Below are 115,343 nucleotides of genomic sequence, written 5' to 3'. Positions count from 1 at the left end.
TGACCACCAAAAGAAGGTCTCCGAGTTCATGACCCCGCGTGAGCAGCTCATCGTGGGCGACAAGAACATCAGCCTCAAGGTTGCCAACGACGTCATCTGGGACAACAAGCTCAACGCCCTGCCCATCGTCGACGACAACGATCACCTTATGGGCATTGTCTTCCGCAAGGACTACGACAGCCACAAGACCAACCCCAACGAGCTGCTCGACGGCGACAAGCGCTACATGGTCGGCGCCGGCATCAACACCCGCGACTATGCCGAGCGCGTGCCGCTGCTCATCGAGGCCGGCGCCGATGTCCTGTGCATCGACTCTTCCGAGGGCTTCAGCGAGTGGCAGAAGCGCACCATCGAGTGGATCCGCGCCAACTACGGCGAGGACGTCAAGGTCGGTGCCGGCAACGTCGTTGACGCCGAGGGCTTCCGCTTTTTGGCCGACTGCGGTGCCGACTTTATCAAGGTCGGTATCGGCGGCGGTTCCATCTGCATTACCCGCGAGACCAAGGGCATCGGCCGTGGCCAGGCCACCGCGCTGATCGACGTCTGCCGCGCTCGCGACGAGTACTACGAGGAGACCGGCGTCTACGTGCCCGTGTGCTCCGACGGCGGTATCGTCTACGACTACCACATGACGCTCGCTCTTGCCATGGGTGCCGACTTTATGATGCTGGGCCGCTACTTTGCCCGCTTTGACGAGAGCCCGACCGAGCGCGTCAACGTCAACGGTCAGTACATGAAGGAGTACTGGGGCGAGGGTTCTGCGCGTGCCCGCAACTGGCAGCGCTACGACCTGGGCGGCGCCGCAAAGCTCAGCTTCGTCGAGGGCGTCGACTCTTACGTTCCCTACGCCGGCTCCCTTAAGGACGGCGTGGGCGGCACGCTCTACAAGATCAAGTCCACGATGTGCAACTGCGGTGCCCTCTCGATTCCCGAGCTCCAGAAAAAGGCACGTCTGACCCTGGTGAGCTCGACCTCGATCGTCGAAGGCGGCGCCCACGACGTAGTCGTCAAGGATTCGCAGCAAAGCGTCAGCTACCGCTAAGCGGCTTTCCCAAGCACCGCACCTTGCCGTTCAAACCGTCGCTCGCGTACCAAAGTACGCGTCGCTCCTCTTTCACGGCAATCTGCGGCACTTGGAAAACCCGACCATGCTTGGGCAGGTAACAATTAGCGGTTGATTCACAACCACGTTATTAAGATAAAGCGAGATGCCTGCAAGTCGCAGGCATCTCGCTTGTCGTATTTGCTATCATCAGTCAAGTTAACCTTAGGGTCGGTCGGCTTGGCTTTGTTCGCTACAAGTTCCGCACGCAAAGAAGAGCACTTAATGTGCTCTTCGTCTTGCGCAGGACTGTCCGCAGTAGCGAATAAAGCCAAGCCGACCGACCCCAGCTAAGATTAAAGGAGCTGATATGTGCGATTGCACAGATCATAAGGACGAGATCCCTGCCTACGACGCGCAGGCCATTGAGTCCAAGTGGATGAAGGCCTGGGAGGACTCCAACCTCTTTGCCGTCGACACCGACGCCAGCAAGCCCAAGAAGTACGTGCTCGAGATGTTCCCGTATCCTTCGGGCGACCTGCACATGGGCCACGCGCGCAACTATACCATCGGCGATGCCATGGCCCGTCAGGCCCGCATGCGCGGCTTTGACGTGCTGCACCCCATTGGCTTTGACGCCTTTGGCCTGCCCGCCGAGAACGCCGCCATCAAGCACAACACGCAGGCTGCCGCCTGGACGTATAAGAACATGGACCAGGCGCTCGCCACGATGAAGCGCATGGGCTTCTCCTACGATCTGGATCGCATGGTCAAGACCTGCAGCCCCGACTACTACCGCTGGGGTCAGTGGATCTTTGAGAAGATGTGGGAAAAGGGCCTGGTCTACCGCAAGAAGAACCCGGTCAACTGGTGCCCCAACTGTAAGACCGTTCTGGCCAACGAGCAGGTTACCGAGGGCAAGTGCTGGCGCTGCGGCACCGAGCCCGAGAAGCGCGACCTTGAGCAGTGGTACTACAAGATTACCGAGTACTCCCAGGAGCTGCTCGACGATCTGGAGAAGCTCCCCGGCTGGCCCGAGCGCGTTAAGCAGATGCAGGCCAACTGGATCGGCCGCTCCGAGGGCGCCGAGGTCGACTTTACCCTGTGTGATGCCAACGGCGATCCCATCGAGGGCGACGAGGGCAAGATCACCGTCTTCACCACGCGTGCCGACACGCTCTTTGGCGTCTCCTTCTTTGTCCTGGCTCCCGAGTACGCTCGTCTGCACGAGCTCGTCGAGGGCACGGAGTACGAGGAGGCCGTGACCAAGATCGTCGAGGACTCCAAGCATATCTCTGCTGTCGAGCGTGCCCAGGGCACCCTCGAGAAGCACGGTGCCTTTACGGGCCGCTACGTGGTTAACCCCGTCAACGGCGAGAAGGTTCCCGTGTGGGTTGCCGACTATGTCGTTGCCGATTACGGCACCGGCGCCGTCATGGCCGTTCCCTGCGGCGACCAGCGCGACTTTGAGTTTGCCCGCAAGTACGACCTCCCGATCGTCCCGATCATCCTGGACGATGACGACCGCGCTGCCGTTGAGGCCAGTGGCGAGACCATCGATACCTTCCATGCCGAGACCGTCGACTGGGATTGCGCCCACGCTGCCGAGGGCACGCTCGTCCAGTCCGGCAAGTACACCGGCATGCGCGGCGGTAAGCACTCCGAGGGCGAGGCTGCCATCGTGGCCGACCTCGAGGCCATGGGCTGCGGTCGTCGTAAGGTCGAGTTCCGCCTGCGCGACTGGCTCATCAGCCGTCAGCGCTATTGGGGCAACCCCATCCCGGCCATCCATTGCGAGCACTGCGGCATTGTGCCCGTGCCCGAGGACCAGCTGCCGGTGACGCTGCCCGAGAACCTGGACCTGGGCGCCGGCGAGACCCTCGCCGAGTGCAAGGACTTCTACGAGACCACCTGCCCGGTCTGCGGCCGCCCGGCCAAGCGCGAGACCGATACCATGGACACCTTCACCTGCTCCAGCTGGTATTACCTGCGCTATACCGACCCGCACAACACCGAGCTGCCCTTCTCCCGCGAGGCGGCAGACCGTTGGATGCCCGTCGATAACTACATCGGCGGCATCGAGCACGCCATTTTGCACCTGCTCTACAGCCGCTTCTTTACCAAGGCGCTGCGCGACCTGGGTCTGCTGAGCGTTGACGAGCCCTTTACCAACCTGCTGTGCCAGGGCATGGTCAAGGACGAGAACGGCGACACCATGTCCAAGTCCAAGGGCAACGTCGTGCCTCCGAGCTCGGTTATCGAGCCCTACGGCGCCGACACCATGCGTCTGGCGATCCTGTTTATCGCCCCGCCCGAGAAGGACTTTGACTGGGATCCCAAGGCCGTCGAGGGTGCCAACCGCTTTATCAAGCGCGCCTGGCGTATCGTGTGGCAGCTTGTCCAGTCGGGTGATGCCAACGTTGCCTTCGACAAGTCCGTGCTCGACGAGACCGCGATGAAGCTCTATCGCGAGCGTCACCGCACCATCGCCAAGTGCACCGAGGACTTCGATCGCGGCCAGTTTAACACCGCGATCTCGGCCGTCATGGAGCTCGTCAATGCAGCGAGCGCCTACCTCAACGCCACCGAGGGCGCATCGCGCGACAAGGCACTGTGCTACGGCGTGGCCAAGGACATCGTGAGCGTCCTTGCCCCCATCTGCCCGTTCTGGGCCGACGAGCTGTGGCACGAGGCACTCGGCTGCGAGGGCAACGCCTACACCGCCGCCTGGCCCGAGTTTGACCTGGCCGAGTCCATCGAGGACACGGTGCAGATCGTGGTCCAGGTGCTCGGTAAGGTCCGCGGCCGCATCGATGTGGCCCGCGATGCCTCCAACGAGGAGATGCAGGCTGCCGCCGAGGCCGCTGTTGCCAAGTGGCTCGAGGGCAAGACGGTCGTCAAGGCCATCTGCGTGCCCGGCAAGCTGGTCAACCTGGTGGTTAAGTAAACCTCGCGCATATAGTTGATGCACAATAGACGAGGGGCGATCCGGCTGGGTCGTCCCTCTTTTTGGATGTGGATACTTGCGACTACACCCAATTATCCATTTCTTGTGGAGAACCTGTGCTCACGCTGACCTGCGGGTTTGTGCTATGGTTGCACGTTTTCGCAGGTATTGGTATAGTTTGCTTGCAAATGAAGTTGTAATTGAAAGAAGTGGGGTTTCGGCCCCGCTTCTTTTTTGTATGGATGGAGGTGCCGCAATGGTCAAGACCAAGACCGAGCAGGCGATCATCGACGCGCTCGAGGCCGTCGCTCCCCAGCACGATGTCGATATTGTCGACGTTGAGCTCGTGGGTGCCACCAAGGCCCCCTGCGTGCGTGTGCGTATCGAGGGTGCCGAGGGTCAGAGCCTGTCGCTCAACGACGTCACGGCCAACACCAAGTGGGTCGGCGACGTGATCGAGGAGCTCGACCCCATCTCTTCGAGCTATACGCTCGAGGTGTCGAGCCCGGGTATGGCGCGCCCGCTGCGCCGTCCGCGTGACTTTGCCCGCTTTGTGGGCGAGGACTGCGAGCTTTCCTCCACCGCCACCGAGGGCCGTCGCAAGTACTCCGGCAAGATTGCCGCCGCGACCGAGACCAACGTAACCCTCGAGCTCGAGGACGGCGAGTCTGTCACCCTCGATTTTTCCGATGTTAAAAAGTGCAAGTTGAAGCCCGTCTATGACTTCAAGCCCGCGAAGGAAGGAAACTAACATGGCAGCATCCGACATGATGTCCGCCCTGATGGAGCTTTGCCAGGAGAAGCACATCGACCAGCTCTACCTGATCGACCGCCTGGAGCAGTCGCTCGCCAAGAGCTATGCCGAGATCCTGCATCTTGAGTGGGGCGCCAAGGTGACCATCGACCGCACCACCGGCAAGATCTATGTCTACCGCCTGGAGCCGATCGACGATTCCATGGACGAGGAGGGCAACTTCACCGAGTTCGAGGAGATCGACGTCACCCCCAAGAACACCAGCCGCATCGCCGCCCAGCACGCCAAGGCCGAGATCAACGCCATCGTGCGCAACTCCGCCCGCGAGCAGATCTACGAGGAGTTCTCCGGCCGTATCGGCGACCTCATCAGCGGTACCGTACTGCAGTCCACACCCGACTTTACGATCGTCAAGATCCGCGAAGGCGTCGAGGCCGAGCTTCCGCACTTTGATCAGCGCCGCTACGAGAACGAGCGCAACGAGCGCCCCATGGGCGAGCGCTATCTGCACAACCAGCACATCAAGGCCGTGATCATTGACGTTCGCGACCCCAACTCCACGCTTCCGCCGGTTCGCGGCGAGCACAGCCGTCCGCCAATCGTTATCTCGCGTACCCATCCCGAGCTCATGCGTCGTCTGTTTGAGCAGGAGGTGCCCGAGATCTATGAGGGCACCGTCCAGATCAAGTCGATCGCCCGCGAGCCCGGCCAGCGCTCCAAGGTCGCCGTCCACTCGCTCGATGACCGCCTGGATCCCGTGGGCGCCTGCGTCGGTCCCAAGGGCAGCCGTGTGCGCGCCGTCGTGGGTGAGCTGCGCGGTGAGCGCGTCGACGTTATCCTGTGGGATGCCGATCCGGCCGTCTACGTCGCCAACGCCCTGTCGCCCGCCAAGGTCACTCGCGTCCTTATCGACGAGGAGAAGGCCTATGCCGGCGTCATCGTGCCCGACGACCAGCTTTCGCTCGCCATCGGCAAGGAGGGCCAGAACGCCCGCCTGGCCGCACGCCTGACCGGCTGGCACATCGACATTAAGTCCGAGACCCTTGCCGCCGACATCCTCAAGAACGTTCCCGTTCACGAGGAGCCCGCCGCCGACCTGATCGGTGACGAGGAGGATGACGACGCCCGCCGCTGCGAGTACGTGTCCGAGGACGGCATCCAGTGCCGCAACCAGGCCCGTCCCGGTTCCCGTTTCTGCGGTGTCCACGACACCGACGCCTTCGATGATGCGGAGGACCTGATCTAGCGCGCGGTTGCGCTGGACAGGTTCCGGCGCACATCCCACGCTCGTTCAGTCTCTAGGCACCCAAGGTGCCAGAAAGGGTAGGTGAAGTCATATGGCAAAAGTCCGTGTGTCCACCCTGGCCAAAGAGTTCGGCATGACCTCCAAGGAACTGATGGGTCACCTCGCCGAAATGAAGATTCCCGCTAAGTCTGCTTCCTCCGCCCTGGAGGACGCTTATGTTGCCATGGTCCGCAAGCAGCTTGCCTCGGTGATCGAGGCCCGCGCCCAGGAAGTCGAGGCCGCCAAGCAGGCCGAGGAGGAGGCTGCCGCCGCCGAGGAGGCAGCGCGTGCCGCCGAGGCCGAGCGCGAGCGCATCGCCGCCGAGAAGGCACGCGAGGAGGAGCGCCGCCAGTTTGCCGCCGCCCAGGCCGCCGAGGAGGCAGCCCGTGCCGAGGCCGAGGCCAAGAAGAAGGCCGAGCAGGAGCGCCTTGCCCGCGAAAAGGAGGAGGCTGCTCGCGAGGCCCAGCGCCGCGCCGTTCCCGCTTCCGACTCCGGTTCGCGCTTCCGTTCGCTGCTCGATCAGATCGCCGCACAGGAGACCGTGCTCAAGGAGAAGAAGGACGCCGAGGACAAGGCCAAGGCCGAGCGCGGCAACCGTCGCGGTGGCAACAACGATCGTCGTGGCGGCCGTCGCAACGACCGCAACGCCTCCGAGAGCCGCCCGCACAGCCATCGCACCAACGCCAGCAACAATGTCGCTGCCGGCATGGATTTTCCCAACCCCGATAAGCAGGGCAAGGGCAAGAAGCGCAAGGGTGGTCACAACAGCGAAGAGGACCACTACAGCCGCATGGCGCGCGAGGCCGAGGAGTACAGCCGCGAGAAGGTTCTCGAGGAGGCCCGTGCCGCCGTCGAGGAGGCCTCTCGCGAGTCCACCGGTCGCCGCAAGAAGCGCAAGGAGAAGCGCGAGCGCGAGGCCGCTAGGGCTCAGGAGGAGCGCAAGATTGAGGAGGCGCTGGCCCAGGGCGTGAACCCCGAGGAGCTCGACGCCATCAAGGTCTCCCAGGGCGTTACCGTCCAGGAGCTTGCCGAGGCGCTCGACGTTCCGGCCAACGACATCATCAAGCGCCTGTTCCTGCTGGGCACGCCGCTCACCATGACGCAGTCCATGTCCGACGACCTTGTCGAGCTCGTTGCCGACGACTTGGGCCGTCAGATCAGGATCATCACCCCCGAGGAGGAGAACACCTTCTCGTTCTACGATGATCCCGCAGACCTTAAGCCCCGCGCCCCGGTCGTCACCGTCATGGGTCACGTCGACCACGGCAAGACGAGCCTGCTCGACGCCATCCGCCACACCGGCGTTGCTGCCGGCGAGGCTGGCGGCATTACCCAGGCCATCGGCGCATCGCAGGTCATGATCAACGACCGCAAGATCACCTTCATCGATACCCCGGGCCACGCTACCTTTACGGCCATGCGTGCCCGTGGCGCCAAGGTGACCGACATCGTCATCCTGATCGTCGCCGCCGACGACGGCGTCATGCCCCAGACGGTCGAGTCGATCAACCACGCCAAGGCCGCCGGCGTTCCCATCGTCGTCGCCGTCAACAAGATCGATAAGCCCGGCGCCAACCCCGACCGCGTGCGCCAGGAACTCACCGAGTACGGCGTCATCCCCGAGGAGTGGGGCGGACAGAATATGTTCGTCAACATCTCGGCCAAGCAGAAGATCGGTATCGACGACCTTCTGGAGACCGTGCTGCTCCAGGCTGACGTGCTTGAGCTCAAGGCCAACCCCGATACCTTCGCCTCCGGCAACGTCCTCGAGGCCAAGCTCGACAAGGGCCGCGGCTCGGTCGCTACCGTGCTCGTGACCCGCGGTACCCTGCACGTGGGCGATACGCTGGTCGCCGGCCTTACCTATGGCCGCGTCCGCGCCATGCTCGATCCCAAGGGCCGCGCCGTCACCGAGGCCGGTCCCTCCGACGCCGTCGAGATCCTGGGCCTGCAGTCCGTGCCCAACGCCGGTGATGAGTTCCGCGTGTTCGAGGACGAACGCGAGGCGCGCGCCCTGGCCGATGAGCGCTCGCTCAAGGCCCGTATCGAGGAGCAGAGCCGCGTGAAGCACGTCACGCTCGAGAACCTCTTCGAGACCATCGCCGATGCCGAGGTCAAGGAGCTCAACCTGATCATCAAGGCCGACGTCCAGGGCTCCATCGAGGCCCTTCAGGACTCGCTCGACAAGATGGATCAGTCCGAGGTCCGCATCAACACGATTCACTCCGCGGTCGGTGCCATCAACGAGACCGACGTCGTCCTGGCCGACGCCTCCAACGCCATCATCATTGGCTTTGGCGTGCGTCCCGACGGTAAGGCCCGCTCCGCTGCCGAGCGCGAGGGCGTCGAGATTCGTTGCTACGACGTTATCTACAAGTGCCTCGAGGAGCTCGACGCTGCCCGTATCGGCATGCTCAAGCCCACCGAGGTCGAGGTCTCCACGGGTACCGCGACCGTCCTGGACACCTTTAAGGTGCCCAAAGTCGGTATCGCCGCCGGTGTCCGCGTCGAGGAGGGCGAGATCGCCGCGACCGATTCCGTGCGCCTGGTGCGCGACGGCATCGTTGTCTTTAACGGTAAGATCGCCTCGATGCGCCACTACAAGGACGAGGCCAAGAGCCTCAAGAGCGGTTCCGAGGGCGGCATTGGCCTGGAGAACTTCCAGGACATCAAGCCCGGCGACCAGATCGAGGGTTACCGTATCGACCAGGTTGCCCGTACCGAGTAGGGGGTAGCGCTATGAAGCAAACGCAGGCAACCCGCCGTCTGGGCGAGCAGCTTCGCGAGAAGCTCGGTTATATCCTTCTCTTTGAGGTTTCCGATCCGCGTCTCGACCTGGTCACCCTGACCGCGGTCGAGGTCGCGGTGGACCGTTCGTTCGCGCGCGTGTACGTGTCGTGCGATGCGAGCCGCTACGATGAGGTCATGGAGGCGCTCGCCAGCGCCAAGGGTCGCATTCGCAGCCTGTTGGCTCGCTCGCTCGACTGGCGCGTCACGCCCGAGCTCGATTTTCGCATCGATCGCTCGACCGATGAGGCCGAGCGCATTACGCGTGCGCTGGAGAATGTCCCGGCCACGCTGGCGATCGAAAAGGACGAGGACGGCTATCCCATAGCGGATGCCGCCCAGGAGGCAGCTTTAGATGAGTAATTCCGCCGACCTCGCATCGTGCGAGTCTGCAGATATTCAGCGACGCATCCTCGAGCTCATCGAGGGTGCGTCCTCCATTGCGATTTCGGGACATACGTCTCCCGATGGTGACGCCCTGGGCTCCGTGCTGGGTCTGGGCTTATCGCTTATGAAGTTTTTCCCCAACAAGGACATTGCCCTGTTGCTGGCAGACGATGACCCGGTTCCGCGCATCTACCGCTTTATGGAGGGCGCCGACCGTCTGGTGCCGGCATCTGCGTATACCGGCAATCCGGATCTGTTCATCTCCGTGGACGTGCCGGTCGTCGAGCGTCTGAACAACTCCGCCGAGGTGCTCCGCCGCTCGTCGCATGTGGTGTGCTTCGATCACCATCCGGCGCGGGAGGAATTTGCCGAGCTGAGCCTGAGGTGCGTCGGCGCCGCGGCCTGCGCCATGATCATCGACCGCTTTTTGGACAATTGCGGCATTGTGGCTCGCAACGGTGTCGCGACCTGCCTGCTGTGCGGCCTGGTGACCGATACCGGTCGTTTTCAGTACCAAAACGCCGATGCTGCTGCGTTCCATGCCGCCTCGCGCCTGGTCGCGCACGGTGCCGATCCGGCGCGCGTCGCGCTCGAGGTCTACCAGAGCATGCGCGTAGAGTTCTTGCATCTCAAGTCCATCGTTATGGGTCGTATCAAGACCGTGGCGCACGGTCGCGTGGCATATAGTTATGCGTACCAGAGCGACCTCGAGGCCTGCGGCGTCACTTCGGATGAGTGCGACGGTCTGGTCGATGTGGTGCGTTCGGTGATGGGCGTTGAGGTCTGCCTGTTCCTAAAGGGCATCGAGGGCGATACTAAAGTGCGCGGCAACCTGCGCTCCAAGGGCGACATGGATGTCTCCGAGATTGCGGCCAACTTTGGCGGAGGCGGACATCACGCTGCTGCCGGCTTTACCAATAATGGAACGATTTTCGAGACGCTCACCGCGGCACTTCCCATGCTGGCCGAGCTGGTGGGGGAGGATCCCGCTTCGGTGATCGTCGAGCTCTAACTTTTTGGATGGTACATGGCTCGTCGTACGCCTTCTCAATTGAATATGCTGCTCGCCGTCGATAAACCGGTGGGCTGCACGTCCCACGACGTGGTTTCGCGGTGCCGGCGCGCCCTCCATGAGCGGCGCGTCGGTCATGCCGGCACGCTCGACCCCATGGCGTCGGGTGTCATGGTGGTGGGCGTGGGCCAGGCTACGCGTCTGCTGGGCATACTTACCCTCGATACCAAAAGTTACGTCGCCGATATCTCGTTTGGCGCCGAGACCAATACCGACGATGCGGAAGGCGAGGCCGTCCGTACGGTTGCCATTGCACCCGAGCTGCGCGATCCGGCCTATGCCCGTGAGCGCTTGAGCGCCATGCTGGGCCCTCAGATGCAGGTTCCGCCGGCGTTTTCGGCTATTTCGGTCAACGGCGTGCGCGCCTATAAGTCTGCACGTGAGGGCAATGCCGCTGAGTTGCCTGCGCGCCCGGTCGAGGTATATTCTGCCGACCTGATCGCCGTGAGTGGCGAGGGCGATTCCTGCATTTGGACCGTTGCCTTCTCGGTGAGCAAGGGCACCTATATCCGTGCGCTCGCTCGCGACCTGGGTCGCGCCTGCGATAGTGCCGCGCATATTTCCGCGCTGCGCCGTACCGCTTCTGGCATTGTCTCCATCGGTGCCTGCCATGCAGTCGAGGAACTTTCTCCCGAGTCCGCTGCCGGCTTTGCCTTGGACCCCATTGCGGCTCTCGGCGCCACGCGCGTCGACTTGCCGGGCAATCTTGCGGAAGATCTGCTGTGCGGTCGTCGTATTCCCATTGATCGCGCGCTCGCCGGCTTCGATGTGTCTAAAGCGCCGTTTGCGCTGGTGCTCGATGGCGGGCTCAAGGCTTTGGCTCGTATCGAGGATGGTCGCTTTGTGATGGAGCACGTCTTTCCGCAGGCGATCGGCGGTGTTCGATGATGCTGGACCCTCGCGAGCTCGCGCGCACATTTTTTGTGGGCGCGGCGGCGGAGGCCCGCATCGTTTTGGCTGATGCTTTTGGTGACTGCGAGTCTATGGGTGCCGCCTCGATTGCCATCGGCGTGTTCGATGGCGTGCATAGGGGACATCGTGAGCTGATCGACGCGGTCATTCGCGATGCGCGCGTCCGCGGCTGCAAAGCGGTTGTCGTAACGTTTGACCCTGATCCAGATGTTGTGGTGAGCCCTGCGCCCGCTCAAAAATTGATGACGACGGCCGACCGCCTGCATGCCCTGGCTCAGACTGGGGTCGATGCCGTGGTGGCTGTTCCCTTTACGCCTGTGGTAGCGTCGCTCGACCACGTGGGCTTTCTTGAGCTGTTGGCGCATGTTGTCGACATTCGCTCCATTCGCGTTGGCAGCGATTTTAGGCTTGGCCGCGGCGGCGCCTCGGGCGTTGCCGAGATGCAGGCATGGGGTGTCGAGCGCGGTGTTGACGTGTATGGGCACAATTTGCTGTGCGAGGCCGGCGAGGCTATCTGCGCCACCCGCATTCGACGTGAGCTGAGCTTGGGCCACGTTGAGCTTGCGGCCGATCTACTCGGCCGTCCCTATATGGTGCGCGGCGGCGTGATTCGCGGTCGCCACGAGGGCTCCGATATGGGATTTCCTACGGCAAACCTGCTGGTGCCAAACGGAATTCAGCTGCCTGCCGATGGCGTCTACGAGGGCCTTGTGCTGGTCGACGATACCGTGTGGCCCGCTGCCGTCAACGTGGGCCTGCCGCCGACGTATGCCGACGATGCCGCCTCGGCGCATCTCGAGGCCAACTTGATCGGGTATGCGGGCGACCTGTATGGACGTTCGGTTTCGTTGGCGTTTACGCGTTGGCTGCGTCCTTCGCGCGTGTTTGATTCGCTGGACGAGCTTATCGCGACCGTCGAGGGTAATATTGACGATATCCGTCATAACTTGGGTGAGCAGGGGGTGGGCATCCGTGATTAGCGATGAGGAGAAAGACCAGGTGCGCGCTGCGTCCGACCTGGTTGCCATTGTGCAGGAAACGGTTGAGCTCAAGCCCCGCGGCCATGAGTTTTGGGGTTGCTGCCCCTTCCATGGCGAAAAGACCCCATCGTTTCACATTATCCCCGCTACGCAGGTGTGGCACTGCTTTGGCTGTGGCGAGGGCGGCGACGTCTTCACCTACATCATGAAGCGCGAGAACCTGAGCTTTCCCGAGTCGATTCGTTACCTGGCCGATCGTGCCGGCATTGAGCTGCACGATACCGGCGCGCAGCGCGATCGCGGCACCAAGCGCGCCCGCATCTATGACCTGTGCGCCGAGACGGCCCAGTTCTATCACACCATGCTCATGCGCGGTAAGGACAGCCGTCCGCGCGAGTACTTTGCCAGCCGCGGTATGGGTGGCGACGTCTGCCGTCGCTACTGCCTGGGCTTTGCGCCGGGTCGCAATATGTTGGTGGCCCATCTGTCGCAGAAGGGCTTTACCCCGCAGGAGATGATCGACGCCAACGTGGCCGTGAGCCGCGGGCGCGGACAGCTTGCCGATCGTTTTTACGACCGTGTGATGTTTCCCATCTTTGACGAACAGGGTCATAACATCGCCTTTGGCGGTCGTATTATGGGCGACGGCCAACCCAAGTATCTCAACACCGCCGAGACGAGCGTGTTTCATAAAAAGAGAAACCTCTACGGCTTTAACTGGGCCAAGGAGTTTATCGTCGCGCAGGATACCGCCATCGTGGTGGAGGGATATACCGATTGCATCGCCTGCTGGGAGGCGGGGATCAAAAACGTCGTCGCCACGCTGGGTACGGCGCTGACGGAACATCACGTAAAGACGCTCACTCGTTTTGCCAAGCGCATCGTGTATATGTTCGATGGTGACGCCGCCGGTCAAAAGGCCGCGCGCCGCGCGATTCAGTTTATCGAGCAGGACTCGATGGACCTGCGCTGCGTGGTGCTTCCCGACGGCAACGACCCTATGGAGTTCATCACGGCGCATGGTGGCGAGGCACTGCAGGCGCGTATCGACGCCGCCGAGCCCCTCATGGACTTTGTGTACCGCTCACTGCAGGAGTCGAGCGACATTACCACGCCGGGCGGTCGCGTCAAGGCGCTCGAGGATGCGCTGACGCTCATCTATCCGCTGCGCGATAGCTACATGATCGATACGTACTTTATCCAGATCGCCGACCTTCTGGGCCTGGATTTGGAGACGGTACGCTCGAGCTCGGGCCGTGTGTTTCGCGATGTCGCCAAACGCGAGGACGCCGAGCGTCGTCGCGAGCAGAACTACGAGCGCCAGCGGGCACAGGCCGAGCGCGCAGGAGGCGCGGGCGGTCGGGTGTCCGGTCCGCAGGGGGCATCTCGCGGCGCCTGGGCGTCGGGGACGACGCCGCCGGTATCCGCACCGGTCGAGGAGGAACCGTACGACTATGTGCCGCTCGAGGCCTACGGGGCCGCGCCGGTCGAGGTCGTCGACGATATGCCGCCGATCGATGTGCCTGCTGGCATGGACGCGGCGCCCGCGAGGTCTGCTTCGAGCGCTTCCGTTCCGGCGACGCCGATTGTTCTGACCGATCTGGAGCGGAAGTCTCTGGCGGGGGAGCGCGAGCTGTTGACGATGCTCACCAGCTACCCCGACCTATTCCGCACGTACGCCGATCGCATCTGCTCGATCGAGTGGGTAGACCCCCGTCACGAGTCCATCGCGTGGGCCGTGCTCGCGACACCGCCGGGCACCGATCCCGCGGCGTGCATGGACGCCGCGCGCGCGGTGTGTCCCGAGGCGGCTTCGCTTGTCAGCGCCGGGCGCATCTCGGCGACGAGCAAACATCCCACCGAGACGAACATCGTCTTTATGCTCGATACGCTTGAGCTTTACACCATCAAGCGCCGTATGCGGGCTGCTCAGGCCAAGCTGCGCCAGGACCGGTCGCTCGACGATGACGCGCGCCGTGCATTGACCATGCAGGCCGCGCAGGATTCTTTGCGCCAGCGCGAGCTCCAGAAATCGATTGGCGGCGTGGCCGATCCGTTCCGGTTGATTGGTTTGGAGGCCGCGGGTCCCGATCAGGCCTAGATGTTGTGGTCAATCGGCATGTTATCTGCTATATCCAGTCTGAATTTTGGGTATAGACGTGTAAGTGTGTGCTAAAGTAATGTGTCCTGTGGACTACGAAGGGAGAATCTGTGCCAAATAAGACTGAGAGCACGGGTACTGGGCTGGAATCCTACGTTGCTAAGCTCATGGGCAACGGCTCAAACAGGACTTCGGTAACCGAGGACGAGATCCAGGTCGTCCTGAAGGATATCGATGTTTCTGACGAGCAGCTCAACGCGGTCTATTCCGCGCTGCGCAACAGCGGCATCCAGATTATCTCCGCGAGCGGAAACGACGACGCCCCCATGGACGTCGACGATGACGATAACGATACCGACGATTTCGATGACGACGAGGAGCACGATTCCGGCTCGCTCGACGATCACGAGCTTAAGATGGCCCGTCAGGCCGATGCCGAGATGGGTTCTTGCAAGAGCAAAAAGAAGCGCACCGTCCGCACGTCCCGCTCGCGTTCTCGCGTGCGTGGCATCGATGCCTCCACGGTGATGCTGACCGGTGACCCGGTTCGAATGTACCTTAAGGAGATCGGCAAAGTCGACCTGCTGACCGCCTCCGAAGAGGTCGATCTGGCCATGAAGATCGAGGCCGGTCTCGAGGCCACCGAGAAGCTCGAGGCCGCCGAGGCGGGCGAGATCGAGCTCACCCGCGCCGAGATGCGTCGTCTGACTCGTATCGAGAACGTGGGCCTCGAGGCCAAGCAGGCGCTCATCAGCGCCAACCTCCGTCTGGTCGTCTCCATCGCCAAGCGCTACGTCGGTCGCGGCATGCTGTTCCTGGATCTGATCCAGGAGGGCAACCTCGGTCTGATCCGCGCCGTCGAGAAGTTCGACTACCAGAAGGGCTTCAAGTTCTCCACGTACGCTACGTGGTGGATCCGTCAGGCCATCACGCGCGCCATCGCCGACCAGGCCCGTACCATCCGTATTCCCGTGCACATGGTCGAGACCATCAACAAGCTTGTCCGCGTGCAGCGCCAGCTCCTCCAGGATCTGGGTCGCGACCCGACCCCCGAGGAGATCGGTGCCGAGATGGACATGAGTGCCGACCGCGTCCGCGAGATTCAGAAGATCTCGCAGGAGCCCGTGTCGCTCGAGACTCCTATCGGCGAGGAAGAGGATTCCCAGCTGGGCGACTTTATCGAGGACTCCCAGGCCATCGTTCCGCCCGATGCCGCCAGCTTCTCCATGCTGCAGGAGCAGCTCACCCAGGTGCTCGACTCGCTTGCCGATCGTGAGCGCAAGGTTATTGAGCTACGCTTTGGACTTGTCGACGGACATCCCCGCACGCTCGAGGAAGTCGGCCGCGAGTTTGGTGTCACGCGCGAGCGCATCCGCCAGATCGAGTCCAAGACCCTGGCCAAGCTCCGCCACCCCAGCCGCTCCAGCAAGCTCAAAGACTACATTGAGTCTTAACCTCGCAAGCAAGAGGCGCCCTCAAGCACATCCGCTTGAGGGCGCTTTCATGTAACAAGGGCCGGCAGTTGGGGCACGGGTAGTCTTTTTGGGACGGGGCTTTTTTAGCTACCCAATCTGGGGCCTTTAAAGCTAGAGCCGCTTATTGAGATAGGGTAGCTAAAAAAGCCCCGTCCCAAAAAGACTACCCTGGGCGTCTGGTTGATTAGTCGTTGGGGACGTTCTTGAATGACTAGTCGTTTAAGAACGTCCCCAACGACTGGGTCGGAAAATTTCTTAAAAAAGTTCTTGCCCTGAGCTGATTCGTCCGTATAATAAACTTCGTTGCTTGAGAGCATGCACCTATTCCTCGGTAGCTCAATGGTAGAGCACGCGGCTGTTAACCGCGCTGTTGTAGGTTCGAGTCCTACCCGGGGAGCCAGAATTTCTCAGCCCAATCTGCTGGGCTTTAAATTCCTCGGTAGCTCAATGGTAGAGCACGCGGCTGTTAACCGCGCTGTTGTAGGTTCGAGTCCTACCCGGGGAGCCAGATTGTAAAACCCGTCGCTTTTGCGGCGGGTTTTTTCATGCCGCGATTGCTTAACGCAAACGTTGCCATATCAACATTTCGTGTCGAGGATGTAATCCCGCGACCCACCACCTCAACATGGCGCGGTCGTTGTAGAATATTGCAATGATTGCTCCCACGACATGGTGCCGCGAGCACCAGATAAGGAGATTCTTGTGTCTGAGACCATTAACGGCAGCCTGAGCGTCTCGAACGACGTTATTGCCGATATTGCCGGTTATGCCGCGATGACGTGCTATGGCGTCGTCGGTATGGCCGAGCAGCTCCAGGGCGCCGAGAGCGTGCGCCTGCTTGCCGGTCAGCGCCTCCGCAAGGGCGTGCTTGTCTCCGCCGACGAGAACGGCCTTACGGTCGACCTTCACGTCGTGCTCGAGAACGGCGTCAACATGAAGTCCGTCTGCCACAATCTTTCGAGCTCCGTTGCTTTCACCCTGCAGGAGATCGCCCAGATCGATCCCGCCAGCCTTAAGATCGGCATTCACATCGACGCGCTCAAGAGCCGTCTGAACTAGCATCCGAAAACGGAGATTCAAATACTCATGATTGTAAAGACCATTCGCACCTGTTTTCCGATCGCTGCGGCTGCCGTTTCCGACAAGGCCGAGGAGATCAATAAACTCAACGTCTTTCCCGTGCCCGACGGCGACACCGGCACCAACATGTCGCTCACGCTCGCCTCGGTGACCAAGGAGCTTTCCGCCCTTCCCGCCGATGCCGATATGGAGGCCATCGCCGGCGCCATCACCCACGGCTCCCTCATGGGCGCCCGCGGCAACTCCGGCGTTATCACCTCGCAGATCCTGCGCGGCGTGGCCGAGGGCCTCGTCTCTGTCGATGAGCCCATCACGTCTGCCGACATCGCGCATGCTTTCCGTCGCGCCGTCAAGGTCGCCTTCCAGGCCGTCCGCAAGCCCATCGAGGGCACGATTCTTACGGTCCTGCGCGACGTCTCGACCAAGGCCGACGAGTGCGAGAAGAAGAAGTTCTCGGCCGAGGACGCGCTCGACGCCATCGTCGTCGAGGCCTACCAGTCTGTGGCTCGCACGCCCGACCTGCTGCCCGTTCTGAAGGAGAACGGCGTGGTCGACTCCGGCGCCTTTGGCTTCGCCATCTTCCTGGAAAACTTTGTTGCCGCTGCTCTGGGCCGCAGCACCGTTGTCGAGGATTTCTCCACCACGTTTGATTCCGCTGGCTCTGCCCGCGATGCGGCCCTCGGTCGCGTTGAGATCGAGGCCAACGACGACTGGGAGGGCTCGGAGTTCCGCTACTGCAACGAGTTCCTCTTTAAGGCCGACGCCCCGTTTGACGAGGACGAGTGCCTTAAGTTCCTGGGTTCCATGGGCGACTGCGAGCTGCTCGTGGGCGCCTACCCCGACTACAAGATCCACGTGCACTCCAACACCCCCAACCTGGTGCTCGAGCACATGCTGCAGCTTGGCCAGATCTACGAGGTCTTTATCCACAACATGGAGATGGAGGCCCACGACCGTACCGCTAAGATCCACGAGGACCAGCAAAAGGCCGCCGAGCCCGCCAAGGCCCTGGGTTTTGTCGCCGTTGCCGCCGGTTCCGGTGAGGCCGACATCCTCAAGTCCCTCGGCGTCGACGTGGTCGTTTCGGGTGGCCAGACCATGAACCCCTCGACCGCCGACCTGCTGGGCGCGGTGGACCAGGTCAACGCGACTTCGGTCATCATCCTGCCCAATAACGGCAATATCCGTATGGCTGCCGAGGCTGCCGCTTCTGCCTGCACCGACAAAAAGGTCGCCGTGGTTCCCACCAAGACCGTTCCGCAGGCGTTCTCCGCTCTGTTCGCGGTGCTGCCCGATTCCGAGCTCGAGGACGCCGTCGCCGCCATGGTCGATGCCATCAGCGAGGTTCGCGATGGCGAGGTCACCCGTGCCGTGCGCGATTCCAGCGCCTCTGACGGCTCGCCGATTCACTCCGGTGACGTCATGGGTATCATTGCCGGCTCCATCGACGTGGTCGGCTCTGATGTGAAGCAGGTCACGCTCGACTGCATCAACCGCATGCAGGAGGAAGAGGAGGGCGACGCGCTGACGATTCTGGCCGGCGAGGAGCTGTCCGATGAGGCCTTCCAGGAGATCGTCGACGCCATCGAGGAGACTCAGCCCGACCTGGAGATTGACGCCCATCGTGGCGAGCAGCCGCTCTATCCCGTGATCTTCTCGATCGAGTAGGCATCTGCCCATGTCCGAGCTGTGCTCCGTGCCGCGCGTCTCGGAGCGCTTTGCCCAGAGCAATGCGCTCGACGAGGATATCGCGCGACTCAAATATGTTTCGGGTAAACGTGAGGAGGCCCTTCGCCGTCTGGGAATTAGGACGGTGGGGGACCTCCTTCTCCATATCCCTCATCGATATCTGGACTTTACACGCTCCTGGTCCATCGAGATGGCGCCTATCGGTACGGTGTGCACGATCGTCGCCACGGTCGATCGTATCGTTCAAAAGCAGCCCCGCCCGCGTATGCAGGTTACCGAGGTCTCGCTTGTGGACGAGACGGGCGTGCTACAAGTCGCTTTTTTCCGCCAGCCCTGGATTGCCCAGCAGCTCAAGCAGGGCGACCGCCTGGCCGTGATGGGTAAGGTCGAATTTGCCTACGGCTTTAAGCAGATGGCCTCGCCGCATTTCGAAAAGCTCGAGGACGGGCGTGCCGCGGGCACCATCCTTCCGGTTCACTATGTGAGCGACGGTGTGAGCCAGGCTTGGATGCGCCGTATCGTGAGCGGCGCGCTCGAGATTGTCGGCAATCCCTTCGACCCGATTCCCGCGCCCCTGCGCGCCAAGCGCCGCCTTATGAGCAGCGCCCGTGCGCTGCGTTCGATTCACTTTCCCTCGAGTATGGCCGAGCGCGATATCGCGCGCGCACGGCTTGCCTATGAGGAATGCCTCTATCTTCAGCTGGCGCTTCGTCTGCGCAACGACGGCGGTATGGTCGAGGTGGTTCCCTACACCCATACCGCGGGTGGTCATTTGACGGCGCTTAGGCGGGCCCTGCCGTTTTCGCTGAGCGACGAGCAGGAGGCCGCGTTCCAAGACATCCTGCATGACATGTGCGATGGCGACCACGTGATGAACCGCTTGCTGCTGGGCGATGTCGGTACCGGCAAGACCGCCGTCGCCGCCTGCGCGCTGGCAGTCGCGGCCGATTCGGGTACCCAGTCCTGCGTCATGGCACCCACGGGCGTGCTGGCGCGTCAATATGCCGATAAGACCGGCCCTTTGCTCTCGCAGGCCGGTATGTCCTGGGCGCTCCTGACGGGTGCTACCCCGGCCGCCGAGCGCGAGCGCATCCATGCACAGCTGCAGTCTGGTGAGCTCGATGTGCTCTTTGGTACCCATGCGGTCCTTTCGGATAACGTAACGTTTAAACATCTTTCACTCGTCGTTATCGACGAACAGCATCGGTTTGGCGTGGGGCAGCGCAATGCCCTGCGTGCCAAAGGCCCAGGTGCGGACTTGCTCGTTATGACGGCCACGCCTATTCCGCGCACACTGGCGCTCTCGGTCTATGGCGACCTGGACACGTCCATCATTCGTCATCGCCCCGTTCCCGGGGCCGGCGTCTCGACGCGCGTGCTCACCGAGTCGAGCCGCGACCTGGCTTACGGTGCCATTCGCGAGGCGCATGCTCAAGGACAGCAGGCTTACGTTATCTGCCCGCTTGTGGAGCCGAGTGACTCCGCGGACGATTTGGAAGACGTTCCTGGCATTGCTCGCGACGATGAAGGTCGCGTGACGGTGCCCGTGCCGTTGCACGACACCGCGACCGAGCTCGACCGCCTGCGTCTGGCATTGCCGGGGCTTTCCGTCGAGCGTCTTCACGGCCGCATGCCGGCGGGGGAGAAGGACCGCGTGATCGACGCCTTTAAGCGCGGCGAGATCGACGTGCTCGTCTCGACTACGGTGGTCGAGGTGGGCGTCGACGTACCTAACGCCACCGTCATGGTTATCGAGAACGGCGAGCGCTTTGGCTTGGCAGCCCTGCATCAGCTTAGAGGCCGCGTGGGCCGCGGCAGCGTGTCGGGCACGTGCCTGGTCATGACGCATTCCAAGGGCAATGGCGGCGTGTCTGCTGCGCAAGACCGCCTGCGGGCGCTCGAAAAGACCTCTGACGGTTTTGCACTTGCGCAGATGGACCTGCGTTTGCGCCACGAGGGCGAAATCTTGGGTTATCGCCAACATGGCGGTGTGACCCTGCGTTTTGTGGACCTGGACGCCGACGAGGATCTTATCGAATGGGCCCATTTGGACGCGGTCGAGCTCTTGCGGTATGCTTGCAACCTTGACTCCGTGGCGACGCGTCCCTTGCGCGATGCGGTCGCCACGCGTTATCGACATATCTTCAAGGAGGTCAGCGGAGGATGAGAATCATCGGCGGTGAATGGCGCGGCCGCAAGATCGAAGAGCCGCGTGGGCGCGATGTCACCCGTCCCACGACCGACCGCGTGCGCGAGGCATGTGCGTCCATGGTCATGTCGGCATTCGATTTCGATCTGGACGAGGTCCGCGTGCTGGATGCCTTTGGCGGCTCCGGTGCCCTGGGAATCGAGATGCTCTCGCGCGGCGCTCGCTCGCTCATCACGTTCGAGATCGATCGCAATGCCGCCCGACTGATCACTAAGAATATCGAGTCGCTGTGTCGCGACCGCTCGCGTTGGCGCGTCGTTACCGGCGATGTGTTGGCGAGCGCCTCGCGCGGCCGTGTTCCGGGCGGCCCCTTTGATCTGGTCTTGCTCGATCCGCCCTATGCCTTTGGCGCCGAGCCGGTCGAGGAGCTGCTGCGCAATCTTGCCCAGCAGGGCTTGCTGGCACCAGGGGCCTTTGCCCTGTTTGAGCATGCCGCAAGCGACGCGGGCGCTCATCCGGCTGGTTTTGAGACCGTGCGAGAGAAACGCTACGGCATTACCTCGGTTGACTTGCTGCGCTGGGTGGCCGCGGACGAGTGCGACCATGCTAATGACAGCGATATTGACGAGGACGTGCCTTTGGAGGATACCCATGAATGACACTATCAACCGCGTGATCGTTCCGGGTACGTTTGACCCCATCACGTTTGGTCACATCGATGTAATCCGCCGCGCCCGCCGCATTTTTCCCAGCGTGATTGTCGCCGTGGCGGAGTCGCAGGGCAAAAACGGCGTGGGCACCACCTTTATGCTTGATGAGCGCGTGGCGTTGGCCCGCGAGGCCCTGGGCGATATTGACGGTGTCGAGGTACTGCCCTTTACCGGCCTGTTGGTCGATTTTGCCCGTGAGCAGGGTGCGGGTGCTGTGGTCAAGGGCCTGCGCGCCATGACCGACTTTGAGTACGAGCTGCAGCAGGCGGACCTCAACTATCGCCTGGACAACGAGCTTGAGTCCATTTTTGTCATGAGTGCGCCGCAGTACGGCTATATCTCGAGCTCGGTGGTTCGTCAGATCGCATCGCTCGGAAGCGATGTGTCGACGTTTGTGCCGCCCAATGTGGTCGAAGCGCTTAAACATCGCTTTTCGTGACGTTTCATATTGCCTGATGGCATGTGGTAAACTAACACGATGACATGTTACCTATGAAAGGAGACCGGATGCCGGGCGAGAATTTTCCTGGCGACAGGATCGTGAGCCTTGTCGAGGAGCTCGAGGGGCTCATCGAAGAGGCTAAGACGCCGTTCGGCAAGAATGCCCAGATGAAGGTTATCGATGCCGACGTCTTCTTTAACATCCTTGACGAGATCCGTATGAGCTATCCCGAGGAGTGGCAGAAGTCCCGTCGCATCCTCAAGGAGCGCGACGAGCTTATGGCTTCCGCCGCCGCTCAGGCCGATTCCATCATTGCCGATGCTCAGCAGCAGGCACTCACCATTGCCGGTGAGCAGGAGATCGTCCGCTTGGCGCAGCAGCAGGCCGACGATATCCGTGATCGTGCCCAGCAGTACGAGCGCGAGACGCGCTATGCGGCCGAGGATTATGCCGAGCAGGTCTTTACGCACCTCGAGGAGAACCTCAAGAGCCTGACCGGCACCGTTACCCGTTGCCGTCAGCAGCTCAACGAGGGTGCCGCCCAGCAGAACGGTCAGTGGTAATGGCTGAGTTCCCGAGCGTTACCGTCGATCTTTCCGAGCAGCTCGAGTTTCCCGGAGACTCGTATCCGCTGACCGGCAAGGTCGATGTCGCCACCTACACGGTGGGCGAGAAGGAGTACCAGCTGCAGGACGGCATTGCTTACGACGTGGTTTTTACCAATGCGGGCACCGGTGTTCTGCTCTCCGGTATGGTTCGAGCGCACGCCACCGGCGAATGCGACCGCTGCCTTGAGCTCGCCTCGTTTGATATCGCCGGCGAGATCGAGGAGTTCTACCTCTTTGAGGAGCCCGAGGATCCCGAGGCCTACGAGGACGGTTACGAGCTTTTGGGCGAGGACCGCATTGTCGATCTGGGGGAGCCCATTAACGACGCCGTTGTCATGGACACGCCGTTTGTGGTGCTCTGCAAGCCCGATTGCCGCGGCCTGTGCCCCACCTGCGGCATCAATCTCAACGTCGAGCAATGCGATTGCGCCGCCCAGGCCGAGGCCGAATGGGCCGCTGCCACGGAAAATCCATTTGCAGCATTGAAGAATCTCAATCTTGATGAGTAAAAATGTGGTAGTATCGCTACTTGCGCGTAATCGCCACACTGGATAGTTCATAAGGAAGGTCACTATGCCCGTACCTAAACAAAAGCAGGGTCGTATCCGTACCCATACCCGTCGTTCCGCCAACATGAAGATCTCGGCTGCGGCTCAGTCCACGTGCCCCCGTTGCGGCGCTGTCAAGCTCCCGCACCACGTGTGCCCCAGCTGCGGTTTCTACAAGGACCGCGAGGTTATCGTTACCGAGTAACTGTATACTCTGGATACGATGCCGTTCCAACTGGAACCACAATGGCCGGCTCAATGAGTCGGCCATTTTTGTATAAGGAGCACTTGAAATGAGTAACGTTCGCGTTTGTGTAGACGTTGTGGGCGGAGACGAGAAGCCCCAAGTTGTCCTCGACGGTATTGAGGCCGCGCTTGCCGACGATCCCGATATCGAGGTCATTGCTGTTGGCCCCGCCGATATCGTCAACCCCTTTGCCGCGGCGCACGCGCGCGTGGAGGCTCTGGAGGCCCCCGATGTCATCGCCATGGACGACGATCCCATCCGCGCCGTGATGACCAAGCGTAAGTCTTCGATCGTGCTTGCCTGCCGTGCTATTAAGAAGGGCAACGCGGACGCGTTTTTCTCCGCGGGGTCGACCGGCGCCATGACGGCTGCCGCCACCGCCTACGTGACGCCGTTTAAATATTTGGTAGAGGGTAAGAAGCAGCCGGTGCGTCCATGCCTCACCAATGCGCTGCCCAACCGCGCCGGTGGCCTTACGGTACTGTGTGACATGGGGGCCAACCCCGATGTCGAGGTCGACGACATGGTTCGCTTTGCCCAGATGGGTGCAGCCTATGCCCGCGTGGTCTTGGGCATCGAACATCCGCGTGTGGGCCTGCTTGGCAACGGCACCGAGGACGAGAAGGGTTCTAACTTTACCAAGGCGTGCTTCCCGGCTATGAAAGCCGCGGTCCCCGGTTTTGTGGGCAACTGCGAGGGCACCGATCTTACGTCGGGCAATTTTGACGTTGTGGTCGCCGACGGCATGTCGGGCAATATTGCGCTCAAGGCAACCGAGGGCGCTGCCAAGTTTTTGATGCAAGAGCTCAAGGGCGCCTTTATGTCTTCGCTCGGTACCAAGATCGCCGCGCTGCTCATCAAAAAGCAGATGCGCCAGATTAAAGCCAAGCTCTCGGGCGATGCCAAGGGCGGCGCGATCCTGCTGGGCCTTCGCGGCGTCGTTTTGATTGGCCATGGCGCCACGTCGGCCGAAGCCGTTAAGAACGGTACGCTCGCCGCGGCTCAGGCCGTTCGAGCCGGGCTTATCGAAAGCATTGCCAATTCCATGGAAGGTATCGTTTAGCAAGAGCTCCGTTACGTGGCTCAAGCTATGCATCGTGGGGTAGAATCGGAGCCGTGCTGCAATGCGGCTTCCGCCCGCGCGACACATTGTATTCCACGACTTATGAGAGGATGCGCTATGGATCGCTCCGAAATCTTTGACAAGATCGCTGAGATCGCTGCCGACGTGCTGGGCGTTGACGTTGCCGAGATCAGTGATGAGACGACTTTTGACGACCTCGATGCCAATTCGCTCGAGCGCCTGCAGCTGGTGACGGCCATCGAGGACGAGTTTGACCTCGAAATCGATGACGAGACCCTGTTGTCGCTCACCTCCGTTGCCGACGCCGTCGACGCTATCGAAAACGCCAGGGAGGCCTAGGTCTTGGCTTTATCTCAACGACTCACGCGCGCTCAGGAAATCCTGGGCCATGAGTTTAATAACAAGGTGCTGCTACGCGCGGCGCTCACCCACCCCTCGGCAGTAGAGGGGCAGCCGGTCTCTGCCAGCTATGAACGGCTTGAGTTTTTGGGTGACTCCATTCTGGGCGCCGTGGTTGCCCGTTCGCTCTTTGAGTCTTATCCCGAGTTCGATGAAGGCAAGCTCACGCGTCTGAAGGTATCGCTTGTTTCGGGTGCCACGCTGTCCGAGGTTTCGCACGAGCTGGGCATCGACGACATCATCATCTTTGGCGCCTCCGAGACCGGTACCGGCGCGCGCGGCCTTAACTCGGCGCTCGAGAACGTCTATGAGTCGCTCGTGGGTGCGTTGTACCTCGATGCCGGCTGGGATGCGGCGGCGGAGTTCATCCACCGCACGCTTAAGCCCCATTTGGCCTCCGAGCGTGCCGAGCACCCCGCGAACCCCAAGTCGTTCTTGCAGGAGTGCGTGCAGGCAGACGGTCACGAGCCCCCGGCATACAAGCTGGTAGGCTCCGAGGGCCCGGCACATGCGCCCACCTTTACCGCCGTGGTGCTTGTCGACGGTATCCGTCAGGGCCGCGGCACCGGCGCCTCTAAGAAAGAGGCCGAGGGAGCCGCTGCACTCGAGGCGCTCGACCGCATGGGTTACACCACCAACGGTGTGATTCTCAACAAGAAGCCCGTTTAAGCGAGGAACCGTGTATCTCAAGTCCCTTACGCTCAAAGGGTTCAAGTCGTTTGCCGACCGCGCCCATATGACGTTTGAGCCGGGCCTGACCGTCATCGTCGGTCCTAACGGCTCGGGAAAATCGAATATCTCCGATTCGATTCTGTGGGTACTGGGTGAGCAGAGCGCCAAGCAGCTGCGCGGCCAGGCCATGGAGGACGTCATCTTCTCGGGCTCGTCGGCGCGCAAGCCGGTGGGCGTTGCCGAGGTCACGCTGGTGCTCGATAACTCGGACCATGTGCTGCCTGTCGACTTTGATGAGGTTGCCATCACCCGCCGCATGTATCGTTCGGGCGAGAGCGAATACCTCATCAACTCGAGTCCGTGCCGCCTGATGGATATCCAGGACATTTTGCACGATTCGGGCTTGGGTAAGGATACGCATTCCATTATCAGCCAGGGCAAGCTCGATGCCATTTTGCAGAGCCGTCCCGAGGAGCGCCGCGCCCTTATCGAGGAGGCTGCCGGCATTTCCAAGCACAAGCGCCGCAAGGAGCGTGCGCTCAAAAAGATTAAGTCGATGGACGAGCACCTTACTCGTGCCCGCGACATCAATAAGGAGATTGCCCGTCAGCTGCGACCGTTGGAGCGTCAGGTCGATCGCGCGCGCAAGTACAAAGAGCTGTCCTCGCGCGCGAACGAGCTTACGCAGATGCTGGCCGTTGACGAGCTTCGTTCGCTGCAGTCGCAGTGGAACGATCTGGAGAGCCGTTCCAAAGAGGGTGCCGCCGAGCTGGAGCTTGCGCAGTACCGTTTGGGCGAAAAGGAGCGCGAGCTCGAGAAGCTCCAGGTGATGCTCGAGGAAAAGGGCCTGTTTGTGGGTGACTTGGGCGAGCAGCGCCGTCATATGCAAGATGTGGTCGGCCGTATTAACTCCGATATGCGCCTGCTCGAGGAAAAGGGCCACAATATGGTGTCGCGCCTGTCCGATATGCGCGGCCAGATTTCGAGCTCCGAGCATCAGCGTCGTCGCGTGGTCGAGGAGCTCGAGGATGCACGTGCCCAGCTAGAGGAAGTGACCGGTGCGCACATGCAGGCCCAGGACGACGTTGACGCCGCCGGCCCTGCCGCCGCCGAGCTCCACGAGCGCCGTGTTGCGCTCGACAATCAGATCTCGCAGCTTACGCGCGAGCAACGCGATGTGCAGCGCGTGGCCGACAAGGCTGCGCTCGAGCTTGCCAAGGTGAAAGACTCGCTGAGTAATGCCGAGGTCGAGGACAACATGTACGCCTCGCGCCTGGAGCAGATTGACGAGCAGCTCGAGGAGGTCACGGCCTCGCTCGAGAGTCGTCGCGACCGCGCCGAGGAGCTCGACGGCGCGCTCGATCAGGCTCGCCAAGCCCAGGCCGATGCGCGCCAGGCCACCGAGGTCGCCCGTGCGGCGTTGAAGGACTTGCGCGCCCGTGAGAGCGAGTCGCGCAACAAGCTGTCCGAGGTGCGCTCTGAGCTTGCGAGCCAAAAGAAGCTCGATGCCCGTATGGCCGATAGCTCGCCGCTGGTGAGCCGTCTGGTAGGGGCATTGGGCGATGACGTAACGGGCCGTCTGGGCGACGTGCTCGAGGCGCCGCGTGAGCTTGAGGGCCTGGTCGAGCAGCTGCTTGCCGGCGATATCGATGCCCTGTTGTTTGATGACGCCGCCACGCTTGAGCGTGCCGGTCGTGCGGCTTTGGACCAAAAGAAGGCCTCGGGCGAGGCACTGCTGGTGGCGCGTGCTGTGAGCGGCTCTGCTGCTGCCGAGGGCGCTGCCGGTTCGCGTCTGGTTGATCGCCTGTCCGTGCGTGCCGGTTATGGCCCGATTGTCGAGGCACTGCTCGGCGGCTATTACGTGGTCGATGACTTGCCTTGTGCGCTGGCGGCACCAGTCGTTGACGGTGTGACCTATGTGACGCCCGATGGCGCTCGCGTGAGCTTTGGTGGCCTGGTGCGCGTGGGGCTCGATGCCGGCGAGGCCTCGGGTGCCCTGGAGCGGAAGCGCCGCATTCGCGAGCTCGAAGGCCTGGAGCCCGATTTGGCTGCCGTTTTTGAGCATGTGTCGAACCAGGTTATCGAGGCCAATGCGGCCGTCGAGGAGGCGCGTGCCGCCGAGGGTGATGCCGCCGGCGAGATCGCCCGTCTTGAGGGCGAGCGCCGCTCGCTGCTCTCCGAGATTGGCCGCCTGGAGCAAAGCGCCAACAACGCCGAGGTCGAGCGTGCGCGCATCTCCAGGCGCCGCGAGCAGGCGGCCGAGGCCGTGAACGCCGCGCGCCCGCGCGTTGACGAGCTCACCCGTTCGCGCGACGAGGCCCGTGCGCAGGCAAGCGACCTGGGTCTCCAGATTGCCGAAGCCAACGACGAGCTCGATCGCGTGCGCCGTGACGATTCCGAGGCAGCCGGTAAGCTCGCCGATGCCAAGGTGCGCCTGGCCCAGACGAGCGAGCGCCTGCGTTCGCTGAAGGGCCGCGTGCCCGATCTGGAGCATCGCCTGGAGGGCATTGACCGCCGTATCCGCGGAACACGTCAGGCTTCGCGCTCGCTCGAGCTGCTGCGCCTGCGTGTCGATCCCATGCACGAGCGCTATTCGGCCCTGCTGGAGCGTGCATCTGATTGGGCCGCGCGCCTGCGTGACCAGGCCTCACTCGAGGAGGCAGACTCGGCTTCGCTCAAGAAAACCATCGAGGATGCCAAGGCCGAGGTCTCCCGCGCCAAGGAGCGGGTCGATGCCGCCACGGCGACACAAAACGAGTTCAAGGTCGCGCGCGGCAAGCTCGAGGTGCAGGTAGAGGCGGCCATCAAGGCCATTACCGCCGATGGCACCACGGTGCTTGAGGAAGCGCTCATGCTTCCTGCTCCCACCGATCGCGACGCCGCCGAGCGCGAGCTCAACCAGCTCGTGCGCCAGATCAACAACCTGGGCCCTGTGAACCAGGTTGCCATGGAGGAGTACGAGCAGCTCAAGCGCCGCGCCGATTACATCGAGGAGCAGCTGGCCGATCTGGAGAGCGCGCGCAAGGCGCTCGCCAAGATTACCGTGGCCATCGACCGCAAGATGCGTAAAGCCTTCCTGGTGACCTTCGAAAAGGTCGATGCGAACTTCCGCGAGATCTTCGCCATGCTGTTCCCGGGTGGCCAGGCACATCTGGAGATGACCGACCCCGAGCACCCGGCCGAGACGGGCATCGAGGTCGTGGCGCAGCCGCGCGGCAAGCGCATCACCAAGATGATGCTCATGTCGGGCGGCGAGAAGAGCCTGACGGCGCTTGCCCTGCTCTTTGCCGTGTATCGCACGCGTACGGTGCCGTTCTATGTGCTGGACGAGGTCGAGGCGGCGCTCGATGACGCCAACCTGTCCAAGCTCATCGGCGCGCTCGACGTGCTGCGTTCCGATACGCAGCTCTTGGTTATCTCGCATCAGCGCCGTACTATGGAGGACGCTGACGTCCTCTACGGCGTCTCGATGCAAGCTGACGGCGTCAGTCGCGTCGTCTCGCAAAAACTCGATCGCGAAACCGGAAAGGTCGTGAATGCATAATGGGATTCTTCGATGCTCTCTCGCGCGGACTTGAGCGTAGCCGCGAGGCCCTCAACGAGGTCTTTTACTTTGGCGGCGAGGTCGACGAGGATTTTTGGGAGGACCTAGAGGACACCCTCGTCATGGGTGACATGGGTGCCGAGGTCGCCATCCAGGTCTCCGACGACCTGCGTGATGCCGCGGCCAAGAAGAACCTCAAAACCGCCCCGCAACTACGTCGGGCCCTGGCCGAGCAGCTCGAGCAGCATTTTGTACCCGTCGAGCGCGATCCGTTCGCCGACACGCCGAGCTGCGTTCTGTTTGTGGGCATCAACGGTGCCGGCAAGACCACTACGGTCGGCAAGATCGCGAGCGCCATGGCCGCCCGTGGCAAGAACGTCGTGATCGGCTCGGCCGATACCTTCCGCGCTGCCGCCATCGAACAGCTCGATGTGTGGGGCCAGCGAGCCGGCGTCCCCGTCATAAAGCGCGACCGCGGCTCAGACCCGGCAAGCGTTTGCTACGACGTGCTCGACGAGGCCGATAAGCGCGGCAGCGACCTGGTGCTCATCGACACCGCCGGTCGTCTGCATACGAGCCCCGAGCTCATGCGCGAGCTTGCCAAGGTGGTCAACGTGACGCGTAAGCGCGCCGCCAATATGGCCGCCGGCCCCATGCCCGTCTCGGTCGTCCTCGTGATCGATGCCGCGACGGGCCAAAACGGCCTGAACCAGGCGCTCGAGTTTAATGAGGCGCTGGGTCTGGACGGTATTATCATGACTAAGCTCGACGGCACGGCAAAGGGCGGTATCGCCATGGCCGTGGCCGAGAAGCTCAAGCTCCCGATCCTGCGCGTGGGCGTGGGCGAGCAGGTCGATGACCTGCAGGAGTTTAATGCCAAAGATTTCTGCCGCGCCCTGGTGGGCGAGTCCAACTAAGGAGTGACCAGTGTTTGATTCTCTGAGCGATCGCCTCAACGACACATTTGACCGCCTGCGCGGCAAGGGCAAGCTGACCGAGGCCGATATCACCTCGGCCATGCGCGACATTCGCATGGCGCTGCTCGAGGCCGACGTCAACTTTAAGGTCGTCAAGGAGTTTGTCGCCAAGACCAAGGAGCGCTGCATGACCGCCGAGGTCATGGAATCGCTGACGCCGGCGCAAAACGTCGTCAAGATCGTGCTCGACGAGCTCACCGAGATGCTCGGCTCCACCGAGAGCAAGCTCGTCTTTAGCAACCGCATTCCCAACGTCATTATGCTCGTGGGCCTGCAGGGCTCCGGTAAGACCACGGCGGCTGTAAAGTTGGCATACCTGCTCAAGAAGCAGGGCCGCTCGCCGCTGCTCGCCGCGTGCGACGTCTACCGTCCCGCCGCTGCCGACCAGCTGGCCACGCTTGGTGGAGAGATCGGCGTGCCGGTCTTCCGCGGTGACGGCGAGCACCCGGTCGATATTGCCAAGGGCGCCATCCAGGAGGCCGTCGACCACCTGCGCGATGTGGTCATCGTCGATACCGCCGGTCGTCTGCAGATCGACGAGCAGATGATGCAGGAGGCCGTGGACATCAAGAAGGCCGTCAAGCCCGATCAGGTGCTGATGGTCGTCGATGCCATGACCGGCCAGGATATCGTCAACGTTGTCTCGACCTTCGCCGAGCGCACCGACTTTGACGGCGTGATCATCTCCAAGCTCGACGGCGATGCCCGTGGCGGCGGCGCGCTTTCGGTGCGCCAGGTGACCGGCAAGCCCATCAAGTTCGTGAGCATGGGCGAGAAGCCCGATTCGCTGGAGCCGTTCTATCCCGATCGCATGGCCAAGCGCATCTTGGGCATGGGCGACGTCGTCGGCATTATCGAGAAAGCCCAGGAGGCAGCCGATGCCGAGCAGCTCGAGGCTGCCGAGCGCATGCTGCGCGAGGGCTTTACCATGAACGACATGCTCGACCAGATGAAGGCCGTCAAGAAGATGGGCGGTATGAAGGGCATTCTGGGCATGCTTCCCGGCGGCCAGCGCGCGCTCAACCAGATGGGCGGCAACCTGGATGAGGGCATCTTCGACAAGAACGAGGCCATCATCATGTCGATGACCAAGGAGGAGCGCCTGCGTCCTTCCATCATCAACGGCCAGCGTCGCGCCCGCATCGCCAAGGGTGCTGGTGTGACCCCCACCGAGGTCAATAGCCTTATGAAGCAGTGGGGCGAGATGAACAAGATGATGGGCCGCATGCGCTCGATGGCCAACCAGGCGCAAGCCGGCGGCAAGAAGGGCAAGAAGGGTAAAAAAGGCAAAAAGATGCGCATGCCCAATATTCCCGGTCTGGATGCCATGGGCCTGGGCAGCATGGGCGGCCTGGGTGGCCTGGGAACAGGTGGTCCCAAGTCCGATATGGACCTGCTGCGCCAGATGGAAGCGCAGATGCGTAATAAAAAGTAACGACTGGTTGAGTCGAGTAGGGCGAAGGCCGCCTGGATGGTACTCCAGGCGGCCTTCGCCGTTCGTTCGCAGGTTTTCTCACGCGCGGAAGCGTGTTGACGTTGAGGCGCTTGCCACTAGTGGCAGCCGCAGCCCTCGTGCCCATCATGGTCGTGGTGGCCGTGGCGGCCGCAGGACTCGCCATGCTCGTGGGCGTGCTCGTGCTCGTGCCCATGGCAGTCGCAGGTGGCCTCGCCGGTCTGCGCGAGCGTGCCGGCAATGAGGGCCTCGACGCAGGCGTCGCAGCTGCCCTGGGCGCCCGCATAGACCGTGATGCCTGCCTGGGTGAGCGCGTTGATGGCGCCGCCGCCGATACCGCCGCAGATGAGCGTATCGACGCCACCGTTGGCGAGCAGACCCGCTAGGGCGCCGTGACCAGTGCCGCCGGTGCCTACGACCTGCTCGTTGAGTACCTTGCCATCCTGGATGTCATAGATTTTGAACTGCTCGGTGCGGCCAAAGTGCATAAAGATGTTGCCGTTGTCGTACGTCGTTGCCACCCTCATGGTGCCGACCTCCTTTGCTGGCCATATGGCCGTCGTCGTAGGTGTAGGGGAGTATGCGATATTGCCGCCCTCGATACTAAGTGCTCGCCCGTTGACCAGCGCGTTTGCCACCTTGCGATGCGCGCGGCTGCAGATGGCCGCCACGGTGGCACGGGCGATGCCCATTTGCTGGGCGACGGCCTCCTGATTGAGGCCCTCCAGGTCGCAAAGCCGTAGGACTTCGAGCTCATCGACCGTCATGTCGATGGCGTCTCCGCTGGCAAGGCCGTCAGGGGTAAAGCCGCGATATTCGGGAATGATCCCAACACGGCGCAATTTTTCGCGTCTTCCTGCCATACACTCTCCAAATCTGACATATGTCAACAATAGGATAGCGCGTATACGAAACCTTTCAAGCTATTTTTGTCATATGTCAAAAAAGCTAAAGGTGCAGCATTTGCGAATGCGGTGCCGTACTGCCGTGCATTGCGTGTGCCGCCCCAAGTGTGCAATTCGATGCTGCGCGCCTGGGCTACAATAAAAATCGCTTATAGGCGACTGACAGGAGGGTCAATGAGCAAAGCTGATCAACAGTTTGTAGCCATGTGCCGCGATATTCTGGACCATGGCACCACTACCGAGGGCCAAAAGGTTCGTCCGGTGTGGGAGGACGGCACCCCTGCCTATACCATTAAAAACTTTGGCGTTACGGCACGCTACGACCTGCGTGAGGAGTTTCCGGCGCTTACCCTGCGTCGTACGGCCCTCAAATCTGCCATGGACGAGATTCTATGGATCTATCAAAAGAAGTCCAATAACGTGCATGACCTCAACAGTCATATTTGGGATGAGTGGGCCGACGAGACCGGCTCCATCGGCAAGGCCTACGGGTATCAGATTGGCCAGAAGAGCCATTATGCCGAGGGTGACTTTGACCAGATGGACCGTGTGCTGTACGATCTTAAATACACGCCGTACAGCCGTCGCATCATGACCAACACGTATGTGTTTAGCGACCTGTCCGAGATGCACCTGTATCCGTGCGCCTACAGCGTGACCTATAACGTCACGCAGCGCCCGCAGGACGACAAGCCCACACTCAACATGATTCTCAACCAGCGCAGCCAGGACATTTTGGCCGCGAACAACTGGAATGTGTGCCAGTACGCCATTTTGCTGATGATGGTCGCGCAGTCGGTCGATATGATCGCTGGCGAGTTGCTGCATGTGATCGCCGATGCCCATATTTACGACCGTCATGTCGATATCGTCCGCGAGCTTATCGAGCGTCCGCAGTTTGCGGCTCCTAAGGTAACGCTCAACCCCGATGTGCATGATTTCTACGCGTTTACGACCGACGACTTGATCGTTGAGGGCTATGAGCACGGCCCGCAGGTCAAGAACATCCCCATTGCGGTGTAGGTGACGCGCATGACGTGTAAGCTTTCTGCCATTGTCGCCGTGTGCGATGACTGGGGCATTGGGTGCGAGGGTGACATGGTCGTGTCCAACCGTGCCGACATGCGCCATTTTGTGGCGTGCACCAAAGGTTGCCCGGTCATTATGGGACGCAAGACCCTGCTGAGTTTTCCCGGCGGGCGTCCGCTTAAGAAACGCCGCAACATTGTGCTCACGCGCGACGAGGGCTTTGCCCCCGAGGGCGTCGACGTGGTGCATAGTATCGACGAGGCCTTGGCCGCCGTGGCCGATGAACCTGTTGCGTGGGTGATCGGTGGCGGCGATGTCTATCGGCAGTTTTTGCCGTACTGCGTGGAGGCCGAGGTCACGCACAACCATTGCACCCATGCCGTGGACACGTATTTTCCCAATTTGGATGTCGATCCTGCGTGGGAAGTTGCGCGGCGCGACGGGGTTGCCACGATTGCCGCGGGCGAGGGTGACGAAGGCCTCGATTATGAGTTCGTGACATATCGTCGCGTTGATGCTTAAATCGTCTGGCGTGAACGGTATCACCGGGTTGATTGAATGCATGGGGCGGCGCTTAGCGTCGCCTCGTTTGGTATAGATGTGCTGTAAAGAAGGGTACGGGCTGGCTGCTATGACTGATGCCGTTGAGGTGCTGCGAATCGATTCCCTTAATGATGAGCGGCTCGACGCCTACGTGCGACTGACGGAGCGCGAGCTGCGCTGCGTACTGGAGCCGCAAAAGGGCATCTTTATCGCCGAGAGCGCCAAGGTCATCGAGCGCGCGGTACGTGCCGGATACGAGCCGGTGAGCTTTCTTTTGGGTGAGCGCTGGCTCGATCAGATGATGCCGCTGTTCGAGCGTCTGGTTGTACGCGAGGGCGCAAGTCCAGTTCCTGTGTTCGTGGCCTCCATGGAGCTCATGGAGCAGTTGACGGGCTTTAACGTGACGCGCGGTGCGCTCGCGGCGTTCCGTCGCCCGCGTCAGATTCCGGTTGATGAGTTCTTGGGCGGCGTCGTCGAGGTGGCGGGTGAGCGCCCGGTGCGCGTGTGCGTGCTCGAGGGTATTGTCGACCATACTAATGTGGGTGCGATTTTCCGCTCGGCGGCAGCGTTGAATGTCGATGGCATTTTGGTAAGCCCCACTTGCTGTGACCCGCTGTACCGCCGCTCGGCCCGCGTGAGCATGGGCACGGTGTTTCAGGTGCCCTGGACGCGCATTGGCAGCGAGGCGCGCGTATGGCCGCATGATGGGCTGGCGGCGCTGCACGATGCCGGCTTTTCCTGTGCCGCCATGGCATTGACGGATGATTCGGTGTCGTTGGACGATCCCGCGTTGCGGGAGATTGACCGGTTGGCGATCTTTATGGGCACCGAGGGCGCCGGCCTGGGCGCCAAGACCATCGCGGGCTGTGACCGGGCTGTGCGTATTCCGATGGCGCACGGGGTCGATTCGCTCAACGTGGCCGCGGCGAGTGCTGTCGCTTTTTGGCAGTTGTGTCCGCACGTGAGCAACGAGTATCACTACCAGCCGGGACTGTATCACTAGACAGATATTTTGCACCGGGCTCTGATTCCGTGTGTTTCGGTTGACGCCGGTCGGTGCTAAGCTGGTGTCGGCTTTGGTCATAAAATTGACGTTTTGTTGTTTGACGTGCGCTGGTGGGGAGGGAGTGTGGCTAAGAAATCTACGGCTATCGATGTAACACAGGGTGTTATTTGGCAGCAGTTGCTTTCGCTGTGCGTTCCCATCTTTTTTAGTTCGTTTTTTCAGCAGGCCTACACACTTATCGGTACCTATATCGTCGGTCAGTTTGGCGGCAAGCTCGCGTTGGGCGGCATTCAGGCCACGATGGTGCTCACGGAGCTCTGCATCGGTTTTTGCGTCGGTGTTGGCGCCGGCTGTGCTGTTATTACGGGTCAGTATTTTGGCCAGCACGATGATGAGCGACTGAGTCGTTCGGTCCATACGGCCATGACGCTCGCTCTGTTGGGCGGTATCGTCGTCTCGATTCTGGGCATAGTGTTCGTTGAGCCCATGCTGGTGCTTATGAATACGCCGCATGAACTATTGGCCGAGGGTGTGGCCTATGCTCGTTGCTATTTTGCCGCCATGGTTGCGGCGCTGCTGCTCAATATGGGCACCGCGCTGCTGCGCGCCGTGGGCGACACGCGTGGACCTGCCGTGATCATCGCTTCCGGCTGCCTCGTTAATGTGGTACTGGATATCATTTTTGTTGCCGTGCTGCATATGGAGGCTCTGGGCTGCGGCATCGCGGTGGCGCTGACCATTTGCTCCAACGCCACGATGATCGTGATTCGCATGATGCACGCACCGGGTGCGTGGCGGCTTTCACTGTCCAAACTCGGCATTGATCCTGGTATTTGCAAGAGCATGATCTCGTGTGGTCTGCCGCTTGGCTTTCAGTCTGCTGCGTATTCGATTTCCAACGTCTTGATTCAGGTGTCGGTCAACTCGTTTGGTGCCGATGTCACCACGGCTTGGGGTCTTTCGGGCCGCTTAGATGGCATTGTCTGGATGGTTACCGAGGCGCTTGGCGTGTCGATCACCACGTTCTCGGCACAGAACTTTGGCGCGCGCAACTACGAGCGCATGCGCAAGGGCTACCATACGTCGCTCGTGCTGTCGTTTATGCTCATTGGTGGCCTGTCTGCCGTGCTGCTGGTGTTCTCGGGTCCTCTGTCGCGTCTGTTTGTCGACGATGCTTCGATCTCGGCGTACACCACGACCATCATCCATTTTATTGCGCCGTTCTATGCGATTTTCTCGATTATCGAAAACGCGTCGGGCTCCATTCGCGGTGCCGGCGTGAGTTTGCAGCCCATGATTCTCACGATTTTCGGCACCGTCGTGCTCAGGGTGATCTGGGTGTTTGCGATCATGCCTTTCGATCCGTCGCTTGAGCTCCTGCTGCTGGTTTACCCCGTAACCTGGCTCATCACGGCCACGATGTTCACCATCTACCACCACAGCGGCAACTGGCTAGGCCGTGCCACTGCCTAATGATCCGTATGAGACAGAGGAAAACGGATCATTGCTCTCCGTGGTGATGTCGATGATTCGTTTTCCTCCGTCCCCTTTGGATCAATTAGTATTCGATGCCTTGGCGGGCTAGGAGGCCTTCGTCGAAGTAGTGTTTGACGGGGCGCATTTCGGTTACGAGGTCGGCAAGGTCGGCGAGGGGCAGCAAGCCGCGGCCAGTGAGCACGAGCTCCGTGGTGGTTGGTTTCATGGCGATCAACGCTTCGACATCTTCGCGCGTCACAAAGCCCCGTCGCATGGCTTCTCCCAGCTCATCCAAGATCAGCACGTCGACTTGGCTAATCTGCTCGCGCGCCAGCTCCATGATCTGTGCGGCACAGGCTTCGGGCGTTTCGCGGTCGGCTTGTACGATGCAAAGCCCCAATCGAGGAGCTGCGTCATGTTCGGCGCAGTGCAGCTTCTTGGCAAACTGAAGCACGAGCACGTTAAGTCCATAGCCCGTGGCGCGCAGCGCGAGCCCCAGCGCAGCCGTTGTCTTGCCCTTGCCGTCGCCCGTATAGATTTGAACCTTGCCGACTTCCAGTGATGCCATCTCTGTCCTTTCGTGCCCGGTGTCGGTTTATCGCCGGCCGGGTTGGGTATTCTAGTTAGCATTATCAACCCCAGTAGATGGAGTTCAAGCAGATGGAGATGGATGACAACAAACGTAGACGGAATATGATCCTCTACGTGCTCATCGCCTTCGTCGTCTACCTCGTGCTCTCGACCGTTCTGTTCCCCAACATCGGTCACACGCAGCAGATTACGAAGACCGATTACTCGACGTTTGTCAAAGCGCTCGACAAGAAGAGCGTCGATAAGGTCGAGTACAACACGGACGATTACTCGATTTATTACACCAAGAAGGGCGAGGACGAGAACATCGCCTACAAGACGACCGGTGTGCCGAATGATGCGGGCTTTACCGATCGCGTGCTTGAATCTGGCGCCTCGCTTGAGTCGGTCGTTCCCGATAAGAACTCGGGTCTGATGACTTACTACCTGCTCACCCTCATTCTTCCCATGGCGATTTTCTTCCTGATCGGCTGGTGGCTCAACCGCCGCATGAAGAAGGCCATGGGTGATGACGGTCCGTCGATGAACTTTGGCGGCGGCGGTTTTGGCGGCGGTGGACTGGGCAAGTCCGGCGCGCGTGTGATTGCCTCCAAGGACGTGGGCGTGACCTTTAAGGATGTTGCTGGCCAGGAAGAGGCCAAGGAGTCCCTCAAGGAGGTCGTCGACTTTCTGGAGAAGCCGCAGCGCTACGAGGAGATTGGCGCCAAGCTGCCGCGCGGTGCCCTCCTTGTCGGCCCTCCGGGTACCGGTAAAACCCTGCTTGCCAAGGCTGTGGCGGGCGAGGCTGGTGTGCCGTTCTTTAGTATTTCGGGCTCTGAGTTTGTTGAGATGTTCGTCGGCCGCGGCGCCGCTAAGGTTCGTGATCTGTTTAAGCAGGCCAAGGAAAAGGCCCCGTGCATCGTCTTTATCGATGAGATCGATACCATCGGCAAGAAGCGCGACGGCGGCGGCTTTAGTGGCAACGACGAGCGCGAGCAGACGCTCAACCAGCTGCTGACCGAGATGGACGGCTTCGATAACCACAAGGGTATCGTCGTCCTCGCTGCCACCAACCGTCCCGACAGCCTTGACCCGGCCCTGTTGCGCCCCGGTCGTTTTGATCGCCGCATCCCCGTTGAGCTGCCCGACCTGACCGGCCGTAAGAACATTCTTGAGCTGCATGCCAAGAGCGTGAAGACGCAGCCGCCGATCGACCTGACCGCGATTGCCCGCGCCACGCCCGGTGCCTCGGGCGCCGACCTGGCCAATATCATCAACGAGGGCGCCCTGCGTGCCGTCCGCGAGGGTCGCAAGCGCGCCACGCAGGACGACTTTGAGGAGTCGGTGGAGGTCGTCATCGCCGGTCAGCAGCGCAAGTCCACGGTGCTGTCCGACCACGAGAAGCAGGTCGTTTCTTACCACGAGATCGGTCATGCCATCGTTGCCGCTCGCCAGAAGGGCTCTGCGCCGGTCACGAAGATCACCATCGTGCCGCGCACGAGCGGTGCTCTGGGCTACACCATGCAGGTCGAGGAGGATGAGCGCTTCCTGACCACGCGCCAGGAGATCCTGGACAAGCTCGCCGTCTATTGCGGCGGCCGTGCAGCCGAGGAGCTCATCTTTGGTGAGATGACGACCGGCGCCGCTAACGATATCGAGCAGGCCACCAAGCTCGCCCGTAACATGGTGACGCGCTTTGGTATGTCCGATGAGTTTGGCATGATGGCGCTCGGTACCGTGCAGAACGCGTACCTTAACCAGGATACGTCGCTCACCTGCGCCCCCGGTACGGCCGAGCGCGTGGACGCGATTGTCGCCAAGCTGATCGAGGATGCGCACGACCGCGCCCTGCAGATCCTGAAGGAGAACAAGTTTAAGCTCCACGAGCTGGCTCGTTATCTGTACAAGAAGGAGACGATCACGGGCGAGGAGTTTATGAATCTCCTCACGCGTGAGAATCCGCTGATGCCAAAGCAGCAGTAATACTAGTTGCGCAGTGCTTTCGCCCCATTTGAGTGTCCACCTCAAATGGGGCGTTTTGCTTGGGAAGGGTTGTATATGAAGATCGTGGTAAGTGCCTGCTTGATGGGCGAGAGTTGCAAGTATAACGGGCTCGATAATTACCATTGCGAGCTGGTCGAGGCTTGCGAGCGCACGGGAACCGAGGTCCTGTTGGTATGCCCCGAGGTTTTTGGCGGCCTGCCCACGCCGCGCAAGCCGTCCGAGATTGTGAACGGCGAAGTCCGTACCTGCGAGGGCGCCTCGGTCGATCGTGAGTTTCGCCTGGGTGCTGAGCGTGCACTCGACATGTGCGAGCAGGCGGGCGGGCCGGAAGAGATCGCCGCTTGCATCTTACAGGACCGTAGCCCCTCGTGCGGTGCAGGTCGCATCTACGATGGCACCTTTAGCGGCACGCTCACCGCGGGCAACGGTGTCTTCGTCGACCTGCTGCTGCGTCACGGGTATCGCGTGATTCCCGCAAGTGAATTTGACCCGAGCATGTTGGAATAGCAAATGAAAGGGGGCGGCCATCGAGTAGATGGTCGCTCCCTTTACTGGCAAGCTAAACAATTTCAACAGAAGTTCAATGGCGTTCGCCCAGATAAAACCTGCCAAAATAAACCTGTCCCTTTTTGGTAGGTTAGGCGAGGAGCGTGTGGCCGTAGGCGTTGGCTGCCTTGATGGCGGCGGCGAACTTCTCGTCGGTGAAGGGTTCGGGGTTACCCTGCTTCCACTCGTTGGTGGCGTGCGCGTACTCGCACAGGGCAGGGATATCGGCCTCGGAAAGCCCGACCTGCTCAAGCGTCACGGGCAGGCCCATCTGCTTGTTAAAGGCAGCATAGCGCTCAAGGTTCTCGGTGTCGCCCGTGTAGGCGAACAACACGAGCACGCCCAGGCTTACGACCTCGCCGTGCAGGTAGGTGCCCTCACGCGGAATGCTGCAAGTGGCGTTGTAGAACGCGTGCGCGACGCTCGAGTTGTAGTAGTAATCGTTCTGGTTGGTCAGGTTCGAGACATATCCCGTGTTGACCACGATATCGAGCGCGATCTGCTTGACGGCCTCGCTCGACAGGTCCTGGCGCACGTCCTCAAGACCCTGGACGCCATAGGTAAACAGCGGCTCGGAGCAGGTGTGGGCGAGTGCCAGGCCAAGACCGGCGGTGTGCTCCAAATTTCCGGCGCTCGTGGCGTACTCGACCTCGGGCTGCTTAGACAGGGCATCGCCTACGCCGGCCCAGAAGTACTCTGCCGGTGCCTCGGCGATGATCTTGGGGTTGATGAAGATGTGCGCGGGGCGGTTGGGGTACGAATAGCCCTCGAGCGAGCCGTCGTCGTTGTAGACAACGGCAATGGCGGTCGCGGCGGAACAGTTAGAGCAAATCGTCGGCACGGTAAAGACGATCTTCTTGAGCTCGATGGCAGCCGTCTTCACGGTGTCGAGTGCCTTGCCGCCGCCGCAGGCGATAAGCACGTCTGCCTGCTGGCAGGCGGGGGAGTTTACGACCTTGGCGATATTGGCGCGTGTGCTGTTGGTGCCGTAGACGCGCGTTTCCAGAACCTCGACGCCGGTGCCTGCCAGCGCGGCTTCGATACCGGGAAGCGCTGCAGCCAGTGCTCGCTTGCCACCGATGATTGCGACCTTGGTCGCTCCGTATTCGGCCAGCGCGCCGGGCAGCTCGTCGAAGCAGTCCTCGCCGACGGTATAGTCGCTCATTCCGATCGTGCGCATAGCAACCTTCTTTCGTTCGATAAAGTGCTTTCAGGTATTTTGCTCCTAGAGAAGGTCCACAGCCGCGAGAAATTTCGAACGTATAAAACCAGTGTTGAGGGTTTTTCGTCGACGCGGAACGTGCTAGCATACTTCGCATAAGCGTTGATGGGGACGAGTAGTCGGCCGTCCGCATGCTACAGAGAGCGGGGAGCGCTGAGAACCCGTGCATGCGACCGATGAAAATCACCCCGGAGCTGCGGTCCCAACGGACGTGCCGCGCAGGCACGTCTTAGTAGATATCGCCGAGATGGTCGTCGATACAGGCCAGCCGAGTAACGGATGCGAGCGCGCGGCGACGCGGGCGAGGGCATCTAAGCTGGGTGGTTAAGCGAAGAGCTTTTACGGGCAGACTGCCTGTTTTGTGGCGCTTCGTCCCAGCTTGCAGGGACGGGCGCTTTTTTGGTGCCCAGAGGGCGTGCGCGCCCATGACAAGAAAGGGGTACCGTGGCAAACGAGTACAAGCAGACGATGAATCTGCCCAAGACCGGTTTTCCCATGCGTGCCGGTCTTTCCAAGTCCGAGCCCAAGCGACTCAAGGACTGGCAGGACAACAAGGTCTACGAGCAAGTTCTAAAGAAGAACAAGGGTCACAAGAAGTTCGTGCTGCACGACGGCCCTCCGTATGCCAACGGCCCGATCCACATCGGCCACGCCATGAACAAGATCTCTAAGGACATGATCAACCGTTACTGGATGATGCAGGGCTACGAGGTTCCCTATGTCCCCGGTTGGGACTGCCACGGTCAGCCGATTGAGCACAAGGTCGAGGAGAAGCTCGGCACCGAGAAGTTCAACCAGACCTCTACGGCTAAGATCCGCGAGCTTTGCAATAAGTTCGCTGTCGAGAACATCGAGCTGCAGAAGGCCGGCTTCCGTCGCCTGGGCGTGCTTGGCGACTGGGACAACCCGTATCTGACGCTCTATCACCAGCATGACGCCGCCGACATCGAGGTCTTCAAGGCCATGTTCGACAAGGGCATGATCTATCGCGGTCATAAGCCCGTCCACTGGTGCAAGCACTGCCACACCGCGCTGGCCGAGGCCGAGATCGAGTACTCCGACGAGACGAGCCCGTCCATCTTCGTGCGCTTTGAGATGACCACTAAGCCTGCCGGTCTCGAGAGCTTCGACGGCCCGGTTGACTTCATCATCTGGACGACCACGCCGTGGACCATCCCCTCCGACCAGGCCGTTTCCCTTAAGCCCGGCGCCGCCTATGTTGCCGTTGAGCACGATGGCCGTGCCGAGGTTATGCTCGAGGACCTGGCTCCCAAGTGCTGTGAGGAGTTTGGCTGGGAGTACACCCCGGTCATGGTCGACGGTAAGCCCTATGTGGTTCCCGCTGAGACCTTCCACCACATCCACTACAAGCAGCCGATCTTTGACGGTGTCGAGGGCGTGGCACTGCTGGCCGATTACGTCGGCGTCGATGACGGTACCGGTATCGTCCACAACTCGCCCGGCCACGGCGTCGACGACTACTTCGCCTGCCTCAAGGAGGGCATCACCGATATCTGCATGCCGGTCGATGACGACGGTAAGTTCTACACCGGCGAGGAGTTTGGTACCGGTGGCCCCTTCAGCGGTATGGATACCGACGAGGCCAATCCGCACATCATCGAGTTCCTGCGCGAGCGCGGCACCCTGGTCCTCGAGAAGAAGATCACGCACAGCTATCCGCACTGCTGGCGCTGCAAGCACCCGGTGCTCTTCCGTGCTACCGACCAGTGGTTTGTCTCGATGGACAAGACCGGTTTGCGCGAGCAGGCTGGCAAAGAGATCCGCGAGAACGTCAAGTGGTATCCGGCCCACGCGGCCAACCGCATCGGTGCCATGGTCGAGCAGCGTCCCGACTGGTGCATCAGCCGTCAGCGCAACTGGGGCGTGCCTATCCCCAGCTACACCTGCGCCGACTGCGGCGAGAAGGTCATGAACGATGCCACGCTCGACGCCGTCATCAAGCTCTTCCACGAGAAGGGCTCCGACGCCTGGTTCACCGACGCTCCCGAGAGCTACCTGGGCGAGGCCTGCGTCTGCCCCAAGTGCGGCGGCCATCACCTCAAGGCCGATAAGGACATCCTCGACGTGTGGTGGGACTCCGGCGTGTCCTGGAAGGCCGTCTGCGAGTATCGTCCCGAGCTTGAGTACCCGGCGGATGTGTACCTCGAGGGCTCCGATCAGCACCGCGGCTGGTTCCAGAGCTCGTTGCTCACCTCGGTGGGTGCCAACGGCCACGCTCCGTATAAGGCAGTCGTCTCGCAGGGCTTCACGCTCGATGGCCAGGGCCGCAAGATGTCCAAGTCGCTCGGCAACGTCATCGACCCCAACAAGGTCTGCGACGAGATGGGCGCCGATATCATCCGCCTGTGGGTCGCCTCGGTCGATACTAGCTCCGACGTCTCCATCGACCACGAGATCCTTGCTCGTACGTCCGATGCCTACCGTCGTTTCCGCAACACGCTGCGCTTCCTGCTCTCCGAGCTCGAGGGTCAGTTTGAGCCCGAGACCGACGGCGTCGCCTTTGCCGACCTGCTGCCGCTCGACAAGCTCATGGTTGCCCGTCTGACCCAGGTCCAGGCCGAGGTCGACGACGCCTACGCCAGCTACGAGTTCCCGCGCGCCTACCGTGCGCTCTACGACTTTGTGGTTACCGAGCTTTCCAACGTGTACCTCGACGCCCTGAAGGACCGTCTGTACTGCGACAAACCCGGTTCGCTCGAGCGCCGCAGCGCCCAGACCGTGCTCGCTGAGCTCTTCTCGATGCTCATGCGCGACCTGCAGCCGATCCTGTCCTACACGGTCGACGAGGCCATGGCCTATGCGCCCGCCGGCTGCGTCGATCACCAGAAGTACGCCGCGCTGCTCGATTGGTATAAGTCGCCCATCACGGTCGACGAGGCCAATGAGTTCGAGGGCGTGCTCGAGGCCTCGCTCGAGCTCCGTAGCGCTGTGACCAAGGCCCTTGAGGATGCCCGCTCCGCCGGTACCTTCACCAAGAGCCAGCAGGTCCGCGTCAAGGCGGTCGTTCCCGCCGAGATGTATGCGCTGCTGACCGGCGACAAGGCCGTCGATCTGGCCGAGTTCTACATCGTCTCCGATGTTGAGCTAACCCAGGGCGAGGAGCTTTCCGTCGCTATTGAGGCCGCCGAGGGTGAGTGCTGCGACCGTTGCTGGAACTATCGCACCACCGTCGGCGAGTACAACGGTCACGCGCATATCTGCAAGCGCTGCGCGAATGCCTTGTAGTTACGCGGTTTTACCAAACCGCGTAACAGGTTGACGCTGCAAACCCGCCAGAGCGGCAATCTGCCTTTCAGCTTCGGCGGCATGACCAGAAGGTCTATGCCGCCTCGTTTCAAGGCACCCTGCTCGCTCTGGCGGGCTTTCGCTCATATGACCCAATCCGCTGTCAAGAGCCACAATGGCCCCGCCGACCGCTTCCAATCGGTCGGCGGGGCCTGCCGTTGAACCCGTCCCGGTCCGCCCCCGGCATGTCATCGACGCCTTCGGCTCAGTCTCATATCCGCGGATACCGTTCTGTCGGCCCGCACTCCATTCCTTCGGCGGGGTTCCCCAAGTCTGTCGAGGCGCATGCGGAGGGCTCCGCGCGCACAGCGAAATAGGGGGTATCCCCGAAGGCCGCCCGGCTCGCCGGGACGGGGGCTATGTCTATTCCGCGCCCTCCCGGCACATCATGCCGAGGGCCCAGAGCCACCTCACGAGCTCGGCCGCGGTGGCCGCGTTGGCCTTCGCCGCGGGCATGCCGCGGGCGAGCATCTCCTCGCGCCGCCGCAGGAGCCGCTCGGACCCCTTCCTCCCGTGCATCCTTATCTCGAGGGGCACGCCCGTGTCCCTCGGCATGAGCTTCGGCTGGTGCCGTGCCGCGGCGTAGCACCATGAACCCTCAACGGCCAGCTTCCTCACGAGCGCGTTGCCCGCGCCGCTGATGCCTCCGAGCCGCACGGAGTCGCCACTCGACCTCTGACTCGGCGCGAGGCCGAAATAGGCCGTGACCTGCCTTCCGGAACGGAACCTCGTGAAGTCGCCGACCTCGGCCGAGAAGGCCGCGGCCAGCGCGAAGGCGCAGCCCTTGATCGACTGGAGGGCGGCCGCCTCCGCGGCGATCGGGCTGGCATCCACGGCGGCCCTGTACTCGGAGAGCAGGTCCGCCCGGGCCTCCGCCGCGGCCTCGACCTCGTTCCTCAGGGCGGCGAGCGTCCGAACCCCGCCATCGTCCTCCGGCCTGACCTTGTCGAGCCACCTCAGGAAGTCGTAGGTCCAGTACTTCCTCGGGTTGCCGGCGGGCGTGGTGCCGCCGTAGGCGTACCCGCGCTTTGCGAGGAAGGCGAGCAGCCGCTGCTTGGCGGTCGCCAGGCGCGCGGTCGCCCCGTCGTAGGCGCCGGCGAGGTCCCTGATGCCTTCGACCTCGGGGGAGGGGGCCCATACGGGGGAGATGTCGTGGGCGAGTATCGCCTTGGCCATCCTGGCGGCGTCGTTCCTGTCGTTCTTGGAGGCCGAGTCGGCGGCCGACCTGGGGATCTTCGAGACCGCGGCGACGACGCACTCGACGCCGAGCCCGGCGAGCTCCCTTTGCGGGGCGAAGCCGAGGTAGCCGCTCTCGTAGGCCGCGAGCGACGGCCCGGGGAACACATCCATCCACCCGGCGATCTCGCCCCAGGGGTTGCCGGGGAACCTCCTCGTCACGGCCTCGCCGGTGTCCGCGTCGAGGGCGCAGACGGTGGTCGACCTCAGGTGGACGTCCATCCCGAACGCGGTAGAATACTTTGGCATGGGAGCCTCCCAACCTCGTTGCGGCGCGGCTGCGCCTATGGCACTTCAACATCATTGTCGCAGCCCCGACCCGCGGTCACGAGCGGGGGCTCCTATCTTTTTAGTGCCCTCGGATTGGGTCATAGTGTCTGTCGTTACCAAATACGCGACGTTTTCATTGCCGGACAATAGGTAGACGTTGGGTAGTCTTTTTGGGACGGGGCTTTTTTAGCTGCCCTACCTCAAATAAGGACTTAATCTTCGAAAGCGCTGGACTGGGTAGCTAAAAAGCCCCGTCCCAAAAAGACTACCCGGTGAAGGGACAAGGGGACAGCCCCTTTGTCGCATTGGTGGATATGTCGTGCGTTCTGTGTATGGCAATATAAGATGGTTGTTTGCGTTAAATGGAATTCGATTGTTTTGAGGGTAGGGGATTTCTTTGGGTCGTGGTGCGGATATGACGCCGCCTTTGCGTTGGCGGTTAGGTGTTGCTGGTGGGGTGGCGCTCTTTGTGTTGCTTGTTGACCAGCTGACCAAGATTGCGGTTCGTGCCGTGGGCGATGCCCTGCATATGACTGTTATCCCCGGCGTGATCGATTTTGTGTTTGTCCGCAATATCGGAGCTGCCTTTAGCATGGGCGAGGGCCATGGCATAGCGTTTGCCGTGCTGGCGCTTGCGGCCATTGTCGCCATTGCCGTGTACTTGCTCCGTGCTCCTCAGCTCGCTCGCCTAGAGGTCGTGGGTATGGCCATGGTTGCGGGCGGCGCCATCGGCAACGCGATCGATCGCCTGGCCATGGGCTTTGTGACTGATTTTATTGCCACTACCTTCATTGATTTCCCCGTCTTTAACGTGGCCGATATCGGCATTACCGCCGGTGTCGTGCTGGCGCTCATCGGATACATGTTCTTGAGTCCTGCCGCTCGCGAGGTCGATGCGACCGCCGAGCTCAACGCCCGTGACGAGGCCCGCGCCAAACGTAAAGCTAAGCAGCGTGGGGAGCGTGCCCGCAAGATTCGCGAAAGGAATGAGCGCTAATGGCCGACATCCATATTCTCGTTGCCGACGATTGCGCCGGTCAACGTCTCGACGCCTATCTGGGCGCCAACGATGGCTGTCCCACGCGCTCTGCCTGCGCGCATCTGATCGAGGGAGGCGCCGTTGCCGTCAACGGCGAGACCTGCCTATCTAAAAAGTATGCCGTACGCTCCGGTGACCGCATCTCGGTCGACCTGCCCGAGCCGCATGACCCGACCGACGTGATCCCCGAGGCCATCCCGCTCGACATTCGCTACGAGGACGACTATCTTATGGTGCTCTCCAAGCAGCGCGGCCTGGTGTGCCATCCTGCGCATGGTCATGAGAGCGGCACCCTTGCGAATGCCCTGGTCTATCATTGCGGCATCGACCATCTGGGTACCGTGCAGGGCGAGGACCGCCCCGGCATCGTGCATCGTCTGGATCGCGATACCTCGGGCCTTATGCTCGCGGCTAAAGACGACGACACCCAGCGTGCGCTTCAAAATCTCATCCGCACGCGCACGCTCGACCGTCGCTACATTACGCTCGTTCATGGGCACATCGCCATGGACGAGGGCACTATCAATACTGGTATCGCTCGCTCCACGCGCGACCGCGTGAAGATGGCGGTTTCCGATGACCCCTTTGCGCGCCAGGCCATCACGACCTTTAAGGTCCTTGAGCGCTTTGATTCCACGCGCTTCGACGACGGCTACACGCTTGTCGAGTGTCACCTGTTTACCGGCCGCACGCATCAGATTCGCGTTCACATGCGCCATATCAACCACGCCTGCGTGGGCGATCCACTCTATGGCAAGTGCGATGCTCGTGCCGATCAGGGTTTGACCAGGCAGTTCCTGCATTCCTGGCGTGTGGCGTTCGATCATCCCGTGACGGGGGAGCACATCGAGTGCCGTGACGAGCTGCCATGGGATCTTGCGGCGGTTCTGGATGATCTGGCCCCGCGTTCGCTCGGCCGCACTGCCGCTGGCAACGAAATCGTCCCTCAGCTCGGTCTGCTCGAGGCCTAGCCAGTATTAGGTGGTTTCTTGAACTCCGTAAGCCTGCGGTAAGATATACGGTTGTTTACGTCACGCGTTCCTGGGAGCCTGCATGCTCGCCTTTTTACAAACCAACACACCTATCGTGATCTTCAACCAGATTGTCGTCACGCTGCTTACGGTCTGTTTTCTGTACCAGGTGGTCTTCTTTGTCATCGGCGCTCTTCGTGGTGAGGTCGCGCCTCCCAAGGCCAAGAAGCTCCATCGTTATGCCTTCTTTATCGCGGCGCATAACGAGGAGGCCGTGATCGCCAACCTCGTGCGCTCCATTAAGGACCAAGATTATCCGTCCGAGCTTATCGAGGTCTTCGTGGTCGCCGATGCCTGCACCGACAACACGGCGCAGCTCGCGCGCGAGGCGGGCGCCGTCGTCTATGAGCGCAATGACTTGGCCCGTAAAGGCAAGAGCTGGGTCATGGACTATGGCTTCGACCGCATCCTTAACGAGTACCCCGATACGTTTGAAGGCTACTTTATCTTCGATGCCGATAACGTTATCGCCCGCGATTACGTGTCCAAGATGAACGATGCTTTTGACCAGGGCTTCCATGTTGTTACGAGCTATCGCAATTCCAAGAACTTTGGCAGCTCGTGGATCTCGGCAGCTAATGCCACGTGGTACCTACGCGAGGCACGCTTTCTCAACAACGCGCGCAACATCTGTAAGACGTCTTGCGCCGTTTCGGGTTCGGGCTACCTCATCTCCGCCAGCGTTATCGAGGGTATGCACGGCTGGCAGTTCCACACGCTGACCGAGGATATTCAGTTCACCACGTTCTGTGCCATTCACGGCATTCGCATTGGCTATGCGCCGGCGGAGTTCTTTGACGAACAGCCCGTGACGTTTAAGGCATCCTGGAAACAGCGTATGCGTTGGACCAAGGGCTTCTACCAGGTGTTCTTTACGTACGGTAAGCACCTGGTCAAATCGACCTTCCGCTATCATCGCTTTGCCGCCTACGACATGTTTATGACGATCGCACCGGGCATGCTGCTCTCTCTGATCTCGATGCTCGCTAATGCGACGTTCCTCATCGTGGGCGGCCTTTCGCACGGTTTCTTGGCTACCGAAGTCGAGATGCAGGCGTGTGCCGCTTCGCTCATTATGACCTTCGCTATGATGTATCAGACTTTCTTTATCCTGGCGCTGCTCACGACTATCTTTGAATACAAGCATATTCACTGCGCGCAAAAGTGGCGTCTGGTAACCAACCTGTTTACCTTCCCGATCTTTATGTTCAGCTATATCCCCATTACGGTGGCAGCGCTGTTCTTGAAGGTCGACTGGGTGCCGACGCAGCACGCCGTAAGCGTTACCCTCGACGAGGTCATGCAGGGCGCCAAATAACCATCATCAAAACCACCACAAAGGGGATATGAACTGCGCCCCGAAACTTGGACTGAATAAATAGCGACTACGCCGCAAGGGCCCGGTTCCGGAACTCCTCCGGCGTCAGGCCCTTCAATCTTACCTGCCTGCGCCGCGTGTTCCAATGGGCTATGTACTCCTCCAGGTCGCGCTTGAAGTCCTCGAAGCTGCCCCACTCCCTGCCGCGGTAGAACTCGTCCTTCACGTGGCCGAAGAGCTGCTCGGTGGCGGCGTTGTCGATGCAGTTCCCCTTGCGCGACATGCTCTGGGTGATGCCCGCCCCCTCCAGCCTGGAGGTGTAGGACTCGTGCTGGTACTGCCAGCCCATGTCCGAGTGCATGGTCGGTGCCGCCCCGTCGGGCAGGGCCTCGAGGAGCCGGTCGAGCATCCTGTGCTGCTGGGCGAGGTCCGGAGAGGTCGATATGTCGCTCGCCACGATCTCCTTCGTGCAGAAGTCGAGCACCGGGGCCCAGTAGGCCTTGGCGCCGGCGACCTTGAACTCGGTGACGTCGGTGCCGAGCTTCTGCCACGGCCCCTCGGCGCCGAAATCCCTCGCGATGACGTTCTCGAACGTGCTCCCCACGAGCCCCCTGTAGGAGCTGTACCGGCGGCGGGAGCCCCGGCGGCGTATCGCGCACCGGATGCCCATCTCGCGCATCATCTTGAGCACGGTCTTGTCGGCCACGACCGCGCCCAGCTCGGCGCGCAGGCACATGGCTATCTGCCGGTGCCCGCAGCCGTTGGCGGTGCGCGAGAATATCTCGGCCGCGGCGTCGCGCAGCTCGGGCCTGGTCGGCCTCCGCGGGTGCGCCAGCGCGTAGTAGTAGGTCGACCTCCTGAGCCCCGAGCACTCCAGCAGGTGGCGCAGGGAGTGCCCCTCCGCCCTCAGCGCCCTCACCGCCTCGGCCGCCGCCCTGGTCAGAGCCCGTCCCGCTCGACCAGGGCGCGCAATTTTTTTAGGTAGGCGACCTCGGCCTCGAGCCTGCGGCAGCGCTCCTCGAGCTCCTGCTCGCGGGTGCGGGCCCGGGGTTTCGACCTCGACCCCCTCGGCCTGCCCTTCGGTCCGGGCCGCAGCGCCTCGGCGCCGCCCTCGCGGTAGAGCCTGCACCAGCGCTCCAGCGGGGACTTCGACCTGATCCCGAACTCGGCCATGGCGTCGGTCTTCGCCATCCCGCCGTCGACCACGGCCGACGCCGCGGCGACCCTCTGCTCGAATGTGTACCTGGATTGTTTCCCGCCCATGGACAGCAGCGCCTCGCTTCCGAACGCCCGGTATACCCACTGCCATTCTCTCACGGTCTCGCGGGGGACGGACAGGGCCTCGGCCGCCGGCTTGCAGCCGACGCCGGCGTCGAAGAGCTCGACGGCCCGCCTCCTGGACTCCAGGTCGTGCTTCACCCTGAGGTCTATACTCATGGAAAACCTCCCATTTCCCGATGTCCAAGAAATGGGAGGCAGTTCAATAGAACCTTTGCGGTGGTTTTACGTTTGAGCGCTCAGTTGAGGGGTTTCGATGTTCTATATCCCGTTTTGGATTTGCATCTTTGCCGGCGCGGCGATTGACGCCCGCGAACGGCGGTTTCCCAATGAGCTTGCCGGCGCGTGTGCGGTGGCGGCGTTTGCAGGCGTCTGGCTCGACAAGGGCGTTAACATGGCGCTTGACCACGCCGGTCTTGCGGTCATCGTCTACCTTGCCCTTGTGCTTACTGAGTCACTCTGGCGTCGCCTTCGCCATGCCCCCGGCATCGGCATGGGGGATGCCAAGGCGCTCTTTGCCCTTTGCACCTTCGATCCCCTGGGCGGCGTCGTCGCGTTTGCGGTTGCGCTTCTGACCCTTGCCGCCGCCTGTCTCATCGTAAAATCGCGCTCGCTGCCTTTGCTGCCGTTTTTGGTGCCAATATTTGCCATAATCGAGTTCGTGGGTAGTACGCTGTAACCGTTTGCGCGCCCTTTTTAAGGAGCATGCCATGGCAATCAATCAACAGACAGCCGCCATCAAGGCGCGCCTGGATCGCATTCCCGCGGCGTTGTCGCCCGAGCTGGTCGAGCGCATTGCCGCCGACCGCGCCGCGGGTGTCGTTAATCCCTATCGATGCGGTGACGACCAGGCCATCCGCCGTGTCGATCGGGCCGCAGACGAGGGCACGCTTATGCGTCCGGCCTTTATGCGCGATATCGAAAAGATTCTGCATCTGCCAGCATACACACGTTATGCAGGCAAAACGCAGGTCTTCAGTTTTCGCAGCAACGACGATCTGTCGCGCCGCGGCCTGCACGTGCAGCTTGTCTCGCGCATCGCTCGCGATATCGGGCGTGCTCTGGGGCTCAACTGCGATCTGATCGAGGCGATTGGCTTAGGCCACGACTTGGGCCACACGCCCTTTGGCCATGCCGGCGAGCGTTTCCTCAACGATATCTATCACGAGCGCACGGGTCGCTATTTTTTCCATAACGTACAATCCGTTCGCGTGCTCGACGCGCTGTACGGCCGCAACGTGTCGCTCCAGACGCTCGATGGCGTACTGTGCCACAACGGCGAGTACGAACAGCGTGTTTTTGAGCTTTCGGACATGGGTTCCTTTGACCAGTTCGACCGAACCGTCGAGGAATGCATTGCCACGGGTTATAGCGCAATTGAGCACCTGCGCCCCATGACGCTCGAGGGCTGCGTGGTTCGCATCTCGGATATCCTTGCCTACGTTGGGCGCGATCGCCAAGACGCCATTGCGGCGGGCCTGCTGTCACCCGACGCCTTTGACGATGACCTGGGCGGTGCATACAACAGCTGGATCCTTACGCATGCCTCTATCGATATCGTCGAGCACAGCTATGGCAAGCCGCGCATCGAGATGAGCGAGGACCTGTTTGAGGAGATCCGCCGGGCCAAGCGCGAGAACTACGAGAAGATCTATAGCAAGGGCGGCATAGAAGGCGACTCCGAAGCGGAGCTGCGCGAGGCCTTCGAAAAGCTCTATGACCGTTGCCTGCGGGACATAAACGAAGGCGACGAGTCCTCGTATATCTTTAAGCACCACATTTCTCGCATTGAGCAGCAGCTTTCCTACTACGATCGCACCTATGCATGGCAGGACGATAAGGACCAGACGGTCGTGGATTACATTGCGAGCATGACGGACGGTTATTTCTGCGAGCTCACGAGCAAGCTGTTCCCGGGATTGATGTTTCCGCACCGTACCTATATTAACGAACGGTAGTTCGTATATATTCGGTATACTGTTCATGGAAAACGTTTTTGATTGATGCACGGGATGGCTATGGACGACCTTTTTTCTGCTTCGACGCGTGAGCGTTCCTTTCAGAATGCGCCGCTTGCGGTGCGCATGCGGCCCAATTCGCTCGACGAGTACGTGGGCCAGCAAAAGGCCGTCGGTAAGGGCTCGTGGTTGCGTGCCGCGATTGAGCATGACGTGCTGTCGAGTGTGATTCTGTATGGGCCAGCCGGTACGGGCAAGACGACGCTGGCCCACATTATCGCCAACCATACCAAGAGCGAGTTTGTCGAGGTCAGCGCCGTGACGGGCACTGTGAAGGACCTGCGCCGCGTGATTGACGAGGCCAAGACGCGCCTGAATACGTACGACCGTCGCACCATTCTTTTCATCGACGAGATTCACCGCTTCTCCAAGTCGCAGCAGGATGCCCTGCTGCATGCGGTTGAGAACCGTACCGTCATTATGATTGGCGCCACGACGGAGAATCCGTACTTCGAGGTCAACTCGGCGTTGCTCTCGCGCGGTCGCGTGGTGGAACTTGAACATTTAAAGGACGAGGATATCGCCACGCTTATCGAGCGTGCGCTCGAGGCGCCGCAGGGTTTGAACGGCAAGTTCTCGGCCGATGAGGATACGGTTAAGACCATCTGCACGCTGGCTGCGGGTGACGCCCGCTCGGCACTCACGACGCTCGAGCTTGCGAGCGAGATTGCCGTCACGCGTCCCGATACCGAGGGAACGCCGGCGCCGGCGGCGGGGCAGCGTTATCCCATTACCGTGGATGACGTAAAGATTGCCAATCCGCGCCGTGGTTTTTCGTATGACAAAAACGGCGACATGCACTACGACATCATCAGCGCGTTTATTAAGTCTATGCGCGGCAGCGACCCCGATGCCACGATCTATTGGCTCGCGCGCATGATCGATGCGGGGGAGGATCCTAAGTTTATCGCTCGCCGTATTATGATTCAGGCTTCTGAGGATGTTGGCAACGCCGACCCGCAGGCGCTATTGGTGGCGCATGCCGCGTTTAAGTCTGCCGAGGTCATTGGTTATCCCGAGTGCCGCATTAACCTGGCTCAGGCTGCACTCTATGTGTGCTTGGCGCCAAAATCCAACGCGTGTGAGGCCTCGATTGATGCGGCGTTGGCCGATATTCATTCAAGTGGGCTGCGCGAGGTGCCGAGCTATCTACGCGATCGTCATCGCCCGGGCAGCGACGAATACGGTGTGTATAAGTATCCGCATGATTATCCCGAAGGCTGGGTCGATCAACGCTATTTGCCCGAGGGGCTGGAGCGCGGCGCGTTTTGGCGGCCTGCCGGCCGCGGCTGGGAAGAGTGGCGTGTAGAGCAAAGCGAGCGCGACCGTAGCGGGAATGCACCGAAGTAACTGCTGGTAATTTTGTCTCACGTTGCTGCTCTTGGCATGTTCAGTCCCCTTTGGGGTACCATGAACAGCGTCTGTATTTCGATTCCTTCGGGAGGCTTGTATGAGTCCCATCCAAATCGCCCTGCTGCTGCTCGCCGTTGCCGGCGTGTGGGCTGTCATCGAGCTCGCGCTCACGCTGCGAAAGACCCGCACTGTCGTTGATTCGCTCGACAAGACGGTGAGCGACCTTAACAACACCATCGCCGAGGCTCAGCCCGTGGTAGCAAAGCTCGATGGCGCCGTCGATGAGCTCACCCCCGCGCTGGCGCAGGTTGAGCCGCTCCTCAAGTCGAGCAAGACCGCCGTCGACGCTCTTACCTCCAATCTCGTAGAGGTCGAAGCCGTGGTTCGCGACATTTCCGAGGTTACGGGCAGCATGGCCGAGGCCAGCAATGCCGTGTCGAGTGTGACCGACTCTGCGGCCGGTGCCGTTCAGAAACTCTTTAACAAGGTGAAGGCTCCCGCGGTCGAGGCCGAGCGCAATCTTTCCGCTGCCGCCGAAGCCGAGCAGCCGACCGAGCGTGTCCTGATTGGCGAAGCCGGGGACGATGCCGCTGCTGGTGACGATGATGCACAGAAGCCTGCTGCTAAAGCAGCCCGGTATTACACCTACACGCCCGCCGAGACCTCCGAGGAGTCCTGCGATGAGTAGTGAAGCGACTTGCTCTATCACGCTGACTGTTGCCGGGGATCCGCGTCTGGCACGCTTGGTGCGCATGACGGCGGCTAATGTCGGCGCGCTCTGTTCCATGTCCGTCGATCGCATCGAGGACATTCGTATGGCTGCCGAGGAGGCCTTCATCTTTGGCTGCACGGCCGTTGATTCTGACGTTATCTCGATCAAATTCGATGTCGACGAGTCTCACGTGGGCATGACCTTCACCTTTGGCGACCAGGCGACTGTCGATGAGGATGACCAGGCCGCCGTATATGCCGAGCTCATTCTGGCAAGCGTGTGCGATTCCTACGAAAAGACTGCGGCGCCTCTGACGCTTTCCCTCGATCTCAAGGCGGATATCTAATATGACCGAACGTTCCCGGAGCGGTAAGACCGCTTGGGACAAGGAGAAAACCCGCGAGCTGTTTCGTCGCTACAAAGAGACCGGTGATCCGGACGCCCGCGAGCAGCTCGTCATGTCCCATATGAACCTGGTAAGGTTTCTTGCCAACAAATTTAAGAATCGCGGCGAGCCGCTCGACGACCTCATGCAGGTCGGCTATCTGGGTTTGCTCAAGGCTATCGACCGCTTTGATCCCGAGCGCGGACTTGAGTTCACCACGTTTGCTACGCCCACCATCCTGGGTGAGATCAAGCGTCACTTCCGCGACAAGGGTTGGAGTGTGCGCGTTCCGCGTCGCCTACAGGAGCTCTCTGCCAAGGTTAACCAGGCCACTGACAAGCTCACTAACGAGCTGCAGCGCTCGCCTAAGGTTGAGGAAATCGCTGAGTACCTAGACGTGACCGTTGACGAGGTGCTGGAGGCCATGGAATCGTCCTCGGCCTATACTTCGGTGCCCATCGAGGCCCCCGGTGCGTCCGATTCTGACGACGCGCCTTCAATTCTCGACCGTTACGCCGACGACGACAACGAGCTCGACTTTACCGATGACCGCCTGGTGATTGAGGAGGCCATCCGCGATTTCTCGCCGCGCGAGCGCGAGGTTATCGAGCTGCGCTTCGTAAAGGGCATGACCCAGATCGAGATCGCCAAGAAGCTGGGCATCTCGCAGGTGCAGGTCTCGCGCCTGCTGCGCCGTACCCTTAAGAAGGTTCAGGATAAGATCGACCCCGACGGAGTGATGGTTCGTTCATGAGTGAACACCCCCAACAAACCGATCGCGCGCTGCGCGATACCCGTATTCTGACGCTTCGCATTTGGGCCGTCGTCGGCTGCATTGTCATCGCCGCCGTCATCTTTAACCTTATGGGTATCTTGGCGCCGGTTATCGAGTTTCTAGCTGTCGGTTCCATCATCGCTTTTGTGATGTCGCCGATCACTAACTGGCTCGAGCATCACGGCGTCAACCGTGGCATTGGTTCGCTTATCGCGCTGATCGTGGTCGTTGCTGTGCTCGTCGGTGTCGTTTGCATCTTGTCGCCGATTCTCTTTGGCCAGATCATGGAAGTCTTGAGCCGCCTGCCTGAGCAGCTTCGTGTTGCGGGCGGTGATCTCAACGAGATGGTCTCGCATGCCAAGACGCTCAACAACACGCCGCTCAAAGAGTATCTGGACGATAATCTTTCTTCGCTGGTTACCGTGGCGTCCAAGTATGTATCTCAGATTGCCGCTGAGCTTGGTCGCGGTGTATTCCCGTTCATTACCAATACGGCCTCGCAGCTGTTCGTCATCTTCCTCGGTCTGGTGCTTGCCTATTGGCTGGCCTGCGACTATCCCCGTATGCACCACGAGGTCTGCACCATCATTGGTCAGGAAAAGGAGACCTCGTACCGCTTTATGGTTGCTATCCTTTCACGCTCGGTCGGCGGCTATATGCGCGGCATGGTCGTGACGTCCATCTGCGGTGGCATCCTGGCCTTTATCGGCTTTACGCTCATTGGCCATCCCTACGCGGCACTCATGGCCATCTTTACGGGCATCATGCACTTGGTCCCGGTTGTTGGCCCCTGGGTGAGCGCGGCGATCGCCACGGTGCTCGGCTTTATGTTCAGCCCGATGCTGGCGTTATGGACCTTGATCGTGACCATGGTGGCACAAAATGTCACCGACAACGTCATTTCGCCTAAGGTCATGCAGAGCTCGGTGCAGGTGCATCCCATCATGAGCCTGACGGCCCTGGTTATTGGTTCGGCACTCATGGGTCCCATCGGCATGGTCATCGCCATCCCGCTGTGCGCGGCCCTCAAGGGCATTTTCGTCTACTACTTTGAGAACGAGACCGGCCGTCAGCTCGTGGCATACGACGGCGCCGTGTTTAAGGGCACGCCGTATCGCGATGCCGAGGGTAACCCGGTTGCCGCCTACGATGCGCTTGGAGACGATACGTTCATCTATGAGTCCGAGCTCATCGGTAACGAGACTGCGCCCGAGGCGCAGGCAATGCCCAAACCCGAGCTCGATAACCCATGGATCAAGCTCTCGGGCCTTCAGCCCGATGCTACGGGCTTTTTCAAGAATCCCTTCGCCAAGGACGATGACTCCAACTCGGATGACGACACCAATACCGGCATCGACGGTTCCATGGACGATGATGAGCAGTAAGTCATTTCAAGTTCAAGTTCATAGGCAATAACGTGCAAATTCGCTGGAGGGTCGCTGTTTGGCGACCCTCTTTTTTGCACAGGCGCGGTGGGATGGTAATATCGTTACGTTTGAACTGTTTCGATGTGAAACCGAGGAGATTCCCTCTATGAGTGCTGACTACCCGTCAATGACTACGGCTGAGATTCGCTCTAAGTTCCTCAACTTCTTTGAGGAGCGCGGTCTTAAGCTCTATCCTTCTTCGTCCCTCGTCCCCGACGATCCTTCGCTGCTGCTTGCCAACGCCGGCATGAACCAGTTTAAGGAGTATTACCAGGGCAAGAAGACCATGAAGGAGATCGGCGCTATCTCCTGCCAGAAGTGCGTCCGCACCAACGACATCGACTGCATCGGCGAGGATGGCCGTCACCTGTCCTTCTTTGAGATGCTCGGCGACTTCTCCTTTGGCGGCGTCTCCAAACAGCAGGCCTGCGCTTGGGCCTTTGAGCTCATCACCAAGGAGTTCAAGCTGCCGCTCGACCGCCTGTACTTCACCGTCTTTACCGAGGACGACGAGACCCACGACGTGTGGCGCTCTCTGGGCGTTGCCGAGGATCACATCTCGCGTCTGGGCGAGGACGACAACTTCTGGGCCGCTGGCCCCACCGGCCCCTGCGGTCCGTGCTCCGAGATCTACTTTGACATGGGCGAGGAGGTCGGCTGCGGCAGCCCCGACTGCAAGCCCGGCTGCGACTGCGACCGCTTCCTGGAGTTCTGGAACCTCGTCTTTACCCAGTACGACCGTCAGGAGGACGGCTCCATGCCGGAGCTGCCGCACCGCAACCTCGATACGGGCATGGGCCTGGAGCGCATGGCCGCTATCATGCAGCACAAGACCGCCAACTACGACGGCGATCTGATGCAGCACCTCATCAAGCTTGGCGAGGAGATCAGCGGCAAGACCTATGACGCCGACGATTACTCCGGTGCCAGCCGCTCGCTGCGTATCATCGCCGATCACTCCCGTGCCGTCGACTTCATGATCTCGGACGGCATCCTGCCCGGTAACGAGGGCCGCGAGTACGTCCTTCGCCGCCTGCTCCGCCGCGCCGTGTTCCACGGTCGCCTGCTGGGCATCGAGGGCGCCTTCCTGACCAAGTTCATCGACGAGGTCAACGCTCAGATGGGTGAGGCTTATCCCGAGCTGCTCAAGAACGTCGCGCTCGTCAAGGGTATCGTCGCCTCCGAGGAGGAGCGCTTCTCCACGACGCTCGACAACGGCCGCGTTTACCTGGACGAGGCCCTGGCCGCGCTCGCCGACGGCACTGTCCTTCCGGGCGATGTTGCCTTTAAGCTGCATGACACCTTTGGTTTCCCCATCGACCTGACCGTCGAGATCGCCGGGACCGCTGGCCACGACGTCGACATGGACGGCTTTACCGCCTGCATGGAGGACCAGAAGGCCCGCGCCCGCGCCAACGCCAAGGGCGACGCCTGGGGCAGCTTCAACGACGTGTGGGTCGAGCTTTCCGACAAAGTTGCCGCGACTGAGTTCGACGGCTATGACAACGATGTGATCGAGGGTGCCAAGGTTGTCGCCATCGTGCGCAACGGCGAGTCCGTCGAGTCCGCTGCCGCCGGCGAGGACGTCGAGGTCGTGCTCGACCGCACCCCGTTCTATGCCGAGATGGGTGGCCAGCAGGGCGACGCCGGTAAGCTATCCGCCGAGGGCGTTGCGCTGACGGTTTCCGATACCAAGAACCACAACGGCCTGTATGCTCACGTCGCCCACGTTGCCGAGGGCACGCTGACCGTCGGTGCCACCGTGACCGCCTCGCTCGACGCCGAGCGCCGTGGCTTCCTGCGCCGCAACCACACCGCCACGCACCTGCTCGACGCCGCCCTTAAGCAGGTCCTGGGCGAGCATGTCTCCCAGGCCGGCTCGCTGGTGACGCCCGAGCACCTGCGCTTTGACTTCACGCACTTTGAGGCCCTGTCCTCCGAGCAGCTCAAGGCTGTCGAGGACCTGGTCAACCAGCAGATCTTCGCTTCCAAGCCGGTCGTGACCCGCGTCATGGGCATCGACGAGGCCAAGGCCGCCGGTGCTGTCGCCCTCTTTGGCGAGAAGTACGGCGACGTTGTCCGCGTCGTCTCTGTGGGCGCCGAGGACCAGCCGTTCTCTCGCGAGCTCTGCGGTGGCACGCATGCCGCCAACACTGCCGAGATCGGCCTGTTCAAGATCATCTCCGAGTCCTCCACGGGCTCCAACGTCCGCCGTATCGAGGCCGTGACCTCCAAGGGCGCTCTCGATTACATGGCCGACCGCCTGGCACTCGTTGACGCCGCTGCCGCTGCGCTCAAGTGCCGCGTCGACGAGGTTCCCGCCCGCGTGGAGAACCTGCAGGCCGAGCTGCGCGAGACCGCCGGCAAGCTCAAGAAGGCTCTGACCGGAGGCTCCTCCGACGCTATCTCCAATGCTATCGAGGGAGCCGTCGAGCTTGATGGCTACAAGCTTGTTGTCGCCGAGCTCCAGGGCCTTGAGGCTGCTGACCTGCGCAACGTCTGGGATACTGTGCACCAGAAGGTTTCCGGCCCCGTTGCCTGCGTCGTTGCCAGCGTGACCGAGAAGGGCACCCCGGCCCTGCTTGCCGCCGGCTCCGATGACGCCGTGAAGGCCGGTTTCCATGCCGGCAATGTGATCAAGCAGATTGCGGGCCTGGTCGACGGTCGCGGTGGCGGTCGTTCCAACATGGCCCAGGCCGGTGGCAAGAACGCCGCCGGTATCGCCGATGCCCTCGCGGCCGCCAAGACCGCGCTCGGCGCCTAAGTAGTCGCTGTGGTCGCGCTCGCGCTGGACATAGGGGAGACCAGGATCGGCATTGCCGTCTCGAGCCGTGATGGCAAGATGGCGATGCCTGTCAAGGTACTTCCGGCTGCCGAGGTCACTGGTATGGCCAAGACGTTCCGTTACCTGGTCGAGGACTATGAGCCCGACATCCTGGTAAGCGGACGTCCCTTGACCATGGCCGGTGAGCCTGGCCCCCAGGCCGAGCGCGTTGCCGCCGTGGCGCAAAAGATTGCCGACGAGCTCGATCTTCCGCTCGAGTTTGAGGACGAGCGTCTGTCCTCGCAAGAGGCAAAGCGTATCTTGCGCGAGCAGGGCCTCAACGAAAAGCAGATGAGGGGCAAGATTGACATGATTGCCGCCAGCCTGTTTTTGCAGACATGGCTCGATCGCAAAAACGAGGAGGTTTCGCATGCCTAGCGCTTCCGATCCGCGCCAGCCGAATCGTACACGTCAGCCCGAGTCGCGCCCTGCCCAGCCTGGCCAGCGTCCGGCACAGCCGACGCAGCGCGCAGCTCAGCCTGGCGCGCGCCCGGTGCAGTCCTTCGCTCGTTCGGCCCAACCTGCTCAACGGACGGGTCAGCAGCCTTCTGCTCGTTCGATTCAGCATCCGGCTTCTCGCGCGGCTCAGCAGCCCACTGCTCGTACTGCCCAGCCTGCAGGCGGTACTCGCTTTAAGCAGCAGGCACCTGTCCGGCGAACGCAGGCTACCCAATCGCATTCGCATCATGCTCGCGGTTTGCATGGCGTTGCTCCGGCGACCCGCTCGAGCTACGACACGCGTGCTCGACGCGGCGCTCAAAAGAAGAGTTCTCCGGTCCCCATGATCATCGGCGTTGTGGTGGCGGTGCTCGCGCTTGCTGCGATCGCTTTCTTTGTCGTGCCGGCCGTCAAGGGCTTCTTTGCCGGTGAGGATACGAAGGTTATGGCTGGTCAGCAGGTTACGGTGACCATTCCCGACGGTGCTTCGGGCGACACCATCGCCTCGATCCTCTCCGAGAACCATATCGTCGAAAATCCCAAGGATTACTATGCGGCGGTCAAAAAGCTCAATGCCGATATGTCGCTCAAGCCGGGTAAGTATTCGTTTACCACGCTCATGGATGCGACCAAGGTTGTTCAGCAGCTCATGGAAGGCCCCAATGCGGGCTCCAATGCGCTTACTATTCCCGAGGGTCTAACGGTCGATCAAGTCGCCGACCGTGTGGCCCAGGCCTACGACAGCATCTCTAAGGAAGACTTCCTCAACCAGGCCAAGGCCTCCAACTACGTGGACGACTATAGCTTCCTTAAGGGCGCCGCCAACGATTCGCTCGAGGGTTTTCTGTTCCCCAAGACCTATTCGCTGGGCAAGGACCCGAGCGCCGATGACGTTATCCGTGCCATGCTCGATCAGTTCAACACCGAGTACAAGTCTCTCGATTTTGCCGGTTGCGAGGCCAAGATCAAAGAGCGTTACGGCGTGGAGATGTCCGATTACGACATCATCAATCTCGCTTCCATCGTTGAGCGCGAGGGTCTCAACGCCGAGCAGCGCGCACATGTCGCCTCGGTCTTCTACAACCGCCTTGCCGGCAAGCTCGACGGTCTGCGTTATCTCAACAGCGATGCGACCATGATGTATGTCACCGGTGGCGAGGTTTCCGCCGACGACCTGCAGAGCGATAGCCCGTACAACACCTATAAGCACGAGGGTCTGCCACCCACGCCCATCTGCTCCCCGTCGCTCGAGGCACTCAAGGCCACGCTTGAGCCGACCGACTCCGATGACCTGTATTTCTACATTACGCAGGACGAGGAGTACTTCTCGCAAACCTACGAAGAGCACCAACAGTCTTGGAATTAAACATGAGGATTTTCAGCCCCAAACGATATGTTGCATCCGTCGACCGCATCGACCTTGATACCCTGTGGGCCGACGGCAAACGCGCCATTCTGCTCGATCGCGATAACACCCTGGTGCCGCGCGACACCGAGCAGGTTCCCGCCGCGGTTTCCGCTTGGCTCGACGCCGCCCGCGCCAAAGGCTTTAAGCTGTGCATGGTGTCTAACAACTGGCATCGCGACCAGGTCATGAGCTTGGCACGCGAGCTGGGACTCGAGGCCATTAGCCACGCCATGAAGCCGGCTCCGTTTGCCCTCAAGGCGGGTCTTAAGCGCCTCGGCGCCACGGCCGACGAGGCGGTGCTGATCGGTGATCAGCTCTACACGGACGTGTGGAGCGGCAATTTCGCCGGCGTCGATACCATCCTGGTAAAGCCGCAGGCCACTCAGGACCTGTGGTATACGCAGATCTTCCGTATCTTTGAGCGCCGGGCCCTGCGCGACCTTCCCTGCGAGGAATAGGTCTCGCTATGTCCCAGCACACCAAACACGGCTGCGACCATATCTTCTTTATCGGCTTTTTGGGCGCGGGCAAATCGACGCTTGCGCGCAACGTGGGCACTATGTTCAAACGTCGCTTTATCGATACCGACCGCCTTGTCGTGCGTCGTTGCGGTAAATCGGTGACCGAGATTTTTGATACCGAGGGCGAGGAGCGTTTTCGCGAGCTCGAGACCTCGGCGCTCCGTTCGCTCCAAAGCGAGCGCAGCCTGCTGGTTTCCTGCGGCGGAGGTATCGTCGAGACTCCGGTTAATATTGAGCTTATGCACCAGATGGGTATCTGTGTGTACCTCGAAGGTGACTTTGAGGATTCGATTCGCCAGATTCGTCGGTCCGACACGCGTCCCGATTTCCGTTCGCCCGAGCATGCCGCGCGCCTGTTTGAGCATCGCCGTCCGCTATATCGCCAGGCCGCCGATATTACTCTTGATATTCGCAACAAGTCCTTCGAGGACGTTTCCTACCTTTGTGCCGAGATGCTTTTGGAGCGTGGGCTGCTATGATTCGCCGTCAACTGATCAATTTCCAAAACCGCAGTGTCGATGTCCGCGTCGGATTAGGCGCGTTCGAGGAGCTGTCGCGCATGTTTGCCTCGGCTGTGGGCAAGCCTAAGCGCGCGTTGGTGGTTTGGAACGACGCCACGTCAGGGCGTTTTGGCGAGGTCGTCGAGCATGCGCTGGTTGATGCCGGTTTTGTCGTGTCGCAGCTCCCACTCGAGGTTTCGCCTGCTGGTGCCACGCTGGCCGATGCCGATGCCATCTTTGGCGCCCTATCTGCCAACGGCATTACCTGCGACGATCTGGTTGTCGCCGTTGGTGATGCCGCAACCTGCTCGGTTGTTAGCTGGTGTGCTAATCAGTGGTGCGGTCGCACCGAGTGCGCCTTGCTGCCGACAACGTTCGACGCCATGCTCACGGTCGCGACGACCATGAAGCCGCTCGTCGCCTCGTCGTCGAATGCGCTTCCCGCTATCGCGTTCCGTCCCGAATCGGGCTTGGTCGTGTGTGACCTCGACCTCGTTCGCGAGGCAGACCCCGAGGATCTCAAGCTCGGCTATGTGGTGATTGTTGGCACCATGCTTTCGAGCAGCAAGTCCCGCTGGAATCAGTTTACCGAGACTGTTCCCGAGATTCTTTCCGGCGAGGAGGTCGCGCTCGTCAATGCTGTGCAGTGGTCCCAGACCGCGCGCAAAGACGTGCTCATGGCCACGAATCCCAGTGCTCGCCATGCACTCGATTTTGGTAAGACAGGGGAGCGCACCCTTCGCGCCTGCCTGGGCGAGCCCGCGGCTAACGTTCCCGCATACCAGCTCCTTTCCGAGGGTATGCGCTTTGAGGCGCGCCTAGCACATGATGCCTGCGACTTCGATATCGACAATGTGTTTGATCTCGACGATTGCCTGGAGGACTTTGGCATCGAAGAGCTTGCGTTCGACTTGGAGCCCACCGCGTTTATCGAGGAGTTCCGCAAGCAGCAGTTTGCTCGCTCAAACCGCAGCATGCTGCCGCTGCCCGCGGCGCTCGGCGCCATTCGCCTGACAAATGTCGAGGACGAGATTCTCGAACGTCATGCGCAGGCGTATCTGGCTTCTCGCAAGGAACTTTTTTAACTTTATTGACATCCATCGTGTTTCGTATCATTTTGAGGGACGGGTTTTCAATCGGTTGTGAATCGCTTGTGGTTCGGCTATTCGTTTGAAGCCCGTCCTGCTCTTTTTGAGGACAATAAGAAAGGAATCTGAATGTCTGAGTTTGCTGCCGGTCCCGCCGGTCGTATCGAGCGTGTCCGTGCCCTGATGGTCGAGCGCGGCTACGATGCTATCGTCGTGCGCGATGAGGCCAACCTCCGTTGGCTCACGGGTGTGAAGGGCGTCTTCGATTACACCTTCGAGTTTCCGCACGCCGCATTTATTACGGCCGATCAGTGCCTGTTCCATACCGACTCGCGCTATCTCAACAGCTTTGAGGAGAACACGCCCGCCGGCAGCCCCTGGGTCTACGACATGGACGAGGGCACCATCCCCGGTTGGGTTGCCGACAAGATCGCGGCCAACAAGTGTCGTGTCTGCGCCGTCGAGGATGACATGCAGATTAACTTTTATCAGGGTATTCAGCGTGGTCTTGAGGATCGCTCCGTCGCCTGCATGCTGCCGCTGATGCATGACGACATTCGTAAGATGCGCGCCATCAAGGATGCCGAGGAGATCGAGCTTATGCGACACGCGCAGTCGATCACCGATGCCGCCTTCCAGCACATGCTCGGCTTTATTAAGCCCGGTATGACCGAGAAGCAGGTCCGCAACGAGCTCGAGAACTTTATGTTCGCCAACGGTGCCGACAGCTTGGCCTTTGGCTCCATCGTCGCGAGCGGGCCCAACACCGCCAACCCGCATGCCGTCCCGAGCGACCGTGTCATCGAGAAGGGCGATTTCGTCCTCATGGATTATGGCGCGGGCTACTGCGACTATCGCTCCGATATGACGCGTACTGTCGTGATGGGCGAGCCCACGCAGGAACAGCTCGACCTGTACGAGCTCGTGCGCCGCACCCACGAGGAGTGCGTCGCCGCTATCCATCCGGGCGTCGAGGGTAACGATATCTTCAAGCTTTCCAAGAAGATCATCGGCGATGCCGGTTATGGTGATTACTACAACCATGGCCTGGGCCATGGTGTCGGTATCGACATCCACGAGCTGCCCAACTTCAACCGCAGCAAGAACATCATCGAGGTCGGCTCGGTTGTCACCATGGAGCCCGGCGTCTACCTGCCCGGCGTGGGCGGCGTGCGCTTGGAGGATTACGGTGTTGTCACCGAGAACGGCTATGAGCCCTTCACCAAGACCCCGCACGACTTGCACGTCATCGACTGCTAAGCCATTCAGTTTGATTTTGGAAGCGGGGCGTTCGAAATGATTCGGGCGCCCCGCGTTCTCTTTTTATGCGCTCGCCGCAGGCGCCGCCTGCAAGTGTATAATTTCGCTCGTATGTAATTTGGACGCTTGTGCGTTCTACCCATAACAAGAAAGGTCGCTATGCCTACCATTTCTACCGCCGACTTCAAGAACGGCCTCGGTCTCCGCATTAAGGACAAGGTCTACACCATCGTCGAGTTCCAGCACGTCAAGCCGGGCAAGGGCGGTGCTTTTGTGCGCTACAAGACCCGCGATATCAAGAGCGGTCGTGTCGTCGAGAACACCTGCAACGCCGGTACCAAGTTCGAGAGCGTCATGCTCACCACCCGTGAGTTCCAGTACCTCTACAACGACGGCGCCGACTACATCTTCATGGACAACGAGTCCTACGAGCAGGTTCCCGTTCCCGAGGACATGGTGGGCGAGAACTCCAAGTGGCTGCGCGAGAACGACACCTGCCAGTTGCTCTTCGCCGACGACGAGCTCATGGGCGTGACCCCGCCGATGTTCATCGAGACCACCATCGTCCAGACTGACCCGGGCTTTAAGGGCGACACCGTTCAGGGTTCCACCAAGCCGGCCACCATCGACACCGGTGCTGTCATCCAGGTCCCGATGTACCTCAACGAGGGCGAGGTCATTAAGGTTGACACCCGCGACGGCAAGTTCGTCTCCCGCGTCTAGCAACCAACTCTTCTAGGAGGACTCATGCCCCAGGAAATCAAGATTGACGGCATCGGTATTTCGCCCGATGTTCTGACCGCCATCGTCTCGCGCGCCGTCACGGATGTCGAGGGCATCGCCTCCGTGGGCGTCAAGGACCTTGCCACCAACCTTGTCTCCATGATGCTTTCGTCCAAGTCCCCGGCTTCCGATCCGGCGGTAGAGGCCGAGGTCATCGGCGACAAGCTCGCACTCACCGTGCGCGTCGTGGTGTTCTTTGGCTATCCGTTCAAGAAACTCGCCGAGGCCGTTCGCTCCGCCGTGGTCGCAGCTATCGATGCCCAGGTAGGCGTCGAGGTCGAGCGCGTTGACGTTTGCATCGACGGCCTCGTTTTCCCCAAGGAGTAACCTTTGAGCCTTAAGGTTTATCGCGGGCGTACGCTTGCCCGCAGTCAGGCGCTGCAGCTGCTGTTCCAGGCCGAGGCCACGGACAGCCCGCTCGAGCGCGTCCTCGAGGGCGATTTCCTGATCTCGAAGGGTCCCCTCGACCCCTACGCTCTGGAGCTGTGCCGCGGTGCCTACGAGTATATCGACCGCATCGACTGCGCCCTGCGCTCCATCGCCAAGAACTGGGATCTTATGCGCATGCCCGGCGCCGATCGCAATCTGCTGCGTATCGCCGTCTATGAGATGCGCTTCCTCACCGACGAGGAGGTCTCGGACGCCATCGTGATCAACGAGGCTGTAGAGCTTGCCAAGGCCTATGGCACCGACCAGTCCGCGTCGTTTGTCAACGGCGTGCTGGGCAAGATCGCGCGTAGCGAGGAGCTGCCGGGCGAGGACCTGTATCAGGAGCTGCTGGCCGAGGACCGCGCCCGCGAGGAGGCCCAGGCCGCCGAGGCTGCTGCCAAGGTTGCAGCCGCTCAGGCTGCGGCCGGCGTTCTCGACGAGGGTGCCGAGGTCGCCGAGGTCGAGACCGGTACCGTCGAGGAGTAGCCATGCCAGAGGGTTCCGTTCGCAACTTCGACGAGATCTCGGACCGCTTGGACCAGATCATCGCTACCGTTCGCTCCAAGGATACGTCCTTGGAGCGTTCGCTCGATTTGTTTGACGAGGCGATCGAACTTGGCTCCCGTGCGGTCGATATGGTCGACAAGTTTGAGTTGACGCCTCGTGAGGCCGATAAGCTCGAGCAGGAATACGATGAGGATGCGGCAATCGAATCCCAGGATAGCCAGGCCGCGTCTCCGGATACGAATGGTTGATGGCATTCATGAAACGCGTGCGTCTCGATGACGAACTGATTTCACAGGGCATCTGCGCCGACCGCGCGGATGCCCTTCGCACTCTTATGGCCGGCTTGGTCTCGAGTGGCGGCGAGCGTTTGACCTCGCCGGGCCTTAAGGTGACGCCCGGTCTGCCCCTGCACGTGAAGGGCCGTATTCCCTACGTGGGGCGCGGCGGGCTCAAGCTCGAGGGCGCGCTCGATGCGTTTGGGATCGATCCCATGGGCCTTGCTTGCCTCGATGTGGGCTGCTCCACGGGCGGCTTTACCGATTGCCTGCTCAAGCGTGGCGCCGCAACGGTCGTTTCGGTCGATGTGGGTCGCGCTCAGTTTGATTGGTCGCTGCGCCAAGACGAGCGCGTGAGGCTCCATGAGCGTACCAACGTGACACAACTGCCCGAGCTTGGCTACTGCGGCGCTATCGACTTGGCTGTCTGCGATGTGTCGTTTACGAGTATCGCGAATATCATCGACGCCGTGTTGGCGTGCCTGAAGCCTTCGGGTTCGTTCTGCACGCTCGTAAAGCCGCAGTTTGAGGCGCCGGCTGCGCTGGTGGGCGAGGGCGGTATCGTGACCGACCCCTCCGTCCGCCGCGATACGCTTGTGGCGGCGATTGAACTCTTTGCCGCCAAGGGCCTGTTCCCGTTCGACGTGTGCGTGTCGCCCATCCATGGCGCCAAGGGCAACGTCGAGTTTTTCCTGTACGGCACGAGGTTTGCCTCTGGCGAGTGCGCCGACGATGAGCTGCAATCACAGGTAACGGCTTTGAGCGAGAAAGCTGCAACGCTATGAAGGTCTTTCTGGTTCCCAATTACTACAAGCAAGAGGCGGTCGAGAGCGGCCTAATGCTCGAGCTTTGGCTTTCGCGCCAGGGCTACGAGGTCGCATGGGCTGCCGATCAGCGTTCCAAGATCCAGCGTGCGCCCGATGTTGACGATGCCGACCTGGTCATTACGCTCGGCGGCGACGGCACGCTGTTGCGCGCCGCCCGCATTCTCAACTACCGCGAGATCCCCATTCTGGGCCTTTCCTATGGTCATTTGGGTTTTTTGACGGCTGCGAGCCCCGAGGATCGCGATATTTTGCAGGTCGTGAGCGATGCCCTTTCCGGTGAGCTCCATGTGAGTCGCCGCGCCACCCTCGCCGCGGATATCGTTTCGGTGCGCGAAGATGGCACGAAGGATGTCGTGCGCACGTTTGCCCTTAACGATATGGCGCTTACGCGCGGGCCCCTGTCCGATATGGTTGAGTTCGACATCACGGTGTCTGGCCATCATATCGACCGCCTGCGCGGTGACGGCGTCGTCGTTTCGACAGCGACCGGTTCCACCGGCTACGCGCTTTCCGCCGGCGGCCCCATCGTCAGTCCCGATTACACGGGCATGGTTTGCGTGCCCATCGCCCCACATACCATTCAGGCTCGCGCCTTTTTGACCTCGCCAAGCGATGTCGTCGAGATCTTTATGTCCGATGATCGCCCGAGCGTGCCTGCGATCGCCATCGATGGACAGTTTATTACCTGCGATGGCACGGTCGAGAGCGTGGCCGTGCGTCGCGGTCCCGGCGATGTTCTGCTGCTGGATTACGGCCCCGAGAGCTTCTATAACTCGGTGAGTCGCGTGTTCTACGGAGTTCGTCATGATCGATGAGCTGCAGGTTTCCAACATTGCCCTCATTCGCGAGGCGACGTTGGTTCCGAGCGCGGGCTTAACGGTTCTGACCGGAGAAACCGGCGCCGGCAAGACCGCTTTGCTCTCGGCGCTTAAGCTCATTTTGGGCGAGCGCGCGGATTCGTCGACGGTGCGCGAGGGCGAGACGCTTGCCAACGTCGAGGCGCGCCTGTTTGACGGTCCGCACGACACGGAGGGCTTCACCGTGCAGCGCAGCCTTTCTGCCGAGGGTCGCAGCCGCGTAAAAATTGACGGCCGCATCGCCAGCGTGCGCGAGCTTTCGGAGCGCGTCGGCGTGATGATGGATCTTTGCGGCCAACACGAGCACCAGCGCCTGCTCGACCCTGCGCATCATGTTGCCATGGTCGATGCATGGGCGGGGCGCCCGGCGCTCGAGGCGCTCGATCGCTATCGTGCTTGCCTTAAGGCATCTCGCGCGGCTGCCAAAGAGGTCCGTCGCGTCGAAGAGGCCTCACGCGCGCAGGGGAGTCGTGTCGAGGAAGCGCGCTTCGCTCTGGAGCGCATCGCCGAGGTCGACCCCAAGCCGGGTGAGTATGAGGAGCTCGAGGAGCTGCTGCCGCGCTCCGAGCATGCCGAGGTGCTGGTGGCAACGGCCAACGATGCCCATACATCGCTTGCTGCCGAAGGGGGAGCACTCGATGCCGTGAACAGTGCCGTCGCGGAGCTTTCGCGCATGGCTACTGTCGATCGCAAGCTGGGTGATATCGCCGATGCGCTTTCTGATGCCTGCATCTCGCTCGAGGATTGTGCCAACGAGCTGCGCGCCTATCGCGATGGGGTTGCCTTCGATCCGCGCGAGCTGGCTCGTATGCGCGAGCGGTATTCCGATCTTAAGGGACTTTTGCGTCAGTGGGGTCCCACCATGGACGACGTGTTTGCCATGCGCGATAGCTCGCGAGAGCTGTTGTCGCTGGTAGACGATGGTGATGAGCAGATTAAGAAGGCGCGCGAAGCGCTTGGCGCGGCGGAGCGCGAACTGTTCGCCGCCGCCAAGGCACTTAAGCGCGCACGCAATACGGCAGCCCCGCGCTTTTGCCACGAGGTTGGCCGTCAGATGGCGCGCCTGGAGATGGGCGGCGCCGAGCTCGTTTGGGACTCGCGCGATCTTCCGCGCGCCGAGTGGACGCCGGCGGGCCCTTCGAGCTACGAGCTTTTGTATCGTAGCGGTGCCGGATTGACGCCGCGCCCCCTGCGCCGCATTGCGTCTGGTGGCGAGCTGAGCCGTGTCATGTTGGCGAGCAAGGTTGTTTTGGGTAACGCGGACGGCGTGGATACGTTGGTGTTCGACGAGGTCGATGCCGGTGTTGGTGGCTCTACTGCACGCGCCCTTGCGAGCGTTCTGGCAGATCTTGCCGCAACGCATCAGGTGATTGTCGTAACGCACCTGGCGCAGGTCGCCGTCATGGCCGACAAACATTACGTGGTGAGCAAAGAGCCCGGCGACGTTCCCCAAACCCATCTGGATGAGGTGACCGGGGACGCCCGTACCGCAGAGATCGCCCGTATGCTGAGCGGCGATCAATCGGAGGCGAGCTTGGCCCACGCAAAGCAGATGCTCGAGGAAGCGCGTGCTTAGGCCGAGCCGTTACATGTATGTTCGACCCGGCCGCCACGAAACCGGACCATCTACTACGTTTAATAGGCTATCGGCAACCACGCCTTGAATTGCAAAAAGAAAACCGCAGGTAGAACGCCTGCGGTTTTTCTATTTTCGGTATGTGGTTGGGCCATACTGATAAAACGTAGTAGATAGGCCGGTTTCGTGGCGAGTGGCGTTTGTCGGCTCGCCAAAATTTCTATTCCACGACCTTATCCGGCTGGATAAGCTCCTCGTAGTAGCTGATGTGCTCTCGGGCGTCCTCGATTTCGGGCAGCAGGAAGTTGTAGATAACCTCGATGATCATCGTGGCGCTGATCTTGGAGAACGCAAAGTCGCCCGTGGTGAGCAGCGCCTCGTGGTTCACGGTATTAAAGGTGTAGTCGGCTAGGCGAGCAAGCGGAGACTTGCTGTCGCTGCTGATGACGACTACGGTGGCACCACAGCCTCGAGCCGCTTTTGCCATGCGATTCAGTCGACGCGACTTGCCAGAGTTCGAGATCAGCACGATAACGTCGCCGGGGCGTAACGTGAGCGCAAAGCCGATTGATGTCTCGCTGATGGTGCTTGACATACAGCGAAGGCCCAGTTGCGAAAACTTAAACGTCGCGTCAAGCGCAACGGCGTTGGTATTACCTACGGCTGCAAACTCGATAGCCCCTGCGTTCTTAAACGCGTGCACGACGGCTGCCAGTGTATCGTGATCAATGCCATCGATGGTCGCATTGAGTTCACTGACCTTTGCGGCGAGGATGTTTTTGAGGCTCTGCTCCATATTATCGAGCGAGACCTCGTCTGTGAGGCCTTCACTGCGCTGACTCTCCAGATCGCGCGCCAGCGAAAACTGAAAGCTGCGAAAGCTTCCAAAGCCCAGCTTGCGGCAGAAGCGCGAGACGGTGGCCTCGGAGGTTGCGGCGGCGCGCGAGAGTTGCGCGGCTGTTAGGAGCGGTGCCTCGGACTGGTGCTCTAGGATATAGTCGACAATGCGCTGCTCGGACTCGCTGTATCCCTTGTGCGTGCTAATAAGGGAGAGTGCGCTCTTGCTGCTATAGGACATGGATGACTCCTGGTTGGCATTAAAAGCTGTCTTGTTGTGTGCCGCTCTAGTATACGGGGATTTCAATTACAAGATACACCTTGCTGTTTCAAAAGTTGATGGTAAACTTTCATCGACCGTTTACGGTTGTGAAAGAACCTTTCACCGGAGAAATAGGCTTGATTGCTTCTCATATAAGCGGTGGCTTGGTATCTTTCAGGAGTGGAAAAGCGCGCACCGTAGCGCGTGTAGGGGAGCGCCCGCGGGCGCAGTACTCAAGAAGGAGGGACACATGGCTAAGTTTGACATCATCGCCGCCACCGGTTGCCCGACCGGCATCGCGCACACCTTCATGGCGAAGGAGGCGCTGGAGAAGGCAGCTGCCGAGCGCGGTCTGACCATTAAGGTCGAGACTCATGGCCAGGTCGGTGTCGAGAACGAACTCACGAAGGGTGAGATCGCCGGTGCTAAGGCCGTCGTCGTCGCAGCCGATAAGGATGTCCAGGCGGAGCGTTTCGCCGGTAAGCCCATGGTTTCCGTCGGTGTTTCCAAGGCCCTGTCCGTCGAGGCTGCCGGCAAGCTGATTGACCGTGCTCTCGCCGCCAAGGGCGACGACACAGTTGCGGCTGCTGCCGATGTCGAGGATGAGGTCGAGGAGAAGGAGTCCATCGGTCACATCATCTATAAGCACCTCATGAACGGCGTCAGCCACATGCTGGTCTTCGTCGTTGCCGGTGGTGTTCTGACCGCCGTTTCGTTCCTGTGGGGCATCACGTCCTTCGACTCGACGGCTGCCGACTACAACAGCTTTGCCGCTATGCTCAAGATCATCGGCGGCATCGCCATGAACCTCATGGTTCCCGTGCTTTCCGCCTATATCGCCGAGTCCATCGGCAAGCGCCCGGCGCTCGTTCCCGGCTTTGTCGCCGGTATGATCGCCATCCAGGGCCTGCCCGTTAATGCCGAGACCGGCATGATCGATGCCGGCGGTGCCGGCGTGGGCTTCGGCTTCCTGGGCGGCATCGTCGGCGGCTTCCTCTCTGGCTATGTCATCCTGCTGCTCGAGAAGGTTTTTGCCAAGCTGCCCAAGAACCTGGACGGCCTCAAGGCTATCTTCCTGTACCCGCTGTTCTCGACCGCCATCGTCGGTCTGGTCATGCTCGGCATCTCCGGCCCCATGGCTGCCATTAACACCGCCATGATGGACTTCCTCAAGGGTCTGTCTGCCTCTGGCGCTGTTGTCCTGGGTCTTGCCATTGGCTGCATGTGCGCCTTTGATATGGGCGGCCCGGTCAACAAGGCTGCTTACGTCACCGGTACCGCTATGCTCACCGAGGCCCTGGCTGCCGGTGTCGGCACCGACACCTATAACTTCGGCACCAACTTCATGGCTGCCGTCTCCGCCGCCTGCATCGTTCCGCCGCTGATCACCACCTTCGCCGTTATCGTCGGCAAGAAGTACTTCAGCCAGGAGGATCATGACGCCGGTATCGTCAACCTCATCCTTGGTTGCACCCACATCACCGAGGGCGCCATTCCGTTCATGACCAAGAACATCTGGCCCGTCATGCCCATCATGATGCTCGGTTCCTCCATCGCCTCGATCCTGACCATTATGTTCAACGTCCACGATCCGGCGCCTCACGGTGGTTTCCTGGTCCTGCCCGTTGTCGAGAACGGTCCGCTGTGGGTCCTCGCGATCCTCATCGGCGCCGTGGTCGGTGGCATCCTGTTCGTTGCTTTCAAGAAGTATGACTTCGAGAAGAAACAGAAGGCCGCTCCCGCCGCTGCCGCTAAGCCGGTCGAGGCTCCCAAGGCCGCTGCCGTCGAGGCCCCCAAGGCTGAGGCTTCCGACTTCGTGAAGGTCGAGAACGTTTTTGTCGCCGAGGATTTTGCTTCTCGTGACGAGGCCCTGAGCTTTGTCTCCAACCAGGCTGTCAAGGCCGGTATCGCTGACGACGCCGACGCCGTAATGAACGCCTTCCTGGCCCGCGAGGCCGAGGGCACCACGGGCATGATGGAGGGCTTCGCTATTCCGCATGCCAAGTCTGATGCCATTACCGAGGCCGCCGTCATCGTCGTCAAGGACGACTCTGGCGTGACCGGTTGGGACACTATGGACGGCGCTCCCGTCAACGTGGCTATTGCCCTGCTCATCCCCGGTGCCCAGGCCGGCACCACGCACCTCAAGATCCTGTCCAAGGTCGCCGAGGCGCTCATGGACGAGGGCTTCCGTGCCACCGTTAAGGGTTCCACCGACGCTGCCGAGATCGCTAAGACGATCAACGCCCGTCTGGTCTAATCCCGCAGCTTGCGAATAACATCGCCCCCTGTATATAAGGCGGAGACTCCATCAGGGGTCCCCGCCTTTTTTCAAGTTACCCGGTACTGAGGGACATTTCCTTCCTGCCGACAGTTCGGGATACTCCTCAGTTCACAGGAGGGTATAGACAACCGCATCAACCAGATCAACCAGGCGAACAAATTATCAGCCAGAATTTCGTTCGCACGATATTGCTCTGGACCGACCGAGTTTCCGCAGCTCGCCTGCCGGGCGGGGCGGTTAAGTTTGTCGCGAGTTCCGCACGCAAAGGAAAGCACTTGATGTGCTTTCCGTCTTGCGCAGGACTGTAGAGCAGCAAACTTAACCGCCCCGCCCGGCAGGCGAGCATGCAGGAACGACATCTGTCCAACAATTCGTGCGAAACATAATGAAAAACCGTTTGATGTGAGTTAATATAATCAACGTCGTGAATATGGCTCCTGTCGCATTGCTGATAGGGGTTAAACACAAAAAAGGAGTCAATTATGGTTTCTGAGAAGGCTACCCTCGTTAATCCTCAGGGTCTTCACATGCGTCCGGCTGGCCTCTTCGCCTCCACCATGGGCAAGTACGCCTGCGACGTGACGGTCGTCACCCCCGAGAAGGAGGTCAACGGCAAGTCCCCGATGGCCCTCATGGCTGCCGGCATCCCCTGCGGTACCGAGGTCGAGGTCAAGTGCGACGGCGCTGACGAGGCCGAGGCTCTGGCTGCTGCCATCGAGCTCATCAAGAGCGGTCTTGGCGAGTAGAACTCAAACGGGTCGCATGTTGAACAACTAAGTTCATATTTGGGGGCGCAGTGACCTGTTTAAAGGGAACTGCGCTCTTTTGTCATGGATATGGCAAAACGCTTTATCACATGACACGGAGAGAGGAATAGGAATGTATCAGGGAGTCAACGCTTCCGAGGGCATCGGTATCGGCACCGTCATGGTTGCCGTCGAACCCGACTTGACGTTTGAGCCGCACGAGGTTGCTGATTCGGCAGCAGAGAAGGAGCGCTATCAGACCGCCCTTTCGGTCTTCTGCGAGAAGACCCAGGCTCAGGCCGACCACATGAAGGAGACGGTGGGCGAGGCCGAGGCCGAGATCATGAGCGGACACATTGTCCTGGCTCAGGACCCGGGCATGACCGACGCCATCAACGCCGCCATTGACGGCGGCACCTGCGCCGAGCAGGCGCTCATGGACACCTCGACCATGTTTGAGAACATGTTCCTGTCCATGGACGATGAGATGTTCCGCCTGCGCGCGGCAGACATCGCCGACATCCGCACCGGTATTCTGGCCGAGCTTTTGGGCAAGGAGGTCGTCGATCTCTCCGTCCTGCCCGAAAACACTGTCGTTGTCGTGCACGACCTTACGCCGTCCATGACCGCCACGATCGATAAGGCCCACGTTGCCGGTATCGTCACCGAGACCGGTGGCCGCACGTCGCACTCCGCGATCATCGCCCGCGCCCTCGAGATTCCGGCTGTCCTTTCGGTTGCCAACAGCTGCACCGCGCTGCGCAACGGCATGACCGTTGTCGTCGACGGTGGCAAGGGTATCGTCGAGGCCGATCCCGACGAGGAGACGCTCGCCGCCTACACCGCCAAGGCCGAGGCTTTCGCTGCCGAGAAGGCAGCCCTCGAGGCTTTCCGTGGCAAGCCGTCCGTGACTGCCGATGGCATCAAGAAGATCATTGCCTGCAATATCGGTAACCCCGATGACGTGCCCAACGCGCTCGATCACGACGCCGAGGCCATTGGCCTGTTCCGCTCCGAGTTCCTGTTCATGGATTCCGCCGAGCTTCCTTCCGAGGAGGAGCAGTTCAACGCCTATCGCAAGGTTGCCAGCGCGCTCAATGGCGCTCCGGTCATCATCCGCACGCTCGACGTGGGTGGCGACAAAGAGATCCCGTACCTGCACATGGTCAAGGAAGAGAACCCCTTCATGGGTTTCCGTGCCGTGCGTTACTGCCTGGCCAACCCCGACCAGTACAAGGTACAGCTCCGCGCTCTGCTGCGCGCCAGCGCCTTCGGTGATGTCAAGATCATGATCCCGCTCGTCACTTGCGTCGAGGAGGTCTTGGCCGTTAAGGAGCTCGTCGAGGAGTGCAAGTCCGAGCTGACCGAAGAGGGCCGCAAGTTCAACGAGAACATCGAGGTCGGCATTATGGTCGAGACGCCTGCCGCATCGCTGATCGCTGACCGCCTGGCCGAGGTCGCCGACTTCTTCTCGATCGGCACCAACGACCTGATCGGCTACACCATGTGTGCCGACCGTGGTAACGACACCATTTCTAACCTGTACCAGGTGTACTATCCCGCCGTGCTTCGCTCGCTCAAGAACATCATCGAGAGCGGCGTCAAGGCTGGCATCATGGTCGGTATGTGCGGCGAGGCCGCTGCCGATCCGCTGCTTGAGCCGCTGCTGATCAGCTGGGGCCTCGAGGAGTTCTCGATGAGCGCTCCGTCTATCCTTCGCGCCCGCAAGACCATCAGCCAGTGGACCAAGGCCGAGTGCGACGATCTCGCCGAGAAGGCGCTCGCCTGCAACACTGCCGAAGAGGTCAAGGCGCTGCTTGAGGCTGCCGCTCGCTAATTTGGTATCAGAGGTAACCGCGTGGTTGGAATGGGCTGGCCGCGCGGCCCTCAAATATACAGGGGGTACTGTAAATGTTCTACACGCTAACCGCTAACCCGGCTGTCGACATGACGGTTTCGAGCTCTCCGCTCGAGCCCGACGAGAACGTCCGCACCGGCTCGGCCAGCTACACGGCTAACGGCAAGGGCCTCGACGTGTCCTTCGCCTTTAAGAAGATGGGCGTCGACACCGTCGCGCTCGGCTTCTTCGCCGGCTTCACGGGCAAGTTCATCGTCGAGGAGGTCATGAACCTGGGTTGCCTGTGCCGCCCGGTCTGGACCGACGGCATCACGCGTATCAACACCTATGTCAACGATGGCCAGCACGAGTACGGCATCCTTAACCCCGGCGCCCCGATTACGCCGGAGCACCAGAAGGAGCTCTACAACATCCTGGACACCGCGGGCGATCTTGAGTGCCTGATCGTCTCCGGCTCCGTGCCTCCCAAAGCTACGCCCGACTTCCTGGCTCAGGTCATGGAGCACGCTCAGGCTCGTGGCGCCGACGTCGTCCTGGACCTGTCTTCCGACAAGCTCAAGGAGCTCGCTCACAAGAAGCCGCTGCTCATCAAGCCGAACCATCACGAGATGAAGGCCATCTTTGGCGTGCCGGTCGACACCGACGACGAGGTCCGCGTTGCCATGAAGATGGCTCACGATGCCGGCGTCCAGAACGTGCTGCTCACCCGTGGTAGCCGCGGCGACGCTTACTTCTCCAACGGCGAGGACATCTGGTACGCTAAGCGTGAGTTCAACATCAAGCTGGTCTCTTCCGTCTGCGCCGGCGACTGCACGCTCGCTGCGTTCCTGCACAAGTGGTACAGGGATCGCGACAACGTCGAGGAGGCCATGAAGCTCGCTATGGCCACCGGCGCCAATGTTGCCGAGTCCGTGGGCATCGGCGACTTCGGTCACGTCGATGAGTATAGTAAGCGCGTTGCTGTCCGCAAGCTCGATCGCAAGTAAGCGAAACGCTACATATTCGTGGCTATATGGCGCCCCGGTTTAAGCCGGGGCGCTTATTTGTAAATTGCAAATGAGCTTCAGGGCAAGCACTCCTGATTTTTTTGCCCCGCCTTGCTGCTTTTCTGGCCACCTGCACGCGTTCTACACCGTTCGCCGAGTTGCTATGGTCTTTTCACAAGGTGTGGAATATACTTTCATTATCACGTTGCTTTGTGAAAGGAACATTCATGATTTACACGCTCACTGCAAATCCCGCCATTGATTACAACATTTCCTGCGACGGACTTTCCGCCAACACCGTCACCCGCACGCGCAACGCGGTCTATACGCCCAATGGCAAGGGTCTCAACGTCTCGTTCACCCTCGATCACTACGGTGTCGACACCACGATCCTGGGCTTTTTTGCCGGCTTCTCGGGCGAGTATATCGTCAAGGGCGCCGAGGCCCTGGGTGTGCCCGTCAAGCCCGTGTGGACTGACGGCATCACGCGCGTCAACGTTTTCCTCAACGCCGGTCCCGATACCGAGTACAACATGGTCAATGCAGGCGCTGCCATCAATGCTGCCAACGAGCAGGAGATGTTTGAGCTCATCGACTCGCTCGACGACATGACCTGCCTGGTCATTAGCGGCTCGCTGCCCCCCAACACCTCCGAGGGTTTCCTGGCCGAGGTTCTTCGCCGTGTTAAGGCAAAGGGTGCCGAGTTCGTGCTCGATATTTCGAGCCATCAGCTGGCCGATCTCATTGCCATGGAGCCGTTGCTTATTAAGCCCAACGACGACGAGCTGCTCGACATCTTTGGCATTAAGGTGAGCGGTGGCGACGACGAGTCCGTTAAGTGCGCTATGGCTGAGCTGCACGCCAAGGGCGCAAAGAATGTGCTGCTGACCCTTGGTGGCGACGGCGCGTACTTCTCCAACGGCGAGCACATTTGGTTTGCCAAACGCACCTTTGAGGTCAAGCTGCTCTCGACGGTCTGCGCCGGCGATTCCTCGCTTGCCGCCTTCCTGTCCGTGTGGCACGATGCCCCCGAGTGTGTCGAGGACGCCCTGCGCCTCTCGATGGCAACCGGTGCCAACGTGGTCGAGTGCCCTGGTTTGGGCGATTTTGCCAAGGTGGACGAATATAAGAAGCACATCGACGTTCGTCAGGTCTGCTAACCGTTTAGACATATCGTTGCCGAACACCCGCTTTGGATCTCCGAGGCGGGTGTTTTTATCTGTTGGCCGCATGGGACCTGCTGTCTCGTTCGCGCGAATCGACGATGTGATTTCATGTGCGCTCACGCTTGTTTCTTGCTAGACTGCTTGAGAACCATCGTTTAACGCTCGCAAGCGTAGGAGGCCATAGGTATGTGTAATGTTTCGCTCAACGGTACGCAGCCCACAGATGCCTCCCTGCGTGTGCTACGTGCGCTTGAGGACGCTGGTCTCGAGGCCTGGTTCGTAGGCGGTTGGGTGCGTGACGCCCTGATGGGACGTCGCAGCCACGATGTTGACATGTGCTGTAGCGGCCTGTGGCAAGAGTCCAAGGCGGCGCTCGAGGCAGCCGGCATTGCGGTAGTTGAGTCGGGCATAAAATTTGGCGGCATTACCGCCCTTTGTGACGATGAGCGTATTGAGGTCACGACGTATCGCCTGGACGGTTTTTACACCGATGGTCGCCATCCCCAGAGTGTGGAGCGTGCGGCGTCGCTTGAGGACGATCTGGCACGTCGTGACTTTACCGTTAACGCCATGGCTTGGCATCCCCAGCGCGGTCTTGTCGACCGTTATGATGGCCAGGGCGACCTGCAGCGTAAGCTGATTCGTGCCGTCGGAGATCCCAAGCGTCGCTTTAACGAGGATGCGCTTCGCATGCTGCGCGCCGTGCGTTTTGCCTGCCGTCTGGATTTTATGATCGAGCCTAAGACCAAACAGGCGCTTGCCGAGTGCTCGCCGCTGCTCGATGCCGTGGCACGCGAACGCGTGGGCATCGAGCTCGAGGGGATTCTATCGACCGGTCACGGGGGAGACGCGATGCTACGCTATCCCGAGCTTGTTTGCGCCGCCGTGCCCGAGCTTGCGCCGGCTCGTGGGTTTGACCAGCGCAGCGTCTACCACGCCTTTAATGTTTACGAGCATATCGCTCGCGTTTTGACGGTAGCGGGGGAGCTGGCACTGTGTGACGGCGTGGCGCCTTCGTCGAGCTTAATGTGGGCAGCGTTTTTGCACGATGTCTCCAAGCCCGATTGCTTTACGGTCGATCATGCGGGCAGCGGCCACTTTTACGGTCATCCTGAGCTTGGTGCCAAGAAAGCGCGCGCTATTATGGATCGCTTGGCGCTTTCGCACGATTTGGTTCGCGACGTGTGTCTGCTTATCAGGTATCACGATAAGCCGTTGCGCCCCGAGCGCTCCTGTTTGCTCAATATGATGCGCTCGCTTTCGGGTGAGGGCGTCGACACACCGCGTTTGATTGACGAGCTTATGGACCTTAAGCGTGCCGATACGCTGGGTAAGGCACCGTCGTGCTTCTATTACGTCGAGACGATCGAGGAGATGCGTTCGCTCGCCCACGAACTGTTGGAAGCGGGGGAGCCCTATACGCTTAAGATGCTTGGCATCAACGGAGGGGACCTGATTCGCGCCGACGTCAAACCGGGGCCTGAGCTGGGACAGCTTCTCAACGTTGCCCTCGACGCCGTGATCGAAGACAACGTCCCCAACACCCGCGAGGCCCTTCTGGCCCACCTCAACCTGGGGTAGCTAATTTGGGACGGGGCTTTTTTAGCTACCCCCGCTGTCAATAGGACGAACAATCGTGATTCTGGCAGGGGTAGCTAAAAAAGCCCCGTCCCAAATTAGCTACCAGGTTGACCTGTGTGTTCCATAACCTCACGACAAAATTTGGCCAATTTGGAATTTCTTCTTGCGTTCGCGTTTTTTGTCCCGTAATATATGTCCTCGCAGCACGGCAGTGCAGATGTCATGTGGCCCGTTCGTCTAGCGGTTTAGGACGCCGCCCTCTCAAGGCGGAGATCACCAGTTCGAATCTGGTACGGGCTACCACTTCTTTTCTGCTGAGGCTTATGGCCCGTTCGTCTAGCGGTTTAGGACGCCGCCCTCTCAAGGCGGAGATCACCAGTTCGAATCTGGTACGGGCTACCAAGTTTTGGATACCCGACCTTCTTTTCGAAGGTCGGGTTTTTTATTACATGCGGGCTTGTCTGTTCATCCCATTTGCCCCATAGCTTTACGTTTTGCTTATCTCCCATACGGGTACAATAGGCCAGATACATTGACGGTCAGAAGGAGCCTCATGACGGAGTCCTCTCAGCATACCCCAAAGCCTCAAGTCGATGTTTCGGGCGGCGATGACAACAAGAGCGCACGTCGTGGTGCCATCTTTATTGGCATTGTGCTGGTGGGCTATATCGTCTATTTGGTCGTGACCGGTCAGATGGGTCAGTTCTGGGCCGCCATGGCTAGCGTTCAGGCGCCGTGGCTCGCTGCCGCGTGCTTCTGCATGTTCCTATACTTGTTTTTTGGCATCGTGGCGTACGCGATTGCCGTATGGCTCGATCCCAATTCGCCTGTCGGCATCCGCGACCTCATTTCGGTCGAGGCGAGCGGCATCTTCTTTGGCAACCTGACGCCCATGATGATGGGCTCCACGCCTGCCCAGATTTATCGCCTGACCAAAGCCGGCCAAAATGTGGGCGAAGCGGGTGCCACGCAGTTCACCCGCTTTATCGTGTACCAGTTTGGTTTGGTGGCATGGGGTGCCATTCTGCTGCTCGCCCGCATGCCGTTTTTCGCCGAGCGCTATGGCGACATGACGCTGCTTTGCGTCTTTAGTTTTGGCGGCCACTGCTGCATTCTTCTCGGCATCTTTGCCGTGGCGTTGATGCCCAAGACCGTCACGCGCGTCGCACATTGTATTATCAATTGGCTCGAGCGCATGGGCGTTTCAGCTACTAAGATCGAGGGCTGGCGCACCTTTGTCGATGGCGAGATCTACTCGTTCTCCGAGAAATTCAAACTCTCTGCCGGCCATTTTTCGTCCATGCTGCTCACGGTCGTCATCACCATGTTGCAGCTGGCGTTTTTCTACCTGGTTCCGTATTTTTTGATGCTTGCCTTTGGTCAGTACGACGTTGACTTTTTCTCGGTCATGGCGGCGAGTGCTTTTGTACAGCTGTTGAGTTCCGCCGTCCCGCTGCCTGGCGGCACTGGTGGTGCCGAGGGCGGCTTCGCGCTGTTCCTGGGTCACTTTTTTGGCACGGCAGCGACTGCCGGCTATCTGCTTTGGCGTCTGATCACCTTTATCGCGCCTACCATTTTGGCCGCCCCTCTTTTGGGCCTTAAGAGCGCTCATAACGAGAGTATCCATGCGCGCTGGGACCGTATGATGTGCAAGCTCGGGCGCACTCCTCAGAAGCCTTCTGCGTCCGTTAAGGCACATCCAACCTCTCAGGTTACCGTGGACCCCAATCAGCATGCTCAAAAGACTGCTGTGGCCTCTAAACCGGCACGGAAGACCTATGTTCGTCAGACTGGCGACGGTATCCGCGTTTCCCCTGCGGCGCTCAATAAAAAGAAGCGGCCTTAGAGCCCAGTTGGTGAGTCGTGCGTTCTTAATGATGCTCGTCATTGCGATGCTAGATGTAGGATAATCCTCTTACGTTGATTATCTCCCACTTGTACAGGAGCTATAGGTGGGCAGTTGACATGAAGGGGACACGTCTATGGCCACCACTAAACCGCGCCTTGACCGCCGTATCGTTCGCAGTCGCAATGCGATTCTTTCGGCATTTGAGCGACTGCTGATGGAAAAGCCCCTCGCCGATATTACGGTGAGCGCCATCGCGCGCGAGGCAAATGTCGACCGTAAGACCTTCTACGTGCACTTTGGCACGGTGGACGGCTTGCTCGATGCCATTGCCGTGGATGTGGTCGAGATGATTGTCGACTCAGTCGAGAAGACGCTTTCCTCTATGGGCGGTAACACCAACGAGCGAGCACTCGGAGCGGCGGCGACCTTCTTCAAAACCGTTAACGAGGCGCTGTGCAACAATTTGGTGCTCAATCGCCAGCTGATTGAAAACATTCCGCTCGACGATTTTATGACGCGCTTGCGTGTGCCGCTCGAGAACGAGATTGCCGAGCGCGACCTGCTGCCCGATGGCTTAAAGGACGAGCTGTTCGACTATTATCTGGCGTTTTTGCTTTCGGGCATTATCGGCATTTACCGCACGTGGGCACTCTCCGATGGCTCGGTGCCCATCGAGCGCATTTCGGAGGTCGCTAACAATCTGACGTTGAACGGGCTATCGAGTCTGGAATCTCGTTTCGAATAGCACTAGCGCCTTATCCCCTCCGAGTTGCGGTGAAATAAGGACTGAATAGGCCTTTTAACGGCTAAAACACTCCCTATTTCACCGCAACTCAGGGGGGGATTGCATTACTGGTAGCGCAGGCACTCCACGGGGTCGAGTTTTGCGGCCCGGCGGGCGGGGTAGAAGCCAAAGATTACGCCGATGCCGACGGAGACCGCAAAGGCCAGCAGCACCGTGGCGATCGAAAAACTCGGCGTTATGGTACCGCTGGCACCGAGTTCGCCAAGCACGCCGGAACCCGCGGCGAACATCGCTAGGCCCCAGGCAAGCAGGTAGCCAATCAGGACACCTAGCAGACCGCCGGTGATGCACAGCGCCGAAGACTCGGCCAAAAACTGTGCGGTGATATCGCGACGGCTGGCACCCAAGGCTCGACGAATACCGATCTCGCGGATGCGTTCGGTCACATTGGTGAGCATCATGTTCATGATGCCGATACCGCCCACGAGCAGCGAAATGCTGGCAACGGCGCCCATGATGAGCGAAAACGCGCCCATAAAGGAGTTGAGGGCGTCGATGGCGCTTTTCATTGAGGTCGCCGACACGCTGTCATATTCGTCGTCATCCGCGATGTCCTTCATGCTGCGCACCTTGGATTCAATCGTCTTGCACAGCTCATCCATGTCCGTACCCTCGACGGTGAGCGCCGTTACGCTGGGAAAAGACGGGTTCTCGTCGCCAAAGAGGCCCGAGATGGTCTCGCGCGGCATGTAGAGCGTGAGTGAGCCCATGGAGTCGCTGCCGCCGTCGATAACGCCGATAATCTGCACCTCGCCGTTCGACACCTTGATGGTCTTGCCGAGCGCGTCCTGTTCGTTGCCGTACAGCTGGTCCGCGCCGCCGCGGTTGATGAGCGCCACGCGTGCGCCAGATTGGGACTCAGCCTGCGTATAGGTGCGCCCCGCGACGAGCTTGCTGGCGCCCACTGCGTCGAGCATGTCGCTATCGACGCCCTGCGCCATGACGTTATAGCTTTTGTCACCGGCCTTGTACTCGGTATAGGCACTGTCCACGATACCGATCTGCTCGATCTGCGGCACCATCTTGCGAAGATTCTCAACGTCCGACTCGGTGAGCTCTTGCGACGAATAAATCTGCACCATACGCGCGGCGTTGAGGCCCAGGCTGTTGACCAGGCTGTTTTGGATACCGCCGATAAGCGAGGTCATGGCAATGACGGAGGCGATGCCAATAACAATGCCCAGGATGGTGAGTAGGCTGCGTCCCTTGTTGGCCTCGAGGGAGTGAAGGGCTTCTTGGATAAGGTCGCGCGTGCTCATGCCTTCACTCCTTTCGTCGGATTGGCGTGTGCGGAAATCATGGGCAGGTTATCAATGGCGCCGTGCAGGGTCTGCGGTGCGTGCGCGATGTACGCGCCGTCGTGGATTCGGCCGTCGCGAATGGTTACGGCACGGTCGGCCTCGGCGGCGATACCGGGATCATGCGTGATGAGCACAATGGTCTTGCCACGTTCCTGGAGTTTGTGGAAGGTCTCCATCACGAGCGCTCCGGTGGCGGAGTCCAGGTTTCCCGTCGGCTCGTCCGCCAGGATGATGGGCGGGTCGTTGACGAGGGCGCGCGCGATGGCAACCCTCTGCATCTGTCCGCCTGAGAGCTCGGAGATGCGGTGGTCCCAGTGGTCGACCGGCAGCGTGACGGCTTGCAGTGCATGAACGGCGCGCATCTCACGCTGAGCCCGCGGCACGTTGGTGTACGACAGCGGCAGCATGACGTTTTCGATGACCGATAGGCGCGGCAGCAGGTTAAAGCTCTGAAAGACAAAGCCGATGCTCAGGGCGCGGACTTCGGTGAGCTCGTCATCGTCGAGCTCCGCCACGTTGAGGCCCTTCAGGTAATAATCGCCTGCCGTTGGCTTGTCCAGGCAGCCCAGGATGTTCATGAGCGTTGACTTGCCCGAGCCAGAAGGGCCGGTAATGGCCACGAATTCGCCGGGATTCACTGCCAGGCTCACGTTATGCAGGATATGGGCGCAGCCGGCTTCGCTCTCAAAAATGCGATGCACGTTGCGGATGTTGATGACGGGACGCATTACAAGCCCTCGTCGGCAGACATGCTGCCAGGGTCGTCGCCGTCGGCCGTCATGCCTGCGCCGGTGTCCACGATGAGGGTGTCGCCGTCGCGCAGCTTGGTAACCGGTACGTCTGCGTTGATCTCATTGCCCTGGTCGTCGCGCTTGACCTGCGTCTTACCGACCACGGCGTCGTTATCGTTTTGCGTCACAATGGTCACCTTCACGCGGCACATCTCCTTGCCTTCACCGTCGGTTGCCACGTTGACGTAATAGTGCTCGCCATCCTCGGTCATGAGCGCCATGGTCGGCACCATCACCACATCGTCGAGCTGCTCGGTTACCACCGAGACCTCGGCGGTCATGCCCGGCTTGAGGCGCGCGTCGGGCGCGTCGATCAAAATATCGACGTTATAGGTCACGCTACCGCCGCCACCGTAGGTGGAGTCGGAGTTTGCCACCGAAGCGATTGTCGTGACCGTTCCCTGGCTCACGATATCGGGAAAGGCCGGATAGGTAACGTTGGCGCTCTGGCCCACTGCGATCTTGGCGATATCCTTTTCGCCCACCTGAACGGTGACCTTCATCTTGGAGAGGTCAGCGATCTGCATGCACTGCTTGCCGCCGGTCGTATCGCCTTCGCCCATAATCATGCCGCCCGTCACCGTGGCGCCGACCTTGGCGTTGAGCTCGACGATGCTGCCCGAGCTGGGCGCGGTCACGGTGCGCTCGGCGGCTTTGGCGTTGGCCTGGTCCAGGGTCGCCTGGGCCGAGGCCAGGTTACGTTGGGCGCTCGAGATGGCGCTCGTGTCGGCACTCGTGTCGGCGCCGCCGCTGGCGCCACTTGCGCCTGCCGCATCTGTGTCAGTCGCCGGAGCGGCTTGGGCGGCAGCTACCGCTTTCTGCGCGTTGGCGAGGTCTTCCTGTGCCGCCGCCACCGCGCGCTGCGCCTCGGCAACGTTGCGATCGAGCTCGTCATTTTTAATGGTCATGAGCACATCGCCCTCGTTAACGGACTGGCCGGCTGATACCTTGATCGATGCCACCGTGCCGTCGACAGAAGGGGAGACCACCGAAGCCGAGATAGGCTTGAGCTGGCCTTTAGCCTCGACGGTGGTCGTAAATGTACCCTCGGTGACCATGTCGGTCACCGGCCCGTTGGTACCTGCGGGCCGTGCGTTGATGACGAAGGTTACGACTACGGCGATGAGCACAGTGGCGGCCACGACGCCGGCCGCAATGCCGCGTCGGATGAGCTTTTTGCGCCGACGCTCGGCACGCTTCGCCTTGAGCTTGGCGTAGGCCTCTTCGTCAGAAATCTCGGTTGCATCGCTTGTGCTGCCGTTTTGCTGTGTGGCGCGCACGTTTGTTATGAGGGGAAGCGTTTCGGTGGCACCCTCGGGCGCTCGCTCGGTATCATTCGGTCCCGGGGTGATGGTGGGGACATTCGACATAGCGTATCCTTTATAGAAAGTTCTTCGATTAGTATATGCGCCCGTCGCGAGAAGCGGGCGCATATGGCGGATTCTTTCGGAACTGTTAGATTGGAGCGTCAGTTCCCCGTTGTGCGAAGGCGTGTTTCCCTACGAGTGCACGACCACGCACAGGCCGACGCTGATGCAGTCGTGGAGTGCCTTGGCGTCGGCCAGGCGCAGGTTGATGCAACCGTGGCTGCCGCACCACTTGTACGACTCTGCATTATCGAAGCTCTTGTCGTTTTGCCATGTAGCGTCGTGGAAGCCGATCATATTGCCCTCGAAAGGCATCCAGTAGCTCACCGGGCTCTCGTATTTGGGCTTACCGGTCTCGGGGTCCTTGGCTCCGATCAGGGTGCTGCCGCCGTCATTGCTATTGATCTGCCAAACGCCCTCGGGGGTGGCATCCTCTCCCGGTTTGCCCGAGATAAAGTTGGCTTCCCAAACGATATTACCGTTCTCGTCATAGTAGCGCGCGTGCTGCTCGGACAGGTCGACGTCGATATACGCCTTCCAGTCGGGCTCTCCCTTTGCGGTATAGGTGTCGGCCTTCTGGGAGTACTTAATCTCGATTTCGCCGGTCTGCTTGTTGTTAATGGCGTCCTCGACCTGCTTGGCGAGTGCGTCGCTATCGACGGACCAGCCAAAGTCACCGCCCTCGACGGCACATTCTTTGCCGTCGGCACGCGTCCACCAGCGGGTGGTGCCCACGGTATTAAAGCCGTTGGCGAGCTCGGCTGCCCAGCTACCGATCTGCGACGTATCGAGTGTGGGGTTGGCCGGATCGGCAAAGCTGATCCACTGCAACACGGAGCTGCCGTCGACCTTGCCGGCATCCTCGCCGTTGAGCTTGAGGGTCACGTTGACGCCCAAGAAGTTGTTGGCGGCATCGCATGCGGCTTGAATCTGATCATTGGTCAGCGTTTCATTGAGCGGCTCATAGGCATCGTTGCCGAGCTTGGAAAGATCTACGGTCTCGGCCAGCGAGGCAAGCTCGAGCTCGGCATACTTAATGACATGCTCGCGGTTGAGTTTTTCGTTGGAGCGCGCCTTCTCGACGGTAAACTTGCCGGCTTGCTCGTCATAGGAGCTATTGGCCTCGAACGTACCCGAACGGCCCTCGTTAAACTCGTCAATGGCGGCGCCCAGATCCTCCTCAAACTTCTTTTGGTCAAAGGTGTCAGAGAGCATGGACAGGTCGACGTCTTGTTCAAGATCGACTTCGTTGGAGGTAGCGGTTGTTTTGGTCTTGCCGCTTAAGGATTCCACAAGGCGGACCGGCCATATAAAGGCTTCGTTGCGGCTGATGATTTCTTTTGCGGCAGCTTCGCCGTCGACGATGGGTTCATCGGACTCGGGCTGATAGGTCCAGTTAAAGTCATCGCCTGTCACGGTGAGCTTATAGTGCTTCCATGCCGAGTTGACCTTAGTGGCAGCAGACGAAGCGTTGGAGAACGAGACGTCGACGCCGGCAATGGTGGTGTTGGGGTAGGCTACCTGCGAAAATGCGACAACGCCAACAATGTAAACGACAACAATGAGGCCCAGAGCAACGAAAAGGGTCATTTTGCCCCCGGATTTTTTCCCGTTGGCGTGGTTCTCTGACCCACGGGGGCCCTTGTGATGGTTTTGCGTGTGTGAAGGCGCGTGCTTAGTCGCTTTATTGCTCTGACGCTGCTGATATGCATGAGGGTTCTGGCGCTGTGAGGTGTTTCCCGAACCATGCTTTGTGCTACGCGTTGGCGTGATGGGGCGCGGCGACTGAACGCCGTCGGTAGGCCTAGAAGGCTGCTGCGGATCGGGAATCAGTTGGGTGCGGTCGTTTTGCGACATCGTATGCATATCCTTCGAGTTTCGCCTTGCGGCTCATCGTGTTTTTACTGGGCTTGCATTATAGCGATTACCTAGTTGTTTGTGGTATTGAAACGGTGGCATTGGCAAGAGGTTGGACATTTGTCCCACCTCTTGTTTTGGACTGCTCTTTATCCGCACACACCGCATTTTGCACAGGCCGAAAGCGCGGCCGGAGCCTGCGCGATGCCGCCCTTTGCCGTCTCGCGCAGCGTGGCCGGCAACGCGTGGCCCACCGAGAGCATGACGTGTGCCATCTGGTCAAACGGCACCAGGCTCTTAATGCCGGCAAGGGCGAGCTGCGCCGAGCTAAATGCGGCCGCCACGCCGATCGCGTTGCGGTTTTGGCATGGCACTTCGACAAGGCCGCCCACGGGATCGCATACAAGACCAAGCAGATTGCTCAGTGCGATAGAGCTAGCGTCGAGTGCCTGCTCGGGCGTGCCGCCCAGCATCTGGACTAGCGCGGCAGCGGCCATGGCGGCGGCGCTGCCCACCTCAGCCTGACATCCGCCTTCGGCACCCGCGACGCAGGCACTTGTGGTGAGGTTGAGACCAATCGCGGCAGAGCAGTAGAGTGCGTCCATGACCTGTTCGTCATCGAGCTGTAGATGGTCGGCGAGCGCCAACACGCAGCCGGGCACGACGCCCGCAGAGCCGGCCGTGGGGGCGGCGACGATGACGCCCATGGTGGCAGAGCGCTCAAGCACGGCCATGGCGCGGGCTACGGCTTCGGTTTGGACGGCGCCCATCAGGTTTGTGCTCAGATCGTTGCGGCGTGTGGCGTCGACGAGTTTTGCCTCGCCGCCGATAAGCCCGCCGAGCGAGCGCTGCGGTGCGGCGATGGGCGCCGTTGTCTCCTCGCGCATGACCTCGAGTACGCGGCGCATGGCGGCGACGGCGTGCTGCTCGCCGGTCAGGCGGGCTTCGCGTACGGCCATGACGGCGCCGATGTTGAGGCCCAGTTCGGCGCAGGCGTCGAGGAGCTGTTCGCCATCGTCGAAGATTTCCTTGGCGGAAACGCCGGGGGAGAGCGATGAGGCCGAGCCGGGAAGCTCAATGAAGGTGGCGTAATCGACATTGTCGAGCATGCGTAGCATGGGAACGACGATGTCATCGGGGGTGCCGTCGGTCTCAAAGACGGAATAAGCTTGGCCGCCCACCTCGGTGCGGTAGGTGCGGCAGAAGGCAATGTTTACGTGTGCGTAGGCGAGCTGGTTCGTGAGCGCGGCGAGAACGCCGGGGACGTCCTGGTGCGCCACAAACAGGGTGGAATACATGCCCGAGATATCGACGCCGACGCCGTTGATGCGGCTGATGCGCATCTTGCCGCCGCCAAGGCTCTCGCCGCGGACCTGCGCCGTGGCGCCCGTGTCATCGACCATGTCGATGTCGACGGTGTTGGGGTGGATGGAGGCGTCGTCGCCCTTAATGTCAAAGTGATAGCTGAGGCCCTGCTCGCGCGCGAGGTCAAAGGCGTGCTTGATGTTCTCGTCGTCGGTATCGAGGCCCAAGATGCCCGCGACGAGTGCGCGGTCGGTGCCATGGCCGCGGTAGGTGTGGGCAAAGGAGTTCCACAGGCCAAAGGTGACTTTGGTGACGCGGCCTTCCAGCAGGCTGGCGGCAACCTGGGCGCAACGCAGGGCGCCGGCGGTGTGCGATGAGCTGGGGCCGACCATGATGGGGCCCAAGATCTCGAATGCCGAGGTCGTAGCTAGTGTTTGCGGCTTGCCTGCCATGGCTGCTCCTTCTCTATCTCGTCGTCCCGAGGGGCGGGGCATACGCTGTCCCGCCGTTCCGAGGGCTTTAGTATTTGGTCGCCTGCTCGGACAGTCCTGACTCGCACGGAGAGCACATTAAGTGCTCTCCGGCTCGTGCGGAACTCGCGATCGACCAAATACTAAAGTCCTCGGAACTTAGGATACATGGTTGGAGTCGCTCTGCTGCAAAATTTATCGGCCTGTGACCTATTCCATGTCCCAGGTCGGCTCATCTTCACCACCTTTAAATAAAAAAGAGGTACCGGTTGTTCCGGTACCTCTTTTTGGTGCGTTTTTATTTGGCTGTGGCTTTTGCCGCTGGCTTACAGGCCGCAGGCAGCTTTGAGTTCGTCGACGCGGTCCGTTTTCTCCCAGGTAAAGTCGGCGTCTTCGCGGCCAAAGTGACCGTAGGCTGCCGTCTTTTCATAGATGGGGCGACGCAGGTCCAGGTCGCGGATGATTGCGCCCGGGCGCAGGTCAAAGGTCTTCTCCACGGCCTCGACGATCTTGTCCTCGGCAATATGCGCGGTGCCAAAGGTGTCGACCATGATCGACAACGGCTTGGACACGCCGATGGCGTAGGCCAGCTCGACCTCGCAGCGATCGGCCAGGCCGGCGGCGACTACGTTCTTGGCGACCCAGCGAGCGGCGTACGCGGCAGAGCGGTCGACCTTGGTGCAGTCTTTGCCGCTAAAGGCGCCGCCGCCGTGACGGCCGTAGCCGCCGTAGGTGTCGACGATGATCTTGCGGCCGGTCAGGCCCGTGTCGCCCATGGGGCCGCCCACGACAAAGCGTCCGGTGGGGTTCACATAGATATCGGCGCCATCCCACGGCATGTTCTCGGCATCCATGACGGGTGCGATGACATGCTCGATAAGGTCGGCCTTGATCTTGCCCATGTCCTCAACTTCGGCAGCGTGCTGCGTGGAGATGACGATGGTTGTGACCTCCACGGGCTTTCCGTCCTCGTAGCGCACGGTGACCTGGGTCTTGCCGTCGGGGCGCAGATAGGGCAGGGTGCCGTCGTGGCGCACGGCGGACAGGCGTTCCGCCAGGCGGCTTGCCAGGTAGTGCGGCATGGGCATGAGGGTCTTGGTCTCGTTGGAGGCGTAGCCAAACATCATGCCCTGGTCGCCGGCACCGATCAGGTCGATCGGGTCGGTGGTGGCGCCGGTCTGGGTCTCAAATGACTCGTCGACGCCCTGGGCGATATCGGGGGACTGCTCGTGGATGAGGCTCATGACGCCGCAGGTATCGCAGTCAAAGCCAAACTTGGCGCGGTTGTAGCCGATGCGGCGGATGACGCCACGGGCGATTTCCTGCACGTCGACGTATGCCTGGGTGCGAATCTCTCCGGCGACGATGACGGTGCCGGTGGTCACGAGGGTCTCGCAGGCGCAGCGGACGTTTTCCACGTTGGCGGGCACGCCGTTGGGCGCAATATAGCCCTGCTCCTGCAGCTCTATTTCTTTGGCGAGGATTGCGTCGAGGACGGCATCGCTGATCTGGTCGGCGATCTTATCGGGATGGCCTTCGGTCACCGACTCCGACGTAAACACAAAAGACCCCTGCTGGGGCGGGATGGAACGAAGCTCTTCTGACATGATTGTCCTTTCGAATAACGTGTCCCAGCGACCGTTACCATTCCGCTGGGCTCTGTATGCAGGGGCACATCATAGCGCGTAAATCCAACATTCACACCCTTTCCGCACCTACTCATGAGGTAGCTAATTTGGGACGGGGCTTTTTTAGCTACCCCGGCTGATTGTTTGCTGGTTTAGCCGATAGCCTGCCGGGGCAGCTAAAAAAGCCCCGTCCCAAATTAGCTACCCAGCTTCGATGGCTGGGTCGGTGCCCTTTGTGCGGAGGTGGGCATTGTTGCTTTATACTGGTGCGGTTAGACATCCATCCTGCAATCGAGGAGATTTCCATGGCATCAGACGTTCGCGTCCGCTTTGCACCCTCACCGACGGGCAAGCTGCACATCGGCGGCGCCCGCACCGCTATCTATAACTGGGCTTTTGCCCGCGCAAACGGCGGCACGTTCATCCTGCGCATCGACGACACCGATCCCACCCGCTCTACCGACGAGAACACGCAGATCATTCTGCGCGCTATGCGTTGGCTGGGCTTGGACTGGGACGAGGGTCCCGAGGTTGGTGGCGACTATGGCCCCTATGCCCAGACCGAGCGCCTGGACCTGTACAAGCAGGCCGCCCAGAAGCTTTGGGACGAGGGCAAGGCCTATCCCTGCTTCTGCACCAAGGAGCAGCTCGAGGCCGACCGTAAGGCCGCCCAGGAGCGTAAAGACCCCTTCCAGGGCTATCAGCGCCGCTGTCGCGATCTCGATCCCGAGGAGGCACGCCGCCGCATCGAGGCCGGCGAGCCCTACGTCCTTCGCATCAAGGTGCCCGAGGACCGCGGCGATGTCGTCATCCACGACGCCGTCCACGGCGAGGTCACCTTCGATGCCAAGGAGCTCGACGACTTCGTCATCTTCCGCTCCGATGGCACGCCCACGTATAACTTCGCGACCGTCGTCGATGACGCCATGATGAAGATCACCCATGTCATCCGCGGCGACGACCATCTGTCCAACACCCCGCGCCAGGTCATGGTTTACGAGGCCCTCGGCGCCCCCGTTCCCACATTCGCCCACATCTCCATGATCTTGGGTGCCGACGGCAAGAAGCTCTCCAAACGCCACGGCGCCACCTCGGTGGAGGAGTACCGCGACGCCGGCTACCTGTCCGACGCGTTCGTTAACTACCTGGCGCTGCTCGGCTGGTCGCTCGACGGCGAGACCACGATCATCCCGCGCGATGTTCTGGCCAGCAAGTTCTCGCTCGACCGCATCTCTAAGAACCCGGCGACCTTCGACCCCAAAAAGCTCGACTGGGTCAATGCCGAGTATATCAACAACATGTCCGACGCCCAGTTTGCCGACGAGATCATGGTCCCTGAGCTGCACGAGGCCGGTATGATCGAGGGTAACATCGAGTACGGCGAGGACTGGATCGACGCGCTTGCCGCCATCGTCAAGCCGCGCACCAAGATGCCGGCCGACGCCGTGACCGTCGCCGCTCCCATCTTTGCCACGGCCGAGACGCTCGAGTATGACGAGAAGTCTGTCAACAAGGGTCTGGCCAAGGAAGGCATGGGCGCCATTCTGGATGCCGCCAAGGCCGCGCTCGAGGGCGTGGATGAGTGGGCGGCTGACAACATCGACGCCGCGCTTGAGCCGCTGCCCGAGCAGATGGACCTCAAGAAGCGCGTGGTGTTCCAAGCTGTGCGCGTCGCCGTCTGCGGTAACATGGTGAGCCCCCCGCTGGGCGAGACCATGGCGCTCGTCGGTCGCGACGACTGCTTGGCGCGTATCGACCGCGCCCGTACGATGGCGCTGTAGCAGCTGCGTAAACGCATGTATCCGAGCCCCGTTCACCCGAGCGGGGCTCTTGTTTCTAAAGACGTATGGGATGGGAGGTACAGAGACCATGGCCGAGCAACTGTCGCTGTTTGGTTCGCCGGAACCTAAGGAAGCTCCGAAGTCCACGGCCCCTGCCGCCGCCCCGGCGCAGCCCGAGCTCGCACCCGAACCCGTCTCCGCCTACGCGAGCGTGGTCCTCGACATCCCGACCCGTGCGCTCTCCGAGCCATTCGACTACGGCATCCCGCAGTCTCTTGCCAACGATGCCCAGATCGGGTCCACGGTCCTGGTCCGCTTTGGCAACCGTGCGGCCGCGGGCTATATCGTCGATATCGCGCCCGAGCTGGGCGACCTGCAAGGCAACGACGCCCTCGACCCCTTGCGCATCAAGCCCATCGAGGCCATCCTCAGCAAGCCGCTCTTTACCGCCGAGGCTGCACGCATTGCGCGCTGGATGAGCCACGAGTACGTCGCGACGCTTTCCGAGTGCCTGCGTCTGTTCTTGCCTCCGGGCGGCAGTCCGCGTGTCGTGAAAGGCGATGACGGCGTGTGGACCGTTGAGCGCCCCGCCGTAAAACCCATCCAAAACCGTTGGGTCATGCTCACGCCCGAGGGATTCGACTACACGCCGCCTAAGACAGCGGTCCGTCAGCGTCAGCTCATCGACGCGCTCCAATGCGGCCCGGTCACGACGCGCGACCTCAACCTGCTCTACAACAGCATGTCGGCGACCATTAAAGCGCTCGAAAAACGCGGCGTCGTGGTGGTGGAGGAGCGCCGCGCCTGGCGTGGGTGTAGCGAGCAGACCACGTTGTCCTCGGCAAGCGGCAAGGCGCCGGTCTCTCTTACAAACGGCCAGCAGCAGGCGCTCGCCCAGATTGAACGCGCCCGCCTTGATGCCCATGGCGACGTGGTCCTTGTCGATGGCGTCACCGGTTCCGGTAAAACCGAGGTTTACCTCTCGGCGATTGAGCGCGTGCTGGCGGCCGGCCGTTCGGCCTGCGTACTCGTGCCCGAGATCTCGCTGACGGCCCAGACCGTCGGCCGCTTTCGTTCGCGCTTTGGCGAGACGGTCGCGGTCTTCCACTCGCGTCTTTCGGCCGGCGAGCGTCTGGACCAGTGGGATATGGTTGCCAGCGGTGCCGCGCGCGTGGTTGTGGGCGCCCGCTCGGCGCTCTTTTGCCCGCTCGGCGATCTTGGTCTCATCATTATCGACGAGGAGCACGAGACCAGCTACAAGCAGGGCTCCAGCCCGCGCTACCATGCGCGCGAGGTGGCTGCCGAGATGGCGCGCCGCTATCGGTGCCCGCTCGTGTTGGGCTCCGCCACGCCCTCGGCCGAGGCCCTCGACCGCTGTCGCCGCGGTATGTACAACGGTGCCACCTGGACGCGTGTCGAGATGCCCGAGCGCCCGGGACACGCCGTGCTGCCCACGGTCCGGATTGCCGATCTGCGCCGCGAGTTCGCGCACGGCAGCCGCTCCATGTTCTCAAAACCGCTGATGGAGGGCTTGGAACGCGTGGTCGAGCGCCGCGAGAAGGCCGTACTGCTGCACAACCGCCGCGGTTTTGCGCCGTTTTTGATGTGCCGTGAGTGCGGCTGCGTCCCCACCTGCAATCACTGTTCTACCGCGCTCACGTACCACGAGCGCACGCACACGCTGCAGTGCCACACCTGCGGATCGTCCTGGCGCGTGCAGCCCTATCCGGCGCCCACGAGTCGTTGTCCCAAGTGCGGCAGCCGCTACCTGGCAAAAATGGGGCTGGGTACGCAGCAGATCGAGGACGCCCTACACCAGATACTGCCCGAGGATGTCGCCATCATTCGCATGGACGCCGATTCCACGCGCGGCAAGGACGCGCACAAAAAACTACTCGAGCAGTTCGATGCCGCCGATTGCGCGGTGCTGCTGGGCACCCAGATGATTGCCAAGGGCCTCGATTTTCCCGAGGTCACGCTCGTGGGCGTGGTCAATGCCGACTTTGCGTTAAAGCTGCCCGATTTTAGGGCGGGGGAGCGCGCCTACGATTTGCTGGAACAGGTCGCCGGTCGCGCCGGTCGCGGCGATCGTCCCGGCGAGGTTATCATCCAGACGTATCTGCCCGAGGACCCGGTCATTCGCGCCGTTGCCGAGCACGATCGTTCGATCTTTACCGACTACGACCTGGACCAGCGCCGAGACGCGTTGTACCCGCCTTTCGTGCGTCTTGTCAACATTTTGGTGTGGTCGGCGAATCGTGATAATGCGCAGGACTACATTGGGCGCATCGCAAAGCTTCTCAAGCGCCGCTGGCATGCCGCCGCGCCCGACTTTTTGCGGGCTGGAAGTGTCGTGCCGCAGGTGCTGGGCCCGGCTTCGTGTGTAATCGAGAGAGCCAAAGACCGTTATCGCTTCCATCTGCTTGTAAAGTCGCCGGTAGGGTACCATGTCTCTGATGATATCGACGCCTGCCTCAAAGAGGTGGGCTCTGTGCGTGGCGTGAGCGTGAGCGTTGACGTCGACGCCTATGATTTGATGTAACAACCCGAAAGGATGGCCATGGAAGCCAACGGAATCGTACTTTCGCCCGACCCTCGTCTGCGCCAGGAGTGCGCCGTTATCGAGGAGATCACCCCGGCGATCGAGGCGCTTGCCGAGAAGATGAAGAAGATGATGTTCGACAACGGCGGTTGCGGCCTGGCCGCCCCGCAGATCGGCGAGCTCATCCAGCTCGTCACCATCGACTGCGACTACACCGACAAGAACGACTATGACCCCTACGTGCTCATCAACCCTGTCATTGTTGAGCAGAGTGACCATCTGGTGCCGTTTAGCGAGGGCTGTCTTTCCATCCCCGGCATTAGCTGCGAGATCGAGCGTCCCGACCATGTCGTTGTCGAGGCATACGATCTGGATGCCAACCTGATTCGCTATGTGGCCTCAGGCGACCTGTTCTGCGTGTGCCTGCAGCACGAGATCGATCACTTGCACGGCAACACCATGTTCGAGCGACTCAAGCCGATGCAGCGCATCAAGGCCGTCAAGGAGTACCAGGACGCCCTGGCCCGCGGCGCTCGACCGGGCGAGACGGAGTAGGTCCCACCGTCCCCTTCCGCCGCAGGGCTTAGGTTTTGCTCCATGCTCAAACAGTCCTGCTCGCACGAAGAGCACATTAAGTGCTCTTCGGCTCGTGCGGAACTGCGCGTGGAGCAATAACCTAAGCCCTGCGGCGGAAGGGGACTGCGTTTTCGTGCTCCTTTTCGCTCGGGTGCCGTCGGGCCAGGGAGGGGCGTCTTCGCTGATAATTGCTTTGTTGGAAGAGCTGCTTTTATTGCGGCTCTTTCTTTGGTTTTGGGTATATTTGTTCTTGTTGAATTGTTATTGCGTATGGGCTGGCGACTTGGCTTTCCGCTGTTATTTGTAGCCGTCTCGGTTTTGTTTGAGGGGAGACGTTCTTGATGCGTATTGTGTTTATGGGTACGCCCGATTTCGCGGTGCCGTCGCTGACTTCGCTTGTTGAGGCTGGGAATGAGATTGCGCTGGTAATTACGCGTCCCGATGCTGTTCGCGGGCGTGGTAAAAAGCTGGAGCCGTCTCCTGTTAAGGCCAAGGCGCTTGAGCTTGGTCTGCCCGTTGTTGAGGCAAATCGTATGACGCCGGATGTTATTGATCGGCTTAAGGCTGCTGATGCCGATATTTTCTGTGTGGCTGCCTATGGCTGCATTTTGCCCGATGAGGTGCTGCATATGGCGCCGCTCGGTATTGTGAATGTTCATGCTTCGCTGCTGCCCCGTTGGCGTGGCGCTGCTCCCATTCAGCGTGCCATTCTTGCTGCTGACGAGGTTGCCGGCGTTTCCATTATGCGCATTGGGCATGGCGTGGATACGGGCGCTTATTGCGCGCAGGTGTCGACCTCGGTTGCCGGTAAACATGCCGAGGCACTGACCATGGAGCTTGGTGAGCTGGGCGGTAAGTTGCTTGCCGATACGCTTCCCTCGCTTGCCGATGGCTCGGCTGTTTGGACTGAGCAGGATGAGTTCCTTGTCACGCATGCTGCCAAGATTTCCAAGCAGGAGATGCGTCTGGATCCGCAGATGGGGGCGCTTGATTGCGTGCGTCATGTGCTTGCCTCTTCCGACACCGCTCCCGCTCGCTGCGTGATTGCCGGCAAGACCGTGCGCGTCCTCGATGCCGCACCGGCAGATGTATCGCTTGGCGAAGGGCTCGTCGCCGTTCAGGCCAAGCGCGTCTACCTGGGCCTGTCCGATGGCGCGGTCGAACTGCTCGAGGTTAAGCCCGATGGTAAGCGTGCTATGGCTGCTTCTGCCTGGGCTGCCGGCCTGCAGGGTGCGGATCTTTCGTGGGGTGTTTTGTCATGAGTAGGCTTTCCCCCGCGCGCAAGCTCGCGCTTGATGTTTTGATGGAGGCCGATCGCCGCGGCATGTACGCGCGTGACGTGCTCTCGTCCCGCGCCTCGGCCAAGGCCATTGACCAGCGCGATTCTGCTTTCGCCGCTCGTTTGGCACTGGGCGTTGCAGCCACCCAGGGCATTTTGGATGAGCTGCTCGACCAGTTTCTCGATAAGCCCAAAAAGGTCGCGCCTCGTGTGCGCATGGCACTTCGTATCTCGGCCTTCGAGATGCTCTACCTGCATACCCCGGGTCGCGTTGCGGTGAGTCAGGGCGTTGAGCTCGTGCGCAGCGGTGCTAAGTCTGCCGCCGGTCTGGCGAACGCCGTGCTGCATAAGGTTGCGAACAACGTCGAGGACTTTGCCACTGCGGCGGATGCCGATGAGTCCGAGCGCCGTTTGGTTCGCCTATCTCGCCTGATGGGCATGCCGCGCTGGCTGTGCACTCGCATTATGGCGTCGTTCGATACACCCGAGGGCGCGCTCGGCTTTGCCGGCAATCTGGCGCCCGCGCCGCTGGCTTTGCACGAGAATGCCTTTGCAACCAAACCCGATCCGTACATTTCGCAGCTTGTGGCACCCGTGTTCCCGGGTTGCCATGCGCCGGTCGACGCGCAGGCAACGGTTGCGTCGGGTGTGTTTGAGCGCGCAGCTGCCGTGGCCTCGGACCTTAACGCCCAGCTCATCGCTACCGCGGCGACCCGTCCCGGGCGTTGTCTAGAGATTGGCGCCGGTCGTGGCACCAAGACCTATGTGATGATGTGCCAGGCCAAGCGTGCCGGTTACGACCGTCAGCACACCGCACTCGATTTGCACGACCGCAAGTGCGACCAGAATCTCGCACGTCTGCATAAGGCGGGTATTACGGGTGTTCGTACGGTGTCGGGCGATGCCTGCGAGCTCAATGAGGTGCTCACGTCCTTTGACGCGATGCTTGGCGAGCCTGCCCTGTTCGACACGGTGTTTATCGATGCTCCGTGCTCGGGCACCGGCACCATGCGCCGTCATCCCGAGATTCCCTGGCGCCTTGCCGAGGGCGACGTTACGACTGAGCTGCCCCGCCTGCAGCTGACGATGCTCAAGGAAGCAGCCGCGCGCGTGGCTGCCGGCGGTGAGCTTATCTATGCCACCTGCTCGGTCTTCGACGAGGAGAACACGCAGGTCGTTGATGCCTTCCTAGCCTCTCCCGAGGGCGCCGGCTTTACCGTGGCACCCCTCTCCGAAGCCCAGATTTTGCAGCTCCCCGATTTCGCGCAGGCCAAGAAGCTTGTCTCCGTACGCCAGAACGACCGTGGACTTTTCCAGAGCGTCCCCGCAAACGCCGATTCCTACGACGGCCACTTCTGCGCCAGACTGGTCCGCAAGTAAAACGGATTCCAAGGGTAGCTAATTTGGGACGGGGCTTTTTTAGCTGCCCTGGCCGCCAGTCGGCCAAACATTTGCGTTATCAGCTGGGACAGCTAAAAAAGCCCCGTCCCAAATTAGCTAAAGAGTGGGAAAAATAGCCCCGTTTCATACTTGCTGCTATCAAAAGTAGAGCGGATTACGGGGCAAGATTGGTGATGCCTGACCACAGCAAAAATGGCCTAAATAAAACCGCAGGTAGATGGTTTGTTGAAATTTGCAAATTACCGGAATGGATAGAGGTTGCCAATTCGGCCCCGTAATCCGGCAGGGTTTTGAAATGTTACAAACTTAGCATCAGCCCGAAATCCGATCTAAAGAAAAGTTGCGGTGAAATGGATCCTGTTTGGCCGTTGAAAGGGCTGATTCAGGAACTATTTCACCGCAACTCATCAGGAAGCCTGGGTGTCGGGACCGCTTGTCGCTAGTGGTTATGCGGGCAGTCGGCACAGCAGCCACTAGTGGCGCTGGTGCTGGACCCGCCACTGCGCTGGTCGGTGTTGTAGAAACCGCTGCCGTCGAACTTAATGCCGCTGGCCGAGAACGTCTTGGATGCCGGGGCGCCGCAGCTGGGGCATACAACCTCGGGAGTCTCGGACATGGGGTGCTCAACCTCAAAAACGTTGCCGCAGCTCGTGCACTTATATTCGTAGCGCGCCATAATACTTCCTTTTCAGCACAAAGCGGGCAGATCGCTCTGCCCGCAATAATTCAAACGTTTGTAACTGTACCCTATATCGGGGGTTTTATCACGCTTCGCCCCAGAATCTATGGGTGCTGCGCAGGAGCTTCGCAGTTTTCTCTTCGGCCTCCGCAATGTCTGCCTCTTGTGCCTGCCACGTCCAGTTGCCTGTGGCTACACCCGGCACGTTCATACGTGCGTCGTCGCCCAGCCCCAGGACATCCTGCAGCGGCATGATCACCAGGGGGGCGTCGCTTGCGAGCGCGTCGCCCATCAGCTTGGCCGCCACCTCAACACCGCTCGGCTCGTCGCCGCCTGCAAAGGAGCGCGTGCACCAGCCAGCGAGCGTCGAAGTGTCGTGCGTCGAGGTGTACAGGATTTTGCCCGGCGTGGGATGAATTCCGCAGCGAACGTCGTAGTCACTAAACTCCAGTACGTCCATGCCGGGAAAACCGCAGGTCGAAGCCATAGCGCGAACGCCAGGCGTCAGATAGCCCAGATCCTCGGCAATAAAATTGAGCGGACCCAGCTCGTCGTAGGCGGTCTGGAACAGGTCCTTGCCCGGACCAGCAAGCCAGCGGCCGTCGGCACAGGCTTTGCCAGCGGGAATGCTAAAGTAGTTGTGGAAGCCCAGGAAGTGGTCCAGGCGCACGCGGTCGTAGAGCGCGAACGCTCGGCGCAGGCGATCGAGCCACCAGCGATAGCCGCTCTCCTTCATGTGATCCCAGCGGAAGGTGGGGTTTCCCCACACCTGACCTTCGGGCGCAAAGTTGTCGGGCGGCGCACCGGATATCTCGATTGCCTTGCCGGTATCGGACAGCCAGAAGTTCTCGGGCTCGCTCCACGCATCTGCCGAATCGTCCGATACATACATCGGGATATCGCCGATGACCTCGATGCCCTTCTTGTGCGCATAGTTCATGAGCTCGCACCAAGCCAGGTCAAAGCGGTACTGCATGTAGGCCTGAAGCTCGGCCTCGTCGTGGAAGCGCTTGTCGTCGATCAGATGCTCGTTGTAGCGCGCGACATCTGCCGGCCAATTGTGGCGCGACTCGCCCTCAAAGTATTTCTTAACGGCCATGTAGACGCAGTACTTCTCGAGCCAATCGGCATTGCGATGTTTAAACGCGGTGTACAGCGGGTCGGCATCTTCGCCGCCGCGGGCCTTCCAAGAAGCGAAGTCGGCGGCCAGCTCCTCGTGACTCTCGGGCAGCAGGTCGATGTTACCCGCAAAAGCCGAGGGTCCGGCATAGGGGGAGCGGAAGAAATCCGTCGGGTTGACGGGCAGGACCTGCCAGTAGCGCATGCCCATGGCGGCCAGGTGGTCGATAAAGCGGCGCGTGGGTGCGCCGATCGTACCCGGCTTGCCATCGTCAGTCGGCACCGAGGTGATGTGGCACACGACGCCCGCGCCATGATCGAGCGGCTCTTGCAGGCGCCTCTCGGCATGGTGATAGATGATCGAAGAGCCCAGCGGGTACAGGTCGAGCGTGACCGTACCGTTGTGGATCTCGCACTCGTGACCGCTGATCACGTCGCTCGCACATTCACCGAGCGCCGGAATCGTCACGCGGTGCGAATTGCGCAGGCTGCGGTTGACGATAACAGTCGCGGACTCGCCGTCTTTGCCCGTGCGGGTGTAGGCTAGGACGTCGTCGTTAAGCGCGAAGGCCTTGATCTCGCCGTCAACCATAAAAGGCAACGCGCGGCGCAGGGCGGATGCGTTCTTCACGATGGCCAACGTATCGAAATCGTGGAGCTGGTCCTTTGTCGGCAGGGTACGGCGGTTGCCCGGATCGGTGAGGCCCTCCAGGCCGTACTCATCGCCATAATAGATCGAGGGCACGCCGGGGAAGGTCATCTGCATGAGCGTCGCCAACCAAAAGCGCCTCTTGGCCAGGTCCATGGAGTTCTCGTCCAAGCGCCATTTGCTACGCTCGCTCTCGGGTAGCTGCGACTCGTCGGGACCACCGCCGAGCACCGAGATAATGCGCGGACGGTCGTGGCTCGAAAGCAAATTGAGCGCGCAGGCCAGTGCCTCGCGCGGGTAGTTCTCGCGCAGTGTCTCGATGTCCTCGGCAGCCTGATAGGCATCTCTGTAGCCCATCAAAAAGCCGATGACCATGTCGCGGAAGGGGTAGTCCATGGCGGAATCGAGTTCGGAGCCCTGCAGATAACGGCGCAGATGGCCATAGCTGATCTTGTTGGAGGCGTCCTCCCAGACTTCGCCGAGCAGCAGCGCATCGGGCTTCTCTTCGAGCACGGCGGCCTTGATATCGGCCAGGAAGTCATCGGAAAGCTCGTCGGCCACATCGAGTCGCCAGCCGTGGGCACCGGCGCGCAGCCACTTGCGAATGACGCCGTCCTTGCCCAGAAGCTTTTTACGCACGAGCTCGGAATTCTCGTTGAGGGCGGGCATGTTGCTCACGCCCCACCAGCAGTCATACGAACCGTCCTCGTGGAAGGTAAACGCATCGCGCCACGGGGAGTCCTCGCTCTGCCACGCGCCGACGCCGGGATAGTTGCCGTAGCGGTTAAAGTAGATCGAGTCGTCGCCCGTATGGTTGAAGACGCCGTCCAGGATGATGGAAATGCCGAGCTTCTCGGCCGCCTCGCATAGCTCCGTAAAGTCCTGCTCGGTTCCCAGAATCGGGTCGATCTTGGTGTAATCGGCCGTGTCGTAGCGGTGGTTGCTCGCGGCCTCAAAGATCGGGTTGAGGTAGATGGCCGTAAAGCCCAGCTCGGCGATGCGGGGCAGGTCATTTTGGATACCCTTGAGCGAGCCGCCGTAAAAATCCCAAGTCTTGATGGATCCGTCCTCGGCACGCTCGTACACGGGCGGCTCGTTCCAGTCCTCGACCATGCGACGCTGGATTCCCTTACGCGGTTTTTCGACCTCGGCCAGCGTGCGTTCGCGCCAGTTTTCGTCGCGGGCGTAGCGGTCGGGGAAGATCTGGTAGACCATGCCGTGCTCGTACCAAGCGGGACGGTTCTCGCGGTGCTTGTAGACGGTAATCTGGAAGGACGGAACCTCGGCGTAGTCGTATACAACGCCCTCGCCGCCGGTGCGACCCTGCGGCGCACCCAAGCGGACCTCGGACTGGCCTTCGTTATTGCATATAAAGCTGTACCATATAAGACAGGGCTCTGCGCAGTTGAGCTCACCGGTAAAGATGCCATCGCCCTTGTGCTCCATGGGGATTAAGGTCTCTCCGATGCCGTCAACCCAGGTGCGCAGGGTGAGCGTTGCCTGGTTGGGGTCGGCATCCTCCAAAATCACCGAAAGCGAAACGGAAGTTCCAGTGGTCACAGCGCCAAAAGGAGTGCGAAACTGCGTCAGGCGGCTGTTGTGTATCAATCTCATAGTACGGTCCAGTTCTATACAATCATGGCCAGCGGGTCATGGGCTTAACGCACAGTGCATAAGTATATCCGTTGCACTTTAGTTGTATAAACCACAGTCGCTCACTATCGGCGAACGGTTGTCCTAGAAAATCGTTTTATCAACTAACTACAGAGAAGGGGCGCCCGGTTTGAGCGCCCCTTGTTTAGGGTTTTTATTAAGTTTTAGATCGTCTGTGGGCTAGCGGCGCTTGCGGGTGGCCGTTGCCTTGCGGACGGAGGTCTTCTTGGTCGGAGCCTTTTCCTCGGCTGGAGCGGCGGGGGAGACCGGGGCCTTCTTGGCGGGTTCGGTCTTTGCCGTAGCCTTTGGAGCGGTCTTGACCTCGGCGGCCTTCGGTTCCGGCTCGGCCTTTACTGCGGGTTTGTCCTTGGCTTTAGCCTCTGCCTTGGGAGCGGCTGTCTTGGTCGTAGCCTTTTTGGCCGTTGTCGTGGCGCGCTTGCGTGTGGTGGTCTTGGTGGCCGGCTTTGCCTCTACAGCTGCCTCGGCCTTGGGCTCGGAGGGTGCCTCCTCGACCTTGACGGCGGGCTTTGCAGCAGCCTTCGGGGCCGTCTTCGAGGCGGCCTTCGTCGTAGCAGCCTTGGTCGCAGGCGACTTCGTAGCCGTGGCCTTCTTGGCGGTCGCGGTCTTGGTCGCGGTCGTCTTCTTGGCAGCGGTCTTGGCCGGAGCCTTTGCCGCGGTCTTAGCCTCGGCAGTGGTAGCCTCAGCGGTGGCCTCGGTCTTTACCTCGGGAGCGGCCTCGGCTTCGACGGCCTTCTTGGCAGCGGCGGTCGTACGCTTACGCGTGGTGGTTGCCCTGGCAGTGGTGGTCTTGCTCGTAGCGGCCTTCGCGGTCGTGGCCTTCTTAGCCGTCGTCTTGCGGGTCGTCGTCTTCTTGGCGGCAGGCTTCGCCGTGGGCTTTACCTCGCCGTCGTCAGCCGGCTTCTCCTCGGCCTTGGGCTCCTCGGCAGCAGCGGGCTCCTTAACGGGTGCCGCAGGCTCGGCCTCGGCAGCAGCGGGCTCCTTAACGGGTGCCGCAGGCTCGGCCTCAGCGGCAACCGGCTCCTCCACAGCCACCGGCTCCTCCACAGCCGCAGCAGCCTCCACTGCCACCGGCCTCTCAATCTCCGGGTGCATAAAGAAGTACAGGTCCAGATACTTATCGGCCGAACGTGTCCAGCTAAAGTCCTGGCTCATGGCCTGTGTGACCAGCTGATCCCAGGCCTTGCGGTTATCCCAGAACAGGCGAGCCGCGCGGAACACCGCGTCACCCATCTCGTCGCCGTTAAAGTGACTAAATGAGAAGCCCGTGCCCTCGCCGGTAAACTCGTTGTACGGTTGCACGGTGTCCTTCAGGCCACCGGTCTCGCGCACAATGGGCAGGGTACCGTAGCGCATGGCGATGATCTGCGACAGGCCACAGGGCTCAAACTTCGAAGGCATCAGGAACATATCGGCGGCGGCGTACATGCGCTGCGAAAGTGCCGGGTCAAACTCGATACGCGCCGCCATGGTGCCGGGGTATTTGCCCTGGAAGTAGCGCAGACCGTCCTCGTAGTCGCGGTCGCCGGTACCCAGCACGGCCACCTGAACGCCACCGGACAGGATGCGGTCGAGCGCGTACATGACCAGGTCCATGCCCTTCTGTCGCGTCAGGCGCGTGACCATCACCATAAGCGGGCGGTCGTCGCGAATCTCGAGCCCCAACTCCTCCTGCAGTTTGGCCTTGCATACGGCCTTCCCCGCACGGTCATCAACCGTGTAGTTGGCGGCAATGCGCTTGTCGGTCGCCGGATCAAACCCCACAACGTCAATGCCGTTGAGGATACCCTGCAGAGCGTACGAACGCTCGCGCAGCACGCCGTCCAGGCCCTCGCCAAACTCGGGCGTCTGGATCTCGCCCGCATAGGTGGGGCTCACCGTGGTGATGGCATCGGCATAGTGCAGCGCGCCCAGCATATAGTTAATGCTGCAGGCGTCACAGCGCAGCTGCGTGGCGGCTGCCGGAATATGCGCCATACCCAGTATGTCTTCCATCACGGTGTCGCTAAACTGACCCTGGAACGCCACATTGTGGATCGAGAACACGGTCTTGACGCGGTCGTACAGCGGCAGGCCTTGGTAGAACTCTCGCAAGAACACGGGTGCCAGCGCCGTCTGCCAGTCGTTGCAGTGCAGGATGTCGCACTCAAAGCCTTCGGGCAGGTGCTGCAGGCTCTCGGTGATGGCCTTGGAGAAAAACGCGAAGCGCTCGCCGTCGTCAAAGAAGCCGTAGGGATAGTCGCGCGCAAAGTAGTGCTCGTTGTCCACGAACATATAGGTGACGCCGTCGTGCTCGAGCTTCTCCAACCCGCAGTACTCGTTGCGCCAGCTCAGGCTCACGTAAAAGTCGGCAAAGTGCTCCATCTGCGCCTTGTACTCGTCCTTGATGGTAGCGTACTTGGGCACCATCACAATGACTTCGGCGCCAGCGCGCACGAGTGCCGCAGGCAGCGAGCCCGCCACGTCACCCAAGCCACCGGTCTTAACAAACGGCGCGCACTCTGCCGAGGCAAACACGATCTGCATCTTTTTGCTGGTTTGTGCCATTTTGTCTCCCATGTTGCAATTCGAGAATAGTCGCCTGGCGCTAACCGGGCGACTATTCTACAAGTTACGTGCGATTATGTGGTGCCAACGTTAACGAGCGATGGTGGTATCGGAAGTTAACGGAGCCTTGCCCAGCACCAGGATGTTCTCGGGCGTACCGCGAAGCTCGGTGTTGGTGGGAACCACGTTGTTCTTGTCCAAGATGGCGTTCTCAACACGGGCGCCGCTCTTGATGATGCAGCTCTGGTTGATGATCGAGTTGGTCACCGAGGCGCCTTCCTCGATCACAACGCCGCGCGACAGGATCGAGTTGCGCACGGTGCCCTTGATGATGCAGCCGGCCGAGATGATCGAGTTGCAGGCGTGGCTGCCGGTCGCGTAACGCGAAGGCGGCACGTCGTGGGCCTTGGTCAGGATCGGGCGCTCGGGGTCAAAGAGCTGATCGGCCACGGTCTGGTCGAGCAGGGCCATGCTGCGACGATACAGCGACTTCTCGCTAAACACGCCCACGACCTCGCCCTTGTACTTGTAGCTGCACACGTCGATGTTGCCAAAGTCGCCCTGGAGTGCCTCGAGCAGGTCCAGATAGTCGGCGGCCTGGTAGTGGTCGATGATCTGGAGCAGTGTCTCGCGGTTGACGATGCAGCAGTCCATAGAGGCGTTGTCGCCGTACGCGACGCCGGCGCTCACGCCCGTCAGGCGGCCGTTCTCGTTGATATCGAGCTTGGTCTCGTCTTCGACGTTGTGCGTGGCCTTGCAGTACACCACGGTCATCTGGGCACCGGATTTCTCGTGCGCCTCGATGATGGTGTTGAGGTCCATGTTAAAGATGACGTTGGTGCCCATCATCACAACATAGGGCTTGTCCGAGCGCTGGAACAGCGTCTTGTTGGAGATGATGTCGCGGAGCAAGAAGCGCATGCCGCCCTTGGTGGTGCCATACGCGTTGCCGGGCACCATGAACAGGCCGCCATTCTTGCGGTCCAGGCCCCAGTCCTTGCCCGAGCCCACGTGGTCGATCAGCGAGCGGTAGTTGCCCGGCATGACAACGCCGACGGTCTTAATGCCGGCATTCATCATGTTGGACAGCGGAAAGTCGATCAGGCGGTAGCGGCCCAAAAACGGAACGGACGCGATGGGGCGATCCTTGAGCAGCACGCTGCCGTAGGTCGAAGAGTAGTTAGCGGTGATATAGCCGATGGCCTTGCGATTGATCATCGGATTATTCCCCCTTCCCGACAACGACGTCATTTCCAACGACGGCCGTATCCTTGGTGGTATCGACAGAGCCGAGCTTCACGCCCTCTTCGACCGTGGAGTTCTCGCCCAAAATAGCGCGGCAAATGTGCGCGCCGCTCTTAACATGCGCACCCGGCAGCAGCACGGAGTCCTCGACCACGGCGCGCTCCTCGATGATGACATCGGTCGAAAGGATCGAGTGGCGAGCGGTGCCGTAGATCTTGCAACCATTGGAGACCAGGCAGTCGTCCAGGCGACCGTCCGGGCCAATGTAGTGCGGCGGACGCGTGGTGATGTTGGACATGATGGGGAAGCTCTTGTCAAACAGATCGAACTCGGGGTTGTTGCCCAGCAGGTCCATCGAGGTCTCGTGGAAGCTGGCGATGGTGCCAACATCCTTCCAAAAGCCGTGGAACTCGTAGCTGTACAGGCGCTTGTCCTCGCCGAGCAGCTTGGGGATGATGTCCTTGCCAAAGTCATGGCTCGAGCGCTGGTCCAGAGCGTCCTCCTCGAGCGCCTTGACCAACACGTCGGCCGAGAAGATGTAGATGCCCATGGACGCGAGGTTCGAATCGGGCTTCTCGGGCTTCTCCGTGAACTTGGTGATGCGGCCGTCCTCGGGGTCGGTGGTCAGGATGCCAAAACGGCTGGCCTCCTCCCACGGCACGGGCATAACGCTCACCGTGAGGTCGGCGTTGTTCTCAATGTGCGTCTTGAGCATCTTGCGGTAGTCCATGCGATACAGATGATCGCCCGAAAGAATCAGGACGTACTTGGGGTCGTTGGACTTGATGTAGTCGAGGTTCTGCGTGATGGCGTCGGCCGTGCCCGCATACCATGCGCCACCGGTTTGCGTCTCGTACGGCGGCAGGATCGACACGCCACCGTCGCGGCTGTCCAGATCCCACGCCTCGCCAGAGCCCACATAGGCATGCAGCAGGTAGGGGCGATACTGCGTCAGAACGCCCACCGTGTCGATGCCCGAATTGGAGCAGTTGGACAGCGAAAAGTCGATAATGCGGAACTTGCCACCAAAGCTAACCGCCGGTTTAGCGATCTTTTGGGTGAGTGCCCCCAATCGGCTTCCTTGTCCTCCTGCGAGGAGCATCGCGATGCATTCTTTCTTACTCATCGAATTCTCCTTCTGTCATCGATGTTCCTAAACCCATTAGCGACGGGCGCGGCGCTCGGTCGCGCCCGTCGAGTAATGCCGTGCGGCAAAGGGAACTCGCGGCCTTTAAGCGTGCCAGATCTCGTCGCGGTACTCGCGAATGGTGCGGTCGCTCGAGAACCAGCCGCTCGAGGCGGTGTTGAGCAGGGCCTTGCGGTTCCAGGTCTCCTGGTCGCCATAGCTGCCCGTGAGCTTCTCCCATGCATCCACGTAGCTGCGGAAGTCTGCCATGACCAGGTCGGGGTCGTTGTTGTTCATAAGCTCGTTGTAGATGCTCTCAAAGTTGCCCGAAAGGCCGGCAAACGTGTTGTCCTTGAGCTCATCCATCACGCGGCCCAGACGTTCGCGATCATTGTTGAGCGTATCCCACGCAAAGTAGCTGTTCGATGCCCAGAGCTGCTCGACCTCGGGAGCGGTCAGGCCAAAGATCGCCTCGTTCTCGCGGCCGGCCAAATCGGCGATTTCGATGTTGGCTCCGTCGAGGGTGCCCAGCGTAATGGCGCCGTTCATCATGAGCTTCATGTTGGACGTGCCCGAGGCCTCCTTGCCAGCTGTGGAAATCTGCTCCGAAATCTCGGCGGCGGGGTAGATGAGCTGGGCGTTGCTCACGCGGAAGTTGGGGATAAAGCAGACCTTCATGACCTCGTTGACGCGCGGGTCGTTGTTGATGACCTCAGCAACGGAGTTAATGAGGCGGATGGTCTCCTTGGCAAAGGTGTAGCTCGAGGCAGCCTTGCCGCTAAAGATAAAGGTCGTCGGTGTCACGTGGAAGTTGGGATTGGCGATGCGACGGTTGTAGATGTCCATCACCTTCATGATGTTCATGAGCTGGCGCTTGTAGGCATGAAAACGCTTTACCTGAACATCGAAGACGGTGTTGGGGTCAATGACCAGACCGGTCTCGGCCTTAACGTAGGCGGCAAGACGCTCCTTATTGGCGCGCTTGGAGGCACCCACGGCCTTAAGGAACTCGGTGTCGTTCTGAAAACCTTTAAGTTTCTCAAGCTCAAAGGCGTCCTTCAGCCAGCCGTCGCCAATGGCCTCGGTCACGAGCTTGGCGTAGGTGGGGTTGGCCTCGGCAAAGAAGCGACGGTGCGAGATGCCGTTGGTCTTGTTGTTGAACTTCTCGGGCGTCAGGGCATAGAAGTCCTTGAGCACATTGTTCTTGATGATATCGGAGTGAATCTTGGCCACGCCGTTGACGCTGTGGCTGCAGATCACGGACAGGTTGGCCATGCGAACCTCGCCGTCCCATAGGATGGCGGTCTGGCGCAGACGCTCCTGCCAGCCTTCCTGCGTCGTATCGAACGACTCATGCCAACGACGGCTGATTTCGTCGATGATCTGGTACACACGGGGGAGGAGCTTGGAGAACGTACCGATGGGCCACTTCTCCAGGGCCTCGGGCAGGATGGTGTGGTTGGTGTAGCTCACGACCTGCGTCACGATGTTCCAGGCGTCATCCCACTCGAGCTTCTTCTCGTCGATGAGGATGCGCATAAGCTCGGGGCCGCACATGGCGGGGTGCGTATCGTTGGTGTGGATGGCCACAAACTGCGGCAGCAGCTCCCAGTTCGCGCCGTGTTCCTTCTCAAAGGTGTCGAGTAGGCTGTAGATACCGGCCGAGACAAACAGGTATTCCTGCTTTAGACGCAGCAGACGGCCGTGCTCGCCGGCGTCGTTGGGGTAGAGGATGGCGCTGATGGCCTCGGCCTCGGCGCGCTCGGCGTCGGCCAGGGCGTAGTCGCCGCGGTTGAAGGCCTCCAGATCGAAGTGCTCCTCGACCGGCTCAGCGGCCCAGACGCGCAGCTTGTTGACGGTCTCGCCGGCATAGCCCACCACGGGGATGTCGTAAGGGACGGCCAGGATGTCCTGCGTGTCCACGGTTCGATAGAACGTGCGGCCGTTCTCCTCAAAGCCCTCGACGCGGCCACCAAACTTAATGGTCACGGCCTTGTCCTGACGACGGACCTCCCAGGGATAGCCGTTGGTGAGCCACTCGTCGGTGGTTTCGACCTGGCTGCCGTTGACGATCTCCTGTTTAAACAGGCCGTAGCGGTAGCGCATGCCGTTGCCGTAGCCGGCAATGCCCTCGGCTGCCATGGAATCCAGGAAGCATGCGGCCAGTCGACCCAGGCCACCGTTGCCCAGCGCCGGATCGGGCTCCTGGCTCTCGATGACGGACAGGTCAAGGCCCATATCGTCGAGCGCCTCGGCGACCATGTCGCGCACGCCAAAGTTGAGCAGGTAGTTGTCGAGCAGGCGGCCAATCAAAAACTCGATCGAGAAGTAGTACACGCGCTTCTTGCCCTCGGCGGTGGCGCGGGCGTCGCTCTTGGTGGCAACGGTGCGGGCCTTTTCGGCCACGAGCTTGGCCAAGGCGTTAAAGCGATCCAGGTCGCTGGCGGCCTCGACGCTCTTGCCGCTAATGCTCATGACGGCATCGCGATAAAGCTCGGTAAACTCCTGCTTGTTGTCGAAGATCTTATTCATACGTTCCTTTCCCCCGGGGATGTTTCTCCCGGAACGGTTGTGACTTGTATCCTACGCCCCGCTGGGGCGGGTAATTACAGCTGTAACGGCTTTGTTACGCATCCTTAGGTGATGACTTAACAGAAGCAGACTTGGCTTTGGTAGCGGCCTTTTTGGCAGCCGGCTTCTTGGTCGCGGTAGCCTTGGCAGCGGGCTTTGCGGCGGCCTTAGCCTTGGCCTTGGTCGTCGTAGCCTTTGCCTTGGCCGGAGCCTTCTTGGCGGCCGCTGGCTTGGGCTTTACCGAGGACGCACGCTTGCGGGTCGCCTTCTTGGGCTCCTCGACCACGGGCGGCTTATAGCTGCTGGGGCCGCGACGCTTAAGCACCACGCCTGCCAGGCTGGGCACCTTAATCTCGATGGAGTCCATCTGCCCGTTCCAGGGATAGGGCTCGCTCGAGCAGGTGTAGGGCTCCTCGCCAGCATAGCCGCTGCCGCCAAACTCGGGACGGTCGGAGTCAAAGATGACCTCCCAGTCTCCCTCACGCGGCACGCCCACACGGAAGCTCTCGTAGGCCGCCGGGTCAAAGTTGATCAGGATCACGAGGTCGTCATCGACGTCCTCGCCCTGACGCACAAAGCTCACGATGGACTGCTTGGAGTTGTCCGCGTCGATCCAGGTAAAGCCGTCGTCATTGTAGCCGCGCTCGTACAGGGCGGGCTCGGCGGTATACAGGTGGTTGAGCGCCTTAATGAACGCCTGATGGTGTGCATGGGTCTCATACTGCTCGGTCAAGAACCACTGAATAGATTCGTAGTAGCGCCACTCGATAAACTGGCCGATCTCGTTGCCCATAAAGTTGAGCTTGGCACCGGGGTGCGTCATCTGGTAGAAGGCGAGCGTGCGCAGGCCGGCAAACTGGCGCCACCAGTCACCCGGCATGCGGCCGATGAGCGAGCACTTGCCGTGCACGACCTCGTCATGGCTGAGCGGGCAGATAAAGTTCTCGGTAAAGGCGTACATGATGGAGAACGTGAGCAAGCCATGGTTGCCGGGGCGCCACGGAAAATCGGTCTGCATGTAGTGCAGGGTGTCGTTCATCCAGCCCATGTCCCACTTGTAGTGGAAGCCCAGGCCGCCGTCCTGCGGCGGATAGGTCACAAGCGGCCACGCGGTGGACTCCTCGGCCATCATCATCACGTCGGGGTAGTGTGCCTCAACAGCGCAGTTGACCTGACGGATAAACGCGCTGGCGTCCAGGTCCTCCTCGGTACCGTACTTGTTGAACTTCTTTTGGCCAGGATCGTCAATGCCAAAGTTGAGGTACAGCATGCTGGACACGCCGTCCATGCGAATGCCGTCCACATGGAAGTTCTCGATCCAATACAGCACGTTGGAGACCAAGAAGGAGCGGACCTCGCCGCGGGCGAAGTCAAACTTGTGCGTGCCCCAGTTGGGGTGAATCTCGTGCTCAAACAGCATGTGGCCGTTAAAGGTGGCAAGGCCGTGGGAGTCGGCGCAAAAACCGCCGGGCACCCAGTCCATAATTACGCCGATGCCCGCCTCGTGGCACGCATCGATAAAGTGCATGAGCTGCTGCGGGTTGCCGTAGCGCGACGTGGCGGCAAAGTAGCCGGTCGTCTGGTAGCCCCAGGAGCCATCGAAGGGGTGCTCCATAAGCGGCATGACCTCGATATGCGTGTAGCCCATATCGCGCACGTAGTCCACGAGCTCCACCGACAGGTCGTCGTAGGTGTAAAACTCGCCGCGCTGCGCAGGGAAGGGGTCCATGGGACCGGGGTAGTTGCCGTACTCGTCCGGCTCGCCCTGTGGCTCGTCTCCGTGGCGCTTCCACGAGCCAATATGCACCTCGTAGATGTTGAGCGGCTGCGACATGTGGTTGTGGCCGGCGCGGCGCTTGAGCCACGCGGCGTCGTTCCACTGGTAGCCATCGAGGGTCCACAGCACGCTCGCCGTTCCCGGAGGGCACTCAGCCTTAAAGGCGTACGGATCGGCCTTGTAGAGCTTTTCGCCCTCGTTGGTCTCGATGAGGTATTTATAGAGCTGGCCCTGCTCGGCGCCAGGAATAAAGCCTTCCCAGATAGCGCTCGTGTGTACGGGCACCAGCGGGTTGGCTTGTTCGTCCCAATTGTTAAATTCACCGATAACGTGGACGCTCTTAACGTCGGGCGCCCAAACGCAAAAACGCCAGCCGCGCGTGCGCTGCTGCGTGTCGGGATGCGCGCCCATCTTTTCCCAGCTGCGCTCCCACATTCCAATGCCAAACAGATAGACATCGTCCTTGGTGAGCTCCGGTGCGTGCGGGGCGGTTTTACGGGTAGCGGGCTTTTTGGTTGCTGGCTTTAGCTTTGTATCGCTCACGTTTGATCCCATCATGACGCGGCAGCGTGTTGCCTTGGTGACTAGATGCGAAAGGTCCAAGGCTGCACGAATCGAAGGGACGGCGATAGCTCTATGAGTCGTCCCACCTCGCGTGCTCGGTGGAACTTTCGGCAAAAACCACAATAACACCTGTCCGTTAGTTTTATGGACGAAAGTGGATTTACGGTGGCGTTTAATCGGTGAGCGCCATGTTTATGCCACTGACAGAATTGCGATGGTAAAACTCTTGACAGTTTTACCAATTAGGGTTTCAAAATTTTTAGATTTACGTTTGGTAAAACGTTTTTAGCAGGTTGTTTACCATTTGACATTGAAAGGTTTGCGAATGAACCACAAAGCCGCCTCTAATGTTGCTTTTATTTTTGATTGCGACGGCACACTGGTAAATAGCACCCCCGTTTGGGGCTATGCGCAGCCCGAGTTATTGCACCGTCACGGCATTGATGTAACGATTGACGATTTTGCCCAGTTTGAGCATTTGTCGCTCGAGGACGAGTGCCAGGCCTACCACGACACGTGGGGCATTGGCGAAAATGGCGAGGAGCTGTATCGCGAGCTGAGTGACATCCTGATCGATGGCTACTCCAAGGTGCCGCCGCGCGAGGGGCTCCTGGCATTTTTGGAGCAGGCGAAATTGGCCGGCATTGCTATGTGCGTGGCCACGTCCACGCCGGCCGAGCTGGTGCAGTCCGCACTCGCGGGTGCGGGGCTCGACGCCTATATGGAGTTTATTACCACGACGGGCGAGGCGGGCCGCTCCAAGCAGTTCCCCGATGTGTACGAGCTGGCGCTGCGCCGCCTTGAGGAGCGCCACGGGCACCAGTTTGAGCGCGCGTGGGTGTTTGAGGACGCGGTCTTTGGCCTTAAGAGCTCTGGCACTGCAGGCTTTAAGCGCGTGGGCATTTATGACCCGCACGGCCGTATGGAGCGCGACGAGGTTCGCGATAACTGCGATATCTTTATCGATAGCTATGAAGACCTGGACCTGGCCCGTGTGCTTGCGTTTAAGGGCTAGGCGAGGGCCGTGGCTTGCAAAGTATTAGTTGTTTGCGGCTCACCGGTGGTGGCGAGCGCGGATCTGTTGCGTCGACTAGCGGGGGAGTGCGACCACGTTGTCGCCGTGGACCGCGGGCTCGACGCGCTGCTAGGCGCGGGACTCGGTTGCGACGTGTATGTAGGAGATGCCGACACGGTGAGCGACACCGGTCGCGCGTTGGTCGATGCCGCCGAGGCCTTTGAGGTTGAGCGCCACGACCCCTACAAGGACTATACCGATCTAGCGTTGGCGCTCGATTCGGTCCGCCGTCGCTGGCCGGGTGCCGAGGTGGTTGCGACCTGCGCCACCGGCGGTCGCCCGGACATGGCGCTGTCTGTGTTAGGGCTACTGGCAGGCTATGCGGACGCCCCCACTTGGATTGCCGAGGACAAGGTGGTCGCCCGCATCCTTCACGCAGGCGAGTCGTGGATCATCGAGGGTGCCGAGGGCAAGACGTTCTCGATCATCGCCATAGCCCCTGGGACAGTAGTAAGCGAACACGGCCTAGAATGGGAACTGGACCACAGCCCTCTAGGCCTGTTAGCCGACACCGGCATCAGCAACATAGTAAGATCCACCGCAAAGATCGAAGTTCACTCTGGCACTGCAATAGCGTATTTGTTGCGTGAGGGTTTTATCGGGACGGTGGGCGAGTAGGCAATCGCCGCGTGAGGGTTTTATCGGGACGGTGGGCGAGCAGGAAATCGCCGCGTGAGGGTTTTATCGGGACGGTTGGCGAGTAGGCAATCGCCGCGTGAGGGTTTTATCGGGACGGTGGGTTAATTAGCTGGTTTTGGCTAAGCCAAAACCAGCTAATTCAGCCCCGTCCCAGGAAAACCCGTAAGTAAGAAGATCAATCCAAAAAACTTCTTGCACAACCAAGGATCTTCCCCTATAGTATCTCCTCGTCACGGGGGCGTAGCTCAGCTGGGAGAGCGCTTGACTGGCAGTCAAGAGGTCAGGGGTTCGATCCCCCTCGTCTCCACCATCGTGAATGTAAAGCCTTCGAAAACCGGAGGCTTTTTTCTTATACATAGGCTCAATTCGTTGACTGTGTTCGTGGCGGGCGTTACGGCGCAAGTCTATAAAAAGGTTTAATCATTTCAATAAATGGTGGCGTGGTCCAGCGGGATTTACGAGTACGAGCATCCCAAGATCTTCGACACCTATTACGAGAAGGTCTTGCCGTATGAAAATTGGTTTAGCTGCTGGTTTTGACGACGAGTGTAGGAACAGGTCGTTGTGCTGCGAGTATGCCGTAAACACGGATTGTGTCGGAGTGGTCCGGCATACGATTTTAAAATCGAAGCCAAAAAGTTCTTGGTAATCCTCGCGTTGCTATGTTAGTATCTCTTTTGCCGAAAGGCGACGGGCGATTGGCTCAGGGGTAGAGCATATCCTTCACACGGATGGGGTCACAAGTTCGAATCTTGTATCGCCCACCATCAAAAGCACAGGTCAGAGGTGATAAGCCTCTGGCCTTTTTCTTCTAATATGAGAAAGCCATTGTCAATAGGCGTGTTTGTTCGAGCCCGGTTTTAAACCGGGCTTTTTCGTTTCCCGTCGGGAGGGCCCGCGCACGCTGCACGTTTAGTCGACGC

91 protein-coding genes and 6 tRNA genes (1 of these 97 running past the window's edge) are annotated in these 115,343 nt (G+C 60.7%); 77 read left to right on the top strand and 20 right to left on the bottom strand.

All coding sequences use genetic code 11. The features are described from left to right. The 27 genes from ACTQX9_RS07205 to ffh form a co-directional block, all read left to right on the top strand. A protein-coding gene (locus ACTQX9_RS07205) for an IMP dehydrogenase (protein ID WP_154515410.1) crosses the window boundary here: on the top strand, window positions 1-1,042 show its 3' portion. 470 nt of this gene lie to the left of the window's left edge; the window shows 1,042 of its 1,512 coding nt (coding positions 471-1,512); its start codon lies off the left edge, out of view; the stop codon is at window positions 1,040-1,042. A gap of 370 nt (window positions 1,043-1,412) precedes the next feature. Beyond that, window positions 1,413-3,989 (top strand): leucine--tRNA ligase, encoded by a 2,577-nt coding sequence (leuS, locus tag ACTQX9_RS07200; RefSeq protein ID WP_427747319.1) that lies wholly within the window; start codon window positions 1,413-1,415, stop codon window positions 3,987-3,989. Between the two features lie 256 nt (window positions 3,990-4,245). Then, the gene (rimP, locus tag ACTQX9_RS07195; RefSeq protein ID WP_441033500.1) at window positions 4,246-4,740 is read left to right on the top strand and encodes a ribosome maturation factor RimP; all 495 of its coding nucleotides are present in this window, start codon (window positions 4,246-4,248) and stop codon (window positions 4,738-4,740) included. Window position 4,741: 1 nt separating this feature from the next. Further along, the gene (nusA, locus tag ACTQX9_RS07190; protein WP_154515419.1) at window positions 4,742-5,989 is read left to right on the top strand and encodes a transcription termination factor NusA; all 1,248 of its coding nucleotides are present in this window, start codon (window positions 4,742-4,744) and stop codon (window positions 5,987-5,989) included. A 91-nt stretch (window positions 5,990-6,080) separates the two neighbouring features. After that, window positions 6,081-8,756, top strand: coding sequence for a translation initiation factor IF-2 (infB, locus tag ACTQX9_RS07185; protein WP_427719633.1), 2,676 nt, complete (start codon window positions 6,081-6,083; stop codon window positions 8,754-8,756). Window positions 8,757-8,767: 11 nt separating this feature from the next. Beyond that, a complete protein-coding gene (rbfA, locus tag ACTQX9_RS07180) occupies window positions 8,768-9,178 on the top strand; it encodes a 30S ribosome-binding factor RbfA (RefSeq protein ID WP_117647311.1) in 411 nt (136 codons plus the stop codon). Then, window positions 9,171-10,214 (top strand): DHH family phosphoesterase, encoded by a 1,044-nt coding sequence (locus ACTQX9_RS07175; protein ID WP_441540878.1) that lies wholly within the window; start codon window positions 9,171-9,173, stop codon window positions 10,212-10,214. Before rbfA ends, ACTQX9_RS07175 begins: the two co-directional genes overlap by 8 nt. 15 nt (window positions 10,215-10,229) lie before the next feature. After that, window positions 10,230-11,162: a tRNA pseudouridine(55) synthase TruB gene (gene truB, locus ACTQX9_RS07170; protein WP_441540876.1), complete on the top strand. Its 933-nt coding sequence runs from the start codon at window positions 10,230-10,232 to the stop codon at window positions 11,160-11,162. Next, window positions 11,159-12,166, top strand: coding sequence for a riboflavin biosynthesis protein RibF (gene ribF / locus ACTQX9_RS07165; protein WP_441540874.1), 1,008 nt, complete (start codon window positions 11,159-11,161; stop codon window positions 12,164-12,166). Before truB ends, ribF begins: the two co-directional genes overlap by 4 nt. After that, window positions 12,159-14,267, top strand: coding sequence for a DNA primase (dnaG, locus tag ACTQX9_RS07160; protein ID WP_441540872.1), 2,109 nt, complete (start codon window positions 12,159-12,161; stop codon window positions 14,265-14,267). The genes ribF and dnaG overlap by 8 nt, the downstream gene beginning before the upstream one ends. Before the next feature lie 110 nt (window positions 14,268-14,377). After that, window positions 14,378-15,721 (top strand): RNA polymerase sigma factor RpoD, encoded by a 1,344-nt coding sequence (gene rpoD / locus ACTQX9_RS07155; RefSeq protein WP_370450567.1) that lies wholly within the window; start codon window positions 14,378-14,380, stop codon window positions 15,719-15,721. 346 nt (window positions 15,722-16,067) lie between these two features. Next, a tRNA-Asn gene (locus ACTQX9_RS07150) sits at window positions 16,068-16,142 on the top strand. Window positions 16,143-16,175: 33 nt separating this feature from the next. Then, window positions 16,176-16,250 (top strand) — tRNA-Asn (locus ACTQX9_RS07145). Window positions 16,251-16,411: 161 nt separating this feature from the next. Next, the gene (locus ACTQX9_RS07140; protein ID WP_187361832.1) at window positions 16,412-16,801 is read left to right on the top strand and encodes an Asp23/Gls24 family envelope stress response protein; all 390 of its coding nucleotides are present in this window, start codon (window positions 16,412-16,414) and stop codon (window positions 16,799-16,801) included. Window positions 16,802-16,828: 27 nt separating this feature from the next. Beyond that, window positions 16,829-18,490 (top strand): DAK2 domain-containing protein, encoded by a 1,662-nt coding sequence (locus ACTQX9_RS07135; RefSeq protein WP_441540870.1) that lies wholly within the window; start codon window positions 16,829-16,831, stop codon window positions 18,488-18,490. Window positions 18,491-18,500: 10 nt separating this feature from the next. Further along, a complete protein-coding gene (recG, locus tag ACTQX9_RS07130; protein WP_441540868.1) occupies window positions 18,501-20,678 on the top strand; it encodes an ATP-dependent DNA helicase RecG in 2,178 nt (725 codons plus the stop codon). Then, entirely contained in the window at window positions 20,675-21,319 is a 645-nt protein-coding gene (gene rsmD / locus ACTQX9_RS07125) for a 16S rRNA (guanine(966)-N(2))-methyltransferase RsmD (RefSeq protein WP_154515437.1), read from the top strand. Before recG ends, rsmD begins: the two co-directional genes overlap by 4 nt. Continuing rightward, window positions 21,312-21,809 (top strand): pantetheine-phosphate adenylyltransferase, encoded by a 498-nt coding sequence (gene coaD, locus ACTQX9_RS07120; RefSeq protein WP_154515440.1) that lies wholly within the window; start codon window positions 21,312-21,314, stop codon window positions 21,807-21,809. The genes rsmD and coaD overlap by 8 nt, the downstream gene beginning before the upstream one ends. Window positions 21,810-21,877: 68 nt before the next feature. Further along, window positions 21,878-22,375 (top strand): ATPase, encoded by a 498-nt coding sequence (locus tag ACTQX9_RS07115; protein ID WP_154515443.1) that lies wholly within the window; start codon window positions 21,878-21,880, stop codon window positions 22,373-22,375. Further along, entirely contained in the window at window positions 22,375-22,929 is a 555-nt protein-coding gene (locus tag ACTQX9_RS07110) for a YceD family protein (RefSeq protein WP_154515446.1), read from the top strand. Before ACTQX9_RS07115 ends, ACTQX9_RS07110 begins: the two co-directional genes overlap by 1 nt. 64 nt (window positions 22,930-22,993) lie before the next feature. Continuing rightward, window positions 22,994-23,173, top strand: coding sequence for a 50S ribosomal protein L32 (rpmF, locus tag ACTQX9_RS07105; protein WP_022094017.1), 180 nt, complete (start codon window positions 22,994-22,996; stop codon window positions 23,171-23,173). A gap of 88 nt (window positions 23,174-23,261) precedes the next feature. Further along, the gene (gene plsX, locus ACTQX9_RS07100; protein ID WP_441540865.1) at window positions 23,262-24,278 is read left to right on the top strand and encodes a phosphate acyltransferase PlsX; all 1,017 of its coding nucleotides are present in this window, start codon (window positions 23,262-23,264) and stop codon (window positions 24,276-24,278) included. Window positions 24,279-24,395: 117 nt separating this feature from the next. Beyond that, complete coding sequence (locus ACTQX9_RS07095) at window positions 24,396-24,638, top strand: acyl carrier protein (protein ID WP_441540863.1); 243 nt, start codon at window positions 24,396-24,398, stop codon at window positions 24,636-24,638. 3 nt (window positions 24,639-24,641) lie between these two features. Then, complete coding sequence (gene rnc / locus ACTQX9_RS07090) at window positions 24,642-25,367, top strand: ribonuclease III (RefSeq protein WP_154515455.1); 726 nt, start codon at window positions 24,642-24,644, stop codon at window positions 25,365-25,367. A gap of 10 nt (window positions 25,368-25,377) precedes the next feature. Next, on the top strand, window positions 25,378-28,914 hold the full coding sequence (gene smc, locus ACTQX9_RS07085; protein ID WP_441540861.1) for a chromosome segregation protein SMC: 3,537 nt from the start codon (window positions 25,378-25,380) through the stop codon (window positions 28,912-28,914). Continuing rightward, entirely contained in the window at window positions 28,914-29,831 is a 918-nt protein-coding gene (gene ftsY / locus ACTQX9_RS07080; RefSeq protein WP_271807278.1) for a signal recognition particle-docking protein FtsY, read from the top strand. Before smc ends, ftsY begins: the two co-directional genes overlap by 1 nt. 10 nt (window positions 29,832-29,841) lie before the next feature. Then, entirely contained in the window at window positions 29,842-31,326 is a 1,485-nt protein-coding gene (gene ffh / locus ACTQX9_RS07075; protein ID WP_441540859.1) for a signal recognition particle protein, read from the top strand. A 116-nt stretch (window positions 31,327-31,442) separates the two neighbouring features. Here ffh and ACTQX9_RS07070 read toward each other — a convergent pair whose 3' ends face one another. Beyond that, on the bottom strand, window positions 31,443-32,207 hold the full coding sequence (locus ACTQX9_RS07070; protein WP_441540857.1) for a NifB/NifX family molybdenum-iron cluster-binding protein: 765 nt from the start codon (window positions 32,205-32,207) through the stop codon (window positions 31,443-31,445). Between the two features lie 216 nt (window positions 32,208-32,423). On the opposite strand from ACTQX9_RS07070, the gene thyA reads away from it, so the two are divergent. The 4 genes from thyA to ACTQX9_RS07050 all read left to right on the top strand — a co-directional run bounded on the left by thyA (window position 32,424) and on the right by ACTQX9_RS07050 (window position 36,300). Further along, the gene (gene thyA / locus ACTQX9_RS07065) at window positions 32,424-33,272 is read left to right on the top strand and encodes a thymidylate synthase (RefSeq protein WP_441540856.1); all 849 of its coding nucleotides are present in this window, start codon (window positions 32,424-32,426) and stop codon (window positions 33,270-33,272) included. 9 nt (window positions 33,273-33,281) lie between these two features. Next, window positions 33,282-33,800 (top strand): dihydrofolate reductase, encoded by a 519-nt coding sequence (locus ACTQX9_RS07060; RefSeq protein ID WP_154515467.1) that lies wholly within the window; start codon window positions 33,282-33,284, stop codon window positions 33,798-33,800. Window positions 33,801-33,909: 109 nt separating this feature from the next. Beyond that, on the top strand, window positions 33,910-34,824 hold the full coding sequence (locus tag ACTQX9_RS07055) for a TrmH family RNA methyltransferase (RefSeq protein WP_441540855.1): 915 nt from the start codon (window positions 33,910-33,912) through the stop codon (window positions 34,822-34,824). Window positions 34,825-34,950: 126 nt separating this feature from the next. Continuing rightward, a complete protein-coding gene (locus tag ACTQX9_RS07050) occupies window positions 34,951-36,300 on the top strand; it encodes an MATE family efflux transporter (RefSeq protein ID WP_441540854.1) in 1,350 nt (449 codons plus the stop codon). A gap of 85 nt (window positions 36,301-36,385) precedes the next feature. Here the strand turns inward: ACTQX9_RS07050 and ACTQX9_RS07045 are convergent, their stop codons facing one another. Continuing rightward, window positions 36,386-36,871, bottom strand: a complete 486-nt coding sequence (locus ACTQX9_RS07045) for a cob(I)yrinic acid a,c-diamide adenosyltransferase (RefSeq protein ID WP_441540853.1) — start codon at window positions 36,869-36,871, stop codon at window positions 36,386-36,388. Window positions 36,872-36,963: 92 nt separating this feature from the next. On the opposite strand from ACTQX9_RS07045, the gene ftsH reads away from it, so the two are divergent. Continuing rightward, complete coding sequence (ftsH, locus tag ACTQX9_RS07040) at window positions 36,964-38,856, top strand: ATP-dependent zinc metalloprotease FtsH (RefSeq protein ID WP_195838531.1); 1,893 nt, start codon at window positions 36,964-36,966, stop codon at window positions 38,854-38,856. Between the two features lie 75 nt (window positions 38,857-38,931). Next, on the top strand, window positions 38,932-39,384 hold the full coding sequence (locus ACTQX9_RS07035; RefSeq protein ID WP_441540852.1) for a DUF523 domain-containing protein: 453 nt from the start codon (window positions 38,932-38,934) through the stop codon (window positions 39,382-39,384). A gap of 130 nt (window positions 39,385-39,514) precedes the next feature. Here ACTQX9_RS07035 and ACTQX9_RS07030 read toward each other — a convergent pair whose 3' ends face one another. Continuing rightward, window positions 39,515-40,603: an iron-containing alcohol dehydrogenase family protein gene (locus ACTQX9_RS07030; RefSeq protein WP_427793784.1), complete on the bottom strand. Its 1,089-nt coding sequence runs from the start codon at window positions 40,601-40,603 to the stop codon at window positions 39,515-39,517. Between the two features lie 510 nt (window positions 40,604-41,113). Between ACTQX9_RS07030 and ileS the strand changes: the two genes are divergently transcribed. Beyond that, complete coding sequence (gene ileS / locus ACTQX9_RS07025; RefSeq protein ID WP_427728193.1) at window positions 41,114-43,891, top strand: isoleucine--tRNA ligase; 2,778 nt, start codon at window positions 41,114-41,116, stop codon at window positions 43,889-43,891. A gap of 423 nt (window positions 43,892-44,314) precedes the next feature. Here ileS and ACTQX9_RS07020 read toward each other — a convergent pair whose 3' ends face one another. Beyond that, on the bottom strand, window positions 44,315-45,436 hold the full coding sequence (locus tag ACTQX9_RS07020; protein ID WP_441540851.1) for an IS110 family transposase: 1,122 nt from the start codon (window positions 45,434-45,436) through the stop codon (window positions 44,315-44,317). A gap of 490 nt (window positions 45,437-45,926) precedes the next feature. Here ACTQX9_RS07020 and lspA point away from each other — a divergent pair, with 490 nt between their 5' ends. The 3 genes from lspA to ACTQX9_RS07005 all read left to right on the top strand — a co-directional run bounded on the left by lspA (window position 45,927) and on the right by ACTQX9_RS07005 (window position 48,845). Further along, the gene (lspA, locus tag ACTQX9_RS07015; RefSeq protein WP_441540850.1) at window positions 45,927-46,454 is read left to right on the top strand and encodes a signal peptidase II; all 528 of its coding nucleotides are present in this window, start codon (window positions 45,927-45,929) and stop codon (window positions 46,452-46,454) included. Further along, entirely contained in the window at window positions 46,454-47,467 is a 1,014-nt protein-coding gene (locus ACTQX9_RS07010; RefSeq protein WP_441016312.1) for an RluA family pseudouridine synthase, read from the top strand. The genes lspA and ACTQX9_RS07010 overlap by 1 nt, the downstream gene beginning before the upstream one ends. Before the next feature lie 82 nt (window positions 47,468-47,549). Continuing rightward, a complete protein-coding gene (locus ACTQX9_RS07005) occupies window positions 47,550-48,845 on the top strand; it encodes a glycosyltransferase family 2 protein (RefSeq protein ID WP_154515488.1) in 1,296 nt (431 codons plus the stop codon). Window positions 48,846-48,912: 67 nt separating this feature from the next. On the opposite strand, the gene ACTQX9_RS07000 is transcribed toward ACTQX9_RS07005, so the two are convergent. Then, window positions 48,913-49,764, bottom strand: coding sequence for an IS3 family transposase (locus tag ACTQX9_RS07000; protein WP_370450575.1), 852 nt, complete (start codon window positions 49,762-49,764; stop codon window positions 48,913-48,915). A 20-nt stretch (window positions 49,765-49,784) separates the two neighbouring features. Beyond that, window positions 49,785-50,282 carry a helix-turn-helix domain-containing protein gene (locus tag ACTQX9_RS06995; RefSeq protein WP_099431658.1) on the bottom strand — a complete coding sequence of 166 codons (498 nt, stop codon included), beginning with the start codon at window positions 50,280-50,282 and terminating at the stop codon, window positions 49,785-49,787. 97 nt (window positions 50,283-50,379) lie between these two features. Between ACTQX9_RS06995 and ACTQX9_RS06990 the strand changes: the two genes are divergently transcribed. The 21 genes from ACTQX9_RS06990 (at window position 50,380) to ACTQX9_RS06890 (ending at window position 70,086) form a co-directional block, all read left to right on the top strand. Further along, window positions 50,380-50,802, top strand: a complete 423-nt coding sequence (locus tag ACTQX9_RS06990; protein WP_441041128.1) for a prepilin peptidase — start codon at window positions 50,380-50,382, stop codon at window positions 50,800-50,802. A 31-nt stretch (window positions 50,803-50,833) separates the two neighbouring features. Further along, window positions 50,834-52,081, top strand: a complete 1,248-nt coding sequence (locus ACTQX9_RS06985; protein WP_441540849.1) for a deoxyguanosinetriphosphate triphosphohydrolase family protein — start codon at window positions 50,834-50,836, stop codon at window positions 52,079-52,081. Between the two features lie 60 nt (window positions 52,082-52,141). After that, the gene (locus ACTQX9_RS06980) at window positions 52,142-53,491 is read left to right on the top strand and encodes a replication-associated recombination protein A (protein WP_441540848.1); all 1,350 of its coding nucleotides are present in this window, start codon (window positions 52,142-52,144) and stop codon (window positions 53,489-53,491) included. A gap of 100 nt (window positions 53,492-53,591) precedes the next feature. Further along, entirely contained in the window at window positions 53,592-54,182 is a 591-nt protein-coding gene (locus ACTQX9_RS06975) for a hypothetical protein (RefSeq protein WP_441083346.1), read from the top strand. Then, entirely contained in the window at window positions 54,175-54,552 is a 378-nt protein-coding gene (locus tag ACTQX9_RS06970) for an ATP-binding protein (protein ID WP_154515503.1), read from the top strand. The genes ACTQX9_RS06975 and ACTQX9_RS06970 overlap by 8 nt, the downstream gene beginning before the upstream one ends. 1 nt (window position 54,553) lies before the next feature. After that, window positions 54,554-55,345 (top strand): RNA polymerase sigma factor SigF, encoded by a 792-nt coding sequence (locus ACTQX9_RS06965; protein WP_427717298.1) that lies wholly within the window; start codon window positions 54,554-54,556, stop codon window positions 55,343-55,345. Next, window positions 55,342-56,751, top strand: coding sequence for an AI-2E family transporter (locus ACTQX9_RS06960; protein WP_441540847.1), 1,410 nt, complete (start codon window positions 55,342-55,344; stop codon window positions 56,749-56,751). Before ACTQX9_RS06965 ends, ACTQX9_RS06960 begins: the two co-directional genes overlap by 4 nt. 148 nt (window positions 56,752-56,899) lie before the next feature. Further along, window positions 56,900-59,557, top strand: a complete 2,658-nt coding sequence (gene alaS / locus ACTQX9_RS06955; protein ID WP_441540846.1) for an alanine--tRNA ligase — start codon at window positions 56,900-56,902, stop codon at window positions 59,555-59,557. Window positions 59,558-59,566: 9 nt separating this feature from the next. Further along, window positions 59,567-59,995, top strand: a complete 429-nt coding sequence (gene ruvX / locus ACTQX9_RS06950) for a Holliday junction resolvase RuvX (protein ID WP_035138185.1) — start codon at window positions 59,567-59,569, stop codon at window positions 59,993-59,995. Further along, the gene (gene mltG, locus ACTQX9_RS06945; RefSeq protein ID WP_441540845.1) at window positions 59,988-61,421 is read left to right on the top strand and encodes an endolytic transglycosylase MltG; all 1,434 of its coding nucleotides are present in this window, start codon (window positions 59,988-59,990) and stop codon (window positions 61,419-61,421) included. The genes ruvX and mltG overlap by 8 nt, the downstream gene beginning before the upstream one ends. A gap of 2 nt (window positions 61,422-61,423) precedes the next feature. Beyond that, a complete protein-coding gene (locus tag ACTQX9_RS06940) occupies window positions 61,424-61,921 on the top strand; it encodes a YqeG family HAD IIIA-type phosphatase (RefSeq protein ID WP_441540844.1) in 498 nt (165 codons plus the stop codon). 8 nt (window positions 61,922-61,929) lie between these two features. Continuing rightward, the gene (locus tag ACTQX9_RS06935; protein ID WP_441540843.1) at window positions 61,930-62,463 is read left to right on the top strand and encodes a shikimate kinase; all 534 of its coding nucleotides are present in this window, start codon (window positions 61,930-61,932) and stop codon (window positions 62,461-62,463) included. After that, the gene (locus tag ACTQX9_RS06930; protein WP_441540842.1) at window positions 62,460-63,569 is read left to right on the top strand and encodes a hypothetical protein; all 1,110 of its coding nucleotides are present in this window, start codon (window positions 62,460-62,462) and stop codon (window positions 63,567-63,569) included. Before ACTQX9_RS06935 ends, ACTQX9_RS06930 begins: the two co-directional genes overlap by 4 nt. A 132-nt stretch (window positions 63,570-63,701) precedes the next feature. Then, on the top strand, window positions 63,702-64,832 hold the full coding sequence (locus tag ACTQX9_RS06925; RefSeq protein WP_427717316.1) for a M24 family metallopeptidase: 1,131 nt from the start codon (window positions 63,702-63,704) through the stop codon (window positions 64,830-64,832). A gap of 159 nt (window positions 64,833-64,991) precedes the next feature. Further along, on the top strand, window positions 64,992-65,555 hold the full coding sequence (efp, locus tag ACTQX9_RS06920; protein WP_154515524.1) for an elongation factor P: 564 nt from the start codon (window positions 64,992-64,994) through the stop codon (window positions 65,553-65,555). A 24-nt stretch (window positions 65,556-65,579) separates the two neighbouring features. Further along, window positions 65,580-65,942 (top strand): Asp23/Gls24 family envelope stress response protein, encoded by a 363-nt coding sequence (locus tag ACTQX9_RS06915; RefSeq protein ID WP_441016288.1) that lies wholly within the window; start codon window positions 65,580-65,582, stop codon window positions 65,940-65,942. A 3-nt stretch (window positions 65,943-65,945) separates the two neighbouring features. Then, the gene (nusB, locus tag ACTQX9_RS06910) at window positions 65,946-66,530 is read left to right on the top strand and encodes a transcription antitermination factor NusB (RefSeq protein WP_427717322.1); all 585 of its coding nucleotides are present in this window, start codon (window positions 65,946-65,948) and stop codon (window positions 66,528-66,530) included. A 2-nt stretch (window positions 66,531-66,532) separates the two neighbouring features. After that, window positions 66,533-66,799: an exodeoxyribonuclease VII small subunit gene (locus tag ACTQX9_RS06905; RefSeq protein WP_441540841.1), complete on the top strand. Its 267-nt coding sequence runs from the start codon at window positions 66,533-66,535 to the stop codon at window positions 66,797-66,799. Between the two features lie 8 nt (window positions 66,800-66,807). Then, entirely contained in the window at window positions 66,808-67,611 is an 804-nt protein-coding gene (locus ACTQX9_RS06900) for a TlyA family RNA methyltransferase (protein ID WP_441540898.1), read from the top strand. After that, window positions 67,608-68,468, top strand: a complete 861-nt coding sequence (locus ACTQX9_RS06895; RefSeq protein ID WP_427728169.1) for an NAD(+)/NADH kinase — start codon at window positions 67,608-67,610, stop codon at window positions 68,466-68,468. Before ACTQX9_RS06900 ends, ACTQX9_RS06895 begins: the two co-directional genes overlap by 4 nt. Continuing rightward, the gene (locus ACTQX9_RS06890) at window positions 68,458-70,086 is read left to right on the top strand and encodes a DNA repair protein RecN (protein WP_441540840.1); all 1,629 of its coding nucleotides are present in this window, start codon (window positions 68,458-68,460) and stop codon (window positions 70,084-70,086) included. The genes ACTQX9_RS06895 and ACTQX9_RS06890 overlap by 11 nt, the downstream gene beginning before the upstream one ends. A 220-nt stretch (window positions 70,087-70,306) precedes the next feature. Here ACTQX9_RS06890 and ACTQX9_RS06885 read toward each other — a convergent pair whose 3' ends face one another. Then, on the bottom strand, window positions 70,307-71,164 hold the full coding sequence (locus ACTQX9_RS06885; RefSeq protein ID WP_441540839.1) for a MurR/RpiR family transcriptional regulator: 858 nt from the start codon (window positions 71,162-71,164) through the stop codon (window positions 70,307-70,309). Window positions 71,165-71,435: 271 nt separating this feature from the next. Here ACTQX9_RS06885 and ACTQX9_RS06880 point away from each other — a divergent pair, with 271 nt between their 5' ends. The 10 genes from ACTQX9_RS06880 to ACTQX9_RS06835 all read left to right on the top strand — a co-directional run bounded on the left by ACTQX9_RS06880 (window position 71,436) and on the right by ACTQX9_RS06835 (window position 82,400). Next, window positions 71,436-73,445 carry a fructose-specific PTS transporter subunit EIIC gene (locus tag ACTQX9_RS06880; protein WP_427728173.1) on the top strand — a complete coding sequence of 670 codons (2,010 nt, stop codon included), beginning with the start codon at window positions 71,436-71,438 and terminating at the stop codon, window positions 73,443-73,445. A gap of 506 nt (window positions 73,446-73,951) precedes the next feature. Beyond that, entirely contained in the window at window positions 73,952-74,215 is a 264-nt protein-coding gene (locus ACTQX9_RS06875; RefSeq protein WP_022094575.1) for an HPr family phosphocarrier protein, read from the top strand. Between the two features lie 133 nt (window positions 74,216-74,348). Next, window positions 74,349-76,052, top strand: coding sequence for a phosphoenolpyruvate--protein phosphotransferase (gene ptsP, locus ACTQX9_RS06870; protein WP_427728175.1), 1,704 nt, complete (start codon window positions 74,349-74,351; stop codon window positions 76,050-76,052). A gap of 74 nt (window positions 76,053-76,126) precedes the next feature. Further along, on the top strand, window positions 76,127-77,059 hold the full coding sequence (locus ACTQX9_RS06865) for a 1-phosphofructokinase family hexose kinase (RefSeq protein ID WP_349125764.1): 933 nt from the start codon (window positions 76,127-76,129) through the stop codon (window positions 77,057-77,059). Window positions 77,060-77,286: 227 nt separating this feature from the next. Then, window positions 77,287-78,219 (top strand): 1-phosphofructokinase family hexose kinase, encoded by a 933-nt coding sequence (locus ACTQX9_RS06860; protein WP_427717343.1) that lies wholly within the window; start codon window positions 77,287-77,289, stop codon window positions 78,217-78,219. 192 nt (window positions 78,220-78,411) lie between these two features. After that, window positions 78,412-79,806: a CCA tRNA nucleotidyltransferase gene (locus ACTQX9_RS06855; protein ID WP_441540838.1), complete on the top strand. Its 1,395-nt coding sequence runs from the start codon at window positions 78,412-78,414 to the stop codon at window positions 79,804-79,806. A gap of 226 nt (window positions 79,807-80,032) precedes the next feature. After that, a tRNA-Glu gene (locus ACTQX9_RS06850) sits at window positions 80,033-80,109 on the top strand. Window positions 80,110-80,131: 22 nt separating this feature from the next. Beyond that, window positions 80,132-80,208: transfer RNA gene (locus ACTQX9_RS06845), tRNA-Glu, on the top strand. 151 nt (window positions 80,209-80,359) lie between these two features. Next, on the top strand, window positions 80,360-81,652 hold the full coding sequence (locus ACTQX9_RS06840) for a lysylphosphatidylglycerol synthase transmembrane domain-containing protein (protein WP_154515563.1): 1,293 nt from the start codon (window positions 80,360-80,362) through the stop codon (window positions 81,650-81,652). Window positions 81,653-81,788: 136 nt separating this feature from the next. Continuing rightward, a complete protein-coding gene (locus tag ACTQX9_RS06835) occupies window positions 81,789-82,400 on the top strand; it encodes a TetR/AcrR family transcriptional regulator (protein ID WP_441540837.1) in 612 nt (203 codons plus the stop codon). Between the two features lie 104 nt (window positions 82,401-82,504). Here ACTQX9_RS06835 and ACTQX9_RS06830 read toward each other — a convergent pair whose 3' ends face one another. The 6 genes from ACTQX9_RS06830 to metK form a co-directional block, all read right to left on the bottom strand. Continuing rightward, a complete protein-coding gene (locus ACTQX9_RS06830) occupies window positions 82,505-83,719 on the bottom strand; it encodes an ABC transporter permease (RefSeq protein WP_441540836.1) in 1,215 nt (404 codons plus the stop codon). Further along, window positions 83,716-84,489 carry an ABC transporter ATP-binding protein gene (locus tag ACTQX9_RS06825; protein WP_441540835.1) on the bottom strand — a complete coding sequence of 258 codons (774 nt, stop codon included), beginning with the start codon at window positions 84,487-84,489 and terminating at the stop codon, window positions 83,716-83,718. The genes ACTQX9_RS06830 and ACTQX9_RS06825 overlap by 4 nt, the downstream gene beginning before the upstream one ends. After that, window positions 84,489-85,922: an efflux RND transporter periplasmic adaptor subunit gene (locus ACTQX9_RS06820; RefSeq protein WP_441540834.1), complete on the bottom strand. Its 1,434-nt coding sequence runs from the start codon at window positions 85,920-85,922 to the stop codon at window positions 84,489-84,491. The genes ACTQX9_RS06825 and ACTQX9_RS06820 overlap by 1 nt, the downstream gene beginning before the upstream one ends. Before the next feature lie 129 nt (window positions 85,923-86,051). Further along, window positions 86,052-87,509, bottom strand: coding sequence for a L,D-transpeptidase (locus ACTQX9_RS06815; protein WP_441540833.1), 1,458 nt, complete (start codon window positions 87,507-87,509; stop codon window positions 86,052-86,054). A 416-nt stretch (window positions 87,510-87,925) separates the two neighbouring features. Further along, a complete protein-coding gene (gene sdaAA / locus ACTQX9_RS06810) occupies window positions 87,926-89,533 on the bottom strand; it encodes an L-serine ammonia-lyase, iron-sulfur-dependent, subunit alpha (RefSeq protein WP_441540832.1) in 1,608 nt (535 codons plus the stop codon). A gap of 344 nt (window positions 89,534-89,877) precedes the next feature. Then, complete coding sequence (gene metK, locus ACTQX9_RS06805) at window positions 89,878-91,158, bottom strand: methionine adenosyltransferase (RefSeq protein ID WP_441540831.1); 1,281 nt, start codon at window positions 91,156-91,158, stop codon at window positions 89,878-89,880. Between the two features lie 326 nt (window positions 91,159-91,484). On the opposite strand from metK, the gene gltX reads away from it, so the two are divergent. The 5 genes from gltX (at window position 91,485) to ACTQX9_RS06780 (ending at window position 98,737) form a co-directional block, all read left to right on the top strand. Beyond that, window positions 91,485-92,960, top strand: coding sequence for a glutamate--tRNA ligase (gene gltX / locus ACTQX9_RS06800; RefSeq protein ID WP_441540830.1), 1,476 nt, complete (start codon window positions 91,485-91,487; stop codon window positions 92,958-92,960). Window positions 92,961-93,048: 88 nt separating this feature from the next. After that, the gene (gene priA, locus ACTQX9_RS06795; protein WP_441540829.1) at window positions 93,049-95,502 is read left to right on the top strand and encodes a replication restart helicase PriA; all 2,454 of its coding nucleotides are present in this window, start codon (window positions 93,049-93,051) and stop codon (window positions 95,500-95,502) included. Between the two features lie 18 nt (window positions 95,503-95,520). Then, entirely contained in the window at window positions 95,521-96,057 is a 537-nt protein-coding gene (def, locus tag ACTQX9_RS06790) for a peptide deformylase (protein ID WP_441540828.1), read from the top strand. A 362-nt stretch (window positions 96,058-96,419) separates the two neighbouring features. Further along, entirely contained in the window at window positions 96,420-97,340 is a 921-nt protein-coding gene (gene fmt / locus ACTQX9_RS06785; protein WP_441540827.1) for a methionyl-tRNA formyltransferase, read from the top strand. Beyond that, on the top strand, window positions 97,337-98,737 hold the full coding sequence (locus ACTQX9_RS06780) for an RsmB/NOP family class I SAM-dependent RNA methyltransferase (RefSeq protein WP_441540826.1): 1,401 nt from the start codon (window positions 97,337-97,339) through the stop codon (window positions 98,735-98,737). Before fmt ends, ACTQX9_RS06780 begins: the two co-directional genes overlap by 4 nt. 460 nt (window positions 98,738-99,197) lie before the next feature. Here ACTQX9_RS06780 and ACTQX9_RS06775 read toward each other — a convergent pair whose 3' ends face one another. The 7 genes from ACTQX9_RS06775 to glgB form a co-directional block, all read right to left on the bottom strand. Next, window positions 99,198-99,434, bottom strand: a complete 237-nt coding sequence (locus tag ACTQX9_RS06775; RefSeq protein WP_154518065.1) for an FmdB family zinc ribbon protein — start codon at window positions 99,432-99,434, stop codon at window positions 99,198-99,200. Window positions 99,435-99,522: 88 nt separating this feature from the next. Beyond that, window positions 99,523-102,819 (bottom strand): 4-alpha-glucanotransferase, encoded by a 3,297-nt coding sequence (locus ACTQX9_RS06770; protein WP_441540825.1) that lies wholly within the window; start codon window positions 102,817-102,819, stop codon window positions 99,523-99,525. 219 nt (window positions 102,820-103,038) lie between these two features. Next, window positions 103,039-105,423 (bottom strand): glycogen synthase GlgA, encoded by a 2,385-nt coding sequence (glgA, locus tag ACTQX9_RS06765; protein ID WP_441540824.1) that lies wholly within the window; start codon window positions 105,421-105,423, stop codon window positions 103,039-103,041. A 90-nt stretch (window positions 105,424-105,513) separates the two neighbouring features. After that, the gene (glgD, locus tag ACTQX9_RS06760; RefSeq protein ID WP_441540823.1) at window positions 105,514-106,641 is read right to left on the bottom strand and encodes a glucose-1-phosphate adenylyltransferase subunit GlgD; all 1,128 of its coding nucleotides are present in this window, start codon (window positions 106,639-106,641) and stop codon (window positions 105,514-105,516) included. A 4-nt stretch (window positions 106,642-106,645) separates the two neighbouring features. Beyond that, complete coding sequence (locus ACTQX9_RS06755) at window positions 106,646-107,794, bottom strand: glucose-1-phosphate adenylyltransferase (RefSeq protein WP_154518056.1); 1,149 nt, start codon at window positions 107,792-107,794, stop codon at window positions 106,646-106,648. 105 nt (window positions 107,795-107,899) lie between these two features. Continuing rightward, window positions 107,900-110,326, bottom strand: coding sequence for a glycogen/starch/alpha-glucan phosphorylase (locus ACTQX9_RS06750; RefSeq protein WP_427747385.1), 2,427 nt, complete (start codon window positions 110,324-110,326; stop codon window positions 107,900-107,902). A 94-nt stretch (window positions 110,327-110,420) separates the two neighbouring features. After that, the gene (gene glgB / locus ACTQX9_RS06745) at window positions 110,421-112,700 is read right to left on the bottom strand and encodes a 1,4-alpha-glucan branching protein GlgB (RefSeq protein ID WP_427793556.1); all 2,280 of its coding nucleotides are present in this window, start codon (window positions 112,698-112,700) and stop codon (window positions 110,421-110,423) included. 331 nt (window positions 112,701-113,031) lie between these two features. Here glgB and ACTQX9_RS06740 point away from each other — a divergent pair, with 331 nt between their 5' ends. The 4 genes from ACTQX9_RS06740 to ACTQX9_RS06725 all read left to right on the top strand — a co-directional run bounded on the left by ACTQX9_RS06740 (window position 113,032) and on the right by ACTQX9_RS06725 (window position 115,187). Beyond that, window positions 113,032-113,721, top strand: coding sequence for an HAD family hydrolase (locus ACTQX9_RS06740; protein ID WP_441540822.1), 690 nt, complete (start codon window positions 113,032-113,034; stop codon window positions 113,719-113,721). 9 nt (window positions 113,722-113,730) lie between these two features. Then, window positions 113,731-114,399: a thiamine diphosphokinase gene (locus ACTQX9_RS06735; protein WP_441540821.1), complete on the top strand. Its 669-nt coding sequence runs from the start codon at window positions 113,731-113,733 to the stop codon at window positions 114,397-114,399. A gap of 255 nt (window positions 114,400-114,654) precedes the next feature. After that, window positions 114,655-114,730: transfer RNA gene (locus ACTQX9_RS06730), tRNA-Ala, on the top strand. Between the two features lie 382 nt (window positions 114,731-115,112). Continuing rightward, window positions 115,113-115,187 (top strand) — tRNA-Val (locus tag ACTQX9_RS06725). Window positions 115,188-115,343: the final 156 nt, after the last annotated feature.

It is taken from the genome of Collinsella sp. LCP19S3_F2 (assembly GCF_052121015.1).
Taxonomy (GTDB): Bacteria; Actinomycetota; Coriobacteriia; order Coriobacteriales; family Coriobacteriaceae; genus Collinsella.
This window is presented reverse-complemented; position numbering and strand designations above follow the sequence as displayed.

Bases quoted from the DNA above. Each gene is read 5' to 3' on its own strand.
- leuS (WP_427747319.1), top strand. From the start codon at position 1,413: ATGTGCGATTGCACAGATCATAAGGACGAGATCCCTGCCTACGACGCG.
- rimP (WP_441033500.1), top strand. From the start codon at position 4,246: ATGGTCAAGACCAAGACCGAGCAGGCGATCATCGACGCGCTCGAGGCC.
- nusA (WP_154515419.1), top strand. From the start codon at position 4,742: ATGGCAGCATCCGACATGATGTCCGCCCTGATGGAGCTTTGCCAGGAG.
- infB (WP_427719633.1), top strand. From the start codon at position 6,081: ATGGCAAAAGTCCGTGTGTCCACCCTGGCCAAAGAGTTCGGCATGACC.
- rbfA (WP_117647311.1), top strand. From the start codon at position 8,768: ATGAAGCAAACGCAGGCAACCCGCCGTCTGGGCGAGCAGCTTCGCGAG.
- ACTQX9_RS07175 (WP_441540878.1), top strand. From the start codon at position 9,171: ATGAGTAATTCCGCCGACCTCGCATCGTGCGAGTCTGCAGATATTCAG.
- truB (WP_441540876.1), top strand. From the start codon at position 10,230: ATGGCTCGTCGTACGCCTTCTCAATTGAATATGCTGCTCGCCGTCGAT.
- ribF (WP_441540874.1), top strand. From the start codon at position 11,159: ATGATGCTGGACCCTCGCGAGCTCGCGCGCACATTTTTTGTGGGCGCG.
- ACTQX9_RS07140 (WP_187361832.1), top strand. From the start codon at position 16,412: ATGGTGCCGCGAGCACCAGATAAGGAGATTCTTGTGTCTGAGACCATT.
- ACTQX9_RS07135 (WP_441540870.1), top strand. From the start codon at position 16,829: ATGATTGTAAAGACCATTCGCACCTGTTTTCCGATCGCTGCGGCTGCC.
- recG (WP_441540868.1), top strand. From the start codon at position 18,501: ATGTCCGAGCTGTGCTCCGTGCCGCGCGTCTCGGAGCGCTTTGCCCAG.
- rsmD (WP_154515437.1), top strand. From the start codon at position 20,675: ATGAGAATCATCGGCGGTGAATGGCGCGGCCGCAAGATCGAAGAGCCG.
- coaD (WP_154515440.1), top strand. From the start codon at position 21,312: ATGAATGACACTATCAACCGCGTGATCGTTCCGGGTACGTTTGACCCC.
- ACTQX9_RS07115 (WP_154515443.1), top strand. From the start codon at position 21,878: ATGCCGGGCGAGAATTTTCCTGGCGACAGGATCGTGAGCCTTGTCGAG.
- ACTQX9_RS07110 (WP_154515446.1), top strand. From the start codon at position 22,375: ATGGCTGAGTTCCCGAGCGTTACCGTCGATCTTTCCGAGCAGCTCGAG.
- rpmF (WP_022094017.1), top strand. From the start codon at position 22,994: ATGCCCGTACCTAAACAAAAGCAGGGTCGTATCCGTACCCATACCCGT.
- plsX (WP_441540865.1), top strand. From the start codon at position 23,262: ATGAGTAACGTTCGCGTTTGTGTAGACGTTGTGGGCGGAGACGAGAAG.
- ACTQX9_RS07095 (WP_441540863.1), top strand. From the start codon at position 24,396: ATGGATCGCTCCGAAATCTTTGACAAGATCGCTGAGATCGCTGCCGAC.
- ftsY (WP_271807278.1), top strand. From the start codon at position 28,914: ATGGGATTCTTCGATGCTCTCTCGCGCGGACTTGAGCGTAGCCGCGAG.
- ACTQX9_RS07070 (WP_441540857.1), bottom strand. From the start codon at position 32,207: ATGGCAGGAAGACGCGAAAAATTGCGCCGTGTTGGGATCATTCCCGAA.
- thyA (WP_441540856.1), top strand. From the start codon at position 32,424: ATGAGCAAAGCTGATCAACAGTTTGTAGCCATGTGCCGCGATATTCTG.
- ACTQX9_RS07060 (WP_154515467.1), top strand. From the start codon at position 33,282: ATGACGTGTAAGCTTTCTGCCATTGTCGCCGTGTGCGATGACTGGGGC.
- ACTQX9_RS07055 (WP_441540855.1), top strand. From the start codon at position 33,910: ATGACTGATGCCGTTGAGGTGCTGCGAATCGATTCCCTTAATGATGAG.
- ACTQX9_RS07045 (WP_441540853.1), bottom strand. From the start codon at position 36,871: ATGGCATCACTGGAAGTCGGCAAGGTTCAAATCTATACGGGCGACGGC.
- ftsH (WP_195838531.1), top strand. From the start codon at position 36,964: ATGGAGATGGATGACAACAAACGTAGACGGAATATGATCCTCTACGTG.
- ACTQX9_RS07035 (WP_441540852.1), top strand. From the start codon at position 38,932: ATGAAGATCGTGGTAAGTGCCTGCTTGATGGGCGAGAGTTGCAAGTAT.
- ACTQX9_RS07030 (WP_427793784.1), bottom strand. From the start codon at position 40,603: ATGCGCACGATCGGAATGAGCGACTATACCGTCGGCGAGGACTGCTTC.
- ileS (WP_427728193.1), top strand. From the start codon at position 41,114: ATGAATCTGCCCAAGACCGGTTTTCCCATGCGTGCCGGTCTTTCCAAG.
- ACTQX9_RS07020 (WP_441540851.1), bottom strand. From the start codon at position 45,436: ATGCCAAAGTATTCTACCGCGTTCGGGATGGACGTCCACCTGAGGTCG.
- ACTQX9_RS07010 (WP_441016312.1), top strand. From the start codon at position 46,454: ATGGCCGACATCCATATTCTCGTTGCCGACGATTGCGCCGGTCAACGT.
- ACTQX9_RS07005 (WP_154515488.1), top strand. From the start codon at position 47,550: ATGCTCGCCTTTTTACAAACCAACACACCTATCGTGATCTTCAACCAG.
- ACTQX9_RS06995 (WP_099431658.1), bottom strand. From the start codon at position 50,282: ATGAGTATAGACCTCAGGGTGAAGCACGACCTGGAGTCCAGGAGGCGG.
- ACTQX9_RS06990 (WP_441041128.1), top strand. From the start codon at position 50,380: ATGTTCTATATCCCGTTTTGGATTTGCATCTTTGCCGGCGCGGCGATT.
- ACTQX9_RS06985 (WP_441540849.1), top strand. From the start codon at position 50,834: ATGGCAATCAATCAACAGACAGCCGCCATCAAGGCGCGCCTGGATCGC.
- ACTQX9_RS06980 (WP_441540848.1), top strand. From the start codon at position 52,142: ATGGACGACCTTTTTTCTGCTTCGACGCGTGAGCGTTCCTTTCAGAAT.
- ACTQX9_RS06975 (WP_441083346.1), top strand. From the start codon at position 53,592: ATGAGTCCCATCCAAATCGCCCTGCTGCTGCTCGCCGTTGCCGGCGTG.
- ACTQX9_RS06970 (WP_154515503.1), top strand. From the start codon at position 54,175: ATGAGTAGTGAAGCGACTTGCTCTATCACGCTGACTGTTGCCGGGGAT.
- ACTQX9_RS06965 (WP_427717298.1), top strand. From the start codon at position 54,554: ATGACCGAACGTTCCCGGAGCGGTAAGACCGCTTGGGACAAGGAGAAA.
- ACTQX9_RS06960 (WP_441540847.1), top strand. From the start codon at position 55,342: ATGAGTGAACACCCCCAACAAACCGATCGCGCGCTGCGCGATACCCGT.
- alaS (WP_441540846.1), top strand. From the start codon at position 56,900: ATGAGTGCTGACTACCCGTCAATGACTACGGCTGAGATTCGCTCTAAG.
- mltG (WP_441540845.1), top strand. From the start codon at position 59,988: ATGCCTAGCGCTTCCGATCCGCGCCAGCCGAATCGTACACGTCAGCCC.
- ACTQX9_RS06940 (WP_441540844.1), top strand. From the start codon at position 61,424: ATGAGGATTTTCAGCCCCAAACGATATGTTGCATCCGTCGACCGCATC.
- ACTQX9_RS06935 (WP_441540843.1), top strand. From the start codon at position 61,930: ATGTCCCAGCACACCAAACACGGCTGCGACCATATCTTCTTTATCGGC.
- ACTQX9_RS06930 (WP_441540842.1), top strand. From the start codon at position 62,460: ATGATTCGCCGTCAACTGATCAATTTCCAAAACCGCAGTGTCGATGTC.
- ACTQX9_RS06925 (WP_427717316.1), top strand. From the start codon at position 63,702: ATGTCTGAGTTTGCTGCCGGTCCCGCCGGTCGTATCGAGCGTGTCCGT.
- efp (WP_154515524.1), top strand. From the start codon at position 64,992: ATGCCTACCATTTCTACCGCCGACTTCAAGAACGGCCTCGGTCTCCGC.
- ACTQX9_RS06915 (WP_441016288.1), top strand. From the start codon at position 65,580: ATGCCCCAGGAAATCAAGATTGACGGCATCGGTATTTCGCCCGATGTT.
- ACTQX9_RS06905 (WP_441540841.1), top strand. From the start codon at position 66,533: ATGCCAGAGGGTTCCGTTCGCAACTTCGACGAGATCTCGGACCGCTTG.
- ACTQX9_RS06900 (WP_441540898.1), top strand. From the start codon at position 66,808: ATGAAACGCGTGCGTCTCGATGACGAACTGATTTCACAGGGCATCTGC.
- ACTQX9_RS06895 (WP_427728169.1), top strand. From the start codon at position 67,608: ATGAAGGTCTTTCTGGTTCCCAATTACTACAAGCAAGAGGCGGTCGAG.
- ACTQX9_RS06890 (WP_441540840.1), top strand. From the start codon at position 68,458: ATGATCGATGAGCTGCAGGTTTCCAACATTGCCCTCATTCGCGAGGCG.
- ACTQX9_RS06885 (WP_441540839.1), bottom strand. From the start codon at position 71,164: ATGTCCTATAGCAGCAAGAGCGCACTCTCCCTTATTAGCACGCACAAG.
- ACTQX9_RS06880 (WP_427728173.1), top strand. From the start codon at position 71,436: ATGGCTAAGTTTGACATCATCGCCGCCACCGGTTGCCCGACCGGCATC.
- ACTQX9_RS06875 (WP_022094575.1), top strand. From the start codon at position 73,952: ATGGTTTCTGAGAAGGCTACCCTCGTTAATCCTCAGGGTCTTCACATG.
- ptsP (WP_427728175.1), top strand. From the start codon at position 74,349: ATGTATCAGGGAGTCAACGCTTCCGAGGGCATCGGTATCGGCACCGTC.
- ACTQX9_RS06865 (WP_349125764.1), top strand. From the start codon at position 76,127: ATGTTCTACACGCTAACCGCTAACCCGGCTGTCGACATGACGGTTTCG.
- ACTQX9_RS06860 (WP_427717343.1), top strand. From the start codon at position 77,287: ATGATTTACACGCTCACTGCAAATCCCGCCATTGATTACAACATTTCC.
- ACTQX9_RS06855 (WP_441540838.1), top strand. From the start codon at position 78,412: ATGTGTAATGTTTCGCTCAACGGTACGCAGCCCACAGATGCCTCCCTG.
- ACTQX9_RS06840 (WP_154515563.1), top strand. From the start codon at position 80,360: ATGACGGAGTCCTCTCAGCATACCCCAAAGCCTCAAGTCGATGTTTCG.
- ACTQX9_RS06835 (WP_441540837.1), top strand. From the start codon at position 81,789: ATGGCCACCACTAAACCGCGCCTTGACCGCCGTATCGTTCGCAGTCGC.
- ACTQX9_RS06830 (WP_441540836.1), bottom strand. From the start codon at position 83,719: ATGAGCACGCGCGACCTTATCCAAGAAGCCCTTCACTCCCTCGAGGCC.
- ACTQX9_RS06825 (WP_441540835.1), bottom strand. From the start codon at position 84,489: ATGCGTCCCGTCATCAACATCCGCAACGTGCATCGCATTTTTGAGAGC.
- ACTQX9_RS06820 (WP_441540834.1), bottom strand. From the start codon at position 85,922: ATGTCGAATGTCCCCACCATCACCCCGGGACCGAATGATACCGAGCGA.
- ACTQX9_RS06815 (WP_441540833.1), bottom strand. From the start codon at position 87,509: ATGACCCTTTTCGTTGCTCTGGGCCTCATTGTTGTCGTTTACATTGTT.
- sdaAA (WP_441540832.1), bottom strand. From the start codon at position 89,533: ATGGCAGGCAAGCCGCAAACACTAGCTACGACCTCGGCATTCGAGATC.
- metK (WP_441540831.1), bottom strand. From the start codon at position 91,158: ATGTCAGAAGAGCTTCGTTCCATCCCGCCCCAGCAGGGGTCTTTTGTG.
- gltX (WP_441540830.1), top strand. From the start codon at position 91,485: ATGGCATCAGACGTTCGCGTCCGCTTTGCACCCTCACCGACGGGCAAG.
- priA (WP_441540829.1), top strand. From the start codon at position 93,049: ATGGCCGAGCAACTGTCGCTGTTTGGTTCGCCGGAACCTAAGGAAGCT.
- def (WP_441540828.1), top strand. From the start codon at position 95,521: ATGGAAGCCAACGGAATCGTACTTTCGCCCGACCCTCGTCTGCGCCAG.
- fmt (WP_441540827.1), top strand. From the start codon at position 96,420: ATGCGTATTGTGTTTATGGGTACGCCCGATTTCGCGGTGCCGTCGCTG.
- ACTQX9_RS06780 (WP_441540826.1), top strand. From the start codon at position 97,337: ATGAGTAGGCTTTCCCCCGCGCGCAAGCTCGCGCTTGATGTTTTGATG.
- ACTQX9_RS06775 (WP_154518065.1), bottom strand. From the start codon at position 99,434: ATGGCGCGCTACGAATATAAGTGCACGAGCTGCGGCAACGTTTTTGAG.
- ACTQX9_RS06770 (WP_441540825.1), bottom strand. From the start codon at position 102,819: ATGAGATTGATACACAACAGCCGCCTGACGCAGTTTCGCACTCCTTTT.
- glgA (WP_441540824.1), bottom strand. From the start codon at position 105,423: ATGGCACAAACCAGCAAAAAGATGCAGATCGTGTTTGCCTCGGCAGAG.
- glgD (WP_441540823.1), bottom strand. From the start codon at position 106,641: ATGATCAATCGCAAGGCCATCGGCTATATCACCGCTAACTACTCTTCG.
- ACTQX9_RS06755 (WP_154518056.1), bottom strand. From the start codon at position 107,794: ATGAGTAAGAAAGAATGCATCGCGATGCTCCTCGCAGGAGGACAAGGA.
- ACTQX9_RS06750 (WP_427747385.1), bottom strand. From the start codon at position 110,326: ATGAATAAGATCTTCGACAACAAGCAGGAGTTTACCGAGCTTTATCGC.
- glgB (WP_427793556.1), bottom strand. From the start codon at position 112,700: ATGATGGGATCAAACGTGAGCGATACAAAGCTAAAGCCAGCAACCAAA.
- ACTQX9_RS06740 (WP_441540822.1), top strand. From the start codon at position 113,032: ATGAACCACAAAGCCGCCTCTAATGTTGCTTTTATTTTTGATTGCGAC.